This is a genomic window from Nonomuraea sp. NPDC003214 (assembly GCF_053590035.1).
In genome coordinates this window covers 668,368-778,742 of record NZ_JBSFSX010000002.1, presented here as the reverse complement: position 1 = coordinate 778,742, position 110,375 = coordinate 668,368, and the positions used below count along the sequence as shown (strand labels likewise).

Annotated in this window: 106 protein-coding genes (2 of these 106 only partly in view); 41 read left to right on the top strand and 65 right to left on the bottom strand. The window is 73.4% G+C overall.

What is annotated here, in order from left to right:
* The 5 genes from egtC to ACWDXC_RS08640 form a co-directional block, all read right to left on the bottom strand.
* Positions 1-556 carry the 5' portion of an ergothioneine biosynthesis protein EgtC gene (egtC, locus tag ACWDXC_RS08660; protein WP_449979615.1) on the bottom strand. 200 nt of this gene lie to the left of the window's left edge, so only the first 556 of its 756 coding nucleotides appear in the window; the start codon lies at positions 554-556; the stop codon falls past the left edge of the window.
* Complete coding sequence (egtB, locus tag ACWDXC_RS08655; protein ID WP_449979613.1) at positions 557-1,864, bottom strand: ergothioneine biosynthesis protein EgtB; 1,308 nt, start codon at positions 1,862-1,864, stop codon at positions 557-559. It lies immediately after the preceding gene.
* The gene (gene egtA, locus ACWDXC_RS08650) at positions 1,861-3,042 is read right to left on the bottom strand and encodes an ergothioneine biosynthesis glutamate--cysteine ligase EgtA (protein WP_449979611.1); all 1,182 of its coding nucleotides are present in this window, start codon (positions 3,040-3,042) and stop codon (positions 1,861-1,863) included. Before egtA ends, egtB begins: the two co-directional genes overlap by 4 nt.
* A 94-nt stretch (positions 3,043-3,136) precedes the next feature.
* The gene (locus ACWDXC_RS08645; RefSeq protein ID WP_449979608.1) at positions 3,137-3,547 is read right to left on the bottom strand and encodes a hypothetical protein; all 411 of its coding nucleotides are present in this window, start codon (positions 3,545-3,547) and stop codon (positions 3,137-3,139) included.
* A 108-nt stretch (positions 3,548-3,655) separates the two neighbouring features.
* Positions 3,656-4,801 carry an amidase domain-containing protein gene (locus ACWDXC_RS08640; protein ID WP_449979605.1) on the bottom strand — a complete coding sequence of 382 codons (1,146 nt, stop codon included), beginning with the start codon at positions 4,799-4,801 and terminating at the stop codon, positions 3,656-3,658.
* A 281-nt stretch (positions 4,802-5,082) separates the two neighbouring features.
* Between ACWDXC_RS08640 and ACWDXC_RS08635 the strand changes: the two genes are divergently transcribed.
* A complete protein-coding gene (locus tag ACWDXC_RS08635) occupies positions 5,083-5,976 on the top strand; it encodes an LLM class flavin-dependent oxidoreductase (RefSeq protein ID WP_449979603.1) in 894 nt (297 codons plus the stop codon).
* Between the two features lie 81 nt (positions 5,977-6,057).
* The gene (locus ACWDXC_RS08630) at positions 6,058-7,011 is read left to right on the top strand and encodes an endo alpha-1,4 polygalactosaminidase (RefSeq protein WP_449979601.1); all 954 of its coding nucleotides are present in this window, start codon (positions 6,058-6,060) and stop codon (positions 7,009-7,011) included.
* Here the strand turns inward: ACWDXC_RS08630 and ACWDXC_RS08625 are convergent.
* Both ACWDXC_RS08625 and ACWDXC_RS08620 read right to left on the bottom strand, forming a co-directional pair.
* Positions 6,980-7,990: a BtrH N-terminal domain-containing protein gene (locus ACWDXC_RS08625; protein ID WP_449979598.1), complete on the bottom strand. Its 1,011-nt coding sequence runs from the start codon at positions 7,988-7,990 to the stop codon at positions 6,980-6,982. The two genes, ACWDXC_RS08630 and ACWDXC_RS08625, sit on opposite strands and share 32 nt — an antisense overlap.
* Before the next feature lie 64 nt (positions 7,991-8,054).
* Positions 8,055-8,687, bottom strand: coding sequence for a TetR/AcrR family transcriptional regulator (locus tag ACWDXC_RS08620; protein WP_449979595.1), 633 nt, complete (start codon positions 8,685-8,687; stop codon positions 8,055-8,057).
* A 74-nt stretch (positions 8,688-8,761) separates the two neighbouring features.
* Here ACWDXC_RS08620 and ACWDXC_RS08615 point away from each other — a divergent pair, with 74 nt between their 5' ends.
* Positions 8,762-9,685, top strand: coding sequence for an RNA polymerase sigma factor (locus tag ACWDXC_RS08615; protein WP_449979592.1), 924 nt, complete (start codon positions 8,762-8,764; stop codon positions 9,683-9,685).
* A gap of 21 nt (positions 9,686-9,706) precedes the next feature.
* Here the strand turns inward: ACWDXC_RS08615 and ACWDXC_RS08610 are convergent, their stop codons facing one another.
* Positions 9,707-11,056 carry an FAD-binding oxidoreductase gene (locus ACWDXC_RS08610; protein WP_449979589.1) on the bottom strand — a complete coding sequence of 450 codons (1,350 nt, stop codon included), beginning with the start codon at positions 11,054-11,056 and terminating at the stop codon, positions 9,707-9,709.
* Between the two features lie 217 nt (positions 11,057-11,273).
* On the opposite strand from ACWDXC_RS08610, the gene ACWDXC_RS08605 reads away from it, so the two are divergent.
* Positions 11,274-12,179 carry an RNA polymerase sigma-70 factor gene (locus tag ACWDXC_RS08605; protein WP_449979587.1) on the top strand — a complete coding sequence of 302 codons (906 nt, stop codon included), beginning with the start codon at positions 11,274-11,276 and terminating at the stop codon, positions 12,177-12,179.
* 1 nt (position 12,180) lies between these two features.
* Here ACWDXC_RS08605 and ACWDXC_RS08600 read toward each other — a convergent pair whose 3' ends face one another.
* A complete protein-coding gene (locus ACWDXC_RS08600; RefSeq protein ID WP_449979584.1) occupies positions 12,181-13,971 on the bottom strand; it encodes a discoidin domain-containing protein in 1,791 nt (596 codons plus the stop codon).
* 288 nt (positions 13,972-14,259) lie between these two features.
* On the opposite strand from ACWDXC_RS08600, the gene ACWDXC_RS08595 reads away from it, so the two are divergent.
* A complete protein-coding gene (locus ACWDXC_RS08595; protein WP_449979581.1) occupies positions 14,260-14,658 on the top strand; it encodes a hypothetical protein in 399 nt (132 codons plus the stop codon).
* A gap of 68 nt (positions 14,659-14,726) precedes the next feature.
* On the top strand, positions 14,727-16,973 hold the full coding sequence (locus ACWDXC_RS08590; RefSeq protein ID WP_449979579.1) for an Orn/Lys/Arg family decarboxylase: 2,247 nt from the start codon (positions 14,727-14,729) through the stop codon (positions 16,971-16,973).
* Here ACWDXC_RS08590 and aspT read toward each other — a convergent pair.
* Both aspT and ACWDXC_RS08580 read right to left on the bottom strand, forming a co-directional pair.
* Complete coding sequence (aspT, locus tag ACWDXC_RS08585) at positions 16,963-18,657, bottom strand: aspartate-alanine antiporter (RefSeq protein WP_449979577.1); 1,695 nt, start codon at positions 18,655-18,657, stop codon at positions 16,963-16,965. The two genes, ACWDXC_RS08590 and aspT, sit on opposite strands and share 11 nt — an antisense overlap.
* Complete coding sequence (locus ACWDXC_RS08580) at positions 18,654-20,267, bottom strand: bifunctional aspartate transaminase/aspartate 4-decarboxylase (RefSeq protein WP_449979574.1); 1,614 nt, start codon at positions 20,265-20,267, stop codon at positions 18,654-18,656. Before ACWDXC_RS08580 ends, aspT begins: the two co-directional genes overlap by 4 nt.
* A gap of 165 nt (positions 20,268-20,432) precedes the next feature.
* Between ACWDXC_RS08580 and ACWDXC_RS08575 the strand changes: the two genes are divergently transcribed.
* The gene (locus tag ACWDXC_RS08575) at positions 20,433-21,560 is read left to right on the top strand and encodes an alpha/beta hydrolase family protein (RefSeq protein WP_375074547.1); all 1,128 of its coding nucleotides are present in this window, start codon (positions 20,433-20,435) and stop codon (positions 21,558-21,560) included.
* A gap of 142 nt (positions 21,561-21,702) precedes the next feature.
* Complete coding sequence (locus ACWDXC_RS08570; RefSeq protein WP_449979571.1) at positions 21,703-22,473, top strand: SAM-dependent methyltransferase; 771 nt, start codon at positions 21,703-21,705, stop codon at positions 22,471-22,473.
* Between the two features lie 12 nt (positions 22,474-22,485).
* Here the strand turns inward: ACWDXC_RS08570 and ACWDXC_RS08565 are convergent, their stop codons facing one another.
* From ACWDXC_RS08565 to ACWDXC_RS08520, 10 genes are all read right to left on the bottom strand, one after another.
* On the bottom strand, positions 22,486-24,168 hold the full coding sequence (locus tag ACWDXC_RS08565) for an ABC transporter ATP-binding protein (protein ID WP_449979568.1): 1,683 nt from the start codon (positions 24,166-24,168) through the stop codon (positions 22,486-22,488).
* Positions 24,169-24,178: 10 nt separating this feature from the next.
* Positions 24,179-25,837 carry an ABC transporter ATP-binding protein gene (locus ACWDXC_RS08560; protein ID WP_449979565.1) on the bottom strand — a complete coding sequence of 553 codons (1,659 nt, stop codon included), beginning with the start codon at positions 25,835-25,837 and terminating at the stop codon, positions 24,179-24,181.
* 137 nt (positions 25,838-25,974) lie between these two features.
* On the bottom strand, positions 25,975-26,748 hold the full coding sequence (locus tag ACWDXC_RS08555; RefSeq protein WP_219510630.1) for an ABC transporter ATP-binding protein: 774 nt from the start codon (positions 26,746-26,748) through the stop codon (positions 25,975-25,977).
* Entirely contained in the window at positions 26,745-27,794 is a 1,050-nt protein-coding gene (locus tag ACWDXC_RS08550) for a FecCD family ABC transporter permease (RefSeq protein ID WP_449979562.1), read from the bottom strand. Before ACWDXC_RS08550 ends, ACWDXC_RS08555 begins: the two co-directional genes overlap by 4 nt.
* Before the next feature lie 2 nt (positions 27,795-27,796).
* Positions 27,797-28,825, bottom strand: a complete 1,029-nt coding sequence (locus ACWDXC_RS08545; RefSeq protein WP_449979559.1) for a FecCD family ABC transporter permease — start codon at positions 28,823-28,825, stop codon at positions 27,797-27,799.
* 9 nt (positions 28,826-28,834) lie between these two features.
* Complete coding sequence (locus tag ACWDXC_RS08540; protein WP_449979556.1) at positions 28,835-29,866, bottom strand: ABC transporter substrate-binding protein; 1,032 nt, start codon at positions 29,864-29,866, stop codon at positions 28,835-28,837.
* A gap of 274 nt (positions 29,867-30,140) precedes the next feature.
* Positions 30,141-31,112, bottom strand: a complete 972-nt coding sequence (locus ACWDXC_RS08535) for a hypothetical protein (protein WP_449979554.1) — start codon at positions 31,110-31,112, stop codon at positions 30,141-30,143.
* 46 nt (positions 31,113-31,158) lie between these two features.
* The gene (locus ACWDXC_RS08530; protein ID WP_219510621.1) at positions 31,159-31,752 is read right to left on the bottom strand and encodes a response regulator transcription factor; all 594 of its coding nucleotides are present in this window, start codon (positions 31,750-31,752) and stop codon (positions 31,159-31,161) included.
* Positions 31,749-32,831, bottom strand: a complete 1,083-nt coding sequence (locus ACWDXC_RS08525; RefSeq protein WP_449979552.1) for a sensor histidine kinase — start codon at positions 32,829-32,831, stop codon at positions 31,749-31,751. The genes ACWDXC_RS08530 and ACWDXC_RS08525 overlap by 4 nt, the downstream gene beginning before the upstream one ends.
* Positions 32,832-32,988: 157 nt before the next feature.
* Positions 32,989-34,269 (bottom strand): outer membrane protein assembly factor BamB family protein, encoded by a 1,281-nt coding sequence (locus tag ACWDXC_RS08520; protein WP_449979549.1) that lies wholly within the window; start codon positions 34,267-34,269, stop codon positions 32,989-32,991.
* A gap of 88 nt (positions 34,270-34,357) precedes the next feature.
* Here ACWDXC_RS08520 and ACWDXC_RS08515 point away from each other — a divergent pair, with 88 nt between their 5' ends.
* Positions 34,358-35,182 (top strand): acyl-CoA thioester hydrolase/BAAT C-terminal domain-containing protein, encoded by an 825-nt coding sequence (locus ACWDXC_RS08515; RefSeq protein ID WP_449979546.1) that lies wholly within the window; start codon positions 34,358-34,360, stop codon positions 35,180-35,182.
* A 127-nt stretch (positions 35,183-35,309) separates the two neighbouring features.
* Here the strand turns inward: ACWDXC_RS08515 and ACWDXC_RS08510 are convergent, their stop codons facing one another.
* From ACWDXC_RS08510 to ACWDXC_RS08490, 5 genes are all read right to left on the bottom strand, one after another.
* Complete coding sequence (locus tag ACWDXC_RS08510; protein WP_449979543.1) at positions 35,310-36,344, bottom strand: hypothetical protein; 1,035 nt, start codon at positions 36,342-36,344, stop codon at positions 35,310-35,312.
* On the bottom strand, positions 36,341-36,847 hold the full coding sequence (locus ACWDXC_RS08505) for a SigE family RNA polymerase sigma factor (protein WP_449979540.1): 507 nt from the start codon (positions 36,845-36,847) through the stop codon (positions 36,341-36,343). Before ACWDXC_RS08505 ends, ACWDXC_RS08510 begins: the two co-directional genes overlap by 4 nt.
* 36 nt (positions 36,848-36,883) lie before the next feature.
* On the bottom strand, positions 36,884-38,449 hold the full coding sequence (locus ACWDXC_RS08500) for a phosphodiester glycosidase family protein (RefSeq protein WP_449979537.1): 1,566 nt from the start codon (positions 38,447-38,449) through the stop codon (positions 36,884-36,886).
* Between the two features lie 157 nt (positions 38,450-38,606).
* Positions 38,607-38,894, bottom strand: coding sequence for an antibiotic biosynthesis monooxygenase (locus tag ACWDXC_RS08495; protein ID WP_449979535.1), 288 nt, complete (start codon positions 38,892-38,894; stop codon positions 38,607-38,609).
* A 45-nt stretch (positions 38,895-38,939) separates the two neighbouring features.
* Positions 38,940-40,151 carry an MFS transporter gene (locus ACWDXC_RS08490; RefSeq protein WP_449979532.1) on the bottom strand — a complete coding sequence of 404 codons (1,212 nt, stop codon included), beginning with the start codon at positions 40,149-40,151 and terminating at the stop codon, positions 38,940-38,942.
* A gap of 99 nt (positions 40,152-40,250) precedes the next feature.
* Between ACWDXC_RS08490 and ACWDXC_RS08485 the strand changes: the two genes are divergently transcribed.
* Together ACWDXC_RS08485 and ACWDXC_RS08480 are read left to right on the top strand one after the other, a co-directional pair.
* On the top strand, positions 40,251-41,207 hold the full coding sequence (locus ACWDXC_RS08485) for a GlxA family transcriptional regulator (protein ID WP_449979529.1): 957 nt from the start codon (positions 40,251-40,253) through the stop codon (positions 41,205-41,207).
* Between the two features lie 69 nt (positions 41,208-41,276).
* Positions 41,277-41,987 carry a DJ-1/PfpI family protein gene (locus ACWDXC_RS08480; RefSeq protein WP_449979527.1) on the top strand — a complete coding sequence of 237 codons (711 nt, stop codon included), beginning with the start codon at positions 41,277-41,279 and terminating at the stop codon, positions 41,985-41,987.
* A 9-nt stretch (positions 41,988-41,996) separates the two neighbouring features.
* On the opposite strand, the gene ACWDXC_RS08475 is transcribed toward ACWDXC_RS08480, so the two are convergent.
* A complete protein-coding gene (locus ACWDXC_RS08475; protein ID WP_449979525.1) occupies positions 41,997-42,836 on the bottom strand; it encodes an alpha/beta fold hydrolase in 840 nt (279 codons plus the stop codon).
* Positions 42,837-42,953: 117 nt separating this feature from the next.
* On the opposite strand from ACWDXC_RS08475, the gene ACWDXC_RS08470 reads away from it, so the two are divergent.
* A complete protein-coding gene (locus ACWDXC_RS08470; protein WP_449979523.1) occupies positions 42,954-43,475 on the top strand; it encodes an N-acetyltransferase family protein in 522 nt (173 codons plus the stop codon).
* 101 nt (positions 43,476-43,576) lie between these two features.
* On the opposite strand, the gene ACWDXC_RS08465 is transcribed toward ACWDXC_RS08470, so the two are convergent.
* On the bottom strand, positions 43,577-44,155 hold the full coding sequence (locus tag ACWDXC_RS08465; protein WP_219510609.1) for a TetR family transcriptional regulator: 579 nt from the start codon (positions 44,153-44,155) through the stop codon (positions 43,577-43,579).
* Between the two features lie 77 nt (positions 44,156-44,232).
* Here ACWDXC_RS08465 and ACWDXC_RS08460 point away from each other — a divergent pair, with 77 nt between their 5' ends.
* Entirely contained in the window at positions 44,233-45,189 is a 957-nt protein-coding gene (locus ACWDXC_RS08460) for a VOC family protein (protein WP_449979519.1), read from the top strand.
* A 7-nt stretch (positions 45,190-45,196) separates the two neighbouring features.
* On the opposite strand, the gene ACWDXC_RS08455 is transcribed toward ACWDXC_RS08460, so the two are convergent.
* Positions 45,197-45,625, bottom strand: a complete 429-nt coding sequence (locus ACWDXC_RS08455) for a helix-turn-helix domain-containing protein (protein WP_246646204.1) — start codon at positions 45,623-45,625, stop codon at positions 45,197-45,199.
* Between the two features lie 82 nt (positions 45,626-45,707).
* Here ACWDXC_RS08455 and ACWDXC_RS08450 point away from each other — a divergent pair, with 82 nt between their 5' ends.
* From ACWDXC_RS08450 to ACWDXC_RS08435, 4 genes are all read left to right on the top strand, one after another.
* Entirely contained in the window at positions 45,708-46,103 is a 396-nt protein-coding gene (locus ACWDXC_RS08450; RefSeq protein ID WP_449979515.1) for a hypothetical protein, read from the top strand.
* Between the two features lie 44 nt (positions 46,104-46,147).
* Positions 46,148-46,453: a PadR family transcriptional regulator gene (locus tag ACWDXC_RS08445; RefSeq protein WP_449979512.1), complete on the top strand. Its 306-nt coding sequence runs from the start codon at positions 46,148-46,150 to the stop codon at positions 46,451-46,453.
* 1 nt (position 46,454) lies between these two features.
* Positions 46,455-46,931 (top strand): hypothetical protein, encoded by a 477-nt coding sequence (locus ACWDXC_RS08440; RefSeq protein WP_449979509.1) that lies wholly within the window; start codon positions 46,455-46,457, stop codon positions 46,929-46,931.
* Positions 46,932-47,165: 234 nt separating this feature from the next.
* Entirely contained in the window at positions 47,166-47,612 is a 447-nt protein-coding gene (locus ACWDXC_RS08435) for a DUF6463 family protein (RefSeq protein WP_449979506.1), read from the top strand.
* Here ACWDXC_RS08435 and ACWDXC_RS08430 read toward each other — a convergent pair.
* From ACWDXC_RS08430 to ACWDXC_RS08395, 8 genes are all read right to left on the bottom strand, one after another.
* Entirely contained in the window at positions 47,578-48,762 is a 1,185-nt protein-coding gene (locus tag ACWDXC_RS08430; RefSeq protein ID WP_449979503.1) for an MFS transporter, read from the bottom strand. The two genes, ACWDXC_RS08435 and ACWDXC_RS08430, sit on opposite strands and share 35 nt — an antisense overlap.
* 54 nt (positions 48,763-48,816) lie before the next feature.
* Entirely contained in the window at positions 48,817-49,584 is a 768-nt protein-coding gene (locus tag ACWDXC_RS08425; protein WP_449979501.1) for an isocitrate lyase/PEP mutase family protein, read from the bottom strand.
* 17 nt (positions 49,585-49,601) lie between these two features.
* Positions 49,602-50,999, bottom strand: a complete 1,398-nt coding sequence (locus ACWDXC_RS08420) for a DHA2 family efflux MFS transporter permease subunit (protein ID WP_449979499.1) — start codon at positions 50,997-50,999, stop codon at positions 49,602-49,604.
* Positions 51,000-51,051: 52 nt separating this feature from the next.
* Complete coding sequence (locus ACWDXC_RS08415) at positions 51,052-52,077, bottom strand: sigma-70 family RNA polymerase sigma factor (protein WP_449979497.1); 1,026 nt, start codon at positions 52,075-52,077, stop codon at positions 51,052-51,054.
* A gap of 201 nt (positions 52,078-52,278) precedes the next feature.
* A complete protein-coding gene (locus ACWDXC_RS08410) occupies positions 52,279-53,019 on the bottom strand; it encodes an SDR family oxidoreductase (protein WP_449979494.1) in 741 nt (246 codons plus the stop codon).
* An 84-nt stretch (positions 53,020-53,103) separates the two neighbouring features.
* The gene (locus ACWDXC_RS08405; protein ID WP_449979491.1) at positions 53,104-54,834 is read right to left on the bottom strand and encodes an L-aspartate oxidase; all 1,731 of its coding nucleotides are present in this window, start codon (positions 54,832-54,834) and stop codon (positions 53,104-53,106) included.
* A 67-nt stretch (positions 54,835-54,901) separates the two neighbouring features.
* On the bottom strand, positions 54,902-55,711 hold the full coding sequence (locus ACWDXC_RS08400; protein WP_449979488.1) for a glutamate ABC transporter substrate-binding protein: 810 nt from the start codon (positions 55,709-55,711) through the stop codon (positions 54,902-54,904).
* Between the two features lie 53 nt (positions 55,712-55,764).
* Positions 55,765-56,598 carry a helix-turn-helix transcriptional regulator gene (locus ACWDXC_RS08395; RefSeq protein WP_449979486.1) on the bottom strand — a complete coding sequence of 278 codons (834 nt, stop codon included), beginning with the start codon at positions 56,596-56,598 and terminating at the stop codon, positions 55,765-55,767.
* 62 nt (positions 56,599-56,660) lie between these two features.
* Between ACWDXC_RS08395 and ACWDXC_RS08390 the strand changes: the two genes are divergently transcribed.
* Genes ACWDXC_RS08390 through ACWDXC_RS08375 form a run of 4 tightly spaced genes read left to right on the top strand, consistent with a single transcriptional unit; the run spans position 56,661 to position 60,490 of the window.
* A complete protein-coding gene (locus ACWDXC_RS08390) occupies positions 56,661-57,659 on the top strand; it encodes an ABC transporter substrate-binding protein (RefSeq protein WP_449979483.1) in 999 nt (332 codons plus the stop codon).
* Positions 57,656-58,471, top strand: coding sequence for a siderophore-interacting protein (locus tag ACWDXC_RS08385; RefSeq protein WP_449979480.1), 816 nt, complete (start codon positions 57,656-57,658; stop codon positions 58,469-58,471). Before ACWDXC_RS08390 ends, ACWDXC_RS08385 begins: the two co-directional genes overlap by 4 nt.
* Positions 58,461-59,444 (top strand): FecCD family ABC transporter permease, encoded by a 984-nt coding sequence (locus ACWDXC_RS08380; RefSeq protein ID WP_449979477.1) that lies wholly within the window; start codon positions 58,461-58,463, stop codon positions 59,442-59,444. Before ACWDXC_RS08385 ends, ACWDXC_RS08380 begins: the two co-directional genes overlap by 11 nt.
* On the top strand, positions 59,441-60,490 hold the full coding sequence (locus ACWDXC_RS08375) for a FecCD family ABC transporter permease (protein WP_449979474.1): 1,050 nt from the start codon (positions 59,441-59,443) through the stop codon (positions 60,488-60,490). The genes ACWDXC_RS08380 and ACWDXC_RS08375 overlap by 4 nt, the downstream gene beginning before the upstream one ends.
* A gap of 13 nt (positions 60,491-60,503) precedes the next feature.
* Here the strand turns inward: ACWDXC_RS08375 and ACWDXC_RS08370 are convergent, their stop codons facing one another.
* Together ACWDXC_RS08370 and ACWDXC_RS08365 are read right to left on the bottom strand one after the other, a co-directional pair.
* A complete protein-coding gene (locus ACWDXC_RS08370; RefSeq protein WP_449979472.1) occupies positions 60,504-61,232 on the bottom strand; it encodes a glyoxalase in 729 nt (242 codons plus the stop codon).
* 50 nt (positions 61,233-61,282) lie between these two features.
* On the bottom strand, positions 61,283-61,855 hold the full coding sequence (locus tag ACWDXC_RS08365; RefSeq protein WP_219510591.1) for a TetR/AcrR family transcriptional regulator: 573 nt from the start codon (positions 61,853-61,855) through the stop codon (positions 61,283-61,285).
* 72 nt (positions 61,856-61,927) lie between these two features.
* Between ACWDXC_RS08365 and ACWDXC_RS08360 the strand changes: the two genes are divergently transcribed.
* Complete coding sequence (locus tag ACWDXC_RS08360) at positions 61,928-62,500, top strand: dihydrofolate reductase family protein (RefSeq protein ID WP_449979470.1); 573 nt, start codon at positions 61,928-61,930, stop codon at positions 62,498-62,500.
* Between the two features lie 12 nt (positions 62,501-62,512).
* Complete coding sequence (locus ACWDXC_RS08355) at positions 62,513-62,671, top strand: hypothetical protein (RefSeq protein WP_357585762.1); 159 nt, start codon at positions 62,513-62,515, stop codon at positions 62,669-62,671.
* Positions 62,672-62,731: 60 nt separating this feature from the next.
* Here the strand turns inward: ACWDXC_RS08355 and ACWDXC_RS08350 are convergent, their stop codons facing one another.
* A complete protein-coding gene (locus tag ACWDXC_RS08350) occupies positions 62,732-63,076 on the bottom strand; it encodes a hypothetical protein (protein WP_449979467.1) in 345 nt (114 codons plus the stop codon).
* An 870-nt stretch (positions 63,077-63,946) separates the two neighbouring features.
* Here ACWDXC_RS08350 and ACWDXC_RS08345 point away from each other — a divergent pair.
* A complete protein-coding gene (locus tag ACWDXC_RS08345) occupies positions 63,947-64,543 on the top strand; it encodes a hypothetical protein (protein ID WP_449979464.1) in 597 nt (198 codons plus the stop codon).
* Positions 64,540-65,841 (top strand): family 43 glycosylhydrolase, encoded by a 1,302-nt coding sequence (locus ACWDXC_RS08340; RefSeq protein WP_449979462.1) that lies wholly within the window; start codon positions 64,540-64,542, stop codon positions 65,839-65,841. Before ACWDXC_RS08345 ends, ACWDXC_RS08340 begins: the two co-directional genes overlap by 4 nt.
* On the opposite strand, the gene ACWDXC_RS08335 is transcribed toward ACWDXC_RS08340, so the two are convergent.
* The 6 genes from ACWDXC_RS08335 to ACWDXC_RS08310 all read right to left on the bottom strand — a co-directional run bounded on the left by ACWDXC_RS08335 (position 65,838) and on the right by ACWDXC_RS08310 (position 72,942).
* On the bottom strand, positions 65,838-66,416 hold the full coding sequence (locus ACWDXC_RS08335) for a dihydrofolate reductase family protein (RefSeq protein ID WP_449979460.1): 579 nt from the start codon (positions 66,414-66,416) through the stop codon (positions 65,838-65,840). The two genes, ACWDXC_RS08340 and ACWDXC_RS08335, sit on opposite strands and share 4 nt — an antisense overlap.
* An 88-nt stretch (positions 66,417-66,504) precedes the next feature.
* Entirely contained in the window at positions 66,505-67,674 is a 1,170-nt protein-coding gene (locus ACWDXC_RS08330) for an FAD-dependent monooxygenase (RefSeq protein ID WP_449979457.1), read from the bottom strand.
* 98 nt (positions 67,675-67,772) lie between these two features.
* Complete coding sequence (locus ACWDXC_RS08325; RefSeq protein ID WP_449979455.1) at positions 67,773-69,092, bottom strand: hypothetical protein; 1,320 nt, start codon at positions 69,090-69,092, stop codon at positions 67,773-67,775.
* A complete protein-coding gene (locus ACWDXC_RS08320) occupies positions 69,089-69,907 on the bottom strand; it encodes a hypothetical protein (RefSeq protein ID WP_449979452.1) in 819 nt (272 codons plus the stop codon). Before ACWDXC_RS08320 ends, ACWDXC_RS08325 begins: the two co-directional genes overlap by 4 nt.
* Entirely contained in the window at positions 69,904-71,937 is a 2,034-nt protein-coding gene (locus tag ACWDXC_RS08315) for a right-handed parallel beta-helix repeat-containing protein (protein WP_449979450.1), read from the bottom strand. Before ACWDXC_RS08315 ends, ACWDXC_RS08320 begins: the two co-directional genes overlap by 4 nt.
* 27 nt (positions 71,938-71,964) lie before the next feature.
* A complete protein-coding gene (locus ACWDXC_RS08310; protein WP_449979447.1) occupies positions 71,965-72,942 on the bottom strand; it encodes a helix-turn-helix transcriptional regulator in 978 nt (325 codons plus the stop codon).
* Between the two features lie 86 nt (positions 72,943-73,028).
* Between ACWDXC_RS08310 and ACWDXC_RS08305 the strand changes: the two genes are divergently transcribed.
* A complete protein-coding gene (locus ACWDXC_RS08305) occupies positions 73,029-73,457 on the top strand; it encodes a VOC family protein (RefSeq protein ID WP_449979445.1) in 429 nt (142 codons plus the stop codon).
* A 3-nt stretch (positions 73,458-73,460) separates the two neighbouring features.
* On the opposite strand, the gene ACWDXC_RS08300 is transcribed toward ACWDXC_RS08305, so the two are convergent.
* From ACWDXC_RS08300 to ACWDXC_RS08280, 5 genes are read right to left on the bottom strand one after another with little or no spacing between them, the layout of a single operon-like run.
* Positions 73,461-74,276, bottom strand: coding sequence for a carbohydrate ABC transporter permease (locus ACWDXC_RS08300; RefSeq protein ID WP_219515031.1), 816 nt, complete (start codon positions 74,274-74,276; stop codon positions 73,461-73,463).
* Positions 74,269-75,147 carry a carbohydrate ABC transporter permease gene (locus tag ACWDXC_RS08295; RefSeq protein WP_449979442.1) on the bottom strand — a complete coding sequence of 293 codons (879 nt, stop codon included), beginning with the start codon at positions 75,145-75,147 and terminating at the stop codon, positions 74,269-74,271. The genes ACWDXC_RS08300 and ACWDXC_RS08295 overlap by 8 nt, the downstream gene beginning before the upstream one ends.
* 3 nt (positions 75,148-75,150) lie before the next feature.
* Complete coding sequence (locus tag ACWDXC_RS08290) at positions 75,151-76,395, bottom strand: ABC transporter substrate-binding protein (RefSeq protein WP_449979440.1); 1,245 nt, start codon at positions 76,393-76,395, stop codon at positions 75,151-75,153.
* A 22-nt stretch (positions 76,396-76,417) separates the two neighbouring features.
* On the bottom strand, positions 76,418-78,016 hold the full coding sequence (locus ACWDXC_RS08285; RefSeq protein ID WP_449979815.1) for a beta-N-acetylhexosaminidase: 1,599 nt from the start codon (positions 78,014-78,016) through the stop codon (positions 76,418-76,420).
* A gap of 44 nt (positions 78,017-78,060) precedes the next feature.
* Positions 78,061-79,305, bottom strand: a complete 1,245-nt coding sequence (locus ACWDXC_RS08280; RefSeq protein ID WP_449979438.1) for a Gfo/Idh/MocA family protein — start codon at positions 79,303-79,305, stop codon at positions 78,061-78,063.
* Between the two features lie 141 nt (positions 79,306-79,446).
* On the opposite strand from ACWDXC_RS08280, the gene ACWDXC_RS08275 reads away from it, so the two are divergent.
* Genes ACWDXC_RS08275 through ACWDXC_RS08265 form a run of 3 tightly spaced genes read left to right on the top strand, consistent with a single transcriptional unit; the run spans position 79,447 to position 83,651 of the window.
* Positions 79,447-80,613 carry an ROK family transcriptional regulator gene (locus ACWDXC_RS08275; protein ID WP_219515024.1) on the top strand — a complete coding sequence of 389 codons (1,167 nt, stop codon included), beginning with the start codon at positions 79,447-79,449 and terminating at the stop codon, positions 80,611-80,613.
* Between the two features lie 44 nt (positions 80,614-80,657).
* The gene (locus ACWDXC_RS08270) at positions 80,658-82,448 is read left to right on the top strand and encodes a discoidin domain-containing protein (protein ID WP_449979436.1); all 1,791 of its coding nucleotides are present in this window, start codon (positions 80,658-80,660) and stop codon (positions 82,446-82,448) included.
* Positions 82,449-82,508: 60 nt separating this feature from the next.
* Positions 82,509-83,651 (top strand): low temperature requirement protein A, encoded by a 1,143-nt coding sequence (locus tag ACWDXC_RS08265; protein ID WP_449979434.1) that lies wholly within the window; start codon positions 82,509-82,511, stop codon positions 83,649-83,651.
* A 389-nt stretch (positions 83,652-84,040) separates the two neighbouring features.
* On the opposite strand, the gene ACWDXC_RS08260 is transcribed toward ACWDXC_RS08265, so the two are convergent.
* Positions 84,041-84,511, bottom strand: a complete 471-nt coding sequence (locus tag ACWDXC_RS08260) for a MarR family winged helix-turn-helix transcriptional regulator (RefSeq protein ID WP_449979431.1) — start codon at positions 84,509-84,511, stop codon at positions 84,041-84,043.
* Between the two features lie 116 nt (positions 84,512-84,627).
* Here ACWDXC_RS08260 and ACWDXC_RS08255 point away from each other — a divergent pair, with 116 nt between their 5' ends.
* The gene (locus tag ACWDXC_RS08255) at positions 84,628-86,046 is read left to right on the top strand and encodes an MFS transporter (protein WP_449979428.1); all 1,419 of its coding nucleotides are present in this window, start codon (positions 84,628-84,630) and stop codon (positions 86,044-86,046) included.
* Entirely contained in the window at positions 86,043-87,209 is a 1,167-nt protein-coding gene (locus ACWDXC_RS08250) for a cytochrome P450 (protein ID WP_449979426.1), read from the top strand. The genes ACWDXC_RS08255 and ACWDXC_RS08250 overlap by 4 nt, the downstream gene beginning before the upstream one ends.
* 6 nt (positions 87,210-87,215) lie before the next feature.
* Here the strand turns inward: ACWDXC_RS08250 and ACWDXC_RS08245 are convergent, their stop codons facing one another.
* The 4 genes from ACWDXC_RS08245 to sigJ form a co-directional block, all read right to left on the bottom strand.
* Positions 87,216-88,076, bottom strand: coding sequence for an alpha/beta fold hydrolase (locus ACWDXC_RS08245; RefSeq protein ID WP_357585738.1), 861 nt, complete (start codon positions 88,074-88,076; stop codon positions 87,216-87,218).
* Positions 88,077-88,187: 111 nt separating this feature from the next.
* Positions 88,188-88,706, bottom strand: coding sequence for a hypothetical protein (locus ACWDXC_RS08240; RefSeq protein WP_449979423.1), 519 nt, complete (start codon positions 88,704-88,706; stop codon positions 88,188-88,190).
* A gap of 66 nt (positions 88,707-88,772) precedes the next feature.
* Positions 88,773-89,321 (bottom strand): hypothetical protein, encoded by a 549-nt coding sequence (locus ACWDXC_RS08235; RefSeq protein ID WP_449979420.1) that lies wholly within the window; start codon positions 89,319-89,321, stop codon positions 88,773-88,775.
* A gap of 19 nt (positions 89,322-89,340) precedes the next feature.
* Entirely contained in the window at positions 89,341-90,225 is an 885-nt protein-coding gene (sigJ, locus tag ACWDXC_RS08230) for an RNA polymerase sigma factor SigJ (protein ID WP_449979418.1), read from the bottom strand.
* A 187-nt stretch (positions 90,226-90,412) separates the two neighbouring features.
* Here sigJ and ACWDXC_RS08225 point away from each other — a divergent pair, with 187 nt between their 5' ends.
* Entirely contained in the window at positions 90,413-91,345 is a 933-nt protein-coding gene (locus tag ACWDXC_RS08225) for an NAD-dependent epimerase/dehydratase family protein (RefSeq protein ID WP_364174611.1), read from the top strand.
* The gene (locus tag ACWDXC_RS08220) at positions 91,342-91,728 is read left to right on the top strand and encodes a hypothetical protein (protein ID WP_449979414.1); all 387 of its coding nucleotides are present in this window, start codon (positions 91,342-91,344) and stop codon (positions 91,726-91,728) included. The genes ACWDXC_RS08225 and ACWDXC_RS08220 overlap by 4 nt, the downstream gene beginning before the upstream one ends.
* Here the strand turns inward: ACWDXC_RS08220 and ACWDXC_RS08215 are convergent.
* From ACWDXC_RS08215 to ACWDXC_RS08200, 4 genes are all read right to left on the bottom strand, one after another.
* Positions 91,711-92,118: a hypothetical protein gene (locus tag ACWDXC_RS08215; RefSeq protein WP_219518882.1), complete on the bottom strand. Its 408-nt coding sequence runs from the start codon at positions 92,116-92,118 to the stop codon at positions 91,711-91,713. The two genes, ACWDXC_RS08220 and ACWDXC_RS08215, sit on opposite strands and share 18 nt — an antisense overlap.
* A gap of 66 nt (positions 92,119-92,184) precedes the next feature.
* Positions 92,185-93,489: a hypothetical protein gene (locus tag ACWDXC_RS08210; protein ID WP_449979411.1), complete on the bottom strand. Its 1,305-nt coding sequence runs from the start codon at positions 93,487-93,489 to the stop codon at positions 92,185-92,187.
* 24 nt (positions 93,490-93,513) lie between these two features.
* Complete coding sequence (locus ACWDXC_RS08205; protein ID WP_219518888.1) at positions 93,514-94,122, bottom strand: TetR/AcrR family transcriptional regulator; 609 nt, start codon at positions 94,120-94,122, stop codon at positions 93,514-93,516.
* Between the two features lie 7 nt (positions 94,123-94,129).
* Complete coding sequence (locus tag ACWDXC_RS08200; protein WP_375071373.1) at positions 94,130-94,939, bottom strand: oxidoreductase; 810 nt, start codon at positions 94,937-94,939, stop codon at positions 94,130-94,132.
* 83 nt (positions 94,940-95,022) lie between these two features.
* Here ACWDXC_RS08200 and rph point away from each other — a divergent pair, with 83 nt between their 5' ends.
* Positions 95,023-97,659, top strand: coding sequence for a rifamycin-inactivating phosphotransferase (gene rph, locus ACWDXC_RS08195; protein ID WP_449979407.1), 2,637 nt, complete (start codon positions 95,023-95,025; stop codon positions 97,657-97,659).
* Positions 97,660-97,691: 32 nt separating this feature from the next.
* On the opposite strand, the gene ACWDXC_RS08190 is transcribed toward rph, so the two are convergent.
* Positions 97,692-98,615: an NAD-dependent epimerase/dehydratase family protein gene (locus tag ACWDXC_RS08190; RefSeq protein ID WP_449979405.1), complete on the bottom strand. Its 924-nt coding sequence runs from the start codon at positions 98,613-98,615 to the stop codon at positions 97,692-97,694.
* A gap of 149 nt (positions 98,616-98,764) precedes the next feature.
* On the opposite strand from ACWDXC_RS08190, the gene ACWDXC_RS08185 reads away from it, so the two are divergent.
* Positions 98,765-100,906, top strand: a complete 2,142-nt coding sequence (locus ACWDXC_RS08185) for a transglycosylase domain-containing protein (RefSeq protein ID WP_449979403.1) — start codon at positions 98,765-98,767, stop codon at positions 100,904-100,906.
* A gap of 3 nt (positions 100,907-100,909) precedes the next feature.
* On the opposite strand, the gene ACWDXC_RS08180 is transcribed toward ACWDXC_RS08185, so the two are convergent.
* Complete coding sequence (locus tag ACWDXC_RS08180) at positions 100,910-101,368, bottom strand: MarR family winged helix-turn-helix transcriptional regulator (RefSeq protein WP_364174595.1); 459 nt, start codon at positions 101,366-101,368, stop codon at positions 100,910-100,912.
* 49 nt (positions 101,369-101,417) lie between these two features.
* Here ACWDXC_RS08180 and ACWDXC_RS08175 point away from each other — a divergent pair, with 49 nt between their 5' ends.
* Entirely contained in the window at positions 101,418-102,194 is a 777-nt protein-coding gene (locus ACWDXC_RS08175; RefSeq protein ID WP_449979400.1) for an alpha/beta fold hydrolase, read from the top strand.
* Positions 102,195-102,773: 579 nt separating this feature from the next.
* Here ACWDXC_RS08175 and ACWDXC_RS08170 read toward each other — a convergent pair.
* Genes ACWDXC_RS08170 through ACWDXC_RS08160 form a run of 3 tightly spaced genes read right to left on the bottom strand, consistent with a single transcriptional unit; the run spans position 102,774 to position 105,947 of the window.
* Positions 102,774-103,346 carry a TetR/AcrR family transcriptional regulator gene (locus ACWDXC_RS08170; protein ID WP_449979398.1) on the bottom strand — a complete coding sequence of 191 codons (573 nt, stop codon included), beginning with the start codon at positions 103,344-103,346 and terminating at the stop codon, positions 102,774-102,776.
* Positions 103,343-105,430 carry a molybdopterin-dependent oxidoreductase gene (locus ACWDXC_RS08165; protein WP_449979395.1) on the bottom strand — a complete coding sequence of 696 codons (2,088 nt, stop codon included), beginning with the start codon at positions 105,428-105,430 and terminating at the stop codon, positions 103,343-103,345. The genes ACWDXC_RS08170 and ACWDXC_RS08165 overlap by 4 nt, the downstream gene beginning before the upstream one ends.
* A gap of 46 nt (positions 105,431-105,476) precedes the next feature.
* Positions 105,477-105,947 carry an RrF2 family transcriptional regulator gene (locus ACWDXC_RS08160; RefSeq protein ID WP_364174583.1) on the bottom strand — a complete coding sequence of 157 codons (471 nt, stop codon included), beginning with the start codon at positions 105,945-105,947 and terminating at the stop codon, positions 105,477-105,479.
* A gap of 81 nt (positions 105,948-106,028) precedes the next feature.
* On the opposite strand from ACWDXC_RS08160, the gene ACWDXC_RS08155 reads away from it, so the two are divergent.
* The 5 genes from ACWDXC_RS08155 to ACWDXC_RS08135 all read left to right on the top strand — a co-directional run.
* Positions 106,029-106,772: an SDR family oxidoreductase gene (locus tag ACWDXC_RS08155; RefSeq protein WP_449979392.1), complete on the top strand. Its 744-nt coding sequence runs from the start codon at positions 106,029-106,031 to the stop codon at positions 106,770-106,772.
* A gap of 78 nt (positions 106,773-106,850) precedes the next feature.
* Entirely contained in the window at positions 106,851-107,639 is a 789-nt protein-coding gene (locus ACWDXC_RS08150; protein WP_449979389.1) for a tetratricopeptide repeat protein, read from the top strand.
* The gene (locus ACWDXC_RS08145) at positions 107,636-108,562 is read left to right on the top strand and encodes a hypothetical protein (protein ID WP_449979386.1); all 927 of its coding nucleotides are present in this window, start codon (positions 107,636-107,638) and stop codon (positions 108,560-108,562) included. The genes ACWDXC_RS08150 and ACWDXC_RS08145 overlap by 4 nt, the downstream gene beginning before the upstream one ends.
* A gap of 48 nt (positions 108,563-108,610) precedes the next feature.
* Positions 108,611-109,714, top strand: coding sequence for an AAA family ATPase (locus ACWDXC_RS08140; protein WP_449979383.1), 1,104 nt, complete (start codon positions 108,611-108,613; stop codon positions 109,712-109,714).
* 5 nt (positions 109,715-109,719) lie between these two features.
* Positions 109,720-110,375, top strand: partial view of a DUF4276 family protein gene (locus tag ACWDXC_RS08135; protein WP_449979380.1) — the 5' portion only. It continues 34 nt past the right edge of the window; 656 of the gene's 690 nt are visible here — the first part of the coding sequence; it begins with the start codon at positions 109,720-109,722; its stop codon lies beyond the right edge, outside the window.

Below are 110,375 nucleotides of genomic sequence, written 5' to 3'. Positions count from 1 at the left end.
TGGCGAGCAGGTTGTAGCGGCCGGGCGCGAGGCCGCGGGCGTAGGCGGTGACGGCGGCGAGTGCGTCGTCGAGCGGCCGCCCCTGCCGCCACAGCCGGACGGCCAGGCCGAACAGGGGCGCGGAGTCGACCGGCGCGCGGGCGTCGGGCGCCTGGCGTCCGGCCTCGCGCCACAGCCGTTCCTCCACGGCGGCGTAGCCGGTGATGGCGCCGGTGTGGCTGAACAGCCAGCCGTCGCTGGTGAACGGCTGGGCGCAGGACTCGTCGACGGGGAAGCCGGGAGTGGCGTCGCGGACGGCGGCCACGACGCAGGTGGAGGACACGACCTGGGCCACGTCGGTGAAGGAGGCGTCGGCCCACATCGGCATGGCGCGGCGGTAGCGGACCGGGTTGTCGCGGCCGGGGTGGTACCAGCCCACGCCGAACCCGTCGGCGTTCACCCGGCCGTGGCGTTGCCTGCGCGGCGCGTACGACTGGGTGAGCAGGGAGTGCGGCGGCGCGTACAGCAGGTCGTGCAGCCCGATCGGCGGCCCGAGGTAGGCGAGGTGGCGGCACATTCAGCCGGCGTCCCTCGCGCAGCGGAACCCGCAGAAGATCTGCCTGCGGATCGGGTAGTCCCAGTTGCGGAACGTGCCGCGCGCCACCGTGGGGTGGGTGGCCCAGGAGCCGCCGCGCAGCACCTTGTAGTCGGCGCCGAAGAACACCTGGGAGTACTCCTTGTACGGGAACACGCGGAAGCCGGGGTAGCCGGTGAAGTCGGTGGACGTCCACTCCCACACGTCGCCGATCATCTGGCGGCAGCCGTGGGCGGACGCGCCCGCGGGGTAGGAGCCGGCCGGGGCCGGGCCGAGCCGCCGCTGCCCCAGGTTGGCGTGGTGGGCGCCGGGTTCGCCGTCGCCCCAGGGGAAGCGGCGGGAGGCGCCGGTGGCGGGGTCGTGGCGGGCGGCCTTCTCCCATTCGGCCTCGGTGGGCAGCCGTTTGCCCGCCCAGCGAGCGTAGGCGTCGGCCTCGTACCAGCAGACGTGCTGGACCGGCTCGTCGGGCGGCAGCGGCTCGATCCGGCCGAAGCGGCGGCGCACCCACTGGCCGCCGGTCCGCTGCCAGAACGCCGGGGCGCGTTTGCCGGTCCTGGCGAGCCAGCTCCGGCCCTTCTCGTGCCACCAGCGGGGCTGCTCGTAGCCTCCCGCGTCGATGAAGGCCAGATATTCGGCGTTGGTCACGGGGTGGGCGTCGATCCAGTACGGGGGCAGGTCCACCTGGTGGGCGGGCCGTTCGTTGTCGTAGGCCCAGGGGTCGTCGGTGGTGCCCATCTCGAACGGGCCGCCGGGCACGAGCACCTCCGGCGCCTCGGGGGCGAGGAAGGGGGCGGCCTGGCCGGGGACCTCCAGCACGGGGGCGCCCTGGCGGAGCTGGTGGGTGGCGAGCATGGTCTCGTCGTGCTGGTGCTCGTGCTGGATGACCATCCCGTACGCGAATCCGCCGGTCAGCAGCGGGCTGTCGGGGGTCAGACGGACGCGTTCGAGCGAGCCGAGCACGCGCGAGCGCACCTCGTCGAGGTAGGTCCTGGCCTCGGCCGGGGGCAGCAGCGGCAGCGTCACCCGGTCGGCGCGCGGGTGCTCGAACGCGTCGTACAGGTGGTCGAGGTCGGGCCGCAGCGGGTCGTCGGCGGCGGCGGCGCGCACCAGCCACTGCTCCTCGTAGTTGCCGATGTGGGCGAGGTCCCACACCAGCGGCGACATCAGCGGGGAGTGCTGGGCCACCAGCTCCGGCGACTCCAGGACGTCCACGGTCAGCCCCAGGCTGCGCCGCCGGGCCGACGTCAGTTCGACGGCGACGCGTTCCTTGATCCGGTCTTCCTCGGTCACGTGCGCACCTCGCTGATGAGATCGTCGGCCGGGCACCGGCCGGGTTCGACGTACCGTTCGATGTAGCGGTCGACCAGCGACGCCAGCGCGGGCTGGACGTGCCGCAGCGCGTCGCGGGCGGCGGTGAAGGAGCCGAGCGCCGCGGCGGCGAGCGCCCGGTCGGCCAGCCCCTGGCGGGCCGCCTGGGTCCACCGGCCGGGCGGGAGCGGCTCCACGGCCTCGGCGCACCGGTCGGCGGCCACGGGGTCGTCGGCCAGCGTGGCGGCGACGGCGACGGGCACCGGCCACCACGGCTCCGGGAGCGCGTCGATCATCCGCAGCTCCAGCCAGCCGCGCGGCCGGATCGGCGGGAACAGCGTGCTCAGGTGGAAGGTCAGGTCGTCCAGGGTGGGGCTGCCGTCGAGCCCGTCGCGCAGCCAGTCGCGGAAGCGCAGCCCGGGGTTCACCTTCCAGGGGCCGTCGTTCCTGCGGACGGCCATGACGCGGCCGTCGAGCGCGTAGCGGGCCCACGCGGTCCACGGGTCGCCGCCGCCGGAGGCGACCGGGGTGACCCGCGAGGGGTCGAGCGCCTGCCAGATGGCCTGCCGGGTGGAGCGCCAGCCCGTCAGCCGTCCTCGCCACAGCGGGGAGTTGGCGAACGCGGCCAGCAGCACGGGGCCCAGCCGGTGCAGCAGCCGCCAGCGCGCCCGCGCCTGCTCCTCGTCGTGGCCGATGTCCAGGCACACCTGGAGGGAGGCGGTGGAGCACATCATGGCGCGCCCGGCCGGTCCGAAGCTGTCGAAGTACGACTCCATGGCGACGTAGCGCTGGTCGGTGAGCTGCCGCCGGGCGGCGGGACGCGGGTCCAGGGCGCAGCCGTCGCGGGTCAGCCCCGCGTCGGCCAGGTGACGGTCGAGGTGGCGCAGGTCGGCGGCGAGCGCGTGGTGCGCGGCGGCGGGGCCGGGCCTGGCGGGGGTGCTCAGTTCGAGCTGGCCCCCGGGTTCGTAGGTGACGAGGCTGCCTTCGGGCAGCGGGTGGGCCGCCTCGACGGCGGCCGCCAGGCGGCGCAGCGGGACGCGGGTCCCGGCCGCGCCGAGGTCGTGGATCAGCCATTCGGCCTCGACTCCGACCAGTCCGGGCGGGCCGGTCTTGAAGCAGATGCCGCGGACGTGTTCGTGGACGGCGTTCTCGTCGAGCATCGGCACTCCCTTCCATCACTGCAGGTGGCACGGGTCGCTCTGGGATGCTCCCTTCCCGCTGCCGGGGTTCCTTTCACCCAGCAGTCAGGAAATGTCAGGAATATCGCGATGTGTCGGATGTGGGGCGGCTCGACGGGGCCTGTCCCAGCACGACGCACCAGGACTCCTCGCATCGGGTGACCGTCAGCCGCTCCCGGTACGCCCCGCGGGCGCCGCGCCCCGCCAGGCGGGCGTTGACGACGTCGGGGCTGATGTCGTCGGCAAGGTCGGCCGACGTGAGACGGATCTCCTGGCCGCCGTGCGCGGCGAGCCGCCGGGCGATGTCGCCGCGCGCGTCGTTGCCCGGCGGCGCCAGCCGCGCCAGCGCCGCGGAGTCGGCGGCGTTGAGCCCGGCGATGTACGCGTCGACCGCGGCCCTCGGCGAGGACGCGCCGTGCCCGGCGCCCGCCGCGCATCCGGCGGCCAGAATCGCCAGCACGACAATGGCGCCACGACGGGATGCCATTCGGGACCCACCTCCTGATTCCGGCATTGCTCGGCGATATTCTTCCATGTTCAGGAGATTCTTCTCCGGGGCGAGCATAATTCTGGAAATGGGTCCCGGGAGCGGCGATCAGGTGCGGTGCGCGTAGTACCAGGCGTCGGGGTTGGCGGCCAGGAAGCTGCTCAGCGGTTTGTTGTGCGTGTTGTTGGAGTGATAGGTCAGATAGAGCTCGCCGTCGCTCGACCGGTCGGTCACGAACAGCGAGTGGCTGATGTTGTCGTCACGGTCGAAGTCGACCTGGAGGACGTCCGTGGTCAGCATGTCCCAGACGTTGCCCAGGTACGTGGTCCTGGCCGACTCGTGCTGGGCGAACCAGTACCAGTTCTCGGCGGCCGGCCAGGTGTAGCTGGTGGTCCAGGTGTAGTCGCCGTAGAACCAGTTGGCGTTGTCGGAGCGGCTGTCGGGCCAGGAGCCGACCTCGGTCCAGCCTCCGGCGGTGACGATCTGGGAGATGAAGTTGGTGCAGTCGCCGCCGACCCCGCCGTAGGTGCGGTAGTCAGGGTTGTAGTTGTCCCAGTAGGTGTTGGCGTAGTTCAGCATGGCCGTGTAGTCCCAGGCCAGGGCCGCCTCGGTGGACCGGGCGAGCTTGTCCGGGGCCACGGCGGCGCCCTTGCGGGGCCGGTCGACGGACGACGGCTCACGGCCGGCGGGCGCGGCGGTCTTCGGGGAGGTCTTCGGCGCGCGTGCCGCCTGCGGCTGGGTGTCGGGGGCGAGCTCGCCCGCCGCCAGCTCGGGCCGGGCGTCGCGCATCACCCACTGGGCGCCCTGCCGCTCGAACACGAACCGGTGGTTCAGCGCGTACTCCTCGAACGCGGGGGCGCCGGCGAGGGGGCGGGCGAAGTACAGCTTGGTGCGCTCGGCCACCCGCAGCTCGACGGTCTCGCCCTCCCGCGTGGTGGCGACCTCGGCGACCTGGACGTCCGCCTGCTTGTGCCCGCCGTTGGCCTCGCGCAGGAGCCGCCTGCGCTCGTCGATCGCGGCGGCCTCCCGCGTCAGCCGGTCGGCGAGCGCGCCGGTCGAGGGCACCGACGTGAGGGTGCGGGCGGGGGCGTCGCTGACCAGCCGCGTCGCGCGGTCCTGCAGATATTGGCGGGCGATCTCCGCGAACTGCGGCTCCTCGGCGGAGGAGGCGCCGGCGGGCGCCGCCGCCATGGTGAGCGCCGTCGCCGAGGCGGCGACGAAAGCCTTGACGCTGCGTAATAATGTGATGCGCATGTGTGCCTTTCTGTCGACGTGCGGCATTCCCCCGATCGGGAGAGCGCCTGGTTCGATTTCGGGGAACACGAGGAAGATCACATCTCGCACCGACAATGGAACACTCCGCATAATGGCGAGTCAAGCGTTCAGTCAGGTTAATCGCTTCACCGAATTCCGATATGCAGAGTTTCTTCGGGGGCCTAATTCCCGCCCCCGGCGGCCCGGGGCGGGGCCCCGGCGCGCATTGAGCTTTTCAGCGGATGAGCCGCCCCGGGACGCCGGTGTACGGTGCGATGACCATGAGCGAACATGTCTTCGGGGTCTCGCTGACCCCCACCTATGACGTCTCTCTCACCCACCAGGTGACCGACGCCGCCGAGCGGAGCGGGCTCGACCTCGTCGGCGTCCAGGACCATCCGTACGTGGGGCAGTTCCTGGACGCGGTCGCGCTCGCCGGGCACCTGCTGACCCGCACGACGCGCCTGCGCGTGTTCCCCGACGTGGCCAACCTGCCGCTGCGCCCGCCCGCCATGCTGGCCCGGACGTCGGCGACGCTGAACGTGCTGTCCGGCGGCCGGTTCGAGCTGGGCCTCGGCAGCGGCGGCTACTGGGACGCCATCACCACGATGGGCGTGCCCAGGCGCTCGCCCGGCGAGGCGCTGGCGGCGCTCGAGGAAGCGGTCACGATCATGCGCGGGCTGTGGACGCCCGGGCAGCGCGTCGCCTTCGCCGGTGACCACTACCGGGTGGACGGGGTCGAAGGCGGCGCGGCGGGCACGCCGCCGGTCGGCGTGTGGATCGGCGCGCAGGCGCCGCGCAGCCTCGCGCTCACCGGCCGCGTCGGTGACGGCTGGGCGGCGCCGATCCCCTCCTACCTGCCGTACGAGCGGTGGCCCGAGTGCAACCGGATCGTCGACAGGGCCGCCGGGGAGGCCGGCCGCGACCCCGCGTCGATCATGCGCATGGCCCAGCTCGTCGGCACCGTCGAGGCGGGCGGGGGCGGCGGCCCGAAGCTGACGACCGGCGCCGACCCGTTGCGCGCCGGGGCGAAGGGCTGGGCCGCCGAGCTGGTCAGGCTCGCCACGGAGCAGCCGTTCACCGCCTTCGTGTTCTGGCCGGAGCGGCAGAGCGTGGAGCAGGTCCGGCGCTTCGCCGAGGAGGTCGTCCCGCTCGTGAAGGCCGCCCTCGCCTGACCCCGTTGTCCGGCATGACCGCGTTTCCTCTGCCCGTGGACCCGTATGATCTTGGTCGGTCTCACGAAAGAGGTGACGAGCTTGGTCAGCACCCGAGCGCTCCTGACGCGCTTGACCACGTCCGCCGTGCTCGCGACGGCGAGCGTCGCGGCCTTCGCCCCGCCGGCCGCCGCCGCCTCCGCTGACGCGGGGATCTGGCGTCCGCCGCTGGAGAGCCGCTGGCAGTATCAGCTCGAAGGCAACCCCCGCCACAAGGCCACCGGCGGCATCGACGTCGACATCTGCGTCAAGCCGCAGAGCGGCGGCGCCTGCGTGCGGCCGACGGTCTTCGACATCGACCTGTACGTGGACGGCGACGTGGCGGGCGACAACTCCACCGTCAACACCGCCGCCGTCAAGGCCATCCACGCTCGCGGTGCCAAGGCCGTCTGCTACGTCGACGCCGGATCGATCGAGGACTACCGGCCCGACTACAAGCAGTTCGCCGACTGGCACAAGCGCAACGGCGGCTCCCTGCTGGGCAAGCCGTTCAGCGAGGACTTCCCGGACGAGCGCTGGGCCAACATCAACAACGACAGGGGCCAGCGCGACTTCCTGCTCAAGATGATGGAGGCCCGGGTCGCCAAGTGCGCGCAGGCCGGGTTCGACGGCGTGGAGTTCGACGTCGTCAACGCCCACGAGGAGGGCCGCGCGGTCACCGGCTGGAACATCAGCGCCACCACGCAGCTCACCTACAACCGCGCGCTGGCCGCCATCGCGCACAAGCACGGCCTGGCTGCGGCGCTGAAGAACAACCTCAGCCAGGCCGCCGAGCTGGAGCCGTACTTCGACTTCGCGGTCAACGAGTCGTGCTTCTCCTACGACGAGTGCGGCGAGCTGAAGCCGTTCGTCAAGGCGGGCAAGCCGGTCTTCCACGTGGAGTACGGGCTGTCGCCGGCGTCGTTCTGCCGCAAGGCCGTGGCCGCCTCGTTCAACTCGATCAAGAAGGCGGCCGACCTGTCGCTCAAGGACCGGCCGTACCAGCCCTGCCGGTGACCTCGCGCAGCGAGAGCATGGCGTCGCGCTCGATGCGGGAGAGGTCGAGGAGGAGGGCGCCGGCCTGTTCGAGGCGGGCCGCGTCGCGCTGCTCCCCGGCCTCGGCGATGCGCGCGGCGACCTCGGTCCACAGGGTGGCGGCCTCGGCGTAGAGCCGGTGGCCGGTCCGCAGGCGGTCGTCGCCGACGGACGCGGCGGCCTCGGCGAGGAAGTCGCGGTAGAGGGCGCGGAACAGGGCCCCGCCGGTGCCGGCCTTCTCCATGAGCAGGGCGGCATGCGGCAGGTCGCGCCCGGGCTCGGCGGTGCGGCGCAGCCAGCCCGGCACCTGGCGGGCGGCCTTCTCGATGCCCCGGTGGCCGAGGTTGGCGATGGGGGCGGCGAGGAAGGCGTCCGCGCAGGCCCGGATCGCGGGGACGATCCCGTCCCGCCAGGAGGGCGCGCCCGCCGGGGCGGTGATGGTGAAGGACCGGTGCCTGGCGGTCATCGGGCCGCGTGCGGCGCGCGCCGCCGCCAGCGATTCCAGGCCGGTGCGGACGGCGCCGCCCTGCTGGGCGGTGTCGATCAGGTGGGCCTGCCGCTCGTCGTAGCCGTACATGGCGACGACGTGGCCGCCGAAGTGCACCTTCGTCCGGAAATAGTCCAGGTGGTAGCTGTCGAGCTGGAGGCCGACCGGCTGCCCGGCGTCGATCGGCGCGGACACGTTCGCCCAGGCTCGGCGGGGTGAGGCCGTCTCCTTGACCTCCAGGGTCAGGCCGAGCCTGGCGGCCAGGTTCCGGGTGAGCTCGAAGGGCCTGATGCGCCCGCCGAGGAACGGGAACGGCATGTTCCTGGCGTCCCAGTAGACGAAGGACAGGCCCGAGCCGAGCCCGAACAGCATCGGCTCGGACAGGTCGATCCCCTGGTGGCGCAGCAGCACCCCGAGCGCCGTGGTCTCGCAGTGCTGCATGCCGCGGGCCTCGACCCCTGCGACGACGGTCATAGGTGGGTTCTCCTTCACAACCGGCAGCATGGGGTCTCCCCCGGGGGGAGAGTCCAGCCGGGCATCAGCGCACCGCGTAGTGGCCGAACGACGGCTCCATCAGGTCGAACACCTCGCGCGCGGACTCGGTCACGATCTCGGCGATGCGCGCGTTGTCCAGCCCGTCGAGCGTGAGCTCCATGATCTGGCCGAGCAGCACCCGGTACGGGCTCGCGATGGCCGCCGCCACCAGCCGGGGCACCGGGCCGGTGTCGCCCGTCTCCTCGGCGAGCGCGCGGGCCAGGGCCTCCTCCCGCTGCTCCATCAGCTCGCGCAGCCGCGCCACCAGCGTCGGCGACTCCACGATCATCCGCCCGAACCCGCCGTGGGTGAACCCGAGCATCGGGTCGTGCCGGGCAGCGGCGTCGAGGAAGACCCGCCGGAGCGCGGCGAGCGCGGACTCGCCCGGCTCCCGGCCCGCCACGATCTCGGCCAGCGCGGCCACGAACCGTTCGTGGTGGTCGAAGGCCATGTCCTCCTTGCGCGGGAAGTAGTTGGTGACGGTCTTCTTGGCCACCCGCGCCGCGTCGGCGATCTCGGCGATCGTCGTCTCCTCGAAGCCCCGCTCGATGAAGAGGCGGGTGGCCTGGTCGGAGATCTCCTGGCGGGTCTCCTGCTTCTTCTGCTCCCGCAGGCCGAAGATTTTTACGTCGGACATAAATTTCCTCTTGACGATGGAATGCCTTCGACGTAATCTTACCACCGTCGCAAGTTTACTTCCAGGAGGCCCGTATGACAGCAGCCGCCACCACCGATCAGGTCAAGGACTACCTCAAGCACATCGGCAGGGTCCGGCTGCTCGACGCCCAGCAGGAGGTCGCGCTCGGCGAGCGCATCGAGGCCGGGCTGTTCGCCCAGGAGCGCCTCGACCGCGACGGCGACGCGCTGTCCCCGCAGGACCGCGCCGACCTGGAGTGGATCGCCGCCGACGGCCGCCTGGCCAAGGACCGGATGATCGAGGCCAACCTGCGCCTGGTCGTGTCCATCGCCAAGCGCCAGACCGGGCGCGGCCTGCCCTTCCTGGACCTGATCCAGGAGGGCAACCTGGGGCTGATGCGGGCGGTGGAGAAGTTCGACCACCGGCTCGGGCTGAAGTTCTCCACCTACGCCACCTGGTGGATCAAGCAGGCCGTCGGCCGGGCGCTGGCCGACCAGTCGCGGACGATCCGCATCCCCGTCCACATGACCGAGCTGATCAACAAGGTCGCGCGGGCCCGGCGCGAGCTGTTCCAGTCGCTCGGCAGGGAGCCGTCCGACGAGGAGATCGCCGAGCAGGTCGAGCTGACGGCGGAGCGGGTCGAGGAGATCCGCGGCTACGCCCGCGAGCCCGTCTCGCTGAGCACGCCGCTCGGCGAGGAGGGCGACACCGAGCTCGGCGACCTCATCGAGGACGCCGGGGCGCTCGACCCCACCGACGCCGTCGGCCTCGACCTGCTGCGCGACCAGCTCAGGCAGATCCTGGACGGCCTCACCGAGCGGGAGGCCGGCGTGATCGCGCTGCGCTTCGGCCTGGCCGACGGCGAGCCGAAGACCCTGGACGAGATCGGCAAGGTCTACGGCGTCACCCGGGAGCGCATCCGGCAGATCGAGGCCAGGACGATGAGCAAGCTGCGCCACCCGGGCCGCGCCACGGCGCTGCGCGACTACCTCGTCTGATCGGGCCGCACGTTGTGGCCACTACCTCGTCTGATCGGGCCGCACGTTGTGGTTGCGGGAGAACAGGTTGCCGGGGTCGTAGCGCCGCTTGACCGCCGCCAGCCGCCCGTACGTCCGGTCCGGGTAGATCGCGGCCACGTCCTCCTCGGCAGCGGAGGCCAGGAAGGCGGCGTAGGCGCCGCCGATGTGCGGCCCGAGCTCGTCCCAGAGCGCGTCCAGGCCGGGCAGCGCGGCCTCGACGACCGGCTGCGGGCCCGCGACGGTGGTCACCACCATCACCTCCGCCTGCCGGTGGGCGTAGGCGGTGGCGTCCGCCGGCACGCGGGCCACCGCTCCGCCGACGGCGCGCACGGCGATGAACGGCGATCCCGGCCTGGCCGCGGCGCCGGCGAGGACGCGCAGCACCTCGGACAGCAACGCCCCGCCGGCGAACCCGTTGCGGGTGACCAGCCGGATGCCCGGCGGCGGGGTGAGCCCCTCCACCAGCGTGTCGGCGTACGGCCTGAGCGTGACGTCGTCGGCGATGACGGTGCCGAGCGCCCGGATCGGGTCGAGGGCCCGCGCGGCGAGGGCCGGGTCGTCGCCGTCGACGGCGACGCGGACCTCGACCGGCGCGTCCGGGCCGCCCGCGAGCGGGCTGGCGAGCTCCACGATGGAGGTCAGCTCCTCGGGGGCGGTGCGCAGGTGGCCGGCCCACCCCTGGAGGACGGCGGCCGCCTCCGCCGGAGGAAAGGCGATCCTGCCGTAGAAGACCTCCGTCGTCGGGTGGGCGGCGAACTCGAAAGCGGTCACGACGCCGAAGTTGCCGCCGCCGCCCCGGATCGCCCAGAACAGCTCCGGGTGCTCCTCGGCGCCGGCCCGCACCACCTGCCCGTCGGCGGTGACCACCTCGGCGGCGACCAGGTTGTCCAGCGCGAGGCCGCGCTTCCTGACCTTCCAGCCGATGCCGCCCGCCAGCGTCAGCCCGCCGACGCCGACGCTCCTGGTGTCGCCGGAGGAGATCGCCAGCCCGTGCGGGGCGAGCGCGTCCACGACCTGGCCCCAGGTGGCGCCGCCGCCGATGCGGACCAGGTGGCGGTCCTTGTCGACGACCTCGACGGCGTCGAGCCCGCTCAGGTCGAGCACGACGCCGCCGTCGTTGGTGCCGAAGCCCGCGAAGGCGTGGCCGCCGCCCCGCACCGACAGCACGAGCCCGGAGGCGGCGGCGAACGCGACACCGGCCCGCACGTCACCGGTGCTCTCGGGGCGCAACACGTAGGCGGGGCTGCCCGTGACCAGGACCGACCGGCTGGCCGCGGCGTATTCAGGCGCTCCGGGTTCGATGACGGCGCCGCCGAAGTCGCGGCGGAGGGTGTCGAGCGCTGCGTTCATGATGATCCTTTCGTCCGGTGAGGGCCGGCGGGCCAGGGCGGCGTTCCCCGGGGTGCTCACTCGCCGGTCCAGGTGGTGACGAGCAAGAGATCCCGGCGGGCTGAGCGTTGTGACAGCCCGGCGGACGTGACCTGTGTCACAGCGGGGAGGTGTCACAGGGGCGTGGTGGCCGGGATCGTATGGACGCAGCACCGCACACGAACGGGCAGGGACAGTGATGAGCGAACGCAATGAGCAACCGACCGGCCGCACCGGCGCGGATCCCGCCACCGAGGCGTTCGTCGCCCACCGCAACCTGCTGTTCACGGTCGCGTACGAGATGCTGGGCTCGGCCGCCGACGCCGAGGACGTGCTGCAGGAGAGCTGGCTGCGCTGGGCGGGCGTCGATCTTGACACGGTCCGCGACCAGCGCGCCTACCTGGTGCGGATCGCCACCCGGCAGGCGCTGAAGCGGCTGCGCACGCTGGGCCGCCGCCGCGAGTCGTACGTCGGGCCGTGGCTGCCGGAGCCGCTGCTGACGGCGCCCGACGTGGCCGAGGACGTGGAGCTGGCCGACAGCGTGTCGATGGCGATGCTGCTGGTGCTGGAGACGCTCACGCCGACCGAGCGGGCGGTGTTCGTGCTGCGCGAGGTGTTCGACGTGGGCTACGACGAGATCGCCGAGGCCGTCGGCAAGAGCCCGGCCGCCGTGCGGCAGATCGCCCACCGGGCCCGCTCCCACGTGGCCGCCCGCCGGCCGCGCGGCGACGCCTCGCCCGCCGAGGTGCGGGGCGCGCTGGAGGCGTTCCGGCGCGCGGCCCGGACAGGCGACCTGCAGGGGCTGCTCGACATCCTCTCCCCCGACGTCGTCCTCCTGACCGACGGGGGCGGCGTCGTCCGGGCCTCCCTGACGCCCGTCGTGGGAGCCGAGGCGGTGTCCGGCCTGCTGGACCGCATCCCCGCGACGGCCACGCTGGACCTCGCGCAGGTCAACGGCCACCCCGCGCTGATCATCCGGGTCGACGGCCGCCTGGAGACCGTCATGGCGGTGCGCATCGACGACGGCCTGATCACCGGGCTCTACGCGGTGCGCAACCCCGCGAAGCTGGCGCACATGAAGCAGGAGAACCCGGTGAGCCGGTGAGTCAGCGCGCGACCTCGTACGGGATGATCTCGGCGAGAGCGGTGGCGCCGCCCATGCCGTAGTCGGCGCGCAGCCGGATGTAGCGGGCGGAGACGCCGGTCAGGTCGACGTCGTTGGGCGCGGTCATCCTGGGCCACTCGACGCGCTTGACGTCGCGGAACGTCTCGCCGTCGTCGCTCACCTGGACCATGCCCTCCAGCACGGTGCCGTTCATGTTGACGCGCAGCTTCGGCTGGAAGCGGACCGCCGACAGCTCGCGCACCCTGCCCAGGTCCACGGTGATGTGGTGGGGCTGCGGCGGCGGGCCGGGATAGTAGGAGTGGAAGTCCGTGGTCAGGTTGCCGTCGACCGCGCGGACCGGGTCGCCGGCGCCGGGCTTGAACGTGCTCGCCGTCGCGCTGAGCTCGGACGGCGGGATGCGGGTGCCGGCCGGCGGGGCGGGCCAGATCTCGCGGCCCTTGCCCGGCTCCTCGCTGACGATCGGCCGGTCGGGGCCGGTGCCCTTGCCCCGGATCACCACGTCGGTGATCACCGCGCCGTGGTCGGAGTAGAACGGGTACGGCCGGTCGAGCCAGCTGTCGCGGTGGCGCGGGAGCCGCCGCACGTCGGAGCGGGAGCCGAGGATGCGCACGTCCTCGCCCTTGGCGAAGACGTAGTCGATGCGGGCGGGCACGGCGCCGAAGCCGCTCAGCGGGCTCCAGGTGCGGCCCGGGTACAGGCCGGCGTCGGGGTTGGCGTGGCGGAAGGTGTCGACGAAGCCCGCCTCGGTGTACATCTTCGTGTACGGCCACGGGAGCACGACGCCGCCGTGGCCGGGCGCGTCGGCGAACTGGTCGGTCCAGTCCAGGTACGACTGGGCGTTGAGGTCGCCGCCCATGAGCACGGGGGCGTCGTCGTCGCCGACGAACGACGGGATCGCCTTCTCCAGGATGGACTTGCCCATGGCGACGCGGCGCAGCCGGTCGGCGTCGAGGATCTGCTCGGTCGTCTTGGTGCGGGGCAGGCCGTGGGTGTTCTGCACGGCCGCGTCGTGGGTGTCGCCGAAGGCGTAGCCGTCGTGCCAGGTCCACACGCTGAACGCGTGCACGTGCTGCCCGTTGGGCAGGCCGAGGCGGGCGCCGCCCAGGTTGAAGGAGGAGATCTCCTCGTCGGCGTAACGCGGGTAGACCTTCTGAATGTCCAGCTTCGTGTAGATCCACAGGTTGTCGCCGTTGACGCTGTAGTCCTCGGGGTGCGTGAGCTGCGCCGCGGAGAACCGGTCGTCCTCGGCCCGGCCGGCGTTCAGGCCCTCCAGGATCTTCTGGCCCGAGCCGTACCCCTCGACCACGAACAGGATGTCCGGGTTGACCTCGTTGAGGTATTCGATCATCTGCTTGAGGTTGTCGCCGGTCGTCTCCTGGCGGTTGATCGTGCCGCCGACGAAGAGGTTCCAGGCCATCAGGCGCAGTGGCGTGCCGGCCTTCTTCTCCGGCATGGAGGTGACCGAGACGTCGACGGTCACGTTCCCGGACGGCCTCGGGAACGGCCGGGTGCGTGCCTGGCCCTCGCGCGTGTAGATGGTGTCGCGGGCCCACACCTGCTCGCCGGTCCTGACGGTGGCGACGAACTCCTGCACGTGGTTCGGACGGCTCTTGCCGCTCGCCACGACCGTGCACGAGCTGCCGGGAGCCTGACCGTCACAGTCGAGCCGGTACGCGGCGGGCCTGGCGCCGGGGTCGGCCGCCGCGGGCGCCGGCGCCGTCAACGCCGCGAGGGCCAGGGCGGCCACCATCGGGGGGATCAGTCTGCGCATGGGGGGTCCTTCCGCGCGGTCACTAAAAATGGTCTGCACGATATCTCGGCCCGGCTCAGCCGCCGCCACCTGGATCATCCGATATCGAGATCATCACCGCAAGAGGAAGAACGATGACTATTTATGGACTCCGAGATAAATAGCGGACGACCTGGGCTCGAACGAGATTTCCCATCGACACGCTCAGTAGTTGCGCCAATACTGCACGTGTACCCTCGAACGCCGTCCCCGGTCCCCCATCCCGCACCATGCGCGTGCGCCGAGGACGCAGACCCGAACGGAGCCCGTATGAAGCTCAACCGAGTGGCACTCACCGGCCTCGCCGCGCTCGCCACCACCGCCTGCCTGGCCTCCGCCGCCCCGGCGACGGCCACCGTCACCGCAACCACCGCCCAGACCGCCACCGCCCAGACCGCCACCGCCCAGACCGCCACCGCCGCGTCGGCGCTGCCGCCGGGCTACCAGCTCGTCACCCTGCCCAACGCGAACGTGCCCAACTTCCAGCGGCGCACCCTCTACTGCCCCGGCTCCAAGCGCGTTCTCGGCGGCGGCGCCGAGGCGCGCGGCAACCGGGCGATCCTCGTCGGCTCGTTCCCGACCGACGACGGACGCGGCTGGATCGGCCTCGGCCGCCAGGACGGCTACAACGACGTCGGCATCAGCGTCTTCGCGATCTGCGCCGACTGACCCCGTGAGCGCTCCCGGCCGCCGCCCGGCGGCCGGGAGCCGCCGTCCGAAACCCCAGGGAGTGCCGCATGGAGCGAACCGTCCTCGCCGCCGTCACCGAACGCCCCGACGCCGACTCGGCGCTCGCCGAGCAGCTGCGCCGCGTGTGCGCCGCCATGGCCGAGGAGGGCCTCCAGGTGCGCTGGACCCACCGGGCCGCCGACGCCCTGGCGGTCGTCAGCTCGGACGCGTCGCTGACGGCGGTGCTCGCCGCCTGGGACGCGCCCGGCGCGGAGGAGCTGCTCGGCGCGGTGGGCAGGCGCTTCCGCGGCCTGCCGGTGTTCCTGATGACGCACGAGCAGGAGCTCCCCCTGTGGGTGTACGAGGTCATCCAGGGCTACGTGTTCCCGCTGGAGGACACGCCGCAGTTCATCGCCGGGCGCATCGCCCACGCGGCCGAGGAATACTCCGAGAAGATCCTGCCGCCGTTCTTCGCCGCCCTGCGCCGGCTGGAGGACCACCACCGCTACTCCTGGCACACCCCCGCCCACGCCGGCGGCGTCGCCTTCCTCAAGTCGCCCGTGGGACGGGCGTTCTTCGACTTCTACGGCGAACGGCTGCTGCGCACCGACCTGTCGATCTCCGTGGGCGAACTGGGCTCGCCGCTCGACCACACCGGCCCCATCGGCGAGGCGGAGCGCAACGCCGCCCGCGTCTTCGGCGCCGACCGCACGTTCTTCGTGGTCAACGGCAACTCCACCGCCAACCGCGTCGTCGGCCACCACGCGATGGCCCGCGACGACACCGTCCTGATCGACCGCAACTGCCACAAGTCGGTCCAGCACGCGCTCGCCATCAGCGGCGCCCGGCCGGTCTACCTGGTGCCCGAGCGCAACGGCCTCGGGCTGGCCGGCCCGATCCCGCCCGCCGCGCTGGAGCCGCCCGCGATCCGCGCCCGCATCACCGCCCACCCGCTCGCCGACGGCGACCCGGCCTACGCGGTGATCACGAACTCGACGTACGACGGGGTCTGCTACGACGCGGTCCGCGTCGGCGAACTGCTCGGCGCCGGCGTGCCTCGGCTGCACTTCGACGAGGCGTGGTTCGCCTACGCCCGGTTCCACCCGCTCTACGCCGGCCGCTACGGCATGGCGATCGACGAGCGCACGCTGCCCGGACCCGGCCGGCCCACCGTGTTCGCCACCCAGTCGACGCACAAGCTGCTGGCCGCGCTGTCGCAGGCGGCGATGGTGCACGTGCGCCCGTCGGAGCGCGCCCCGGTCGACTACGACGCGTTCAACGAGACGTACCTCATGCACGCCTCCACCTCACCGCTCTACCCGCTGATCGCCTCGCTGGACGTGGCCGCGGCGATGATGGACGGCCCGGCGGGGCCGTTCCTCACCGGGGAGGCCATCGTCGAGGCGGTCCGGTTCCGGCAGGCGATGGTGCGGCTGGCCGACCGCATCCGCGAGGACGGGCAGCGCTCCGACTGGTTCTTCGGCGTCTGGCAGCCCTCCGCCGTCACCGACCCGCGCACCGGCCAGGTGCACTCCTTCGCCGACGCCGATCCGGCGCTGCTGTGCGCCGAGCCGTCCTGCTGGACGATGGAGGCGGGGGCGGCGTGGCACGGGTTCGACGGCATGTCGGCGGGCTACTGCCTGCTCGACCCGGTCAAGGTGACGATCATCTGCCCGGGCGCCGACGCCGTCACCGGCACGCTCGACTGGGGCATCCCGGCCCGGATCGTCGCCGCCTACCTGGCGCGGCGCGGCATCGTGGTGGAGAAGACCGGCGACCACACGCTGCTGGTGCTGTTCTCCATGGGGATCACCAAGGGCAAGTGGGGCACGCTCATCGACGCGCTCACCGACTTCAAGAACGCCTACGACGACGACCTGCCGCTGGCGGAGGTGCTGCCGGGCCTCGGGCCCGCGACGGTGTCGCTGCAGAAGTTCTGCACGCTGGTCCACGAGAAGCTGCGCGACTCCGGGGTGGGCAAGCTGCTGGACGAGGTGTTCACCAGGCTGCCCGAGCAGGTGATGACGCCGGCCGACTGCTACCAGGCGATGATCCGGTCCCGCACCGAGGCGGTGACGCTGGCCGAGCTGCCGGGCCGGATCGCGGCGGCCACGGTGGTGGTGACGCCGCCGGGCATCCCGATGCTGATGCCCGGCGAGGCGACCGGCCCCGCCGACGGCCCGCTGATGACGTACCTGCGCGCCCTGGAGGACTTCGACCGCGCCTTCCCCGCTCTGGCCACGGACATCCACGGCGCCCACCGCGACGCCGACGGCCACTACCGCGTCCAGGTCGTCAGGGCCGCTAGCCGGTGATGGCGTGGGCCAGGGCCACCACGACGGGGCCGAGCAGGGGCAGCACGACGTTCGACAGCGCGTAGACGATCGTGTACGACATCAGCGGCGTGCTGTTGCCGGCCTGCGCCTGCACGGCGGTGATCGCCGGGGTGGAGCACTGCTGACCGGCGACGGCGCCCAGGGCGAGCGGCGGCGCCAGCTTCATCACCTTGAAGGCCACCAGCAGCGACACCGTCGCCGGGACGAGCGTGACGAGCACGCCCGCGATCGGCAGCGAGATGCCGTACTTGCCGACGAGCGCGACGGCCGCGGGCCCCGACGACAGGCCGACCGCGCAGATGAACGTGGCCAGCCCCAGGTTCTTGATCACCGTGGCGGCGGCGGAGTCGAACTGGCCGATGGTGGGCCGTTTGGCGCGGATCCAGCCGAACAGCAGCCCCGACAGCAGGCAGCCGCCGCCGGTGCCGAGCGACAGCGGGATGCCGCCCAGCGGCACCGTGATCTTCCCGATGAGCATGCCGAGGATGACGCCGAGCGCGATGAAGACGAAGTCGGCCTTGACGCTCTGGTCGAGCCGGACGCCGAAGCGCTCGGCGAACGCGCGCACGTCCTTGCCGGCCCCCGTCACGCGGATGACGTCGCCGGGGTTGATCGTGGTGCCCGGCTGCACCGGCAGCCCCTGCTCCATGCGGGTGATGCCGGTGACGTAGACGCCGTGCCGCTGCTCGGCCGGGATCTCGCGCCGCAGGTCGCCGAGCGGGGCGGCGGCGAAGTCCTTGCGCGTCAGCAGCACGTCGGCCTGGTCGAGCTCCAGGTCGAGGGCGCCGGTGCCGGACACCTCCGGGCCGACCACGTCGTCGGCGCGCACCAGGTCCTCGCGCCGCCCGAACAGCACGAGCACGTCCCCGTCGGCGAGCACGGTGCCGGGCCGCAGGTCGATGCTCCGGTCACCGCGCCGCACGCGCTCCACGGTGGCGCTGCCGCCGAGCGCGGTCTCCACCTCGGTGACGGTGCTCCCCGCGGCGGCGGTCACCCGCTGGGCACGGCCGACGACGCCGGGCAGCGCCGTCGTGGCGTCCTCGCCCGGCTGCCCGCCGCTGATGCGCCGCCACAGCTTGTCCGCCTCGTCCTTGAGGCTGAACCGCAGCACGGCGGGGGCGATCTGGCTGGTCAGCAGGACGATCGTGATCAGGCCGCAGATGTAGGAGATGGAGTAGGCGGTGCCGACGTTGGCCTGGAGCGCCCGGATCTCGGCCGCGGGGAGCGGCAGCCGCGAGATCGCGTCGGTGGCGGTGCCGACCACGGCCGACTCGGTGGCGCCGCCCGCCATCAGCCCGGCGGCGGTGCCCACGTCCAGGCGCAGCAGCAGGATCGCCAGCGTCGTCACCGTCAGCACGGCGACGACCTCGATCAGCGTGAACCAGCCGTAACGCAGGCTCCGGCGGTTGAGGCTGGCGAAGAACGACGGGCCGCTCATGTAGCCGAGCGTGAAGATGAACAGGGCGAAGGCGATGTTCTTCACCTGGTCGCTCAGCGTGACGCCGCTGAACATGCCGACGAAGATGGCGACGATCAGCGTGCCGGCGATGCCGCCCAGCGAGAGCCCGCCCACCCTGACCTTGCCGATCGCGTACCCGAGCGCCAGCGACACGAACAGCGCCATCTCCGGCGTGCCGCGCAGCAGCTCCTTCAGCCAGGTCATGACGCGTCGAACTCGGCCTTGTAGCCGTCGACGATCTCCTTGAGCCAGCCGCCGATCTTCAGGTAGGCGTCGTGGTCCAGGTTGGCCAGGCTCACCCGGACGCTCCACTGCGGGCCGTCGAAGCCGCCGCCGTTCAGCAGCACCACCGAGCCCTTCTCGGCCAGGCGGAAGACCGGGTCGACCGGCTCGTACGTGAGCTGCAGCCAGTCGGCGAACTCGTCGCCGTACGTGCGCCGGACGAAGCTGAGGATGTCCAGCTCGACGTAGTAGTGGGCGGCGAGCGGGTCGTCGGGGATCGGCACGCCCATCCCCTCGGTGAGCGCGTCCAGCCGGCGGGCGATGACGGCGCGGCAGGTGTCCCGGTACGAGCCGTCGCTGTCGAGCAGCGACGACAGCGCGAACAGCGTCATCATCGTCTGCTGCGGCGTGGACAGGCCGGCGGTGTGGTTGAGGGCCACCTGGCGGGAGTCGGCCACCAGCCGGTCGATGAACCTGATGTCGCCGGGCCGCAGGCTGATGGTGCCGTAGCGGTCGGCCAGCCGGTCCAGGTCCGGCCTGGGCAGCCGGGCGAGCCGTTCGTCGAAGACGTTGTCCTGGTTGACGGCGATGACGCCGAGCCGCCAGCCGGTGGCGCCGAAGTACTTGCTGAAGGAGTAGACGCCGATCGTGTTGCGCGGCACCGCCGACATCAGCGACCGGAACCCGGGCACGAACGTGCCGTAGACGTCGTCGGTGATGATCGCCAGCTCCGGGTTGGAGGTGCGGACGATCTCCGCGATGCGCTCCAGCGACTCCTCGGCCAGCATCACCGAGGGCGGGTTGGACGGGTTGACGAGGAACAGCGCCTTCACCGACGGATCGGCGAGCTTGTCCAGCTCGGCCCGGTCGTACTGCCAGGTGTGCAGGCCGGCGCGGTTGGTCTTGGCCGCCTGGATCTCGACGGTCTTGAACCGGTAGCGCTCCAGGTGCGGGATCTCCAGGTAGGGCGAGAAGATCGGCGTCATCAGCGCGATCGTGTCCTCGGGGCGCAGCAGGCCGTTGATGACGCAGGTGTCGAAGACGTAGCACATCGCGGCGGTGCCGCCCTCGACGGCGAACAGGTCGTACGGCCGCCGCGGGGTCCGGCCGCCGCACATCTCCTGGACCAGGTAGGCGTGCACGACCTGCTCGGCGTGCCGCAGCATGCGGGCGGGCTCGGGGTAGTGGTCGCCGGTGACGGCGTCGGTCAGCTCCCACACGAACGCGTCGGCGTCGAAGCCGAGCCGCCCGGTCCCGTACTCGACGCTGTCGCGCAGCAGGCTCGCGCCCGGCCGGTCGGCGTGCTCGCCGAGGAAGGCGGTGAGCCGGCCGGCGATGCCCTCGCGGCCCGGCAGCCCGCCCAGGCCGGGGAACTCCGGCCAGGTGCGCCTGGACTCGGTGACGGCGAACTGGCCCAGCAGGAAGAACGCCTCGCGCGGCTCGGTGGCGATCCAGTTGGGGTTGCCCCGGCCGGCGTTCAGCATCGTGACGGCGTTCTGGCGCTGGCTCTCGCCTGCGAGGGCGATGAGCTCGTCCTTCAGCTCGAACGGGCTCAGCGACTCCCAGCGTCGTTCCTCGTCGCGGCCGGCCATGACGCTCCCCCTTGGCGTGCGGTGGGGGATCGTGAGGTGTCTGCCCTGGCGGGAAACGGGTGAAACCGGCAGAGAGCGCGGCACGGCACCCCCTACGAAAGTCGTGGGCAGGCGAGGACTTTCGCCGGGGACGCCCCGGGGCGGTTTCGCGGCACGGTTGATCCCATGAAGAAGACCGTCGCCGCGAGCGTCCTCGCGCTCTCCGCTTCCCTGACGACCCCGCTGATCGCTCCCCCGGCCGCCGCCGCCGCGCCGGTGACCTCGCTGCCCGCGCCGACCGGCGACCACCGGGTGGGCAAGCAGGACCTGCACCTGGTCGACACCTCCCGGCCCGACCCCTGGGTGCCGACCGCGAAGGCGCGGGAGCTGATGGTGTCGCTGTGGTACCCGGCACGCGCGGGCGGCGGAAAGCCGTCCCGCTACCTGACGCCGAAGGAGTCGGAGCTGCTCATCAGGAGCGAGCCCCGGCTCAAGGACGTGCCGCCCGGCACGCTGGCCGAGACCCCCACCCATTCCCGGACCGGGGCGCCCGCGCTGAAGCGGAAGGGCGGCTGGCCGCTGGTGGTGATGTCGCCCGGGATGACGATGCCCCGCGCGACGCTGACCTCGCTGGCCGAGGAGTTCGCCAGCCGCGGCTACCTGGTGGCGGGGATCGAGCACACGTACGAGTCGCTGGCGACCACGTTCCCCGACGGCCGCACCACCACGTTCGAGGCCGGGAAGGCCGGTCAGACGGAGGAGACGGGCCGGAAGGTGGCCCGGGTGCGGGCGGCCGACACCGAGTTCGTGCTGCGGCGGCTCGAAGCCGACAAGCGCTGGAACCGGCTGATCGACGAGAAGCGGATCGCGATGGTGGGCCACTCGGTCGGCGGCCAGAGCGCCGCGCACCTGCTGTCCGGGTCGCGCCGGGTCCGGGCGGCGGTCAACCTGGACGGCACCTACAACCCGAAGACGCCGGCCGAGCCGCTGGACAAGCCGTTCATGATGATCGGCAACCCCCGGCACCAGCCGGACTCCGGCGGCCGGGACGGCTCCTGGGACCAGTTCTGGCCGCACGTGAAGAGTGACTGGAAGCGCTGGCTGACCGTGACCGGCGCCGAGCACATGAGCTTCGTCGACTACGGGGTGCTGCTGCCGCAGCTCGGGCTGCCGGAGTTCCCGATCGACGGCGAGCGCGGGATCGCGATCACCCGGGCGTACGTCACGGCGTTCCTCGACACGCACCTCAAGGGGCGGCACCGGCCCCTGCTGGACCGGCCGTCGGCCGATTATCCCGAGGTGAGGTTCTGGTAGGCCGCCGGCCGCCACACGACTGCCACAGCCACTTGGCGGCTTGATCGGTCGCGCGACGCCGATATATGGCAGCATTTCCTGAAGAATCATGAAATGGCTGGGGGACTCAGTGCGAGAAGACGGACGCTCGGCTGTGCCTGGGGTGGACACCAGCATCCCCAACGGGGCGCGCATCTACGACTACCTGCTGGGCGGCAAGGACAACTTCGCGGCGGACCGCCAGGCCGCCGAGGCCATGCTGGCCCAGAACCCGCAGGCGTCGCAGACCGCCCGCGACAACCGGGCCTTCCTCGGCCGCGCGGTCCGCTACCTGGTCGAGGAGGCCGGCATCCGCCAGTTCGTCGACATCGGCGCCGGCCTGCCCACCCAGCAGAACGTGCACGAGGTGGCCCGCTCTGGCGCCCCCGGCACCCGCGTCGTCTACGTCGACTCCGACCCCACGGTGGCGATCCACGCCAGGGCGCTGCTGGCCACCGACGACGACGTCGCGGTGGTCGAGGCCGACCTGCGCAGCCCTGGCGACGTGCTCGGCCACCCGCTCACCCGCGAGCTGATCGACTTCGGGCAGCCGGTCGCGGTGCTCATGGCCGCGATCCTGCACTTCGTCTCCGACGAGGAGAACGCGGCCGGCATCGTCGCTGAATACCGGCGGGCGCTGGCGCCCGGCAGCCACCTGCTCGTCTCGCACACCGCCGACGAGTCGCCGGAGCACGTCATGGCCACGGCCAAGCAGGGCTTCCGGATGGCGGGCACGGCGCTGACGCCGCGCACCCGCGCCCGGATCGGCGACTTCTTCGGCGATTTCGAGCTGGTCGAGCCCGGTCTCACCGACGTGCGGAGCTGGCGGTCCCCGCTGAACGGCCTGCCCGCCCTGCCGTGGGTGATCGTCGGCGGCCTCGGCCGCAAGCCGTAGCCCGGCCGCGGGTCATCGCGCCACGGCCTGGCGGTAGTGCTCGTCGGCGGCCAGCAGGTCGCGGTGCGCGCCCTCGGCGGTGACCATGCCGCCGTCGAGGACGAGCACCCGGTCGGCCGCGTCCAGGAACGCCGGGCTGCTGGTGATCACCACGGTGGTGCGGCCCCGCCGCAGGTCCGCGATGCCGCGGGCGATGAGCTGCTCGGTGACCGCGTCGACCGCAGTCGTCGGGTCGTGCAGGACGAGCACGTCGGTGTCGGCGGCCAGGGCGCGGGCCAGCGAGAGCCGCTGGCGCTGCCCGCCCGACAGGTTCGCGCCCCGGTCGCGCACGCCGTGGTCGAGGCCCTCGGCGTGCAGGGCGACGACGTCGGTCAGCATCGACGCCGCGACGGCCTCGGACACCAGGCGGCCGCGTCCCGACGGGTCGATGTTGCCGCGCAGGGTCCCGGCGAAGATCTCCCCGTCGTACGGGTTCACGAGCAGGTGCTCGCGGACCGCCTCGACCGACAGGTCCGCCACCGCGCGCCCGCCGATCCGCACCACGCCCTCGTACGCGCCGGGCGGGACGCGGAGGGAGAGCACCGCGGCCAGGTCGGCGGCGGCGCGCGGCTCGTAGGCGGCGATCGCGACGAACTCGCCGGGCGCCACCCGGAACTTCAGCTTGCGCAGCGCCCCGTGGCGGACGCAGTCGACCTCCAGGTCCCCGCCCGGCGCGGGGCGGCCCCGGCCGGGCGTCATCACCGGCGGCGCGGCCAGGACGAGCGCCATCCGGTCGGCCGACGCGCGGGCGACCATCACGTACTTGGGCATCTCGGAGAACAGCTTGAGCGGTTCGATGATGAACTGGGCCAGTCCCACGGCCATGACGAGCTGCCCGATCGTGATCTGCCCCTGGAAGGCGAGCCAGCCGGCGGCGAGGGTCACGACGGCGGCGAGGATCGCGTTGAGCCCCAGCGCGGCGCCCGCGTACGCGCCGTTGGCGCGGGCGACGACGATCGACTGGTGGCGGGCCTCCCCGCTGACCTTCCGGTAGGACTGGAAGGCCGCGGCGTTGCCGCCGAAGCCGTGCAGCGGGCGCAGGCCGGTGATCAGGTCGGCGACCTTCGCGCCCGCCCGCGCGACCCGGGCCTGCTGCTCGCGGGTGCCGGCGCCGATCCGGCGCGACAGGACGCTGAGGGTCGTCAGGATCGCGACGGTCCCGACGATCACCAGCAGGCCGAGCCACACGCTGGCCAGGCCGAGCGCCACGGCGCTGATCAGCACCGCGACGAGGGAGCTGACCAGCAGCGGCACCACCTCGATGATGTCGGCGGTCTGGTCGGCGTCCTCGGTGGCGATGGTCAGCACCTCGCCGGACCTGAGGTCGGCGTCCCTGGCGACCGGCTGCAGCCCGCAGGCGGCGACCTCCACCCGCCAGCGGTGCGCCTCGGTGACGTTCGCCTTCTGCAGGATGCGCATCCCGAAGCGCCACGACAGCGACACGGTCGTGATGATCACGAGCAGTGCGGCGATCGACAGGCCGAGCGAGCCGAGCGTGCGGTCCCGCATGGTGTGCTCGACGATCAGGCCGAGCGCGATGGGGAACGCGGTCTCGCCCGCCTGGTAGAGGCCCATGAGGACGGTGCCCCCGGTCATGGCGCCGAGGTTGCGCCGCAGCGCGGTCCGCAGGATGACGGACCCCGTGAGGGACGACATGCGCTCGCTCCTAACTTCCCGCACGCCAGGCCCGCCACAGCCGCGCGTAGCGTCCGCCCAGGGCCACCAGCTCCTCGTGCGTGCCCTGCTCGACCACGCGCCCGGCGTCCAGGACGGCGATCCGGTCGGCGGTCATGGCCTGGGTCAGCCGGTGCGCCACGAGCAGCGTGGTGCGGCCCCGGCAGGCGGCCCGTACGGCCCGCTCCAGCTCGGCGGCGCCTTCGCTGCCCGCCTCGGCGGTCGACTCGTCCAGCACCACGACCGGCGAGCGGGCCAGCACCAGCCGGGCCAGCGCGATCCGGGCGACCGTGGTGCCGTCCAGGCGCTCGCCGCCCTCGCCGACCTTGGTGGCGAGCCCGTCGGGCAGCGCCTCGGCCCAGCCGTCGGCGCCGGCGACCCGCAGCGCGGCCATCAGCTCCTCGTCGGTCGCGCCGGGCGCGGCCAGCCGCAGGTCGTCGGCGAGCGGGCCGGAGAACACGTGCGTCTCCTGCGTCAGGATGCTCACCAGGGCCCGCGCCCCGGCCTCGTCCAGGTCCGCGAGGTCGGCCGTACCGACGCGCACCGACCCGGCCTGCGGGGTGCCGATGCCCGCGACGAGCGCGGCGAGCGTGGTCTTGCCCGCGCCCGTCGCGCCCACCAGCGCGAGCGACCCGCCCGCCGGGATCGTCAGGCTCACGTCCCGCAGCACCGGCTCGCTCGCGCCGGGATAGCCGAACGTCAGCCCCTCGACCGTCACCGGGTACGGGGTGACGTCAGCCGATGCGGGGGCGGCGCTGCCCACGAGCCGGTCCTCGGCCGCCTCGCCCAGCACGCCGACGAGCCGCGTCAGGCTCGCGCCGGACTTCTGCGCCTCGTCGAAGGTGAACATGATGGAGCCCAGCGGGTTGAACAGCCGGTGGAACAGCAGCGGCGCGGCCGACACCTCGCCGAGCGTGGCGGCGTCGGCCTCCAGCAGGGCGTAGCCGACCACGATGATCAGGGTGAGGCCGATGAACTCGGCGCGGTTCTCCCGGCCGACGAACCTGCCGAAGAAGCGGAACACCTCGATGCCGAGGTCGCGCACCCGCCACGACTCGCGCGTGACCTGCTCGCGGAAGTCCTCCTCCAGGCGGTAGGCGCGTACGGTGTCGATGCCGTTGAGGCCGCTGATCAGCGCCTGCGCGCGGTCGGCCTGGGCTTCGCGCTGCCGTTTGTAGAGCGGGGCGGACCGGGGCAGATACCAGCGCAGCGCCAGCGCGTAGGCGGGCAGCGCGCCCGCGCCGGCGAGGCCGAGCCGCCAGTCCAGCCCGAACATGCCGGCGGTGGCGATGACGACCAGCACCCCGGCGGAGAACACGGTGGGCACGGCCGTGCGGATGCCCTTGGACAGCACGGCCACGTCGTCGCCGACCCTGGACAGCACGTCGCCGCGGCCGACCTGCTCGACCCGCGCGCTCGGCATCCCCAGCACGGCCCGTACGGCGGCCTCCCGCAGCCCGGCCAGCAGGTCCGCGCCGAGCCTGCCGATCAGGTACGTGGACGCGGCCGTGGCGGCGGCGCCCAGCAGCGCGGCGGCCACCATGAGCCCGCCGATCGTGACCAGGATGGACTGCGGCTCTCCCCCGACGACGCCGTCGACCACCTGCCCGAGCAGGAGCACCGGGAGGACGGCGAGCCCGGCCCCGGCCACGGTGCTGAGCGCGGCCCCGGCCGCGAGCCAGGGCGAGCGGCGGCAGTGCGCGGCGACCCAGCGGGCAGCCTCCCGGCCGGTCGCCGTGCGCAGCGCGGCCGCGGGGGCGGTCGCCGGTCCCGCCGTCGTCGTCGTGGTCAGGACGGCACCACCATCGGCGTGCCGGCGACCGGGTCGGGCACCACGACGCAGGACAGGCCGAAGACCTTCTCGACCAGCTCGGCGGTGATCACCGCGGTGGGCTCGCCCTCGGCGACGACGGACCCGTCGGCCATCGCGATCACGTGGTCGCAGAAGCGGCAGGCGAGGTTGAGGTCGTGCAGGACGACCACGATCGTCTTGCCGGACTCGGCGTTCAGCTTGCGCAGCAGCCGCAGCAGCTCCACCTGGTGATTGATGTCCAGGTAGGTGGTGGGCTCGTCGAGGAGCAGCAGGTCGGTGTCCTGGGCGAGCGCCATCGCCACCCACACGCGCTGCCGCTGCCCGCCGGACAGCTGCCGGATCGGCCGGTCGACCAGGGCGGCGGTGCCGGTGGCCTCGAGGGCGCGGGTGACCGCGTCGTCGTCGCCGTCGGTCCAGCGGCGGAACCAGCCCTGGTGCGGGTAGCGTCCGCGCGAGACCAGGTCGGCGACGGTGATGCCGTCGGGGGCGACGGGCGTCTGCGGCAGCAGTCCGAGCGTCTTGGCGACCTCGTGCGTGCCCAGCTCGCTCATCGCCTTGCCGTCGAGGAAGACGGCGCCCGCCCGGGGCTTGAGCAGCCGGGCCAGGCCGCGCAGCAGCGTGGACTTGCCGCACGCGTTGGCCCCCACGATCGCGGTGACCTTGCCGTCGGGGATCCGGACGTCGAGGCCGGTCACGATCGGCTGGTCGTCGTATCCGAGGGTCACGCCCTCGGCGTGCAGTCGGGTCATCCACCCGCTCCTTGCCGGTTGGTGGTGGCCAGCAGCCACAGCAGGTAGGGCGCGCCGACCGCGCCGGTCACCACGCCGGTGGGCAGCGGCGTCGGCAACAGGTGGACGGCGACGAGGTCGGCGACGAGCACCAGCGTCGCGCCGACCAGCGCGGCGGGCACGATCCCGCCGGTGGCCGGGCCGAGCAGCCGGTTGGCGATCGGCCCGGCGACGAGCGCGACGAAGATCATCGGCCCGGCCACGGCGACGGCCAGCGCCGTCAGCACCACCGCGGTGGCGAGCAGCCCGGCGCGGCTGAGCTCGGTGCGGACGCCGAGCGCGCGGGCGGCGTCGTCGCCGAGTTCGAGCCCGCGCAACTGCCGCTGGAGCAGCAGCGCGACAGGCAGCAGCACGGCCACGGCGGCGAGCAGGAGCCGCAGCTCGGCGGCGTCGGCCTGGCCCACGGAGCCGGTCAGCCAGTGCATCGCCTGCTGGGCGTCGTTGAGCCGGGCCCGGGTCAGCATGTAGCCGATCAGCCCGTCGAAGAAGAGCGCGGCGCCGATGCCGATGAGGATGAACCGGTAGCCGGCCACGCCGTCGCGCCAGGCGAGCACGTACATGAGCAGGGCGGCGACGATCGCGCCGGCGAGCGCGAGTGCGCTCACGGCCAGGCCGCCGGCCTGCAGCAGCACGATCCCGGTGATGGCGGCGAGCCCGGCGCCCGAGTTGATGCCGACGAAGTCGGGCGAGGCGAGCGGGTTGCGCAGCAACTGCTGGAAGATCGTCCCGGCGGCGCCGAGGGCGAGGCCGACGGCCAGCGCCGCCGCCGCCGTGGGTAGCCGCAGCCCCCGCACGACGAAGTCGACGCTCGGGTCCTCGCGCAGGTGCAGCACCGAGGCGATGACCTCGCCCGCGGTGAGCTGGAAGCTGCCGACCATCATCGTGAGCACGAACAGCGCGCCGACGGCCACGGTCAGCGCGCACGTCACCACGAGCGCGCGGGCGTTCCTGCGGCGGCGGATGGCGCGGAAGGCGCCGGTGGTCGAGACGGTCGTGGTCGTGGTCATGTTCACGCCTCCGACATCCGGCCGTAGCGGACGATGGCCACGAACGCCGGCGCCCCGAGCACGCCGAGGACCACGCCGACCTGCAGCTCGTCGGGCGCCACCACCACCCGGCCGAGCACGTCGGCCAGCAGCAGCACGATGGGCGAGAGCAGCATGGAGTACGGCAGGATCCACCGGTAGTCAGGACCGCACAGGAACCGGGCGACGTGCGGGACGACCAGCCCGACGAAGACGATCGGCCCGCAGGCCGCCGTGGCGGCCCCGGCCAGCACGGCGACCACGGCGAACGCCGCCACCCGGGTCCGGGTGACGTGCTGGCCGAGGCCGCGGGCCAGGTCCTCGCCGAGCGCGAGCCCGTTGAGCGTGCGCCCGAACGCCAGCGACGCGATCAGGCCGAGGATGAGGAACGGCGCGACCCCGGCGAGGATCGGCGTGTAGCGGCCGGCGAGCGAGCCCACCTGCCAGAAGCGCAGCTCGTTGAGCGCGTCCACGTTGGTCATCACGACCCCGGTGGTGACGGAGGCCAGGCCCGCGGTGACGGCGGCTCCGGCCAGGGCGAGCTTGACCGGGGTGGCGCCCTCCCTGCCGAGCGACGCGATCGCGTACACGAGCACGAGGGCGGCGATCGCCCCGGCGAAGGCGAACCACACGTAGACGCCGGCGCCGCGCACGCCGAGCACCGTGATGGCGAAGACCACGCAGACGGCCGCGCCGGAGTTGATGCCCATGATCCCGGTGTCGGCCAGCGGGTTGCGGGTGACGCCCTGGAGGATGGCGCCGGCCACGCCGAGCGCGGCGCCCGCCAGGATGCCGATCAGCGTGCGGGGCACGCGCAGCTCCAGCGTCACCGTGCTGTTGAACGACGCGTCGGCGTCCATGCTGCCCAGCGCGCTCAGCACCTCGGGCAGGCCGATCGAGCGTGAGCCGAGCGTGATGCTGAGGAAGGCGATCAGGGCCAGGAGCACGCACAGCAGGGCGAGCCCCGGCCCGAGGGCCGAGGCTCGTCGTCCGAGAGAGGTCGAGCTGCTCATCGTCGGCGGTCAGTCGCCGATGTTCTCGTCCGCGGCCTTCACGGCCGCGGTCAGGCTCTCCAGCTCGGTGGCGAAGTCCTCGTACGTGTGCAGCCAGTACGCCGGCCACGACACGACGGCGCCCGCCTTGGCCGCCTTGACCTTGAACCAGGTGGGCTGCTTCTTGCCCCACTCCTCGTTGGAGGTCGGCTTGTAGCTGCGGCCGTCGTACAGCACGAGGTCGGGCTGGTACTTGTCGGCGTTCTCCCAGCTCAGGTTCTCCCAGTAGGGGAAGCCGGGGTCGGGGCTGTCGGGGTTGATCACCTTCAGGCCCCAGTTCTGGAAGTCCAGCAGCTCGGGCGCGTACTCGGGGTTGGCCACGTACAGCTTGTCGTCGGCGGGGAGCATGGCGGCCGCGGTGAGGCCGGGCTTGGCGGCGACGGCCTCCTTGAAGGCGGTCACCGCCTCCTCGAAGCGCTTCTTGTGCGCGACGATCTCCGGGGCGTCGACCTTGGCGCCGAGGCTCTTGGCCAGGTCCTCGTAGCCCTTGGCCAGGGCGACGATCGACTTGCCCTGGGCGACGCCGACGATGGGGGCGAGCTCGGTGAGCTTCTTGCTCTTCTCGTCGGCGCCTTCCTCCAGGCCGCTGTAGGCCTTCTCGGCGGGCCACCAGTCGCCGACGATGAGGTCGGGGCGCAGGGCCGCGGCCTTCTCGACGTCGATCTTGCCCCATTCCTCGCCGAGGATCTCGATACCGGTCAGGTCGAGGTCCTTGAGGTTCGCGTCGGTCTTGACCGATTCGTCGGCGTAGATGCCGACGGGCTTGAGGCCGAACGACATCAGCGCGGCCGCCTCGCCGGCGTGCGCGATGATCCGCGTCGGGGTCTTGTCGGCCTTGACGACCTTGCCGGACCCGTCGGTGAACTGCCAGGGACCGGCGGGCGCGGCGGAGGCCGCCGCCGTGCCGGTGCCCGCGGCGCTGCCGCCGGTCTCCGCGGAACCGCAACCTGCGAGCACGACGCTTAAAGCGGCGAATGCCAGGATCGGACGCCATGCGCGCATGGTGGTGCTTCCATTCTTGTGCCGGGATTCAACAGTTAGGCAAGGCTAACCATAGTTTGCCCACTTGGCTACCCGGTTGTGATCGGGCTCACGCGGCATCGAGGAGGATCTTCACCACGGCCTCGGGCGCGTCGCCCATGAGGTTGTGCCCGCCGTCCAGCGCGTACGCCTCCCAGGCGGGGTCCTCGGCCACCGCCGGTACACGGCGACTCGCCGGGCCAGCCCGCCGCGTGACCATCCCGCCGTAGCTGTGCCCGGCGAGCACGGCACCGGGTCACGCCGCGGCGGCGGGCTCCCGGGAGCGCAGGCGGGCCGCGGCCACGGCGAGGAGCGCGAGCGCGGCCAGCGCGAAGGCGATGTTCCCGGCGAGGTCGACGGCCGGGTCGGCGGGCACGGCCGGCGGCTGCGGGAAGCCGTGCCAGGCGTAGGTGAGCACGCCGCCCGCGGCCAGCGCGAACACCTGGGCGCGGCCCCAGCCCTCCCTCCTGGACCAGCGCGCCACCTGGGCGCAGACCACGGCGTAGACGGCGACGTTGACGGCCACGAGCGGCCACGCGGCGACCGTCCAGGCGGCCATCGCCGCACCCCAGAACACCGCCCCCGCCACCAGCGAGAAGCCGAGCACCGGCCACGGCCCCGGCGCCCGCCCCGGCGACGTGGCGGCCGGGCCCCGGCGGCGCAGGCCGAGCACGACCAGCAGCCCGGCCAGCACCACCACGCCCGCGAGCTGGGCCACGGACGGCTGGTACGGGGCCGGGTCGAACAGCGCGCTGGCCGCCGCCCCCAGCAGGAACAGCGCCCCCGCCGTCACCAGGCCCGGCAGCCGCAGCCACGGCTCCGAGGCCCTGGCGGGCACCAGGGCCTCCATCACCGCGATCGGCACGCAGATGCTGCCCACGGCGTGCACGCCGCCCAGCACGAACGTCACCCACCAGGCGCTCACCTCCAGACCCGGGATCCAGGCGTACGAGGCGAGGTCCATGCCGGCGTAGCCGGGGTTGAACAGGGACCGGGTGACCAGCCCCTCCTCCACGAGCCCGTAGGCGACGGCGAGCAGGACGATGCCCGGCCAGCCCGCCCCCCGGCGCCGGGCCAGCTCGCGGACGAGCAGCGCGCCGCCCCCGTACAGCGGGGCCAGCGTGATCAGCGCCACCAGCATGGTCACCGGCAGGTTGCCCAGCAGGAACTCGCCGATCAGCGGCGACAGGAAGAACAGCCCGAGCGCGGGCGCGATGCGTTTCACCATGCCTCCAGCCTCGCGAGAGGCGTGGTGCGGCCGGTAGTGACGTTCGTCAGAGCCAGCCCTTGGACTCCGCGGCGCGCGCCGCCTCGGCCCGGTTGCGGGCGCCGAGCTTGCCGATGGCCGACGACAGGTAGTTGCGCACGGTGCCGTCGGACAGGTGGAGGCGCCGGGCGATGTCGGCGATGGTGCCGCCCTCGGTGGCGGCGCGCAGCACGTCGCGTTCGCGGCCGGTGAGCGGGTTCGCGCCGGCGGAGAGGCTGGCGGCGGAGAGCTTGCGGTCGAACACCCGCTCCCCCGCGTGCACCCGCCGCACCGCGTCGGCCAGCTCCCCGGCCCTGGCGTCCTTGACCACGTAGCCGTCGACCCCGGCGTCCATCGCCCGGCGCAGGTAGCCGGGGCGGCCGAACGTCGTCAGGATGATCACGCGCACGCCGGTGAGCCCGGCCGCCGCGGTGAGGCCGTCGCAGCCGGGCATCTCGATGTCGAGCAGCACGACGTCCGGATCGAGCCGGGCCACCGCCCCGGCCACCTCGTCGCCCCGGCCCACCTGCCCGGCGACCTCGATGTCGGGCTCCAGGCCGAGCAGCGCCGCCAGCGCCTCGCGTACGAGATGCTGGTCGTCGGCCAGCAGGACGCGGATCACGCCCGCTCCGCCACGGGGACGCGGGCGCTCACCAGGAAGCCGCCGCCCTCGGCGGCGCCGCCGTACAGGGTGCCGCCCGCGACGTGGACGCGCTCGGCGAGGCCGCGCAGGCCGTTGCCGTGCGTGCCCGTGTGATCGGCGGGGCCGCGGCCGTCGTCGCGGACCTCCGCGTACGCCTCGCCGCCGGTCACGCCGAGGCGGATGCGGCAGCGGCGGGCGCCGCTGTGGCGGACGACGTTCGTGGTGGCCTCCCGGACGACCCAGGCGAGCACCGGCTCGGCGTCGGCGGGCAGCGGGTCGGCGGCCACCTCCAGCCGCACGCCCGCGGTGTCGAGCGCCCGGCGCGCGCCGTCCAGCTCGCCGGGCAGCGACAGCTCCCGGTAGCCCGCGATCGCCTCGCGCACCTCCGCCAGCGCCTGCCGGGACAGCTCCTCGACCTGCTCCATCTCGGCCCTGGCCCGGTCCGGGTCGGCGGTGGCGATCCTGGCCGCGAGCTGGCTCTTCACCGTCATCACGGCCAGGCTGTGGCCGAGGAGATCGTGCATGTCGCGGGCGAAGCGCAGCCGCTCGTTGTCCACGGCCAGCCGCTCGACCTCGGCCCCGGCCTTGCTCAGCGCCCGGTTGGCGGCGTTGAGCTGCAGGAAGGCGCGGATGGCGGCGGTGAACACCACGGCCTGCAGCGGCAGCCACCAGTATTCGGCCAGCGACTTGCCCAGCAGCGGCAGGGCGAGCGTGACGGCCGCGACCGTGGCCCCGGCCGCCACCGGCAGCGCCCGCGCGGGCAGCGCCGCGGCGACCGCGGTGATGAGGAAGTACGACGCCGCGAACACCCACATCTCGCCCAGCGCCACGGTCATCGCCGCGGCGACCACGTAGAGGAGGATCAGCGCGTACGGGGTGGCGTTGCGGTGCGGCCGGTCCAGTGCGGTCCACACGACCCGCAGGTAGAGCGCGACGAACCCCGCCAGCCCGGCGGCCACCAGCCCGATCGTGAGCCCCGGCGGGGAGGCCGCCAGGAACCCGGGCAGCGGCCACACCAGGACGACGAGGTAGACGGAGGTCCAGAGCCGGCCCTTCATGCGTTTCACACTATCCACCCCGGCCTCCCGCCCACCCCTGACGAATGTCACATAAGCGGCCGGCCTGGCTCACCCTCGGGGGCGGCTCACCCTCGGGGGGCGGCTCACCCTCGGGGGGCGGCTCGGCCTCGGGGGCGGCTCAGCCTCGGGGGGCGGCTCAGTCGAAGCCCATCAGGCCATCATGGTTGTAGATCACGATGCGCCCCGCCGCCGCCACCACCCGGCCGCCGCCGCGCGGCGTGAACTGGTGGGCGAACGTGACCTTCCCGGTCGCCGGGTCCACGATCTCCACCCCGTGCCCCAGCCCGAACAGCGTGCCGTCCGCCACGCCCATCGTCCGCGCCCGGTCAATCCGCACCTCGGCCTTGCGCGGCTCCAGCGTCCACAGCCGCTCCCCGGTGCGCAGGTCATGGCCGACGAACCGCTGCTCATGGTTGCGCGAGCCGTCCAGGACCGGCACCACGCCGCGCACCGGCGGGCCCACGTACTGCGACTTCCCCAGCGACTGGCTCCACAGCCGCTTGCCCGTCCGGGTGTCGAAGCCCCACATGTGCGGATTCGTACCGCCGCCCTCGCTCACGACCGCGATCGCGCCGCCGGTGATCACCTCGGTGGCCTCGGTGCCCTTCGGCAGGTCCGCCTGGTGCACGGGGGTGAGCTCCGGGCTCAGCACCGCCAGGCTGCGGACGGTGCCGTCCACGCCCTCGACATGCTTGAACGGGTCCGGCCTGACCAGCACCACCAGCCGCTCCCCCGCCCGCACCGGGCCCGCCACGGCCAGGTGCGACCTGCTCGTCCGCCGGTGCACCACCTTGCCCGAGACCAGATCGCGCCCGTACAGGTGCGGCCCGTCGGCGTAGTAGAAGACGCCGTCCAGGATCGCCCCCTGCGCCGGAGCCGGCAGGTAGAGGTGCGACGTCATGAACGCCCGCTGCCGCACCCTGACCCGCCACCGCTCCTCCCCCGTCGCGGTGTCCAGCGCCACGAACTGCGCCGGCCGCTCCACCCGGTTGTCCACCTCGGCACCCAGCGGGACCACCACCGTGCCGTCCTCGGCCACCGGCGCGCTCGCACCGCTCCAGCCCAGCTCCCGCCGCCACAACCGCTTGCCCGACGCGCCGTCGTAGCCGGTCAGCTCCCCCTCGGCGCCGCCCTTGATCTCCTTGCGCAACGCCACCACGCGCGTCCCGTCGGACACCAGGCCGTGATGCTGGGACGTCTCGTCGATCTGCTCGACCTTCCACACCGGGTTCAGCCCCACCCAGTGGTGCGAGGCGCCCCCTCCCCCGTCATCGGCGCCGGCCGTAGCCTCGACCGGCACCCGGCGCGGCCCCTCGGCCGGGCCGGGCTCCTTCGGCGAACCGGGCAGCACCCCGCAGCCCGACGAGAGCGCAAGACAGAGCACCGCGACGGCGCCCGTGATCCGGATGGAAATCATGAGTCCGAGATTCTCGTGTCGATCCCCGGCTGAGGCAACCGCTTCCCCAAGATCCACACCAGAACGGCAGGCGTGAGAACGTGGTGCCGTGGAGATCGTCGAGCGCGAACTCACCGCACCCTGGACCGGCTTCCTGGCCGAACCCGCGCCGGGCGCGACCGCCGGGGTCCTGGTGCTGGCCGGGTCCAGCGGGCGCGTGGAGACCGAGCGGTGCCGACTGCTGGCCGCGCACGGCCTCAGGGCGCTGTCCGTCCGATGGTTCGGCGGGCCGGGGCAGCCGCCCGGCATCTGCGAGATACCGCTGGAGACCTTCACGGCCGCCGTCGACCTGCTCGCGGAGGAGGGGACGCGACGGATCGGCGTCCTGGGCGTCTCCAAGGGGGCGGAGGCGGCGCTGCTGCTGTCCGTCGTCGAACCCCGGCTCGACGCCGTGATCGCCGTCTCCCCGACCTCGGTCGCGTGGGCGAACGTCGGGCCGGGGCCGGACGGCGTCACGGAGCCGTACCGGTCCTCGTGGACCTGGAAGGGCGAGCCGGTGCCGTACGTGACCTACGACGCCGGCCTCTGGCCCGAGCCCGCGGAGCCGGTGGCGTTCGCCGGCCTCTACGGCGGCAGCCGCGAGGGCTACGCGGAGGCCGCCATCAGGGTGGAGGCGGCCAGGGCGCGGCTGCTGCTGGTGGCGGGCGGCGACGACCGGATGTGGCCGTCCCTCCGCTTCGCTCGCGAGCTGGCCGCCCGGCGACCGGCCCTGGTGATCACCCACCCGGAGGCGGGGCACCGGCCCAGGTTCCCCGGCGAGCCCCCCGCCCCCGCCTCACCCGCCTACGCCTACGGCGGAACCCCAGAAGCGGACGCCGCCCTGGGCGCCCGCGCCTGGCCGCACCTCCTCACCCTGCTCGGGGGCGACACCTGACGCAGTCGGCCGAGCGGCACGGCGACCGTGCATCCCGCCGTAACCGTCGAGCGTGCCCCCGCTGGCCGCTCCGGGACTCCAGAGCGTGACGTGGCAGGCTGTTCGCCGTGCTGGGGCCCGCAGGAAGCTAGCCGGGTGGGACGGCGGCCAGGTTGAGTGCGCGGACGCCGCCGTCCACGGGCCAGGAGACGACGCCGCCGCCCTGCGACCACCGGCCGGCGCCGAACGACACGGTGGTGCCGGTGCGGGCGTCGTGGATCCGGCCGGCGCCGGTGATGAACCGGTCCCGGTACGGGTAGCCGGTCAGCCAGTCACGGTGGGTACGGCTCCAGGCTCCGTCGGTGCGCTGCACGAGCGCGTCCCCTCCCCGGTGGATGCCGGTGCACCAGGTGGGGCCGCAGCGCAGCCCTTCGGCTCCCGGTACGGGCCGGACCTCGATGACGCGCCGGGTCTCCAGGTTGACGACCTTCGTGGGGTTCGTACGGGCGTCGAGGGGTTCGTCGGTTGCCCACGGCCACTCAACGAGCTGCAGCCCCCTGCCCCCGGGCACCCGCTCGGGAGCGCCGCCGTCGAGGCCCGCCCGCCACACGCCGTCCAGCGGTGACGACCAGACGACGTGACGCGCGGTGAGCGCGAGCCGGTCGACGTGCTCTCCCCGGACCGCACCGACCCTCCTGGCCTTTCCGCCGGTGCGTACGGGGGCGACCCAGGCGTGTCCGTCGCCGGTCAGCCAGGCCACCCGTTCGGCGTCGGCGGCCCAGAGCCGGGGAGGCCGCGCGAGGGAGGCGACCGGCATCGACCGGCGGGCGGCTGCGTCGTGGATCTCCAGGGTCCCAGGCTCGGTCCAGACCAGCACCTTGGTGGCGGTGATCGCCTCCAGCGGGCGCGACCCCACCGGCAGGGTGAACACGGCCTGGGGCCACACCCGTTCGACCGCGTCGCGCGGTTGCGGGGGTGCGTCCGCGGGACGCGGAACCGGCCCGCCCCCACCCCAGCCCAGGACCGCCGCGCAGCCCACCACGCAGGCCGCGGCCAGCGTGCCCGCCGCGCGCCTGCGCCGCCGCGCGCGTCGCTTGGCGCGCACGCCGGTCAGGACGTCCCGGTCCTCGGCCCGGTCGGCGATCGTGCGCAGGGCCCCGGCCAGCTCGTCCTCGGTGATCATCGCCGCCTCCCGGTGAATGCTCGTGCCCGGACGCGCAGCGTGGCGAGCGCCCGCGAGGCCTGGCTGCGGACGGTCGCCGGCGAGATCCCGAGCCGCGCCGCGATCTCCTGGTCGGACAGGTCCTCGTGGTAGCGCAGCACCAGCACCGCACGCTGCCCGGCCGGCAGGGCCCGCAGCCGCTGCCAGATCTCGCCGAGCTCGGGCTCGTCCTCGTGGACGGGCGACGGCACCTCGGCCGTGAGGTGTTCCCGCCGCCGCCGGCGCCACCAGCTCACGTGCTGCCGCGCCATGATCGTCCGTACGTAGCCCTCGGGGTCGTCCTTGTTGCGCACCCGCCGCCAGGAGGAGCCCAGCTTGAGCAGGGCCTCCTGGACCAGGTCGGCCGCGTCGTCGGCGCTGCCGGTCAGCACCAGGCCGTAGCGCAGCAGCGCGTGGCTCCTGGCGCGGACGAACTCCTCGAACTCCACCACCCAGGGACGCGGCGGCGGGCGTCGTTGTTGCAAGAACTTCTGGACACCGCTCAACGCGTCCCTGGTCGGTTACGGGCGGACCAGTAGGACGTTGCCGAGGGAGCGCTGGCCGGCTGCGTCGGAGGGCCGGTTGACGATGCCGCCGGGGGTGACCATGACGCTGGAGCCGCCGCCGTCGAGGTTCATCGCCTCGCGGGCGCCGAGCAGCTTCATCAGCTCGGCCGTCTGCGCGATGCCGAGTCCTTCGCTGTAGCCCTCCTGGCGTCCGTCGACGACCACGAGCATGAGCCGGCCCCGGTCGTCCATGCCGATCATGGATCGGGGGTTGGCGCGTACCGTCCAGTTGTAGGTGAAGGTCTGGTCGGCGCCCTCGCGGACGAGGCCGTCGGCGGCGGCGTTCACGGAGACGCGGCCGTCGCGGACGAGCGTGGGGCCGACCTGGAGGATCGTGGTGTCGCGGGTGAGCGGCACCCGCCGGCCCCGGCTGTCCTCGACCCGCTCGCTCACCCGCAGCCGCTCGCCCGGCTTGACGTGGGCGAGCAGCCAGGCGGCGCTGTCGCCGATGGCCTGGACGGTGGACCCGCCGGCGGGGACGGCGGCGCCTCGGGAGGCGTTGACGGCGGTGACGGTGCCGCGCGCGTCGAGGACGGCCTCGGCGCCGGCGCCGGCGGGCGGGGTGCCCCATTCGGGGGTGAACAGGACCAGTTCGCTGTCGTCAGTGCACTTCAGGTCGTGCTGCGGCTTCTCGGTCGGCTGGTCGCCGCCCACGCCGCCACAGTTCCAGATCTCGCCCGGCACCCGGTTGACGCCGTCGATCTCGGCGCTCGTACGTCCGGCGCGCAGGGTGACGCGGGCCGTGTAGGCGTCCACGTCGACCGAGCGGCCGCCCCGGGTGATCTTGATGCCGCCCCGGCCCTGGGTGGCGGAGCCGATGAGCTTGCCGTCCTTGACGTACATGCCGCCGGGCGCGCTGTTGTAGAACCACTGCGCGTTGATCCCGGCCACCGCGCCCGCGGCGGCGGCGAGGTCGGTCAGCTTCTCGGTGCCGTTCAGCGACGGGCCGAAGTCGGTGCCGACCGTGCCGCCGAAGGCGCGGAAGTCGACGCGGAGCACGTGCACCTTCTGCGGCGCGCCGGGGTCGGCGCCGTCCTGCGCGGTGTAGCGGGTACCGCCGGCGAACCCGGCCGCGCGGAGCCGGGCGAGCTCCGCCGCCGCCTCCGCGCTCGTGGCGTGGCGGCCGACGCGGACGGTCCAGCCGAGCGTGCCCGCGGGGCGGTCGGCGTACGCGGGCGTGACGACCTCCTCGACGCGCGGCTCGTACCCCTTGCCGCGCACGGCGGCGGCGACCCGGTCGGCGATCTCGCGCGGGCCCAGGGCGGTGGCCGCCTTGTCGAGCGGCCCGTCGGCGGTGTGCGGCAGGTAGACGTGCACGGTCCAGAAGTCGTTCTCGTCCTTGGCCCCGAGCGACATCGACGTGAGCGTCACGCCGGGCGCCACGGTGGTGGTCACCGGCTGCGCGCTCAGCGGGAGCCGCCCGCCGAAGAAGGAGTCGGGCCGGGTGTCCGCCAGGGCGGGCGCGCTCGCGGTCAGCATGATCGCGGCGGCGGCCACGGCGGAGAGAGTGTTGCGGTGCATGTACGTCCTCGGTCCGGAACAAGATGGTGCCCGGGCAGTCAACGGCCCGCCCGTGACCCGGGACCGAACTCCGTGCGCTCGCGGCGCAGCGCCCAGGTGAACAACGCGGCCACGCCACGATCAGATAGTGCGGCTACGCCACGATCAGATAGTGCGGCTACGCCACAACCCCCTCCTCGGCACTGACCAGCTCGGCGATGGTGGCGAAGAACGCCGCGATGCCCGGCAGGTTGGCGCCCTTGGCGCGGGAGGCGGCATAGTCCCCGGGGGAGCGCCAGTCGACGACGTCCAGCCATTCGCCGCCGGGCAGGCGGATCAGGCGGGCGCCGAGGAAGCCGTCCCGGTCGGCGCGGAAGTCGGCCAGCATCGCGGGCCGCGCGGCCAGCATCTCCTCCTCCCGGTCGGGCGACACCTTGAAACGGGTGAGTTCGACGGTGATGCTCATGGGGGTGTCCTCCTGGATTCGACCGGTACGAAGAGGACCATATAGTCACTGTTTCTGATAGTCAAGATTAGTGACTATACAGGCGACCATGCCCGCGCCGACGAGCACCGCGGCCCCCGCCAGCGTGACCGGGTAGCCCACGGCGGCGGCCACCGTCAAGGTCACCGCCCCCACGCCGAACGCCACCACGGACCCCGCGCTCGACATGGCGCTGTAGTCCGCGCCCGCCGTCGCCGGGCGGGACAGCCGCATCGTCTCGGCCGAGACCACCGTGGCCGCCGCCGCGTAGGCGACCTTGAACAGCAGGATCGCGCCCCCGGTCAGCACCGGCCAGCCCGCCCCGCGAGCCGCGGGCAGCAGCGCCACCACGCTCACCAGCAGGGCCGCGCCCGACCCGGCCAGGCAGGCACGCGTGCCGAACCGCGCCACCAGGCCCCCGGCCAGCAGCGCGCCCGCGATCGCCACCGTGTCGCCGAGCAGGCTCGTGACCAGGCCGATCGACGACAGCGACCAGCCCGCGTCCACCAGCATGGGGCTGACCAGGGCGTACGCGGCGAAGATCCCGGCCAGGAAGCACGGCTGCACGAGCAGCGTCCACCGCGCCCTGCGGCGGTCGGCGAAGACGCCGAGCAGTGCCGCGTACCGTTCCCGCAGGCCGGGGCCCGCGGCGGGCGGCGGACCCTCGGCCAGCCGCAGGATCTGCACGGCCGGCAGCACGGTCAGCGCCGCCAGCGTGAGCAGCGCGCAGGCCCAGCCGAACTCGGCGTAGACGAGCAGGGAGACGCCGCCGCCGACGAGGCTGCCGACGTAGCCGCCGGCGACCTGGATGCCGTTCGCGATCCCGCGCTGCCCGGGGCGCAGCAGCCGGACCACCAGCGCGTCGACGGCGATGTCCTGGGTGGCCGAGAGCACCCCGGCGGCAGCGGCGGCGAACAGGACGAGGCCGAGGTCGTCGACCGGGTCGAGGGCGACCAGCGTCAGCAGGGTCAAGGCCAGCGCCGGCTGGAGCACCAGCAGCCAGGACCGGTAGTGCCCCCGGCGGGCCGAGCCGAACCGGTCCACCAGCGGCGCCCACAGCATCCGCAGCGCGGTCAGCATCCACACGGCCTGCAGCAGCCCCAGCGCCTCCAGGCCGGCGCCGCGCTCGCGCAGGATCGAGGCGAGGGCGGTGCCGAAGAAGGCGGTGCCGAGGAACTGCGTGGTGTAGAGCGCCGCCAGCAGCGGGTATCCGGCCCGTGGTGTCTCTGCCCCTGACATGCGGCACATTCTGGGCGCGCCACCGCCCGGCGATGGCGGCATATGTCCTCAATCCTGGGCGTTAGGTCCGGTAAAGGGGACGCCGGGCAGAGGAGAAGCGTGAACCGCCGTGTCGTCATCGTCGGCTATCCCGACGTCGAACTGCTCGACGTGGCCTCGCCCGGCGACGCGTTCGCCTCGGCCAACCGGGCGGGCGCGCGGCCCCCGTACACGGTCGAGCTCGCCACCGTCGCGGCGGCCACCATCCGCAGCTCGTGCGGGATCACACTGGTCGCGCAGCGGGAGCTGGAGCGGGTCACCGGCCCGGTCGACACGCTGATCGTCGCGGGCGGGCACGGGCACGTGGCCGCCCGCGAGGACCCGCGCCTGGTGGACGAGGTCCGCAGGATCGCGCGCGGCAGCAGGCGCGTCGTGTCGATCTGCACCGGCGTCTCGGTGCTCGCCGCCGCCGGGCTCCTCGACGGCAGGCGGGTGGCCACCCACTGGCGGCACGCCGCCGAGATCGCCGCGCGCTTCCCGGCCGTCACCTTCGACCCGGTGCCGCTGTACATCTCCGACGGCCGGCTGCACACCTCGGCCGGGGTGACCAGCGGGCTCGACCTCAGCCTCAGCCTCATCGCCGACGACCACGGCCCGACGCTGGCCAGGAAGGTCGCCCAGACGCTGGTCACGTACCTGCACCGGCCGGGCGACCAGGCGCAGATCAGCATGTTCCTGTCCACCTCGCCGCCCGGCAACCGGGTGGTGCGGGACCTGGTCGCGTACATCACCGGGAACCTGGACGCCGACCTGTCGGCGGCGGCGCTCGCCGCCCGCGCCGGGATCAGCGTGCGGCACCTGCGCAGGCTGTTCACCGGGCAGCTCGGCACCACGCCCGGCCGGTACGTGCGCGCGGCGCGCACCGAGGCGGTCGCGCACCTGCTGGTCTCCAGCGACCTGCCGCTGGACACGATCGCCCGGCGCTGCGGGTTCGGCTCGACCGAGACGCTGCGCGAGGCCTTCCGCGACCGGTACGGGACCAGCCCCGCGCGCGGGCGGCAGGCCGCCGGGCGCTGACGGGACGCGTATCGCGGAAATCCGGCCAGGGACGGCGACGGGCGGCGCGCCGGGGGTCAGGATGCGGGTATGGCTACCGAGAAGACGATCGCGTTCGTGCTCTACCCCGGCTGCACCATCCTCGACCTGGTGGGCCCGCTCCAGGTGCTCTCCACGCTCGCGGCGATCCGCCCGGAGTTCCGGGTGGTCGTGGTCGCCGAACGGCTGGACACCGTCGAGACCGACACCCCGCTCCAGGTACGCGCCGGGCACACGTTCGAGCAGGTGCCCGCGCCGGACGTGCTCGTGCTGCCCGGCGGCGAGGAGGCGACGATGCGCGCCACCGCCGACGAGACCCTGCTCGCCTACGTGCGCGCCGCCGCCGCGACCGCCCGGCCGGTGGTCTCGGTGTGCACCGGCTCGTTCATCCTCGGCGCGGCGGGGCTGCTCGACGGGCGGCGGGCCACCTCGCACTGGTCGATGGTGGACGCGCTGGCGGAGTTCGGCGCCGTGCCGACCCGCGAGCGGTGGGTGGCCGACGAACCCGTGCTCACGGCCGCCGGCGTCTCGGCCGGCATCGACATGGCGCTGCACCTGGTCGGCGAGCTGGCCGGCCCGGAGACGGCGCGGGCCGTGCAGTTCGCCATCGAGTACGACCCGGAGCCGCCGCAGGGCACGCTGGACTGGGACCAGGCGCCCCGAGCGGCCTACTCCTTCGTCACCCGCAAGTGGGTGCGCGACGCGCTCGGCGAGACCCCGTTCGCCGACCGGCTGATCGCGCGCCTGGGCGACGGCGGCTGAGCTCCCGGCTCAGCCGATCCCGCCGACGATCTCGGCGACCCGGCCCGGCTGCGACAGGAACGGCGAGTGCGAGGCGTCGAGCCACACCGTGGCGGTCGGGTTGTCCGGGAACGCGGCATCCGCCTCCGCCACGAACTTGTGCTGCAACGGCGGCCTGATCGTCATGTCGCGCGCGCAGCCGACGTACGTGCGCGGCACCGAGCCCCAGCCCTGCCGGGTCAGCGTCGTGGCGCCGAGCGCGATCCCGGCCGGGGCGTCGGGCGTCATCAGCGCGATCGCCGCGTCGGCGGCCTCCGGGTCGAGGTCGCCGTAGAACGTCTCACGGAGCTGCTGCCGGTAGGCGTCGTCGGAGGAGGCCACGTCCAGCCGCAGCGCCCCGACCGCCGCCGGGTCGGCCCGCACCGACGGTCCGATGAGCTCGCCCTCGTTCTCCGGCATCAGGGCGTAGTCGAACGCGGGCACCCCGGAGGCGGGCATGAACGCGGCCAGGTACACCGCGTGCGCCACCAGCTCGGGGGCCTGCTCGGCGGCCCTGGTGAGCACCGTGCCGCCCATGCTGTGCGCCACGACCGTCACCGGGCCGCCGCGCCCGAGCCGCTTGAGCTGCGCGACCAGGTGCTCGCCCGCCTCGTCCAGAGTCACCCCCGCCACCGGCGACGGCTCCGTCGCCAGGGATGCGGGGTCGAACGGGCGGCCGGTGACCGACCGGGGCCGCCGGGCGCGCAGCCCGTGCCCCGGCAGGTCGACCGCCAGGGCCGGGCGGCCCGTCTCGGCCACGCGGGCCAGGACCTCGCTCCAGCACCAGGTGCCGTGCCAGAAACCGTGAACGAACAGCAGCGGAGTGCGCATCGATGCTCCTCGGCGTCAGGAATGTGTGCCGCTAGGGGAGACGGCCGCCCGCCTGCGTCTGTGACTGAGGCCAGGCGTGTCCTGGCTCACACCGGGCGGTGATGCTATGACGATCACATGACTGTCCGTCAGGCCACCCCCGCCGACGCCGAGGCGATCGCCGGCATCCACGTACGCTCCTGGCAGGCGGCCTACCGGGGCCTGATGCCGCAGGACCATCTCGACGGCCTGGACCCCGCCGCCCGCCTCCCGATGTGGCGGCGCCTGCTGGGCGAGACCGCCTGGCCGAGGAGCGGGATCCTGGTGGCCGAGGACGACGGCGGCGTCACCGGCTTCACCGGCTTCGGGCCGGCCCGCGACCCGGATCAGGACCCGGCGTCCGTGGCCGAGATCACCACCCTCTACCTGGCGCCCGAGGCGTGGGGGCGCGGGATCGGCGGCGCGCTCCTGGGCGCGGCCGTGGACGCGCTGGCTGGGGCCGGCTACGGGCTGGCCACCCTCTGGGTGCTCGACACCAACGCGCGTGCCAGGCGCTTCTACGAGTCGCTCGGCTGGCGCGGCGACGGGACGGTCAAGCCCGACGACCTGCGGGGCTTCCCGCTCACCGAGGTCCGCTACGCGCTCGCGCTGCGCACGTGAGCACGACGCCGCCGAACGGGGCACCCTCCCCACGCCGGTGAGCCGCAGGGTCGTACGTCTACGCGGTCAGGGGCGTGCGGGTACGCGGTCAGGGCGTGCGTCTATGCGGTGAGGCCGGACTCCAGGCGGGCCAGGGCGCGGTCGACCTCGGCGGGGGCGTCCATGCCGGCGTCGTGGGCCCACTCCAGCCAGATCAGCGCCACGACGCCGAACACTGCGCCGACGGCGTCGCGGACGCGCGGGTCGCCGGCGTCGCAGCCGGCCTTGGCGGCCACCAGGTCGCGGACCTCGCCGACCAGGCCGGGGCTCCTGCGCAGGTTGGCCACCAGCAGCTCGGGCACGGTGGCGGCGAACACCTCGCGCGCGTGCCCGGCGGCGAGCTCCTCGGCGGTCAGCTCGGCGAACGCCTCGCGGAACGCGCCGCGCAGCACGGTGAGCGGCGGGCCGGGCGGCTGCGCGGCCAGGGCCTCGACGAGCGGCGGGAACCGGTCGAGCGTGACCAGGTGCTCCTTCGTCGGGAAGTAGCGGAAGAAGGTCGCGGGCGAGATCTCGGCGGCGTCGGCGATCTGCTCGACGGTGGTGGCGCCGTAGCCGCGCTCGCGGAACAGCCGGAACGCCTCGCGCAGGATCGCCTCCCTGGTCTTGGCCTTCTTGCGCTCGCGGAGCCCGCCGTCAGTCATGCGTCCGACTTTACCGCGCCCCCAAATGATAGTCTCCTCTCAAACAAGAGTGGACTATCGAAATCTGGAGGCCCGGCATGGGCGACGTCAACGGCCTGCACCACGTGGGGCACATCGTGCGCGACATGGACGAGGCGATGGAGCGCTACCGGCGGCTGGGCTTCACGGTCGCCGAGCCCGCCTACCCCGAACTGCCGGGCATGGCCGAGCCGGTCGGCGTGGTCAACACCCACGTGTACTTCCCGGGCGGCTTCGTCGAGCTGGTGTCCGCCGGTCGCGTGCCCGCCGGGGCGCGACCGATCCCGCTGCGGGTGCCCGACGACAAGCTGCCGGGCCTGACGGCCGCCGTCCGCGCGACGGCCGCGAACATCGCCGCCTTCCTCCGGCGCTTCCAGGGCCTGCACATCGTGATCGCCGACACGCCGGACATCGACGCCGTCGCCGCGCGGCTGACGGCGGCCGGGGTCGGCCACGGCGGCGTGCACGCCGTCCAGCGGCCCGTCGAGACCGCCGCCGGGACCCGGATGGAGCCCGCCCGCTACCTGGAGCTCTCCCACCCCGGCCTGCCCGCGGGGCGCGTGCCGGAAGGCCGGGTCGGCTTCGCCCAGAACGCGCCGGTCGGCGACGAGCGGCACCCCGAGCACGCCAACGGCGCGACCGCCCTGACCGGGTGCCTCCTGCACGTCGCCGCCCCGGACCTGGCCGAGGTCCGCCGCCGCTACGCCACCTACTTCGGCCCCGCCGCACAGGCCACCGCACAGGACACCGCGCAGCCCATTGGACCGGACACCACGCGGGGCACCGCTCAGGGCACCGCGCCGGACCGCGCGGGCGTCACCGTCATGTCGGCGCCGGAGTCCGGCGGGGCGCCGCCCGCCCTGCCGGGGTTCGCCGGCTTCACGGTGTCCGTACGCGACCTCGACGCCACCGTGCGGCACCTGGGCGGCAACGGCGTCGCGTTCACCCGGACCGGCCGGCAGGCGGCCGTGCCCGTCCTGGGCACGACGATCGTCTTCCGTCAGGAGGCCGGCTGACGCGCCCTCAGACCACGCAGCCGTCGTGGTGCGGGTCCGGAAGCACGACCGCGCTCTCCGCTATCCGGCGATAAGTCGGGCACTGGGTGAAGTCGTCGGCCGTGCACCGCATCAGGTGCTCGATCAGCGCCTTGGACGCCGAGATCTCCTGGAGCCGCCGTTCGAGCTCGGCGTGGTGCCGCTGGAGGAGGGCGTGGCGTTCCGCCTGGCCGGTGACGCCGAGGATCTCCCGGATCTGCTCCAGGCTCATGCCCGCCGCCTTCGCCCGGATGATCGTCATCACGTGGATCAGGTGGTCCTGGGTGTAGCGCCGCCGCCCGTTGACCCGGGCGGCGGGCGCGATCAGCCCCATCGCCTCCCAGTGCCGCAGGACGTGGGGAGCGAGGTCGAACCGCTCGGCCAGCTCCCCGATCTGCATCCACTCGCTCGACTTCATGTTCACATTAACTTGCAGAACCGTGCCCGGAGTCAAGTGGCCAACTATGCAACCGATCGGTCGTTAATATAGTTTTGGCCGCATGACGAACGACGACAGGCGGGCGCCGCACTTCAGGTCCCGCTGGATCACCGGCCCGGCGAGCGGCAGCCCAGGCCCGCTGGTGGCGGCCCTGACCGACTACCGGGCGCGGCGGCTGCTCGACCTGCCCGGCATCGCCCGCCGCGCCCGGTCGCTGAGCCGCCTGTGGCCGGGCCTGACGGGCGCGGTCGGCATGTGGCTCTGGGCCGACGTGCCCAGCCGCCGGGTCGGCTCCCTGTCGGTGTGGCGCAGCGAGGAGGATCTGCGGGCGTTCGTCCGGGTCCCGGAGCACGTGCGGATCATGCGCGACTACCGCCACCGGGGCACGCTGGACTCCCGCACCTGGCAGGTCGACACCCTCGACCGGGCCGCCCTGTGGCGGGTGATGACCGAGTGAGCCGCGCCCCGAACGGATCGCCCGATTCTTCGTAGAGTGGGATCATGCAGCCCCTGCCGATGATGACCCCGGCCACGGTGGACGTGCTCGAGGCCCTGATGGCCGACCTGACGGAGCGCTGGGGGCTGGAGATCATCAAGGAGGCGGGGCAGCGGCCGGGCACCGGCTACGTCATCCTCGACCGGCTGGAGCGCAGCGGCTGGGTGACCTCCGCATGGGAGTCCGAGCCGCGCGGAGGCGGGCCGCGCCGCCGCCTCTACCGGCTGGAGGGACACGCACTGCCGGCCGCGCGCCGCCTCGTCGCCGCCCGGCACCCGGCCGGCGACACCCTGCCCCAGCCGGGGTTCTGACATGCACGCGCTGGCCCGGGGGCTCGTCGTCGCAGCAGCCGCGATCCTGCCGGGCAGGGCACGCCGCGAGCGCTACCGCGAGCAGTGGCTCGCCGACGCCGAAGGGGCGGCGGAGGCGGGATTCAGCCCGGTGTCGGTGGCCGTGGGCGCCGTCAGGGCCGCGCTGCTGATGAACCTCACCGGGCGCGCGGTCGTGCTGCTCGGGCTCGTGGCCGTGCTGGTCGTCGGCGGCATCCGGCTGGCGACGAGTTCGCCCGCGGTGCTTCCCGGCGTCGCGATCGCCCTGACGGGGCTGGTGCTGCCGGTGGTGCTGCTCGTCGCCCGCAGGCTCCGCGAGCGCGGCCGGGACGACGCCCCCGCCGCGCGGCCGTGGACGTTCTCGGCTCCCGCGATCGACGGCGACCGGCTCGTCGTGCTGGTCGTCGCGGCCGTCGTGGCGGCCCTGGTCGTCATCCTGCTCGGCCAGTCGCTCAGGTGAGGCCGCCCCGGCCGCTCCCCCGCTCCCGTACGACGGCCGCCGAGGCGGGGATCCGCGCCCAGACCAGCGTCCCGCAGTAGCAGCGTGACACCCGGTCCGCCATCGAGGACCCGGACGGGCACTGGTGGGTGCGGAGCGGATGGCGGCGCTGGAGGCCACCCTCACCTCCACGGGGGAGCCGCCTCCTCTCACGGGGGGAGGCGGGCCGGGGGCGGCGCGGACACGATGGCTGCCATGAGCGTCACATCCGCGTCCCGCCCGTCCGCGCCCGCCCGGCTCACCGTCTGGGCCGGCCGGGCGATGATCCTGATCGCCGCCGCGCACACCCTGGTGTTCGCCCGGCTCGCCCCCTGGTCGAGCTGGTTCGCCGGGGAGCTGCGCGACCGTTCCGCCGGGAGCGAGTCCCTGGTCACGTTCTGGGCGCTGCCCGGCGGCTTCGTCGTGGTGCTCGTGCTGCTGGGGCTCCTGGTGGCGCGGGCCGGGCGGCAGGGGCACACCGTGCCCGCGTACGTCGGCTGGGCCGTCCTGGCCTGGGGGGCGTTCGCCGTCGCGCTGCTCGGGCCGAGCGGCTTCCTCACGTCGGTCGTTCCCGCCGGGCTGCTGATCGCGGCCGATGTGATCGCCAGGCGGGCCGCCCGCCCCGGGCTCAGGAGGGCGGGAGCGGGCGGCGCATCGGCGTGAGCAGGCCCGACAGCGACACCAGCACGCATCCCGCGCCGGCGACCACGGTCACGGTGGCGACGCCGTACTCCGCCGCGCCGAGCGTGAGGAGCGCGGCGCCGGCCGGGCCCAGCACGTAGTGGACCGTCCAGAAGGCGGCGGTGACCCGGCCCAGCAGGTGGCCGGGCGTCACCTCCTGGCGGAACGACTGCGAGCAGATCCCGGCCACGGCCGTGCCGAGCACGAACAGCGCCATCAGCACCGCCACCGCGGGCACGCCCGTGGCCGGCCCGACGCCGCCCATCGCCAGCCCGGACAGCGTGGTGGCGCTCACCCAGGTGTTGCCGAACCCGATCGCCTTGCGGATGCGGCCGATGAGCGGCGCGCCCACGATGGCGCCGACGGCCGCGCAGGCCAGGACCAGGCCGACGGCGTCGTCGTTCTGCCCGAGGTCGTGCTTGAGGTGGTAGATGAGCACGTCGTCCACGCCCGCCGTCAGGAAGATGAAGAACGTCAGCAGGATCGTCAGCGAGCGCATCACCGGGTGCCGCCACAGGAACCTGGCGCCTTCGAGCAGGCCGCCCCGGTCCGCCGGCGCCGCCGCCGGGCGCAGCCGGATCAGCATGAGGCCGAGCGCGGACACCACGAACGTCACGGCGTCCACGCCGATCGCGACCACCGGCCCGTACGCCTGGGAGATCACCCCGACCAGCGCCGGGCCGCCGATGCCGCCGACCGCGTAGATGGCGTACAGGCGGCCGTTGGCCTGGGTGATCTGGTCGGGTTCGACCAGGCTGGGCACCACGGCCACGTAGGCGACCTGGAAGACCATGCCCAGCGCCGCCCCGAGCGGGACGATCACGTACAGGAGCCAGATCTGCGGGCCGGCCATCCACACGAGCGGGATGGCGGCGTAGAGGGCGGCGCGGGCCAGGTCGCAGCCGATCAGCAGGCGGCGGCGGTCCAGCCGGTCGACCAGGTGGCCGGCGAACACCCCCGTCACCAGCGAGGCCGCGCCGGACAGCCCGGTCAGCAGGCCCATCTGCACGACGGAGCCGGTCGCGTGCAGGACCAGCAGCGGGACGGCCACCGTCGAGAACGAGTCGCCGGCCACCGACAGCGCCTGGACCGCCAGGAAGATGTTGAAGTTGCGGTTGCGGAAGAGGTTCATCGGCTGCCGATCCTGCCGGATCACCGCCCCGCGCCCGCCGCCGGGGCCGCCGGGTCAGCGGGCGAACGGGTTCCCGCCCGACGCGACCGCCTCGAACAGCGCGCTCCCGTACGTGTCGTACAGGTGCCGTTGCAGGGCCGGGCCGAACGTCACCCTGGCGACGCCCAGCCCGGCCAGCTCCGCCGGTGAAAGCGCGCCGCCCCCGTAGGCGACGTTCACCGGCCCGGGAATGCCCTTCGTCAGCGCCCGGATCACCTCGGGGTCGCCGGCGCCGATCGGGTAGACGCAGTCGGCCCCGGCCTCCAGATAGCGGGCGGCCCGGTCGAGCGCGGCGGCGAGCTGCGCCTCCGGCGGCCCGGACCGGCGCAGGAACACGTCGATGCGCGCGTTGACGACCAGGTCCGCGCCGATCGACGCCGCCGCCTCGCGGACCGCGGCCAGGAAGCCGGCCTGCTCGGCGGCGTCGACGAGCTCACCGGTGGCGGGGTCGGAGTCCTCCAGGTTCAGCCCGGCCGCGCCGGTGGCGGCGAACCGCTCGGCCAGCTCGGCGGGGGCGAGCCCGTAGCCGCGCTCGAAGTCGACGGTCACCGGCACGTCCACCGCCCGGACGATCCGCGCGGCGGCGGCCAGCACCTCGCCGACGGGGGCCGCCTCGCCGTCGTCGTAGCCGAGCACCGCGGCGGTGGCGGCGCTGCTGGTGGCCACGGCCGGGAACCCGGCCGCCACCGCCAGCCGGGCCGAGGCCGCGTCCCAGGCGTTGGGCAGCACCAGCGGCGCGCCGGGCACGTGCAGCGTGCGGAGTGTGGAAGCGTCACGGTTCACGGGTTCCTCCGGGGTCGTCATCGAACGGTCTCCGGCCTGGGCACGGAGGTCGGGGCGGTCCGCCCGCGCGGCATGCCGAGGGCGGTGAGCAGCCCGGCGAGGGCGAGCGCGGTGACCGCGCCCATCGCCGCCGCGAACCCGGCGCCGAACTCCCCGGGCGAGGCGTATCCGCCGGTCGCGGCGAAGACCGCGACCGAGACGGCGACGCCGAACACCCCGCCGAAGATCCGCAGCGTCATGAACGCGCCGGACGCCTGGCCGATCTCGTGCGGCAGCACCGCGCCGACCGCCGCCTTCTGCGCGGCGGGCATGGCCATGGTCAGCCCGGCCCCGCTGGTGATCAGCGCGGGCAGCAGTTCGAGGTAGCCGGCGCCGGGCCCGGCGGCGAGGGCGATCCAGCCCATGCTCACGCTCTGCAGCAGCAGCCCGCCTGCCACGAACGTCCGCTCGCCCACCCTGTCGGCCAGCCGCCCGGCGATCGGCGCGCACACCATGAGCGTCGCCGTCCACGGCATGAGCCGCAGCCCCGCTCCGAGCGGCCCGTCGCCGTGCACGATCTGGAAGTACTGGGCGAGGAAGAACATCGTGCCGTAGAGCGAGGCGAAGACCAGGAAGTTGGCCGAGGCGGCGGTGGCGAACGCGCGCAGCCGGAAGAACCGCATGGGCAGCATCGGCGCCTCCGCACGCCGTTCCCAGGCCACGAAGGCGATCAGCAGCGCGACGCCGAGCAGCAGCGTGCCCAGCACCTCGGCGCTCCCCCAGCCCGCCGCGTTCCCGCGCACCAGCCCCCACACGACGCCGAGCGCGCCGAGCGTCACCAGGGCGACGCCGCCCAGGTCGAGCCGGTTGCGCGGGCCCGTGCTCTCCTCGACGCGGCGGACGGTGAGCGCGATCGCGGCCAGCCCGATCGGCAGGTTCAGCCAGAAGATCCACTGCCAGGCGAGCCCTTCGGCGACGACCCCGCCGACGAACGGCCCGCTGAACGTGGCCAGGCCGGTGAGGCCGAGGTACAGCCCCATCGCCCGGCCCCGCCGCTCCGGCGGGAACGCCACGGTGATCAGCGTGAGCGACAGCGGCAGCACCATCGCGCCGCCCGCTCCCTGGAGCGCCCGCGCCGCGATCAGCGTGCCGATGTCCGGCGACAGCGCGCACGCCGCCGACGCCGCCGTGAACACGGCCAGCCCGGTGACGAACACCCGCCGCCGCCCGAACCGGTCCCCCAGCGCCGCCCCCGTCAGCAGCAGGACGGCGAACGTCAGGCTGTAGGCGTTGACCGTCCATTCGAGCGACTCGATCGAGGCCGCCAAATCCTGCCGGATCGTGCCCAGCGCGGTGGTCACGACCAGGCTGTCCAGGGCCATCATGAACGACGCCAGCGAGGCCAGGCCCAGCACCCATGCCTGTCCGGGCGTCATCCGCCCTCCGTCGACACGCACGTATCCCCCTATGTCGGTAAAAATGTGGCCGTCAGTCGCGCAGCGACCGGGGCAGCCCGAAGGACGCCAGCAGCGCGTTGTCCAGGAAGCGCGTCACCACGGCGATCCGGTCGCCGGTCAGCGTCAGCACGAGCACGCCGTGCGCGTGCAGGATCGGCGTGCGCGGGTCGCGCTGGTAGCAGCCGAACGCCGGCTGCCCGTTGGCCCGCGTCGGGATCAGCACGTACTCGCGGCCCCCGCACATCGCGACGGTGGCCAGGAAGTGGCGGATGACCTCCGGGCCCTGATACTCCAGCGGCAGCGGCGGCATGGTCAGCCACGCGTCGTCGGTCAGCAGCGCCACGACGGCGTCCACGTCGCCGGCCTGGAACGCCCGCGCGAACGCGTCGACCAGCCGCCGCTCGCGCGCCGAGCCGGGCAGCGGGGCGCTCTCCCGCCCGGGCAGCTCGCCCGCGAGGGTCGCTCTGGCCCGCTTCAGCGCCATCGCGACGGCGTTCTCGGTGGCGCCGATCATGCCCGCCACCTCGCCGGCCCGGAAGCCCAGCACGTCGCGCAGCACGAGCACGGCCCGCTGCCTGGGCGGCAGCCGTTGCAGCGCCGCCAGGAGCGCCAGCGACACCGACTCGCGCAGCTCGTAGCGGGCCTCCGGGCCGGGCACCCGGTCGGCGATCTCGTCGAGCAGCGCGTCAGGGTAGGGCTCCAGCCAGCTCGGCTCGTCCCGGCGGTGCGACGGCTCGGGCAACGTGACCTCCACACGGTAGGCCTGCCGGTCCTGCGGGCGCCGCGATCCGGCCCGCAGGGCGTTGAGGCAGCGGTTGGTCGCGATGCGGTAGAGCCAGGTGCGCACCGAGGCGCGCTGCTCGTAGCCGTCCATCCCGCGCCAGGCCGCCAGCAGCGTCTCCTGGACCAGGTCCTCGGCGTCCTGCACCGAGCCCAGGATGCGGTAGCAGTGCACCTGGAGCTCGCGCCGGTACGGCTCGACGAGCTCGCGGAACGCCTCGCCGTCGCCGCCGCGCGCCAGCGCCAGCAGCTCGGCGGCCGACGGACTCCCTCGCATGGTGGCTCCTTCTCTCCGGTGGCGCCCGCCGAACTGCCCGGTGACGCCTGACGAAGGGATGGACACCGCCGGAGCCGGAAAGTGGTCGGCCGCCGGGCGGACGTCAGCGCGGGGTGAGCATGGGCACGAGGAAACGCCCGGCCACGGCCGCGAGCCGGTCGCCGTCGAGGGGCCGGCCGGCCGCCGCCCGCGCGGGCGCGTTCACCTGCCGGGCCAGTCGCCGTAGCGGACGGCGCCGAGGGTGGCGCCGTCCTCCGGCACCAGCGACCGCTCCCCCAGCTCGGCGCCGAAGTAGTGCGCGTGCGGGTCGGTGACGACCTCGCGCGGGTCGTCCCAGGAGGCCAGCGCGTCGCGGAAGAACGCGTCCATCCGGTACCGCTCGGGCCCGGCGATCTCGACCCGGCCGTTCAGCGGCGCGCCGGCCGCGACGCGGGCGAGGATCCGCGCGACGTCGTCGCCGGCGATCGGCTGGAAGAGCACGGGCGCCATCCGCACCTTGCCGCCGTCGGCGGCGTCGTCGGCGATCCTGCGGACGAACTCGTAGAACTGGGTGGCGTGCACGAGCGAGTACGGGACCGTCCCCTCCTCGATGAGCCGCTCCTGGACGATCTTCGCCCGGAAGTACGGGTTGCCGGGCGGCCGGCCGGTGCCCACGACCGACAGCGCGACATGGTGACCGACTCCGGCCTCGGCCTCGGCGGCGAGCAGGGTGCGGGTGGACGTCTCGAAGAACTCCCGTACGGCGTCCTCCTCGAACGACGGGGAGTTGGACACGTCGACGACCACCGAGGCGCCCGCCAGCGCCTCGGCGACCCCTTCGCCGGTGAGGGTGTTCACGCCGGTGCCCGGCGACGCCGCCACCGCCTCGTGGCCCTGCTCGGCCAGCATCGTGACCAGCTTCGACCCGATGAGGCCGGTTCCGCCCACTACGACGATCTTCATGGTGTTCCCTTCCCTGCCGCCCTGCCGACTCTTCGGCCCCGGCCTGCATCTACCCATCGAACGGCGGGAGCGGAACCCGGGCGGCTACTCGACGAGCTTGCCGTCGGTGGAGACCTCGCGCATGAGCGCCACGATCCCGGCGGGGATCGGCGGGATCGGCTCCCGCTCGATCGAGCCGGGCCCGGACCACACGAGGTTGACCTGGAGGGCGGGGTCCAGCTCGGGGTGGTCGGAGCGGTTGTGGCAGCCCCGGGTCTCGCGCCGCTCCAGCGCGGCCTCCATCGTGGCGCGGGCGGCGAGCGCCGCGGACTTCAGGTCGAAGGCGTGCGCCAGGTCCTGGAACCCGGCGATGTCCGGGTGCACGCCGACGTCCTCGATGCGCGCCTCGACGGCGGCGAGCGCGTCGAGCCCCTTGAGCAGCCCGGCCTCGTCACGCACGACGCCGGCGTGCTCGGTCATGATGTCGCGCAGCTCGCGTTGCAGCGCACGGACGTTCTCCGGTCCGTCGGCGGCGAGCAGCCCGTCGGCCTCGGCCCGCGCCTCGCCGACCGCGTCGGCCGAGCGGCGCTGGACGTCGAGGGCGGCAGAATACTCGGCCGCCGCCTGCCCGACGATGCGGCCGAAGACGAGCAGCTCGATGAGGGAGTTGCCGCCGAGGCGGTTGGCCCCGTGCAGGCCGCTGGCCGCCTCGCCGATCGCGTACAGGCCGTCCACGCCGGTGCCGTGGTCCTCGGGCCGCACCCAGACGCCGCCCATGGAGTAGTGCGCGGTCGGCGCGACCTCGATCGGCTGCTTGGTGATGTCGAGCATCTGCAGCTCCATCAGCGTCTGGTAGACGCGCGGCAGCTTCGTCATGATCGTCTGCCGGGGCAGGTGCGACACGTCGAGCCAGACGCCGCCGTCCGGGGTGCCGCGCCCCTGCTTGATCTCGGTATAGGCGGCGAGGGCGACGCGGTCGCGGGTCGACAGCTCCATCCGCTCGGCGTCGTAGCGGGCCATGAACCGCTCGCCGAGCCCGTTGCGCAGCATCCCGCCCTCGCCGCGCGCCGCCTCCGACACCAGCGTGCCGGCCGCGTTCTCCGGGTGGAGGAGCCCGGAGGGGTGGAACTGCACCAGCTCGGGATCGCGGATGCGGCCCCCGGCGAGCACGGCGAGGCGGAAGGAGTCGCCGGTGTTCTCGTCGCGCCTGGAGGAGGTGCGCCGCCAGATCCGGGTGTGGCCGCCGGCCGCCAGGATCACCGCGTCGGCGTGGATGACGTAGCGGCTGCCGTCGGTCAGGTCGAACCCGTACGCGCCGAAGACCGCGTTGTCGCGGACCAGGATGCGGGTCACGTACACGGTGTCGAGGACGGGCACGTCGAGGCGGGCCGCGCGGTCGATCAGCGTGCGCTGGATCTCCAGGCCGGTGTAGTCGCCGGCGTAGGCGGTGCGGCGGTAGGTGTGGGCGCCGAAGAAGCGCTGGGAGATGCGGCCGTCGGCCTCGCGGGCGAACGGCATGCCGTAACGCTGCAGGTCCTCGATGCCGCGGGCGGCGCCTTCTGTGACGATGCGCACGGTCTCGGGGTTGGCGAGCAGGTAGCTCTCCTTGAGGGTGTCGGCGGCGTGCTGCTCCCAGGTGTCGTCGGGGTCCATCGTGGCCAGTGCCGCGTTGATGCCGCCGGCCGCGAGCGAGGTGTGCGCGTCCGCCTTGGGCCGCTTGCCGACGGCCAGGACGCCGACCCCGCGTTCGGCGAGCTCGATGGCGGCCCGCAGGCCGGCCCCGCCCGTGCCGATGACCAGGACCGAGGTGGCGATCCGCTTCTCTGGCGCGTACATGGCTGTTCCCTTCCGCCCGACACCGTTCCAGACATACGACTGAATAGCGGGGCGTTTTGTGACAGGGTCAGTCCACGCAGCCCTCGAACTCCGGCACGTACGGCGTCAGCCGCAGCCCGCTGCCGCCGAACCACTTCTCCAGCAGCCGGGCCGCCGTGCCGTCCTGGTACATGTCCGTGATCGCGCGGTTGACCTGCTCGCACGCCGCCACGTCCCCGAGCGGCAGCGCGATGCCGTACCTCTCGTCGGTGAAGGGCGCGTTCACGATGGCGAACGCGCCGCGCTCGCGGGCGGCGAACCCGGCGAGGATCAGGTCGCCGGTGGAGACCGCCTCCACGGCGCCCGCCCTGAGCAGGTCGACGCACTCGCCGTAGGTCCTGGCCGGGACCAGCTCGGCGGCGATCCGGCGGCCGTCCACGATGCGCGAGGTGGAGATCGAGCCCTGCGCCTCGCACAGCCTGCGCCCTTCGAGGTCGCGCACGCCGCGGATCCGCCGGTATCCGGCCCGGACCAGGATGTCCTGGTGGGAGACGTAGTACGGCCCGGCGAACGTCACCTGGGCCTTGCGTTCGGGGCTGATGGAGTAGGTGGCCACCACCATGTCGGCCACGCCGTCGCGCAGCTTGGCCTCGCGGCCCTCCGAGGTGGTCTCGACGAAGGAGACCTGCTTGCCCAGGCGGGCGGCCACGTAGGCGGCCACGTCGACGTCGAAGCCCTCGAACGCGCCGCCCGGGGTGCGCACGGCCAGGCCGGGCTGGTCCGACTTCACGGCGACGACCAGCTCGTCCTTGTCCAGGATCGACGGGGCGCCGTCGAGGCCGGTGGCGCAACCGCACAGCAGCGCTGCCGCGGCCAGGGCCGGGGCCATCTTCCGCATGAGGGCTCAGCGTAGGCAGCGCCCGTGACGTGCCGGTGAACGCCGGATGGCCGTCACGTCGCGGCGTAGCGGCCCGGGGTGCAGCCGTACTCCTTGGTGAAGGCGCTGATGAACGCCGACGGGCTGGAGTAGCCGACCCGCCGCGCCACCTCGGCCACCGGCTGCGTCTCCAGCAGCACCCGCGACGTGCTGAGCCGCAGCTTGGTGCGCACCCGCGAGTACGGCATGCCGAACTCGCGCTCGAAGTCGCGCTGCAGCGTCTTGACGCTGACGTGCAGCCGTTCGGCCCACTCCTCCAGGCGGGCGGCGTCGCCCGGGTCGTGCGAGAGCGCCCGCGCGACCGTCATCGCGAAGCCGGTGCCGGTGGCGTGGTGGCCGACGAACTCGGCGGTGCTCGTGCCCAGCCCGGCCATGATGACGTCGCGGGCGGCCAGCCCCTCGGCCTCGTCGAGGCCGGGCCTGGCGATGGCCTCGATGAGCCGGGCGGCCTCCCGCCCGACGGAGACGGCCCCGGCGCGCAGCCCGGCGAGCGCCGGGGGCACCTCGCGCAGGCAGATCCGGTAGACGGTCTGCCGGTCGGCCGCGCGCACCTCGTGGGTGACGGCCCGGTGCGCCCAGAACGCCTCCCGGTGGCCGACGAACTGGGTGCGCGCGCCGTGCCTGGTGGCCAGCATGCCGTCGGGCGACCAGTAGAGCTGGTGCAGGAAGTCCTGGCGGCTCTCGGCGAACTCCAGCACGGCCGCCGAGCGGTACTTGAGCACGAGGACGCCGTCGAGGCGGCCGAGCCCGTAGCCGAACTCTTCGCAGCGCAGCGGGTCGGTCCCGACGGGGTCGGTGACCGTCACGGAGTGGCGTCCCAGCGACATCGGATGGCCTCCCAGCGACATCAGAAGCAACTTTGGTAAGGGTAACCTAACTACGTCTCATCCCTGGTGAAGGACCCCTTCTGATGCACTCTGCCCAGCTCCGGCGTGCCGCCGGAGTCCCGCTTCTCGCGCTCGCCCTGGTCGCCGGGTGCGGCTCGGCCCCGTCCGGAGAGCAGCCGGCCGCCGCCGCCGCGACCCGCGTGTTCGCCGCCGACAACGGCCAGGTCACCATCCCCGCCGACCCCCAGCGGGTCGTCGCCACCGGGTACGCCGTGCCCGCGCTCATCGAGGCCGACGCCGCGCTCGTCGGCATCTCCCTGTGGAATCGCGGCCTGCCGCTGATGTCGCAGGAGGACCGGGCCACCTACGACCGGCTGGAGAAGATCGCCGGCGAGACCGCGGCCGAGACCAACTACGAGGCCATCGCCAAGGTCAAGCCGGACCTCATCGTCATCGGCGTCCCCGCCCCGGTGCTGGCCGACGTGGACATGGACCGGCTCGAGTCCATCGCCCCCGTCGTCGCCATCGGCCCGACCGTCCCGTCCGCGTGGCGCGAGCTGTCGCAGCGGCAGTCCGACGCCGCCGGCCGCGCCGCGAACTTCGGCCAGGCCAAGGCCGCCTACGAGAAGAAGGCCGCCGAACTGGCCGCCAAGTACCGGGAGGCGCTGGCGGGCGTGAAGTTCGGCCACGTCGGCTCGTACGGGGAGGCCGCGAAGGGGACGTTCCAGCGCGAGTTCGCCGGCTCCTGGGGCACCAACATCGCCCAGGACGTCGGCGTCACCTACTACGGACAGGTCAAGAAGAAGGGCGGAGGGAGCAGCGACGTGTCGGAGTACCCGTCGATCGAGGAGCTGCCGGCCAGTCTCGGCGAGGCCGACGCGATCACGTACTCGGTGCGGCCCGACGGCACGCCGAACGAGTCGGTGAAGTACGTGCTCGACTCCCCGCTGTGGAAGAACCTCCCGGCGGTCAAGGCCGGGAAGGCGTTCCCGATCCGCTACACCGAGGCGGCCACGTACGACTCGGCGCTGATGACGCTGGACGCCGTCGACCAGGCGCTCGCGCCGCTGGCGGCGTCATGAGCGCCGACCGCCGCGACCCCGGGCCCAAGGTCGCCGCCCACCACGCCGCCGGAACCGGCCTCATCCGCGTCCCGTACCCGATCGGCGTGCGCACCGTCCAGGTGGCCGCCCGCGAGCTGGTGACGCCGCGCATGCTCCGGCTCACCCTCAAGGGGCCGGAGCTGGACGGCTTCCACACCTACCAGGCCGACGACCACGTCAGGATCGTCTTCCCTGACCCCGACGGCGCCCACCGCGTCCCGGTGCCCAACGACAGGCTGATGCTCGACTGGCCCCGGCCGATGCCGCCGACGCGCAAGTACACCGTGCGGCGCCACGACGCGGCGGCCCGCGAGCTGGACCTGGACATCGTGCTGCACGACGGCGGCCTGGCGAGCGGATGGGCGGCCTCCGTCGCGGTCGGCGACCCGGTGACGGTCGCCGGGCCGCCGGGGGCCAAGACGTTCCCGCACACCTACGGCCACTACGTGTTCGCCGTCGACGCGACCGCGCTGCCGGCGGCGGCCCGCTGGCTGGAGGAGTCGCCGCCGGACGTCTCCGCCCACCTGGTGATCGAGACCGACGACGCCGCCGAGCACGGCTACCCGCTCGCCGAGCGGGCCGGCGTGGAGGTCGTCCGGCTCGTCCGCGAGCACGGGCGCTCGGCGCTGGCCGAGACCGTCCAGGGGCTGAAGCTGCCGGACGTCCCCGCGTTCCTGTTCGCCGCCGGGGAGACGGGCGACCTCAAGCCGCTGCGCCCGTGGAGCGAGGGCCGGCTGGACGCGCTGTTCACCGGCTACTGGAAGCGCGGAGTCGCCGGGCTTGAAGACTGAGTACCGCCCGGTCGTCCTCGCCGCGTCGGTGCTGCTGCTGCTCGCCGTGGCGGTCGCCAGCCTCTGCGTCGGCGCGCAGGCGCTCACCCCGGCCGACGTGTGGCGGGCGCTCACCGGCTCCGGCGGCGGCGACGCGTACCTGATCGTGAACGAGGTGCGGGTGCCGCGCACCGTCCTGGGCGTCTGCGTCGGCGCGGCCCTCGGCACCGCCGGCACGCTGGTCCAGACGCTGACGCGCAACCCGCTCGCCGAGCCGGGCATCCTGGGCGTGACGGCGGGAGCCGGGTTCGCGATCAACGTCGGCGGCGTGCTGGGCCTGGCGTCCGGGCAGGCGGCGCAGCTCGCGCTCGCCTCGCTCGGCGCCGCGCTCGCCGCCCTGCTCGTGTACGCGCTCGGCTCGGCCGCGCCGCTGCGCCTGGTGCTCACCGGGGTGGCGCTCAGCGCCGTGCTCTCCGGCGTCTCGCTCGGGCTGCGGCTCATGTTCCCCGACGTGTTCGACCGGTTCAGGTTCTGGTCCGTGGGGTCGCTGGCCGGGCAGGAGCAGCTCCCGCTCGCCCTGCCCGCCGGGGCCATCGCCGTCGCGCTGGTGTGCGCCGTCCTGGTCACCAGGCCGCTGAACGCGCTCATGATGGGCGAGGAGGTCGCCCGGGCGCTCGGCGGGCACGTGCTGCGCACCCGCGTGACGGTGCTGGTGCTCGTGACCTTGCTGGCCGGGGCCGCCACCGCCGCCGCCGGGCCGATCGCGTTCCTCGGGCTGATGGTGCCGCACCTGGCCAGGCGGCCGGCGGGCGCGTCGATCCCGTGGCTGATGGCGTACACGATGGTGCTCGGGCCGGTGCTGCTGCTCGCCTCGGACATCGGGGCGCGCGTGCTGCTGCCGACCGGCGAGGTGCCCGTGGCCGTGGTGACGGCGTTCGCGGGCGCGCCGGTGCTCATCTGGGCGGTACGGCGGCGCGGGGCGGTGCCGGCATGACCGGCTCCCCGGCGGCCCCGGCGCGGCGTGCGGGCGCCCACCTGGTGCTGCGCGCGGGCCCGTACTCGGTCAGGGCCGGGCGCAGGACGCTCGCGGTGTCGCTGGCGCTGGTGCTCGCGGCGTTCGGGCTCGGGCTGCTGGGGCTGTCCGCCGGCGGGTCGTGGACGCCGCCGGCGGAGGTGCTGGCGGCGCTGGCCGGGCACGGCGACGAGGTCGTGGTGGTGCGCGAGTGGCGGCTGCCCCGGGTGGCCGCCGCGCTGGTGTTCGGCGCGGCGCTCGGCCTGGCGGGCGCGGTCTTCCAGAACCTCACCCGCAACGCGCTGGGCAGCCCCGACGTCGTCGGCCTCGACGCGGGCTCCTACACCGGGGCGCTGTTCGCCATCACCGTGCTGGGCGGCACGTCCGCGCAGCTCGCGGCCGGTTCGATCGCCGGTGGCCTGGCCGCCGCCGCTGCCGTGTACGCGCTGTCGCTCAGGTCCGGCCTGAGCGGCATGCGCCTGGTCGTCGTCGGCATCGCCGTGAACGCGATGCTGACCGCGCTCAACGCGTGGATCGTGCTGCGCGCCGAGCTGGAGATCGCCATGGCCGCGACCGGCTGGAGCGCGGGATCGCTCAACGGTGTCGACTGGGACGAGCTGGCCCTGCCGTTCGCCGTCGTCGCCGCGCTGGCCGGGCTGCTGGCCGTGCTCTCCCCCGGCCTGCGGCAGGCGGCGCTCGGCGACGACCTCGCGGTCGCCTCCGGCGTGCGGCTGAACCGGCTGCGGCTGCTGCTCGTCCTGGCGGGTGTCGGCTGCACGGCCACGGTGACGGCGGTGGCGGGGCCGATCGTGTTCATCGCGCTGGCCGCGCCGCAGATCGGGCGGCTGCTGACGGGCGTCGCCGGGGTGGCGCTCGCCCCGGCGGCGCTGGCCGGGGCGGTGCTCCTGCTGGCCGCCGACCTGGCCGCGCAACTCCTGCTGGCGCCGGTCGCGCTGCCCGTGGGCGTGGTGACGACGGTGATCGGCGGCTGCTACCTGATCGGCCTGCTCGTCCGGCGGGCCCGCTGACGAGCCGCGCGGCTCACGGCAGCCAGGCGGGGAGCGCGGCCAGATGCCCGAGCTCCGCCTCGACGCGCCGCCGGTCGTCCTCGGTGAGCGTCAGGCCGCGCAGCTCGGCGATCCACGGCTCGGCGGGCTCCCCGAGCGCCGTGGCCAGGTCGGCGAGGTTCCCGAGGGCGACGGCCCGCTCGGCCGCGGCGGCGCCCGCGCCGTGCCTGCGCATCCCGGACTTGAGCGCCCGGTACGCCTGAAGGTCGTCGTTCTTGAACTCGCGCAGGATCCGCGCGTTGTCGATCACCTTGGCCAGGCCGGTCAGCTTCTTCGAGCCGCCGTACTCCAGCTCGTCCGGCTCGTCACGCCGGACGAAGGTGATCACGTTGCCGGACGGGTCGACCAGCGTGAACCGGGACGCGCCCGGCCGGTAGCGGGTGATCCTCGGCAGTCCGCTGTCCAGCACCTTCCCGTACGCCCGGCGCATCGCCGCCGCGAACGCCGCGTGGTAGGGCGCCACCTCGTCGACCAGGACCAGGCAGTGGGCGGACTCCTCCCGGGCCGGGTCCAGCCCCCGGGGCGCCGGTCCGAAGCGCAGCTGGAACCCGCTCCACTCCAGCGCCAGGTACACGTACGGCTTGCTCTGCTTGTAGACCGCCCTGAACCCCAGCGTCTCGTAGAACGCCAGGGTGTCCTCCATCGACGCGCACGGCATCAGCGGCACGGTCGTCTCGTTCGGCCTGACCTCGGGCTCGCTCATCCTCCGATGCTCACACCGTTCGGCGCGGCTCGCACATGGACCGTTCCGGCTCAGGGGTGCAGCGATCTCCGCACGGCGGCGTCGATCAGGTCGTGGACCTGCTCGTCGGTGAAGATGTCCGGCAGGGTCAGCTTCTCCACGATGAGCCAGTTGAGCGCCAGGTAGAGCAGCAGCACCGAGGTCGGGTCGCCGGGCAGTCCGGAGGCGGCGTGGTAGGCGACGTTGGCGTCGATGTCCTGGCGGATGCGCTCGGTCAGCACGGCGCGCAGCTCGGGACGCCGGGTCGACTCCAGCCGCAGCTCCAGCAGGGCCAGGTAGCCGGTGTTGAAGGCGGAGATCCGGTCCACCAGCTCGTGCATGAGCGCGGCGTAGCGGGCCTGGTCCTGCACGCCCTCCTGGGCCCGGGCGACGGTCGCCGCGTCGGGCAGCAGGCGCTCGTAGATCCGGCCGCCGACCTGGGTGAACAGGTCGTCGCGGGTGGGGAAGTAGTTGGAGGCGGTGCCGACGGGCACCCCGGCCTCGGCGTCGACGGCCCGGAACGTCAGCCCTCTTGCGCCCTCCCTGGCCAGCACCTCGATGGCCGCGTCGATCAGAGCCAGCCGGCGTTCGGGATTCGTGCGCACTTGACACCACTCCAGTTGTAGTACTACGTTGAAACCACTTCAAGCATAGTACTACATCCGGAGTTGAGCGGTATGCGAAAGCTTGTCTACTACATCGGCGTCTCCCTTGACGGCTACATCGCCGGCCCCGGCGCCGAGTTCGACTTCTATCCCGTCTCCGACCAGATGATCGCCTGGATCAACGAGCGCTACCCGGAGACGCTGCCCACCCACGTCCGCAAGCTCGTCGGGCTGGAGAACGCGCCCAACCAGGTGTTCGACACGCTCGTGATGGGCCGCGGCACGTACGAGCCCGCGCTGGAGGTCCCCACCACCAGCCCCTACTCCCACCTGCGCCAGTACGTGGCCTCCAGCACACTGAAGATCGACGACCCGACGGTCACGGTGGAGACCGGCGACCCCGTCGAGCTCGTCAAGCGACTCAAGGCCGAGGACACCGGCATGGACATCTACCTGTGCGGCGGCGGCAAGCTCGCCGCCGCCCTGCTCCCGGAGATCGACGAGATCATCCTCAAGAGCTATCCCGTGGTGGCGGGCGCGGGCATCCCGATGTTCTCCGGCGCGTTCCGGCCCACCCTGTTCACGCCCGCACAGCGCAAGTCCTTCGACAACGGCGCCCAGGTCACCTGGCTCACCCGAGCCTAGAGAGGAGCACGCATGCACATCCGCCTCCCCGACTCCATCACCGGCGACCGGACCGGCGACCGGGCCCGCACGCCGCACCGGCACGGGCACCCGGCCCGCGACCTCAAGCCCGCCCCTCGCCCCCCGCTCCCCCGCCGCCAGTCCGCCGCCCCACGCCGCACCGGCTACTGACCGCGCCCACGCCCGCCGGGCCGGCCTCCGGAGACTCCCGGAGGCCGGCCCGGCGAGGATCTAGCAGAGGCTGTTCCAGTCGATCGCCTTGCCCGCAGCGGCCTTGATCATCCGGCACGCGATGGCGGCCAGCCCGCCCGTGTAGCCTCCGACGATCGTGCACACCGCCATGCCGAACAGCTGATAGACGGCATAGACGGCGCCGGCCCGCCAGCACCTGAAGCCGTCCACCGCCGAGGCGTCCGGCGGCATCGCCGGCGACTGCGGGATCGCCTGGATCTGCTCGGCGTTCAGCCCCGCCGCCAGCTCGTCCAGCACGGCGTCCGCGCCGTCCCCGAACTGCGCCAGCACCTCGGCCACCGCCGGATGCTCCCGCAGCGCCGTCTTCCTGTCCTCATCGCTCATGAGCGTCATGCGACGTCCCTCCTTCGTGCCGATGCGCGCACCGCCTGCCGGTTCGCGCCCCGCCACCCAGACAAGCCGGGCCGCCCGCGTGTCCAACAGGGCGTCGGACGAAGCCGTCCGGACCCGGACGGCCGGCGACCATTCGTCGGACACTCTCGGTCACGGTTCATACACTGGACGTCACACGGACCGTCAAGAGGAGGAGGGGATGCGATGAGCGAAGACCTCACGCAGGCTCCCGGGCCCGCGCTGGAGCGGGTGAACTGCCACGAGAGCCTGGTGAAGGCGCTGGCCGAGCAGTTCGCCCGGGCCGACGTGTCGCTGCGGGAGCTGCAGGCGCGGGCCGACCGGGCGGGCGGGGCGCGGCTGCCGCGCGCCACCTGCGCCGACATGCTCGCGGGCCGGCGCTTCCCCAAGAAGGCGGTGATGGTGGCGTTCCTGCGAGCCTGCCGGGTGCCCGAACCGCACATCCCCGCCTGGGAACGCGCCTGGGAACGCGTCCGCCTCAACCGCCTCCCCCTCACCCACCCCCCGACCCCCCAGCCCACCGGCCCCCCAGCCCCTGGCGCCGACCCACCCGCCACCCCGTCCGGAACTGCCCCCTCCGGGACCTGGCCCTCAGGGGCACGGACGCCTGAGGCCGGAAATTCCGGACCCGAGCCCCCTAGGACCGCCGCATCGGGCGCGGGCCCATCCACTGCCTGGCCCACCGGCACCGCGCCCTCCGGCACCGGAGCCTGGCCCTCCGGCACCGCGCCGTCCGGGGCCGGGCCGTCCGGGGCCGCACCCACCGGCGCCGCGCACCCCGGGGCCGCATCCTCCCGACCGGTCTCTCTGGAAGTAGGGCGGAGGGCAGGGAGGCGGCGGGGGGTGGTGTTGGTGGCCGCCGGGTTGACGGTGGTGGCGGGGGTGGGGGTGAGCGTCGCGTTGACGGCGGGGCCGTGGGGTGGCACGCCGGACACGCTGTCCCGGCGCACCCTGGTGCCCGGTCACATCGTGAGCGACGACGGCCGCGCGTTCCCCCGGGGCGGCCGGAGCCGGTTCACGGTGACGGTGGAGCCGCGCAACACCGGCGTCCGCCTGATCCGCCGCCTGGACGTGGGCGTGGCCCTGCAGCACGCCTCCATCACGGTGAACGGCCTGCCCGCCGGCGAGTGGCGCCCGCTCATGGGCGACGACGTCTACAAGTGGCGCAACCAGATCGTCGAGCTGCCACCGGAGCTGACGGCCGGGCGGCGCAAGCTGACGGTGGTCAACACGTCGCTCTCCTCCTCCGGCTTCAACGAGTTCCTGTACGTCGTGGAGCAGCGGCTGGACGGCGCGTGGGAGACGGCCGACACGGTGGACGTCGGCGAGTCGCACGCCTCCAGCGAGGCCGCGCACGACTACGGCACGGTCGGCGAGGACTGGGCCGACACGCAGACGTTCGCCTACCCGCCCCGACCCGAGGACTGGACTGTCGAATGAGCCTCCTGCGTGCCCTGCTGGCAGCGGCGCTGCCCCTGACGGTCGCCGCCCCGGCGGCCACCGTGCCTCCGGTGGCCGTGATCTCCACGGACTTCCCGGACCCGGACGTGATCGAGGCGGGCGGGACGTTCCACGCCTACTCCACGAGCAGCGGCGCGGGGAACATCCCCTTCGCCACGGCGCCGGCGGCGGACGGCCCGTGGACGGTGCGCGGCGACGCGCTGCCCGTCCGCCCGTCCTGGGCGGTGGCCTGCGGGGGCGGCGCCGACTGCGGCCTGTGGGCGCCCGACGTGTCGCGCCGCCCGGACGGCCGCTATCTCATGTACTTCACCGCGCCCGGCGCCGCCGCGGGCCGTCGCTGCATCGGCGCGGCGCTCGGGGACGGCCCGCTCGGCCCGTTCCGTCCGCTGGGTGACGGCCCGCTGGTGTGCGACCCGAGCGAGGGCGGCGCGATCGATCCGGCGAGTTTCACCGACGCCGACGGCAGGCGCTACCTGCTCTACAAGAACGACGGCAACGCGGTCCGCAAGCCGGCGATCGTATGGCTCCAGCGGGTGCTCGACGACGGCGTCACGTTCACCGGCCCGCGCCGCGAGCTCATCCGCAACGACGCGCCGGAGGAGCACGGCGTGATCGAGGCGCCGGTCCTGGTCAGGCGTCCCGAACGGTACGTGCTGTTCTACTCGGGCGGCCCGTACGGCGACGACCGCTACTTCACGGGTTACGCCGTGGCGCCGACGCTGGCGGGGCCGTTCACCAAGGCGTACCGGCCGTTGATGACGACCCGCACGCTCGGCGGGGCGGTGCGCGGGCCGGGCGGCGCGGACGTGCTCGGCGACCGCCTCTTCTTCCACGGCTGGGCGGGCACGGCCCGCTGGATGTACGCGGCGAGCCTGGGCTGGGCCGACGGATACCCGGTGGTGCGGGGCAGCAGGGTCCGGTACGAGGCCGAGCGGGGCACGATCCACCACGCGAGGGTCCGCTCGGGCGCGGCCGGGGCTTCGCAGGGCGCCGTCGTGGCCGGGCTGGACCATGACGACAGCTGGGTGGACCTGCGCGTGTTCGCGCCGGCGGCCGGGACCTACACCGCGTATGTCACGTACGCGGCGGGGTACGGTCATGCGCAGCACACCGTGACCGTGAATGGTTCGTCCGCGTTCGTACTGGACTATCCCGACCACGGCTGGGACCGGTGGAAGGAGGTCCCGGCCACGGTCACGCTGGTCCAGGGCTGGAACACGCTGCGCTTCCGGCACCACAGCCGGTGGGCCGAGCTCGACCACGTCGAGCTGGCCTAGCGGCGGACCTTGTAGAGCAGGTGCAGCACCCGATCCCCCCGGACGACCACGTGCGGGTCCTCCAGCAGGTGCTGGGCGTCGACGGAGCCGAAGTAGCGCTTGCCGGAGCCGAAGACGACGGGCACGACGTCCATCGCCACCTCGTCCACCAGGCCGAGCGCGAACGCCTGCCCGCCGACGTCGCCCGCCGCGACGGCGACGGTGCGCTCCCCGGCGAGCTCCTTGGCCTTGGCGACCGCTTCGGCCACGTCGCCGACGAAGTGGTAGGACGCCTCGGGGTGCCAGCCTTCGGGCTTGGGCCGGTGCGACACCACGACGACGTGCTCGGCCGCCGGCGGCGAGCCGTCCCAGCCGTTGGTCATGTCGAACAGGTGCCGCCCGATCACCATCGCCCCCATGCCCGCCCAGATCGGGCGGACGTAGTCGGCCGACGCCTGCGACACCCTGATCGGGCTGCCTTCGGCGAGCTCGGCGTCGCCGTTGCCGTACCACTCGAACAGCGGGCCGACCTGGTCGTCCAGGTCGGCGATGAAGCCGTCGACCGACACCACGTTGTGCATCACCACGGTGCTCATAAGGTCTCCTTCGTGCGTCGCGTTCTGTCCTCTCGCCTGTGCGTCGACCGGGCGGCGCCGGGATCGACACGGCTTCCGGAGATTTCTCCTACGTGGCGGACCGGCGGCCGGGCAGCAGCCGGGCGGCCTTGGAGCCGAGGCTGACGCCCTGGTAGTAGAGCCGGGGCGGCACGTGCGGGAGCAGCCGCGAGTGCCGCCGGCTGCGCAGCGCGTGCAGTTGCTCCGGCGGCAGGCCGATGTAGCGGGTCAGGTTCTCGTACCACTGGGCGCTGTAGCGGGCGTCGCGCTGGGTGAGCCGGAGCGCGCCCCGGCGGTCGCGCCCGTAGCGAGCCAGGGCGGGCTCCAGGCTCTTCTCCTCGACCAGCGCCTCGACCAGGTAGGTGGCGTCCTCCAGGGCGAGCGCGGTGCCGGCGCCGACGGAGTAGTGCGTGGTGTGGGCGGCGTCGCCGAGCAGGACGAGGTTGCCGCGGTGCCAGGTCCGGTTGGTCACGGTGCGGAAGCGCTGCCAGCGCGCGCCCGCGCCGCCGATCAGCGGGTTCCCGTCGAGGATGTCGGCGAACAGCTTCTCCAGCAGCACCAGCATCTCGGGCTCGTTCGCCCGGTCCAGGCCGAGCGCCTGCCAGGTCTGCGGGTAGCACTCGATGACGCAGGTGCTGCGGTTCTCGCCGTAACCGTAGCCGTAGCACCAAATCCAGCCGTGCTCGGTCTCGGTGAAGGCGATGGTGAAGCCGTCGAACAGCTTCGTCGTGCCCAGCCACACGTACGGGTTGCGGCCGGTCGTCACCTTGGTACCGAAGTGTTCGGCATGGCGTTCGCGCAGCGCGCTGCCCGCGCCGTCGCCGGCGACGATCAGGTCCGCCCCGGCCACGTCGTCCTCCCCGGTGATCTCGCGCTCGTACTCGACGCGGACGCCGAGCGAGCGGGCCCGGTCGGCGAGGATGCCGAGCAGTTCGCGGCGGCCGATGCCGAAGCCCTCGTCCCAGTTCTCGCCGCCCACGCTGGCGCGGTCGTGGACGTTCATGATCCAGCTGTCCCAGCGGTACGAGCTCTTCCTGATCGCCTCCGCCGACTCGGGGTCGGCGCTGAGCAGGTCGTCGAGGAGCTCGCCCCAGAAGGTCACTCCCCAGCCGTACGTGGATCCGGCGGGATTCCGTTCATAGACGGTGATGTCGTACGCCGGGGCGACCTGCTTCATCAGGATCGAGAAGTACAGGCCGGCCGGTCCCCCGCCGACGCACGCGATTTGCACATCTGCCATAAGCGTGGCCTTCCCTCGGCCGCCCCCGGACCGCGCACGCCAGTACGGAGCTTCACCGGCTCATGACCATCTCCATCCGGTCACCGGCGGAAAGGTCACTACGCGGCCAGGAGGAGGGTGAGCCCGCCGAGCGTGTAGCAGACCATGAGAATGAACAGCGGGATCTGCCCGGCGACGGCCTTGGCGGGGGCGAACAGCCGTACCGAGCGGTCGTGGGCGGCGATCACGCCGAGCACGTGCCCGGCGACGATGGACACGACCTGCACGGTGGCGATCGTGCCCGGCGCGACCACCGCCTCGTCCACGGTGCGCGAGGCGGTGCCGAGCAGGTCGAGGCCGGTGTCCAGCGGGTCCGACGCGAGGATGAACGCCCGCTGCCCCTCGATGACCAGCAGCGAGAAGTAGTGGGCGACGAGGTAGCCGACGGCGATGGGCACCAGCGAGTGGGCGAAGGCCCGCAGGTGGCCGCCGCCGGGCCGCCGGGAGCCGCCGATCAGGCCGGCGACGCCGATGCACGCGCCGTACAGCAGGGCGACCCCGGCGACGGCGGCGAGCAGGCCGAGCGTGCCGGTGGCGGTCGGGCCGGCGGCGGCGCTCTGCAGGGTGTCCACCCACACGGGGGCGTCGGAGAAGCCGTCGTAGGCGGTGGAGGCGAGCATGACGCACACCAGCGCCACCAGCCCGGGGACGGGCGTCACCGCGTCCAGGCCGTGGAACGGGTTGCGCAGCACGATCCTGCCGTCGGCGCGGCGGCCGAGCGGGGCCAGCCGTCCGATCAGCGCCGAGTACGCCTCGAACGCGTCGGCCCGGTCGAACCAGCGCGGCCCGTACACGAGGGACCCGGTCAGGTGCACGGCGGCGTAGCAGCCGAAGAACGCCAGCATGGAGGCGTTGGCGGCGGGCTCGGGGGCGACGAGTTCCAACCAGGTGAAGGCGAGCAGCCCGGCCGCCGCCGGCCAGTGGCCGAGCCACGCGGGCGGCTCCCGGTCGCGGCGCCGCCCCGGCAGCCGGGCGAGTGCGGCGTGGACGGCGCGCAGCGGGTTGACCAGCCGCCACACCGGCCCGAACAGCAGCGACGCAGGCACCAGGCCGACCCAGAAGACGACGTAGACGAGGGTGGCCGCCGCGTTGCGCTCCGGGTCGTCGGGCCCGAACGCGGCCAGGAACACCGTGAACGCGGCTCCGGCCAGGCCGAGCGCGCGCAGCGCCGTCCGGGTGGCGGGGGCGTCGGCGAGCCGTTGCAGCGCGTGCGGCAGCGCCAGGCCGGCCTCCCGGCCGCGGAACTTCGACTCGGCCCAGAGCACGGCCAGCCCGAGGAACGACACGACGAGCGCGGCCAGCGCCCCCGCGAACGCGTAGAACGCGGGGATCGGCAGGTCGTGGCGTGACCCGATGCCGTGCGCGAGGATGCCGCTCATCGGACGACGAGCTGGGTCAGGACGAGGTGGGAGTCGTGGGTCTCCACCTCGAACAGGCCGCTGCGGTCGGCGGTGAACTCCAGGACGAGCGGGGCGCCCGGGGTGAGGGGGCGTTCGAGGTCGAAGCCGTGCACGTGGACGGTGTCGGCCCGGTCGCCGGTGACCTCCAGCCGCACCCGGCCGCCCTTCGCGACCTCGACGCGGCCGGGTGGCGGCGTCACCTTGCCGCCGCTGACGCGGACGGCGACGGTGACCGGCGCGGGACCGGTGGCTGTCGCGGGACCGGTGGCTGTCGCGGGGCCGGTCGTGTTCGCCTCCGGGGCGGGTCCCTCGACGGTGGCGGTGCCCTCCACCGGCTTGCCGGCCACCGACCAGAGCGTGTGGTCGTCGGCGCTCAGGCGGGCGGCGAGCGTGTGGCTGCCCGGCGGCACGGCCTCGCGCGGCAGGTGGTGCCAGGGGCCGTACAGCCGGGCGATCTTCTTGCCGTCGAGGTAGAGGTGGGCGTGCCCGGTGCCGGGCAGCGCGGCCCCGCCGACGCTGTCGGGGGTGAACGTGAACCGCTCGGTGACCAGGCGCAGGTTCCAGCCCGAGTCGCTGTCGGGCCGCACCTCCAGCCGCACCGAGGGGGCCTCGGCGGCGGGGACGTCGCGGGTGCGGTGGTCGCCGTGGGCGTGCGGCGGCCCGGGGGTGCCGGCCGAGGCGGTGGCGGGCGCGTGGTCGGTGCCGGGCCGGTGGTGGGTGGTCACCGGCTCGCCGCACCCGCCGAGCAGCAGCGCCGCCGCCACGGCCAGGACTCCAAGGGGGACCCGCGTCATGCGGCCGCCTCGGCGGCGACGGGCTCGGGCGCCCTGCTGCCCGGCGGGCGCGGCGCGAGGCGCACCACCGCCCACAGCACCCACACGATCGCGAACAGCACCCGCAGCCAGGCCGGGCTGAGCGGCAGCCACGGGATCAGCATCAGCGACTTGTCCACCGCGTCGAGCAGCGTCAGCACGCCGAACACGACGGTGCCGCCGCCGAAGAAGCGGTACGGGCGCCGCAGGGCGAGCCCCATGCCGGTCAGCCCCGCGCCCAGGAGCAGCAGGGCCGCGGCGGGCAGCAGCGTGTGGTCGTGGGCGGCGCCGGGGACGTCGAGCGCCAGCCCGGCCAGCGCGAGCGCCGCCGACACCGTCCCCAGCCTGCCGGCGCCGCGCAGCCGCCGCCACCACAGCAGCGCCACCAGCAGCCCGAGCAGCACGGACGTGCCGAGCGTCACCTGCACCTCGACCCTGGCCAGGCCGGACGCGCCGAACCAGTCGCACCCGGCGGGCAGCCGCCGCTCGGTCACGCTGTACTCGGCGCACACCAGCGAGTGGGCGAGCTTGGCGGGCTCGCCGACCACCCGGTGCGAGCCGGGCCCGGCGAGCTCGCCGGCCTTGCCGCCGCAGCCCGGCACCACGTACGGGCTGGTCGCGGCCCGGGTGTCCCAGCAGTTGCGGCTGCCCTGACCGTCCCAGAAGACGTCGGTGGCGTTGGGCCGGACCGAGCCGTCGGGGGCGACGCCGAGCCGGTTGCCGCCGTAGAAGTTGTCGTGCGAGGTGTCGGCCTGCTTGCCCAGCGCCTCCTCGCCGCGCAGGAACGCCGGCGCCCACAGCAGCATGAACGCGGTCCTGTCGTGCCCGTAGACCCAGTTGCCGCGGTAGACGTTGTGGTTGCCGCCCGCCGTCAGGATGCCGGTGCCGGGCGCGACGCCGATCTGCGGGCAGACCACGCCGCTCTCGTAGCCGCGCTGCCCGGCGGGCTTGGCGCAGGTGCCGTCGCGGACGTGCCGGTAGTAGTTCTCGTTGTTGTCGTAGATCCTGTTGTTCTCGAACAGCGCGTGGTTCTGCGGGAGCCCGGGGTGGTCGGGGAACAGGCTGTCCATCGAGGCGCCGGCCATGTTGTCGTAGAAGTCGTTGTCGTGCGCCCAGACGGAGTTCCCAGCGGTGCCGGAGTAGCCGACCATGTTGTGGTGGCTCTTGCAGCGGCGGATCTCGATCGCGTAGCGGGGCACGTCGTGGCCCCGGCCGGCGTTGATGTCGGAGGCGCTGCCGGGGTAGATGCCGCTGTCGCCGTTGCCGTAGGACTCGCAGTCGGTGTAGAGGCCGTGGTCGGAGGCGAAGGTGAGGAAGCCGTACTCGTCGTTCCACCGGGTGAGCATGCGGTCGATGACGAAGCCGTCGGTGGCCAGGATGTAGAGCGAGTTGAACGTGGTCCGCTGGGCGGTGAAGTTGCGGAAGTAGACGCCGTCGGTCATGTCGGCGCGGATCGCGTTCAGCTTCCTGTACTGGGCGTCCACGACCACGTCGAGCGGGGACGCGCCGGTGCCCTCGATCTGGAGGTCCTTGATGCCGAGGATGGCGACCAGGTTCTGGTTGTGCGGGCACTGCTTCTGCTGCTCGAAGGAGAGGATCTGGTAGCCGAAGGAGGACCAGCGGGCCTGGAGGTTCGCGCAGGCGCCGGTGGGCTCGGGCAGGCTGGGCTCCTCCTGGTAGAGGCCGGGGAGGATCTTGATGGTGTAGCCGGGGCCCTTGACCTGGTCGACGGCCTCCTGGAGGTGGCGGAAGCCGTCCTTCTGGCAGCGTTCGAACAGGGTGAGGTTCTGCTCCTTGAGCGCGGCGGGGAAGGAGGCGACGCGCCGCTCGAAGTCGGCCCGGTCGCTCTTGCAGACGAGCAGTTCGGGGCCGGTGGTCCGGTAGACCGGCACGGTGCCCGAGCCGTCGGGGAACGTGACCGGGCGCTCCTCATGGGCGAGCGCCGGGGCCGCCTGGGCCAGGCATAACAGGGCGAGGAGGGCGGCCACCGCCAGCTTCCGCAGCATCGACATACGGCAAAAGTAGAGCCAAGCTCATGTTCAGTCCACGCCCGGCGATGAATCGATACGGATGTCCGGTTCGTACTGGCGGACCAGCTCCCGCCCGATCCTCGCCAGCTCGGCGCGCACCTCCTCCGGCTCGACCACCTCGATCATGGCGCCCCACCCGGCGAGCTGCTCGGCGATCGCGCGCGGCATGTGCGCCGCGACCCGCACCCGGACCCGCCCGCCGTCCTCCTCGGCGACAAGCTCGCAGTGCCGGCCGAAGTGCGTCCGCAGCACCGGGAAGAACCGGGCGCCGACCAGCACCTCGGCGTGGACGAGCGAGCGCCGCCGCTCCATCTCCGCCGCGACGCGCTCCCACTCCTGCTGAAGGTCGAAACCGTCGGGCCGCTCGGCGGGCAGCTCGGTGACCTCCGCCCCGGCGACGCGGTCGACGCGGTACGTCCGCCGCCCGGCCGGGGTGCCCGCGACGAGGTACCAGATCCCGTCCTTGTCGACCAGGCCGAGCGGGTCCACGAGCCGTTCGGCCGCCTGCCCGTCCTTCCCCGGGTACGCGAGCCGTACCTTGAGCCTGCGCACCACGGCGGTCTGCAGCGACTCGACCAGGGCGGGCGGCTCCTTGCCTCGCTCTCCCCAGCCTGCCGGGTCCGACACGACGGCCCGCGCGGCGGCCTCGGCGTCGGCGCGGAAGGTGGCGGGCAGGGCGCGCACGAGCTTGCGCAGGGCGGAGGTCAGCTCGGGGGTCGCCGAGCCGGCCGGGCCGAGGACCAGGAAGAGCGCGCGCGACTCGGCGGCGTTGAGCCCGCTCAGGTCGGTCCTGGCGCCGCCGACGAGCTGCCAGCCGCCGCCGCGTCCGGGCTGCGGGTAGACGGGGATGCCCGCCGCGGACAGCGCCTCCAGGTCGCGGCGGGCGGTCGCGACGGAGGTCTCCAGCTCCTCGGCCAGCTCGGCGGCGGTCACCCGGCCACGGGACTGGAGCAGCAGCAGGGCGGCAACGAGACGGTCAGCGCGCATGTCCGCCATTCTCTCCAGGAAAGTGCTCAGTTGATGAGCACTTTGAAGGGAAGAATGGAGACATCACCACGAGAAAGGCACCGGACATGCTGCGAGGACTCACCACCGCCACCTTCTACTCCCCCGACTTCGAGGCCACCAGGAGCTGGTACACCGAGGTGTTCGGCATCCCGCCCTACATGGACACGCCCGGCTACCTGGAGTGGCGCATCGGCGACTACCAGCACGAGTTCGGCGTCGTCAACAGCGCCTACGCCGGGAGCGAGCTGGCCAGGACCCCCTCCCCGCAGACCGTCGGACAGCCGGCCGGGGCCGTCGTCTACTGGCACGTGGACGACGTGCCCGCGGCCCTGGAGAGGCTGGTGGCGCTGGGCGCCAAGGAGCACGACTCCCCGCACGACCGCGGCACCGGCTTCATCACCGCGAGCATCATCGACCCGTGGGGCAACATCCTGGGCCTGATGTACAACCCGCACTACCTGGAGATCCTGGCCTCGCTGAAGGGCGGCGCGTGAGCGTCACCCCTTCGAGCCCGTGAACGCGATCCCCGCGATGAGCTGCCGCTGCATGACCACGAACAGCGCGATCACGGGCAGCGAGGCCACCACCGAACCGGCGAACAGGATGGGGAAGTTCGTCTGGAACTGCCCGCGCAGCGAGGCCAGCCCGGCCGACAGCGTCATCATCTCCGGATCGGTGTTGACCACCAGCGGCCAGAGCAGGCTGCTCCACGACCACATGACGGTCAGCAGCCCCAGCGCCAGCAGCCCCGGCCGCACCAGCGGCAGCATGATGTGCCAGTAGATCTGCAACGGGTTGGCGCCGTCGAGCCGCGCGGCCTCGTCCAGCTCCTTGGGCAGCGTGAGGAAGAACTGCCGCAGCAGGAACGTGCCGAACGCCCCGAAGACGCCCGGCGCGATCAGCGCCTGCAACGTGTTCAGCCAGCCGAGCCCCTGCATGATCTCGTAGCGCGGGATGATGAACAGCTCGCCCGGCACCATGAGCATGGCCAGGAACACCATGAAGATGGCGCCCCGGCCGGGGAAGCGCAGCCGGGCGAAGGCGAAGGCCGCCATCGAGCACAGCAGGAGCTGCCCCGCCGTGACGCCGACGGTGACCACCACCGTGTTGACGAACTGCCTGGCCAGCGGCACCGAGCGGAAGACCTCGGGGAAGTTGGACCACTCCCACGAGGGCGTGAACTTCGGCGGCACCCGCAGCGAGTCGGGCAGCGTCTGGAGCGAGACCACGACCTGCCAGACGAACGGCGCGATCATCACCAGCGCGCCCGCCGTCAGGATCACGTGAGCCGGCCACGTCCTGGCCCTACTCATAGTGCACCCACTTCTTCTGCAGCCTGAACTGGATGGCGGTCAGCACGAGGATCAGCCCGAGCAGCACCACGGCGATGGCCGCGGCCAGCCCCCGCTGGTTCTGCACGAAGCCCTTCTCGAAGAAGAGGTAGACGATCGTGCGACTGCCGTTCAACGCCGGGCTGTTCAGGTCGATCATGAGATAGACCAGGTCGAAGACCTGCAACGCGTTGATCATGGTGATCACGAGGACGAAGAACGTGGTCGGCGTGAGCAGCGGCAGCGTGATGCGGAAGAACTGCCGCAGCCGCCCCGCGCCGTCCATCGAGGCCGCCTCGTAGTACTGGCGCGGGATGCCCTGGAGCCCGGCCAGGAACAGCACGGCGTTGTAGCCGACCGAGCTCCAGACCCCGACGATCGCGATCGCGTAGATGGCGAAGTCCGGATCGCCCACCCAGTACGGCCCGTCGATGCCCAGCCCGCCCAGGAAGTGGTTGATCGCGCCGAAGTCGCCGTTGAACAGGTAGCGCCAGGTCAAACCGACGGCGGCGGGCATGGTGACGACGGGCAGGAAGTACAGCGTCCGGTAGACGCTCATGCCGCGCAGCCCCGGCACGTTCAGCAGCGCCGCCACGACGATCGCCACCGGCACGCCCGCCAGCACCAGCACCGCGTAGAGCAGGGTGTTGCCGAGCGCGCCCCGCATCTGGTCGTCGCCGAGCAGTTCGGTGAAGTTGTCCGTCCCCACCCAGGTGTGCCCGCCGAAGACGCCCGACTCGGTGAAGCTGAGATAGAGCGTCTGGGCGATGGGCCACAGGTAGAAGACGCCCAGGCCCAGCGCCATCGGGGCGATGAGGAGGTATCCCCACACCCACTCGCGCTTGGAGAGCATCCGTTACTCCTTGGCCAGGATCTCGTTCATCTGCGCCGCGATCTCCTTGGCGACGTCGGCGACCGGCCGCTTGCCCGACCAGGCGTCGGCCAGCAGCCTCTGCTGCACGTCCTGCCACTGCGCGGTGTTCAGCGTCGCCGGGTACGGCACGCCGTGCGGCATCGAGGCGTCGTAGGTCTCCTTCAGGTGGAAGGACGGGAACGCCTTGAACCAGCCGTCCTGCGTGCCCGGCCGGAGCGAGAGGGCGCCGCCGCCGCTGTCACTGAGGATCTTCTGCGCCTGCTCGGAGGAGACGAACTCGGCGAACGCCGCCGCCTCCGCCGGGTGCTCGCTCTTGGCCGACACGGCGTTGGCCAGGCCGAGCAGGATGACGGCCTCCTTCGCCGGGCCCGCGGGCAGCGGCGCCACGTCGATGCGCTCGCGGATCTCCGGGTTGGACCAGAACGTGGAGGCGAACCAGACGCCGCCGTAGTACATGCCGTACTTGCCGGACTGGAAGAGCTGGATGGGGTCGGTGTCGGTGTAGACCTCGGCGACGGGCGCGACCTTGTCCTTGATCAGGCCGGTCCAGAACTCCAGGCCCTTGATGGAGGCCGGGTCGTCGAAGCCGCTCTTCTTGCCGTCGGGCGAGAGCACGTGGCCGCCCGCCTGGAGCATCGTCGGATAGAAGCCGCCCTGGTCCCACATCGGGGCCAGGATGCCGAACTGCTTCTTGGCCGGGTCGGTCAGCTTCTTGGCCGCGGACTTGACGTCGTCCCAGGTCCAGTCGGCCGTGGGGTAGTCCAGCCCGGCCGCGTCGAAGATCTTCTTGTCGTACCAGAGCGCCGGGATGCTCACGTTGTGCGGCAGCGCGTACAGCTTGCCGTCGTAGCGGTAGCCGTCGACGACCGCGTCCGGCAGTCCCTCGGCCTTGGCCGCGTCGATCGGGGAGATGACGCCGCCCTTGGCGTACATGCGGACGTTGAGGCTGTTCATCCAGAAGACGTCCGGCGCCGCGCCGCCGGACGCGGCCGTCTGGAGCTTGGTCCAGTACTGGTCCCACGGGGTGATCTCCAGCTTGACCGTGACCTTCGGGTTGGCCTGCTGGAAGGCGGCGATGATCTTCTCGGCGCTGGCCTGGTCGTTCTTGTCCCAGATCGCGTACGTGATCGCGGCCTTGCCGTCGGCGGCCGGCTCCGAGGAGGAGCCGCAGCCCGCGGCGAGGACGGCGAGGGCGAGCAGCCCGGCCAGGGGGAGGCGGTAGCGCATGGTTTCTCCAGGTGGGGGGGTGTCAGAACCGCAGGTTCGCGGTCCAGGCGGCGAGCTTGCCGTCGATCTCGGCCCTGGTCCGGGGGTGACCGGGGGCGTCGGGACGGCGCTGCCAGGGGTGCGGTCCGCCGGCCGGGCGATACTCCACGCCCAGCGCGTCGAGCCGCTTCTCGTGCACGGCGAGCCGGGCGAGGAACCCGCCGAAGTCGCGCTCCTCGCTCCACACCGCCTCGGCGAAGGCGGCCAGGCGCGGGAAGGCCATGTAGTCGAGCAGCCGCGGCGAGTCGATGTGCTCGGTCCACAGCGCCGCCTGCGCGCCGAGGATCCGGCCGCGCTCCTCCCCGGTCAGACCGGCGGGCACCGGGTCGAAGGCGTGCACCGCGTCCAGCGAGGTCACGCTGCCGATCGGCACCGGCTCCTGGTCGCCCTCGGCCTGGCGGAAGTCCAGGTACGTCTCCGCGAACGGCGAGACGACCACGTCGTGGCCGGCCCGCGCGGCCAGCGTCGCGCACGTGTCCCCGCGCCAGGCGGCGACCGTGACCCCCGGCGGCAGGCCGCCCTCCAGGAGCTCGTCCCAGCCGAGCGGCTTGCGGCCCCGGGCCAGCAGGTAGTCGGTGAAGTGCCGCATCAGCCAGGTCTGCAGTTCCTCGGCGTCACGCAGGTTCAGCTCGCGGATGCGCTCCTTGGCCGGGACGCTCTCGTTCCACTGGGTCTTGGGCACCTCGTCGCCGCCGACGCAGACGTAGTCGCCGGGGAAGAGCTCCAGCACCTCGTCCAGGACGTCGGTGAAGAAGGCGATCGTCTCGTCGGCGACGTTGAGCACGTTCTCGCCGACGCCCCACTCGGTGCGCACGTCCAGCGGGGTGTCCAGGTTGCCGAGCTCGGGGTAGGCGGCGATGGCGGCCTGGGTGTGGCCCGGCAGGTCGATCTCCGGGACGACCGTGACGAACCGGTCGGCCGCGTAGGAGACGATCTCCCTGATGTCCTCCTGGCTGTAGAAGCCGCCGTGCGGGCGGCCGTCGAACAGCCCGTGCCGCCTGGCGCCGCGCGGCGACTCGCGCCGCCAGGCGCCGACCTCGGTCAGCCTCGGGTACTTCCTGATCTCCAGCCGCCAGCCCTGGTCGTCGGTCAGGTGCAGGTGCAGGACGTTCAGTTTGTGGGTGGCCAGCAGGTCGATGTAGCGCAGCAGGTCGTTCTTCGGCAGGTAGTGGCGGGCCACGTCGATGAGGCAGCCGCGCCAGGCGTAGCGGGGGCCGTCGGCGATCGTGACGGCGGGGACCGTCCACGTGCGGTCGCCGGTGCGGCCCGCCCGGAACGCGGCGGGGTCGAGGAGCTGGCGCAGCGTCTGGGCCCCGTAGAAGGCGCCGGCCGGGGCCGTGGCCTCGATCAGCACCGACGCGGGGGTGACGGTGAGCCGGTACTCCTCGGGGCCGAGCCCGTCGGTGAGGCGGATCTCGACGCCGCCGGGTCCTTCGGGCAGCGGCAGGCCGGTGGCCGGGCCGAGCGTCTCGCGCAGCCACGCCGCCGCCCTGGCGAGCGCCGGGTCGGCGGCCAGCGGCGTGGCGGCGTCGAACGTGAACCGTCCCGCACCGGCGACGGCCCGCGCGGGCACGGGAACCACCCCACCGGTGGCGGGGGCGGCCGTTGCGGAGGCGGCGGGCGCCGTCACAGGGGCTGCACCGTCCTGGTCTCGCGGGCGCGCTCGGCGGCCCAGACGACGAGGTGCCCGGCCAGCGCGTCGGCCGCGTCTGCGCCGAGCGGCGCCTGGTCTCCGGTGGCGACGGCGTCGAGGAACGCCGCGACGAGCCCCGCGTCGCCGCCGCCGTGGCCGTCGGCCAGCGAGGCGCCCGCGCGGGTCCCGGTGTCGACGATCTCCTCGTCACCGGTCACGAAGTCGACGACCCGGATCGTCCGCCCGTCGCCCTCGGCGTAGCCGCGCGTGCCGAACACGCGGGTCTTGCGGTGCTCCAGCGGTGTGAAGGCCGTCATGGTGAACGACACGGTCGCCCCTCGGGCGAACTCCATCGTCACCACCTGCTGGTCGACCACGTCGTTGTCGCAGTCGTACACGCAGCGCCCGTACGGGCCGGTCTCCAGCGCGCTCATGACGCCGGCCGTCGTGGCGTCGGTCGTGACCGGGCCGAGCGGCCAGAACTCCCGGTCCGGGTCGCCGAGGCAGCCCAGGTAGAGGCGCTTGGCCGAGTAGGCGCAGGCGGGCTCGACCGGGCAGCTCACGCACCGCGCGCCCGCGCCCTCCGGCCGGTTCTCGGGCCGGAAGTGGGTCAGCGAGCCGAACGACGACACGCCGACGGGCCGGTCCCCGACGAGGTGGAGCAGCCAGTCGATGTCGTGGCAGGACTTGGTCAGCAGCATCGGCCCGGACTCGGCGGCGTTGCGCCAGGAGCCACGGACGAAGGAGTGGGCCATGTGCCACCAGCCGACCGGCTCCAGGTGCTGGACGCTGGAGATCGTGCCGAGCCTGCCGCCGTCGACGAGCTCCTTGAAGACCTGGGTGTAGGCGGTGTAGCGCAGCACGTGGCAGACGGCGAAGACGACGCCGGCGCGCTCGACGGCCTCGACGATGCGGCGCGCCTCCGGCTCGGTGGGCGCCATCGGCTTCTCCAGCAGGATGGCGTAGCCCAGCCCGGCGAAGGCGATCGCGGGGTCGACGTGCAGGCGGTCCTGGGTGGCGATGACCACGGCGTCGGCCAGCTTCGGCGCGGCGGCCAGCTCGGCCCAGCCGGTGAAGCGGGCCTCCTCGGGCACGCCGTGCTCGTCGGCGAGCCTGTCGCGCCGGGCCGGGTCCGGGTCGGCCACGGCCACGATCCGCGCCCGTCCGCCGGCCGTCGCAGCGCGGGCGTAGATCTGGCCTCGGGCTCCTGCCCCGACGACGGCTAAGGTCACTGTCATATCTGCCCGAACTCCCCGATTTATTGTGGAGTCCATAGATATTCATGGATCCGGTCTTGCAGTCAAGACCCGCTTGGCCGATGATCCCCCTAGCAGCGGACCGACATCGTCTGGAGACCATCAATAGTGAGGAGAGAGCCCGTGCAGGTCAACGGCGGCGACCTACAGCGGCTGCGCCAGCTGAACCTGCTGAGCAGCATCCGCGCGCTGCGTGAGGCCACCGGCCCGCTGACGCTGACCGAACTGGCCGCGAGAACCGGGCTGTCCCGGGGCTCGATGGTCGACGTCGTCACCGACCTCCAGGACCGCGGCTGGATCGCCGAGGTCGAGCCCGCCCCCGGCGGCATGGGCCGCCCCGCCAAGCGCTACCGCTTCCGCGCCGACGCGGGACACGTGCTCGGCATCGACATAGGGGTGCACAAGGTCCTGGCCATCATCACCGACCTCGCCGGGCGGGCCGTCGCCAGCGGCCGGGTGGCCGTGACCCCCGCCACCACGCGCGACGAGCGGCTGGAGGCCGTCGACAGGGCGATCGACGCCGCGCTCGTCGCCGGCGGCCTCACCACGCTCGACCTGTGGGGCGTCGCCGCCGGGAGCATCGGCGTCGTCAACCGGGAAGGCATGGTCACCCGCGTCACCGCGCTGCCCGACTGGGCCGGTGTCGACCTCATCGGCCATCTCGGCCGCCGCCTGTCGTGCCCGATCACCATCGAGAACGACAGCAAGCTCGCCGCCCTGGCCGAGCAGCGGCTGGGCGTCGCGGCCGGCGTCCGCGACCTGGTCTACCTGCACGCCGGCCGGCGGCCCGGGGCCGCGCTCATCCTCAACGGCCTGCTGCACCACGGCTTCAGCGGCGCCACCGGCGAGGTCGGCCTCATGGACATCACCGGCTGGCGCACGATGGCCGGCCACCTGGAGAACTCCCCCGCCGCCGCGGGCGCCGCCCCCGAGGACGCCGCCGGGCTCGTCTTCGCCTCCGCCCGCACCGGCGACCCCGCCGCCCTGGCCGCCGTCGACGCCTACGCCGATCAGCTCGCGCTCGGCACCGCCGCCATGGTGCTGACCCTGGACCCCGAGCTGGTCGTCCTCGGCGGCGGCTTCTCCCGCTCGGCGGACGTCCTGCTGCCCGCGCTCCGCCGCGCCCTCGAACCCCACTGCCTGCGCGTCCCCGAGATCCGGCCCTCGACGCTCGGCGAGGAGTGCGTCTCGCTGGGCGCGGCCTGCCTGGCCCTGGACCACGTGGACGACCGGTTCTTCTCGCCGCAGGGCTCGATCTCCCGGCCCGCGGCGCCGCAACGCCTCACCTGATCCCCCCTGCCGGCCCCGCCCGGCGCACCGCAGAAGGAAGTGCCTTGCGCAAGTTGATCCCCCCGATGGTGGCCGCTCTCGCCCTCGCCGCCCTGACCGTGCCCAGCCCGGCCTCGGCCGACCCCGGCCCCAGGCCCGCCGCGTACCGCCTCGACTGCGACGGCCAGGCCCCCGGCAGCACCTGCACGGTCGTGGCGAGCGGCAAGAGCCGTCCGAACCACGTGCAGGAGTTCGTCGCCACCGTCAGGACCGGCGAGCAGGTGTGGGCCCGCGACACCATCTACACGCGCGAGGGCCAGGCCCGCACCCGCCCCTTCCCCCTGCCCGCCGGGAACGTGACCGTCGACGTCTCGGTCACCTCCATGCCGGAGAAGAAGGCCGGCACGCCACTGCGGCTCATGGCCTGGAACCTGTACGTGGGCGGCACCATCAACGGCCAGGAGAAGACGGGCCAGAACCTCGCCCAGCTCATCGAGTACCTCAACGAGGTCAACCCGGACATCCTCTTCGTGGTCGAGGCGTACGGGTCCGGCGAGAAGATCCTCGACGGGCTCAACGCCGGACGCGCCGAGGACGACCGCTACACCGCCGCCCGGCTCACCCAGCCCGAGGACTACAGCGTCAACGGCGACAACCTGTGGATCTACACGAAGCTGGACATTCAGAAGGTCTACCCGCGTTACGCCGACGAGGACATCTCCTCCTTCAACCTCGGCGGCGCCCGCCTCGGCCTGCCCAACGGCAAGCACGTGCACGCGTTCAGCATGTGGACCTGGCACGAGCTGTCGTCCAACTGGGACGGTCACGAGGCCGCCGTGCAGAACCTCTACGGCATGCCCAGGACCAAGACCGACCAGCAGCTCGCCGAGAACGACAACTTCCGCCGCGTCGCCATGGGCAGGGCCATCCTGGAGAAGGCGCTGCCGTCCTTCATCGGCGACGACGACGCCCCCGTGCTCATGGGCGGCGACCTCAACGCCTGGCCGCACCTCGACTGGACCGAGCAGTTCAAGAACGCGCGCGGCCACGCGGGCATGGTGCTGCCGTGGCCGCTCACCAAGATGTTCACCGACGCGGGCTTCACCGACACCTTCCGCCACGCCAACCCCGACGCCGGCCGCCACCCCGGCCGCACCTGGAGCTCGCTGAGCGGGTGGCGGTCCGCGCCCGCCCGCATCGACTACGTCTTCACGCGCGGCGAGGACGTACGCGTGCTCGGGTCGCGCATCGACGACCGGCGGCTCCCCCGCCACCAGGACAGCCCGCTCGACGACCCCTACCCGTTCTACTCCGACCACAGCTCGGTCATCACCGACGTGGTGATCCGGGGCAAGGGCACCGGCCCCGACCAGCCGGTCGTCCACGACGAGCCCGAGCACGCGCCCGGCGTCTGGCCCGAGGTCCCGGCCGGCACCCGGGTGCCCCCGGCCGAGCTCAGCGCCACGGCGAGCACGTTCAAGCCCGGCGCCGGCGACCCCGCCCGGGCCGTCGACGGCAACCTGACCACGGACTTCCACTCCTACTACCCCGGCCCGCCCCCGCAGCCCCACCACATCACCGTGGACATGGGCAAGGTGCGCGAACTTTCCGCCGTACGCTTCCAGCCGAAGCTCCGCTACGACATGAACGGAACCGTCCGCCGGGGCGTCGTCCAGGTGAGCGACGACGGTGAGACGTTCCGCGACGTCAAGCGGGTCGAATGGCCGATGATGACCGCGCCCAACGACGTCGACCTGACCGGCGTCTCCGCCCGCTACATCCGGCTGCGCGCCGACTACGGCATGGGCGGCGCCACCGCCATCGCCGAGATCATCCCGTATGAGGTAACTCGCTGACAATTACACCATTACAATGCCGACCATGATCGTTGACCTCGGCCGAGGACGGTTACGGCATTGATCCTCAGATCGCGCGTGCGCGCCGCGAAGGTCGTCCCCATCGAGCTCTTCTTCGACCTCGTGTACGTGTTCGCCATCACCCAGCTCTCCCACCTGCTCCTGGAGCACCTCGACGCGGCCGGCGCGGCGCAGACCCTGCTGCTGACGCTGGCCGTGTGGTGGGCCTGGATGTACGCCACCTGGACCACGAACTACCTCGACCCCGACCACCCGGCCATGCGGCTCACCATGGCCGGGATGATGCTCGCCGGACTCGCCATGGCCGCGGCGCTGCCCCAGGCGTTCGGCGCGCGCGCCCTGTGGTTCGCGCTCGCGTACGTGACCATCCAGGTCGGGAGAGCCGCCGTGGCGGCCGTCGCCGCGCGGCGCGAGCCCATCGGCCACACGTTCCGGCTCATCCTCGCCTGGCACGTGGTCAGCGCCGCCCTGTGGATCGGCGGCGCTCTCGCCGGAGGCGGCGCCCAGGTCGCGCTCTGGATCGCGGCGCTGCTGGTCGAGTACGCGGCGCCCTGGCACGGCTACCGGATGCCGCTGCTCGGCCGGGCGACCACCACCGAATGGTCCATCGACGGCGGCCACATGGCCGAACGCTGCCAGCTCTTCGTCATCCTCGCGCTCGGCGAATCGGTGCTGATCACCGGCCTCACCCTGGCCGAGAACGACCACCTCTCCGCCGCCACCGTCGCCGCCTTCGCGATCGCCTTCCTGACCAGCGTGGCGATGTGGTGGGTGTACTTCGACCGGACCGCCGACGCCGCCGCCGAGAAGGTCGCCGAATCCGACGACACCGGACGGCTCGGGCGATCCGCCTACACCTACAGCCATATCCCCATCGTCGCCGGCGTCATCGTCGCCGCCGTGGGTGACGAACTCGCGATCGCGCACCCGCTCGGCCACACCACGGCCGGGGCCGCGCTCACCGTACTCGGCGGCCCCGCGCTGTTCCTCGCCGGGCACGCCGTGTTCCAGCGCGTCGTCTTCGGCACCCTCCCGACCGGCCGCCTCATCGCCGCCGCCCTGCTCGTCGCCACCGCCGTGGCCGTCCCCCTCACCTCCGTCCCCGTCCCGCCCCTCGCCCTCGCCGCCCTCGCCGCCCTCACCCTCTCCGCCGTCGCCCTCACCACCCCCCGCCACCCCTGACCGCCCTTGGGGAAACGGGCGGTGGGCAGAGGCCCAACCGGACCGACCCAACGCTTCACACGGGCCCAACGCCTTGCATGGGCCCGGCGCCCCGCCCGGGCCCGGCGGCGCGTGGTGTCGCCCAACCCCGCCGCCCCGATCACCCCGCACCGGCCGCCCAACCGGCCCGTACGCGCACCCCGCCGTGGCGGGCAGCTCGGGTCACTTCGTGGCGGCCCGCGCGGTCGCGGCGCGGCGGCCCGTCCGGTTCCAACCCCCCAGCGCCCGGGCGCCCGGCGGCCCGTGGCCCCGTGGTCCCGGCCGCTTGGGGGCACCGCCGCGCGGGATCCCCCGGCCCCTAAAGCCCTGGAAGGTCCGGGGCGGCTCGGAGGCCCCCGAAGGCCCAGGGGTTAGTCGGTGGGGGTTGGGAGGTGGTGGAGTTCGGCGGTGGTGTCGCGGTGGGCGGATCGGACGAACTCGAGGATGGCCTCCAGGGCGCGGTCGTCGAAGGGCGCCAGGGACTGCTCGGTGCGGGTGATGAGCCCGGCGTAGGCGGCACTGACGCGGGCGATGCCGTCCGGGGTGGGTTCGATGAGCACGCGCCGACGGTCGCCGGGGTCGGCGACGCGGCGTACGCAGCCGGCGGCGACGAGGCGGTCGATCATGCGGGAGGCCGAGCCGGTGGTGAGGCCGACCTGTTTGGCGAGGGCGCCGGGGGTGGCGGGGCCGAGCCGGTCGAGCACGTGCAGGCATTGGACGTCGCTCTCAGCCACGCCGAGCCGGTCGGCGACGGCCTTGTTGAGCCGTACGACGGCGATGGCCCAGCCCGGGATCGCGTTCTTGACCAGCTCGGCGACCAGGGCCTGCCGTTCCTCGTCCATCACCCGACCGCCCTCCGGTTTGCTGCACGGCGCAGAGGTTCTGCTATAAATTAGCTGCGTCGCGCAGCTACTGCGTTATGCAGCCATTCTAGCGGATCGAGGAGCACCCACGCGCTATGACCACTCCCCCACCCACCACCCTCCTGACGGGACGGCCCGCGGTTCTCGTCCTGGCCGCGGTCCTCACCGCGTCGTTCATGGAGCTCCTTGACGCCACCATCGTCAGCGTCGCCCTCCCGGCGATCGCCGCAGACCTGGGCGCGGGGGACGCCGCGCTCCAGTGGACGGTCGCCGGCTACACGCTCGCCGTGGGCGCCGGCCTGATCACCGGGGGCCGCGCCGGTGACGCGTACGGGCGCCGCCGGGTGTTCCTCGCCGGGCTGTCGGCGTTCACGCTGGCCTCAGCGGGCTGCGGGCTGGCGCCGGACGCCGCCGTCCTGGTCGGCGCCCGCGTCGCGCAGGGCCTGGCGAGCGGCCTGATGATCCCGCAGGTGTTCGGCGTCATCCGGGCCTCGTTCGAGCCCGCCGCCCGGGCCAGGGCGCTCGGCGCGTACGGCGCGGTGCTGGGCCTGGCCTCGGTCGCCGGGCCGCTGCTCGGCGGGGTGCTGGTCGAGGCGGACCTGTTCGGGCTCGGCTGGCGGGCGATCTTCTGGGTGAACGTGCCGATCGCCGCCGTCGGGCTCGCCCTCGGGGCCCGGCACCTGCCCGACTCGCGCGAGCCCGGCCGCGTCCGGCTCGACCTGCCCGGCGCGGCGCTCGCCGCCTGCGCCGCCGTGCTCCTGCTCCTGCCTCTCGTGCAGGGGCGCGAGTGGGGCCGGCCCTGGTGGAGCTACGCGATCCTGGCGCTGGCGGTCCCGGTGACGGCGGTGTTCCTCGCCAGGCAGCGGCGGCTGGCCGAGCGCGGCGGGCAGCCCGTACTCGATCCGGCGCTGCTGCGCGTGCGGGCGTTCGCGGGCGGGCTGGCGGTTTCGCTGCTGTTCTTCGGCGCGCTGGGGTCGTTCTTCCTCGTGCTCTCGCTCTACCTGCAGCCGGGTGCCGGCTACTCGGCGCTGGAGACCGGGCTGGTGATCCTGCCGTACGCGGTCGGCTCGATCATCACCTCGGGCGTCGGGGTACGGGCCGGCCGCGGCACCCTGGTGGCGGGGTCGCTCACGCTGGCCGCCTCCCAGGTCGTCCTCCACCTGGTCGTCAGCGGCGGCGCGGAGCCGGCCGCCTGGCTGCTGGCCGCGCCGATGCTGGTGGGCGGCCTGGGGCTGGGCCTCACCGCGCCCGGCCTGATCAACGTGGTGCTCGCCGGGGTGCCCGCCCGTCATGCCGGGGCCGCGGGCGGCGTGCTCACGACCGTGACGCAGATCGGCAACGCGGTGGGCGTCGCCGTCCTCGGCCTGATCTTCTTCGACGCCCTGGAGGGCGCGGGCGGGACGCCCGGTCTCGCGGCGTACTCCGGGGCCATGAGCGCGGTCCTGCCCTGGCAGGCCCTCTGTTACGTGGGCGCTGCCGCGCTGATGTTCCTCCTGCCCAAGCAGACCCGATGACCCCCGAGGAGATCCCGATGACCGAAGCCCCGTACGCCGGCGTGGACCCGTTCGCCGTCACCGTCCGCGCGATCGGCGAGCCGCATCCGGCCCGTGCCGCCCTGCGCGCCGCCGGCCCGATCGTCCGGGCCGACGCCCCCGCGGGCGGCCCGGCGTGGATCGTCACCGAGGAGGCGCTGGCCCGCCAGGTCCTCGTCCACCCCGACATCGTCAAGGACCCGGCCTGGGCCCCGGAGAGCTGGGACCCGCGCACCGCGGGCCTGGAGCCCACCGCCGCCGCGCAGCCGTCGCTCACCACGCTCGACGGGCCCGCGCACGAACGGCTGCGCCGGGCGCACGCGCCGCTCTTCACCGCGCGCCGCATGGCCGCCTACGCGGACCGGATCGCCGGACACGCCCGCGACCTGCTGGCCCGGCTGGCCGCGACGGGCGAGACCGTGGACGTGATGGCGGACTTCGCCACCCGTTACCCGCTCACCGTGGTCTGCGACGTGCTCGGCGTGCCGCTGGAGCGCGTCGACCAGGCGATGGCGGCCTGCCGGAGCATGTACAGCCCTGACCCGGAGGAGGTGGGCGCGGCGATGGCCGCCTTCGCGGAGCTGGCCGGCGCGGCGCTGGCCGAGGGCCGGGACGGGCTGGCCGCCGAGCTGCGCGAGCGGGTGCCCGAGTTCAGCGAGCCGGAGGTGCACTACCTGATCTTCACGCTCGTGTTCGCCGGTCAGCTCACCACCGATCCGTCGCTCGGCTTCCTGCTGGCCCGCGCGCTCGACGTCGCCCCGGAGCCGTCGCAGGCCGAGGACTTCGTCAACGAGACGCTGCGCAGGCACGCGCCCGCGCCGTTCACGCTGTGGCGGTTCGCCTCGGCTCCGGTCGAGCTGGCCGGGGTGCGGCTGCCCGCCCGCTCCCCCGTGCTCGTCGACATCCAGGGCATCAACCTCGATCCGCGCCGGGCGATCGGGCCGGACCTGACCTTCGGCGCCGGCCCGCACTACTGCACCGGCGCCCAGCTCGCCCGCCTCGAACTGCGCGCGCTCGTCGAGGTCCTGCGCACCGACTTCCCCCGGGCGCGGCTCGCGGTGCCGTACGCGGAGCTGCGGCAGACGGACTTCGGCGGCATCCAGGGCAGCAGGCTCACCGCGCTGCCGATGCGGCCGCACGGCTGACCCGCGCTACTCCGACAGGACCTTGCGCAGCGCGGCGGCGAAGCCGTCGGGGTCGCCCTTCATGCCGAACTCGCCGTCCATGAAGCCGCCGTGGTTGCTCGGGAAGATCACCGCTTCGGTGCCGAGCCGGGCGGCGACGCCCTCGCCCGAGCGCCGGGCCATCTGGCCCTCCGACTCGGCGCCCACGGCGATGACCACGCGGGTGGAGGCCGCGCGCAACGCCTCGTAGTCGTGCTCGTAATGCGTACAGGAGATGAGGTTCTGGGCGAACAGCACGTCGTCGCGCGAGCCGTCGTCCTCCGTCGGCATGCCGAACGCGGCGGGGTCGGGCATGGGCCGGTCGGCGAAGTCGGCGGGGATCTCGCCGGTCAGGCTGGTGATGCCGATGAACTTGGCCATCGCGGGCCCGAAGCCGTCGCGCTCGTAGGTCTGCCGGATGTCGGCGATGGCCGCGAGCGCCTGCTCGCGGTCGGGCAGGGCCTGGGCGGCGGGCGGCTCGTGCGCCACCAGCGTGCGGACCTGCTCGGGGTGCTTGGCCACCAGCGCCAGCGCGTTGACGGCGCCGCCGCTGCTGGCCAGGATGTCGACCGGCCCGCCGCCGATCGCGTCGATGAGCCGGTGCAGGTCGTCGGCGTGCAGGTCGGGCGTCGACTCGCCGCCCTCGGTGCGCACGCTCCGCCCGGCGCCGCGCGGGTCGTACGTGACGACCGTGCGGTCGGGGAAGCGCGCGGCCAGCGACGCGAAGCCGGCTGCGTCCATCGGCGACCCGATCAGCAGCAGGATCGGGTCGGCGCTGTCGGCCGGGCGAATGTCGTAGTGAAGGACGGCTCCGGGAACTTCCAGGGTGTGTGTCGTGAGCTCGGTCATGCGGTCTCCTCCTGGTCGATGCTGATGATGCAGACCGCCGCGAGCGGCGAAACTCATCGGCGCAGGCGAAAACGTACCCCGAACCGGGAGCCGTGCGCAGGAGCCGTCCGGTCAGCCCGCCGTGCGGAACCGCCGCACCAGCAGGAGGCCCCAGGCCAGCGCGAGCAGCGCGCAGACCGCCGAGGCGATCTTGAAGCCGGTCGCCGCGCCGCTCGCCCGCTCGGCGTCACCGGCGGCGGAGTAGACCGGCCGGCCGTCGACCGAGGCCCCCAGCGCTTTGATCAGGTAGTCGGAGTCGGGGAAGCGGGCGGCGCGGGCGAGCGTCTCGGCGGTGTCGGCGGGGACCTCCAGGCGCACGGCGGCGCCGTCGGGCACCCCGCCCGGCGGCGGCTGCAGCAGGCGGAAGGTCACGTTGGCCGGATAACCGGAGAGGGTCAGCGCGAACACCACGACCGTCGAGGTCCGGTTGCCGCGCCCGGCGCTGTCGGTGTAGGAGCGGTAGCCCGCCGCCGTGCCCTCCAGCACGCTGACCTCCCGCACCACCGGCTCCCGCCGCGCGCCCTGGTCGAACAGGAACAGCGCCGTCCCGGCCAGCACCAGCAGCGGGACGAGCCGCGAACGCCACTTCACCGGGGGACCTCCTCAGGCGGCGGGGGCGCCGATCCTACCGATGCCGCCGGGGACGGCACCACAGGATCAGGCGCTCGCGGCGGCCGTCCTGGCGATGGCCCGCAGCATGATCCGGCGGATCAGCCCGCTGAAGGGGCGGATCAGCCGCCAGTAGGCCAGCATCCTGCGCCGGGTCCGCGGCGAGTCGGCGGTGACCCGGGTCTCGGTGCGCAGCAGCGTGCCGTGCTCGGTCGGGATCACCTCGAAGATCGACGCCGACTTGGCGAAGCCGGGCGCGTGGTAGTCGCGGAAGCTGCCGGGCGGGCAGGTGTGGCGCTGCTCCCCGGGCCGCAGCCGCCAGAACTGGCTGATCGAGCCGAGCACGATGTAGCGCTGCGGCTCTCCGGCCAGCTCGAACCAGCCGCGGCCGCGCATCGTGCCGAGCATCGTCGGCGCCTGGTTCAGCCCGTTCGCCGGGAGCGAGCGCAGGCCCATGAGCAGCCGCACCCCCGGCAGCTCGGCGGGCGTCAGCGTGTTCAGCGCGGTCCACACGGTCTCCGGCCGCTGCCGGATGTGCAGCTCGTGGCACTCGGTGCCCAGGGGCCACGGGATGAAGTCCTCCAGGACCTTCGGCATGCGCGCATCCTCTCGTTCGTCAGTTGTGCTGCGACAGGTGGGCGAGCTTGTCCGGGTTCGCCATGCCGTAGATGGCGCGTACCCGGCCGTCCACGGGGTCGGTCTCGACGGTGACGACCGCGACGGGGCGGTCGCCGTCGACGATCAGGGCGGTCGGGGTGCCGCCGGGCGTCGCCCAGCGCACCTCGTACCCGGCGTAGTAGGGGCCGACGGCGGCGAGCAGGCGGGCCACCTTGGCCGCGCCGTGCACCGGCCGCAGCGCGGCGCGGGCCCGGCCGCCGCCGTCGTTCCAGAGCGTGACCTCGGGGGCCAGCACGTCGAGCAGGCCGGTCATGCTGCCCCCGACCGCCGCGGCCACGAACCGCTCGGCCGCGACCTGGGCCTCCCGCTGGTCGGCGGAGAAGCGGGGCCGCCGCGCGTGCACGTGCCCGCGCGCCCGGTGCACGAGCTGCCGCACCGCCGCGGGCGACCGGCCGAGGATGCCGGCGATCTCGTCGTACTCGTAGGCGAACGCCTCCCTGAGGACGAACGCGGCCCGTTCCAGCGGGGACAGCGTCTCCAGCACGACCAGCAGGCCGAGCGCCACGCCGCCGCTGCGCTCCACCGGCTCGGCGGCGCTCTCGTCGGTCCACAGCGGCTCGGGCAGCCACGGGCCGATGTAGTCCTCGCGCATCCTGCGCGCCTTGCGGAGCTGGTCGACCGCCCGGTGCACGACGATGCGCATCAGGTACGCGCGCGGATGCTCGATGGCCTCGTGATCGGCTCCCTGCCAGCGCAGCCACGCGTCCTGCACGACGTCCTCGGCGTCGGTGACGCTGCCGAGGATGTCGTACGCGGCCGCGAACAGCAGGTTGCGGTTCGCGGCGAAGACGGCTTCCCTCTCGTCCGTGATGTCGTCCGTCACTGTTCCCCCTGGTCGCTTGCCTTCCCTCGTTGGGACGAACCCGCCGCCCGGCTTGTGACATCCCGGGCGGAAATCCGTGTCACAGGCGCCGGCGCGCCGGCGTCAGATCGTAGAGCGGCCGGGCAGGAACATCGTGGCCGCGGGAAGGAACGTGTTCGATGACACACCAGCAAGAAGGAGACGGGGAATGAAGGTCGTGCTCGCGGGTGCGACGGGCGCCCTCGGCGGCGAACTCGTGCCGAGGCTGCTCGCCGCCGGTCACTCGGTGCTCGGCCTGACCCGCTCGTCCCGCCGGGCGCGCCTGCTGGAGGAGGCGGGCGTGGAGACGCGGGTGGTCGACGTGATGGACGAGCGCAAGCTGCTGGACGCGCTGCGCGGGCACCGCGCCGACGCGGTGATCCACCAGGCGACCGCGATCACCGGCACGCCGCTGCGCCACCGGGACCTGCACGCCACCGACGACCTGCGCGAGCAGGGCACGGCGAACCTGCTGCGGGCGGCCGAGCTGGTCGGCGCGCACCGGTTCGTCACGCAGTCGTTCTTCCTCGGCTACGGCTACCTGGACCACGGTGAGGCGAAGCTGACCGAGGAGCACCCGTTCGCGCCGACCGGCCGGGGCGCCTTCGAGCGGCACATGCGCTCGATGCGGACGAACGAGCGGCTGACGTTCGGCACGGCGGGCATCGAGGGGGTCGCGCTGCGCTACGGCCTCTTCTACGGCCCGGAGGCGGGCACGCGCAAGCTGATGGAGCTGGCGTCGCGGCGGATGCTGCCGGTGCCGAGGCCGTCGGGGGTGACCTCGCCGATCCACATCGCGGACGCGGCGGCGGCCACGGTCGCCGCTCTCGAACGGGGGCGGGCCGGGCAGGCGTACAACGTGGTGGACGACACGCCGCTGCCGTTCGCCGAGTTCGTCGCCGCCCTGGCGGAGGCGGCGGGCGCGCCCGCGCCGATCGCCGTGCCGAGCCTGCTGCTGCGGCCGGCGCCCTACATGTACGCGCTGATGGCGGGCACCCGGATCCGGCTGTCGAACGACAAGGCCAAGCGGGAGCTGGACTGGCGGCCGGAGTACCCGAGCTGCCGGGCCGGGCTGCGCGCGATGCGCGAGGTCCGCGCGTGAGGCGGGCGATCCGCGCCGCGGCCGTCGCCGTCGCCCTGCTGGCGACGGCGACGGCGTGCGGCCAGGGCGGGGGGCAGGCCGGGGGGCAGGCTGAGGGGCAGGGCGCCGAGGGCGCCGCCGCGCGGCGGCACCTGTTCGTCGTGGCCGGCGGCGAGCTGGTGACCGGGCCGGACCGGGTGGAGGCCCGCACCGGCGACACGGTCGAGCTGGTCGTGACCTCCGACGCCGCCGACGAGCTGCACGTGCACGGCTACGACCGCGAGGCGGAGCTCGTCCCCGGCCGGGCCTCGACGCTGAGCCTCGTCGCGGACATCCCGGGCGTCTTCGAGGTCGAGCTCCACCGCGGCGGGCTGGTGCTGACCCGGCTACGCGTCAGCCCGTGACCGGCGGCTGAGCTGCCTGCGGTGCACCACGAGGCCGGCCAGGGCCAGCAGCGAGACGAGCCCGAGCTGCCACCAGTTGTCCGGGCTGCCGCCGAGGTCCAGGTCGGCCGCGTGGTTCACCGCGTGCAGCGAGTTGGTGACGAAGAACCCGACCAGCACGATCGAGAGCACGTCGTGCCACACCAGCGCGCAGAGCATCATCAGCCCGATGCCGATCTGGAAGACCCCGGCGTCGTGCAGGAAGTGCACGTGATTGGGGAACTGGGCGAAGACCGCGAAGCCCGCGGGGTCGATGCGCATCCACACGCCGAACACCAGCATCGTCAGCGCGCCGACCACGACGGCCACCTGGACGAAGATCCTGGCCGGCCTGCTGTAGCCGTTCATCATGATTTGTCCCTTTCCTGTGCTTGATCTGGTGATAGGACGAGCGCCCCCGGCGGCGTGTGACACGGCTCAGCCCGCGGACATCAGCGTGATGCCGAGGCCGGTGTAGACGACCATGAGCGTGAGCATCGGGTACTGGCCGGTCCGCAGCTCCCCGGCGCGCACCACCTCCAGCGCCCGGTCGTGCGCGGACACCACGCCGCCGATGTGGCCGAGCACGATCGCGCCCACCTGGACGGCGGCGATCAGCGACGGCGCCAGCACCGTGTAGTCGACGGCCGCGTCCCCGGCGCCGAACAGGTCCCAGCCGAGGCCGAACGGGTCACCGGCCAGCAGCCAGCCCCGCTGCCCCTCGAAGACGGCGAAGGAGAAGTAGTGCGCGACGCTGTAGCCGACCATGACCGGCACCAGCGAGTGCGTGAACGCGTCGGCCACGCCCGCCGACGGCCGGGCGTACGGCCTGGTCATCCGGAGCGCGTCGCGGTAGGCCCGGTGGTTGAGCGCGATCACGACGCCGAGCGCGGCCGTGGTCAGCAGCGTCGCGGCCGGGCCGCCGAGCACGCCGGTGATCCCGGTCCACACCGGCAGCCTGCTGAAGCCGTCGTACATGGTGCCGCCCAGCACCACGAGCGCCAGCGCGGTCTGCCCGGCGTCGGCGCGACCGGCGCGCAGCCCGGCCGGGGGCGTCCGCAGCACCAGCCGCCCGGCCTCGTCCCTGCCGATCGGCGACAGGGCGGCGAGCAGCCCGGCGTACACCTCGAAGGAGTCGGCCCGGTCGAACCAGCGCGGCCCGAACACGGCTCCGGCCACCGTGTGCGCCAGCGCGTACCCGGTCACGAAGAGCGCCACCGCGCGCGGCGAGCCGGGGTCGGGGGAGGCCAGTTCGAGCCAGAGGAAGGCGACCATGCCGGCGACCGCCGGAAGGGAGCCGGCGCGGCCGGTCGGCGGCTCGCGGCGCGCCGCCTCCGGCAGGAGCCGGCGGACGGCGGCGGCGAGCGCGCGCACCGGGTTCACCAGCCGCCAGAGCGGCCCGAACAGCAGCGACACCGGGATCAGGCCGACCCAGAACCACACGTAGAACCAGGCGGGCGCCGGGTTGCGCGCCGGGTCGGCGGCGCCGAACCAGGCGGTGGCCAGCAGCAGCGCGAGCGCCGCCAGGCCCGCCGCCCTGAGCAGCGCGCGGACGGCGGGCGCGGCGGCGATCCGCTGCGCGGCCCGGGGCAGCGGCACCCCGCCCGATCGCTGCCGCTGCCGTGGCCGCAGCACCGACACCGCGAAGAACGCGATCAGCACCGCCCCCGCCCCGGCGTACAGCGCCAGCCAGAGCGGGATCGGCAGATCCGACCGCCCGCCGATCCCGTGCGCGAGAATCACCGCAGCCCCTCCCCCAGTCGTCCGTCAGTGAGCAGACGGCGGCGGGCGGCCCGATGTGACATCAGTGCGGTATCCGGCCTGCCGCAGGATGGCCACGAAGTACGCCTTGACCGCCTCGGCGCTCTCGGTGTCGGGGTAGGCGCCGAGGTGGTGCAGCACCGCGCCGTTGAGAAGCTGCTGGACGGTGTCGGGGTCACTCTCGCGCGGGAGCTGGCCGCGCTCGCGCGAGCGGCGCAGCGCCGCGTGCTCGGCCGCCGCCCGCCGCCCGCCGTGGGAGTTCCGGTACGCGCGCGGCAGCTCGGGGTAGTCGTCCACGGCCCCGTACAGCCGTCGCAGCATGCGCCGGTTGCGGGGGGTGCTCAGGTAGGCCGCCCAGTTGTCGAGCATGCGGTCGATGTCCGGCCAGTCGAGCGCCCCGGGGCCGTGGTCGTGGTGCACCGACTCGATGGCCTGGATGAGCAGGGCCGTCTTGCCGGGGAAGCGCCGGTAGACGGTGGCGCGGGTGACTCCGGCGCGCTGGGCGATCTGCTCGATGCTGGTCTGGCTGGCGCCGCGCTCGATGAGCAGGTCGAGCGCGGCGGCCAGGACCGCCGCGTCCACCTCCCTGCTGCGCGGCCGGCCGGGTCGTCTCATGGCCGTGCTAGCCCGCCTTCGTGACCAGGGCGTCGAACGCCCGGTCGGGCAGGATCCGGTGCATCGCCAGGAGCGTCCTGGCCAGGTAGCCGACCGGGTAGCGGGACTTGGGCCGGGGCGATTCGGCCGCGGTCCTGATGGCCCGGGCGACCACGGCGGGCGGGGAACCCTTGGTGTTGCCCTCGGCGCGCCTGGCCATCGACTCGGCGAGCGCGCCGTAGGCCCCGCCGCCGGAGGTCTCGCGCAGCTCGCGCGGCGTGTCCTCCTCGAACTCGGTGCGGATGATGCCCGGCTGCACGACCACCACGCGGACGCCGAACGGCAGGCATTCCTGGCGCAGCGAGTCGGACCAGGTCTCCAGGGCGTGCTTGGAGGCGTGGTACCAGGCGACGAGGGGCAGCGAGATCTCGCCGGCGATCGAGGAGACGTTGACGATCGTGCCGGAGCGGCGCTCGCGCATGTGCGGCAGGACGAGCTGGGTGAGCCGGGCCGGGCCGAAGAGGTTGACCTCGAACAGGCGGCGGGCGCGCTCGACGGGCACGTCCTCGACGGCGCCGTGCAGGCCGGTCCCGGCGTTGTTGACGAGCACGTCGATCCGGCCGTGCTCGTCCAGGACGGCGGCCACGACGCGGGCCAGGTCGTCGTCGCTGGTGACGTCCATGGCCAGCGGGTGGGCCCCGGCCTGTCGCAGCCCGGCCATGCGGTCTACGCGGCGCGCGGCCCCGTACACGATGTGGCCGGCCCGGCGCAGCTCCAGCGCGGTGGCGTGGCCGATGCCCGAGGAGGCTCCGGTCACCAGGCAGATCTTGGCAGTCATGGGGACGTCCTTCCCTGTTGGCGGGTCCCGATTTCAATACAGTACAGTGCTGTATTGAAATCGGATGAGAGACGGGATCAGCCATGAGTGCCTACGTACTCGGGTTCCAAGACATCGACAAGACGCACCTCCCCCTGGTCGGCGGGAAGGGGGCCAACCTGGGCGAGCTGTCCGCGATCCGCGGGGTCCGCGTGCCGCCGGGCTTCTGCGTCACCACCGGCGCGTACGAGCAGGTCGTCGAGCGTGACCCGGCGGTCGCCGCGCTGATCGACGGGCTGTCCGGGCTGCGGGCCGACGACCGGGCCGGCATCGCGGCCGCCGCCGCCCGGCTGCGCGCCGCCATCGAGGGCCTGACCGTGCCCGAGGAGATCCGGCACGACATCGTCCGCCACCTCGGCGGGATGGGCGGCGACGAGGCGCCCTGCGCGGTGCGCTCCAGCGCCACCGCCGAGGACCTGCCCTCCAGCTCCTTCGCCGGCCAGCAGGACACCTACCTGAACGTGCGCGGCGCCGAGGCGATCGTCGACGCGGTGCGGCGCTGCTGGGCGTCGCTGTTCACCGACCGGGCCGTGGCCTACCGCATCCAGAACGGCTTCGACCACCGCCTGGTCCGGCTGTCGGTGGTCGTGCAGCGGATGGTCTTCCCCGAGGCGGCGGGCATCATGTTCACCGCCGACCCGGTCTCGGCCAACCGCCGGGTGGTGTCGATCGACGCCGGGTACGGGCTCGGCGAGGCGTTCGTGTCGGGGCTGGTCAACGCCGACAACTACCGCGTCAGGGCGGGGCGGATCATCGACAGGAAGATCGCCACGCAGACGATGGAGCTGCGCGGGCTGCCGTCCGGCGGCACCGAGGAGCTGCCGGTCGAGCCCGCCCGGCAGTCCGCGCAGAAGCTCGGCGACGAGCAGATCCTGCTGCTGGAGCGCCTCGGCCGGGAGATCGAGGCGCACTTCGGCCGCCCCCAGGACATCGAGTGGGCGCTGTACGACGGCGCGTTCCACGTCCTGCAGAGCCGCCCCGTCACCACGCTCTACCCCGTGCCGCCCGCCGTCGACGACAAGAACCACGTGTACGTCTCCTACGGGCACCGGCAGATGATGACCGACGCCTTCGCCCCCCTCGGCCTGTCGTTCTTCGCGCTGCTGCACGACAAGCTGGGCCGCACGGCGGGCGTCGTGGCCGGCAACCGCTTCTACAAGGACGTCTCGGCGGAGCTCACCTCGGCCTGGGCCAGGCCCGCCACGCTCAAGAGCCTCGACCAGGTCGACGTGCTGATGGCCAACGCCCTGCGGGCCGTGCTCACGCGCAAGGACTTCGTCGCCGGGCTGGCCCGCGGCAAGACCTCGATGCTGGACTTCGGCGAGGGCGGCGTGCTGCCGATCGCCAAGCAGTATCTCAAGCTCGCCCGCGAGGACGACCCGCGCGTCGTGCCCGACCTGATCGCGCACACCGAGGCGACCGTGGCGCGGCTGCGGCGCGAGATCGCCGGGAAGTCGGGCGACGAGCTGTTCGCCTGCATCGTCGACGACCACGACGTGCTCGCCGAGCTCACCTTCGACCCGCGCAGCGTGGCGGCGGCCTTCCTCGGCATCCAGTCGGTGAACTGGGTCAACAAGCACATGGAGTCGTGGCTGGGCGTCAAGAACGCCGCCGACGCCGTCGCCCAGTCCGCCGACCACAACGTGGTGGCCGCGATGGGGCTCGACCTGCTCGACGTCGCCGACGCCGTCCGCGACCGCCCCGAGGTGCTGCGCTACCTGGAGACGGCCCGGCGCGACACCTTCTACGACGGCCTGACCGGGCTGGAGGGCGGGGCCGAGGCCGCCGGCGCCATCCGCCGCTACCTCGACACGTACGGGATGCACTGCGCCGGCGACATCGACCTGACCAGGACCCGGTGGAGCGAGGACCCGACGCTGCTCGTGCCGCTCATCCTCAGCAACATCCGCAACTTCCCGCCCGGGGAGCGCCTCCGCAAGGCGGAGCAGGGCCGCGCCGACGCCGAGCGCACGATGGCCGACCTGCTCGCCCGCCTGCGGGCGCTGCCCGGCGGCGCCGGCAAGGCGAAGAAGGCGGCCAAGAAGATGAGCCTGATCCGGCACTTCATCGGCTACCGCGAGTACTCCAAGCACGCGCTGCTCCTGCGCTACGAGGTCTACAAGCGGGCGCTCATGGAGGAGGCGGCCAAGCTGGCCGCGCGCGGGGTCGTCCAGGCGCCCGAGGACGTGTACTTCCTGTCCATCGAGGAGTTCAGGAAGGCGGTCAACACCGGCGAGCTGGACTACTCGCTCATCACGCGGCGGCGGGAGGAGCACGAGACGTTCCAGAAGCTGACCCCGCCGCGCGTGATCACCTCGGAGGGCGAGGTGATCTCCGGCGTGTACGAGCCGGGCTCGCTGCCGAAGGGGGCGCTGGCGGGCATCCCCGTGTCGTCGGGCGTCGTGGAGGGCCGGGCGCGGGTCATCCGCAGCATGGCCGAGGCCGACCTGGAGGACGGCGACATCCTCGTCACCGTGTTCACCGATCCGAGCTGGTCGCCGCTGTTCGTCTCGGTCAAGGGCGTCGTCATGGAGGTCGGCGGGGTCATGACGCACGGCGCCGTGGTGGCCCGCGAGTACGGGCTGCCCGCGGTCGTCGGCGTGGAGGGCGCCACCCGGCGGATCGAGGACGGGCAGCGCATCCGGGTCAACGGCGGCGAAGGGTACGTGGAGATCCTCTGAGACCGCCGGGGCGGCGCCGCCCCGGCGGGTCGTCAGCGGGCCTTCAGCCCCTCGGGCACGCTCCGGTGCACCGGAGCCCAGCCCAGCTCGCGGGTGGCCTTGGCGTGCGAGACCCGCGTCGTGGTGTCGATCAGCAGGCAGCCCAGGTACGGCACCGCCAGCCGGATCAGCCACCTCGGCGTCACGACCGGGCGCGGGGAGCCGTGCGTGCGCGCCACCGTCATCAGGAAGTCGCGCCAGCTCATCGGCTCGTCGTCGACGATGTTGTACGCCTCCCCCGGCCTGCCGCGTTCCATCGCCGCGACCGCGGCCGCCGCGGCGTCGGCCACGTGGACGAAGGACGTGGTGCCCGTCCTGCCGCGCGGCAGCACCGGCGCCCGCTTGCGCATCATGTCGGCGAACATATCGCTGAAGGCGTTCTTGCCGTAGAACATGCCGTAGCGCAAGGCGATGCCCTCGATGCCCTCGGCGGCGAACACCTGCCGCTCGGTCGCCACGCTGGAGTCCGTCACGAGGTCGGCGACGGTGCCGACGTGCACGCCGAACTCGTCCTCCTCGGTCAGCAGCCGCTCGCCGTTGTCGCGGTAGCCGTAGCCGGTGATCAGCGACTGGGTGACGAACCGGTGCGCGCCGACCACCCGCGCGGCGTCGAGCAGGTTGGCGGTCCCCCGGCCGCGCAGGGCGATCGTCGGGTCGTCGGGAGTCAGCCTGCGCGAGGCGTTGCGCAGCGCCGTGGCCTGGTGCATCACCACGTCGGCCGACACCCCGTCGACGGCGCGCAGCAGCGCGTCGCGGTCGAGCACGTCGGCGATCACGGCGACCGCGCCACCGTCGGTGACGAGCCGCCGCTTGGCGGGATCGCGGATGACGGCGACCACCTCGTGCCCGGCCCCGGCCAGCGCCGACAGCAGCGGCACCCCGATCGCGCCGGTCGCCCCGGCCAGCAACACCCTCATGAAGACCTCCTCGTCTGTTGGACAGCACGGGGAGGACGGGACAGCGGCCCGCGATGTGACAGCACCGGCCTTGATATCTGTTTAGATATCAAAGGGCGATTGATATCGGTCTTGGACAGTCTGTGGATGCCTGTGCTGTCATGGCCGCCATGTCCAGGTCGCATTCCCGTACCCGCATGTCCGGCGTCGCCCGGCTGGCCGCCGCCGCCACCGCCGCCGGGCTGGTCGCCGCCGCGCTCGCCCTGCCCGCCGTGGGCGGCTCGGGCGCGGTGCTCGTCGCGGGCACCGAAGCGCTCAACCTGCGCCCGGAGGAGCTGGTGGAGCCGCCGCTGGCGGAGAAGACCACGGTGTACGACGCCGAAGGCCGCAGGATCGCCCAGTTCTACGCCCAGGACCGCAAGGTCGTCCCGCTGGAGCGCATCGCCGAGGTGATGCGCACCGCCATCGTCGCCATCGAGGACGACCGCTTCTACGAGCACGGCGCCATCGACGTCGAGGGCACCGCCCGCGCGCTGGTCAAGAACCTCACCTCCGGCGGCATCAGCCAGGGCGGCTCGTCCATCACCCAGCAGTACGTCAAGCAGGTGCTGTTCAACGCGGCCGGCACCGAGGCGGAGAAGAACGCGGCCCTGGAGGCCAGCTACGCGCGCAAGCTGCAGGAACTGCGCCACGCCATGGCCGTCGAGCAGAAGTACACCAAGGACCAGATCCTGGAGAAATATCTGAACATCGCCTACTTCGGCGCGGGCGCCAATGGCGTCGAAGCCGCGGCCCGGCGCTTCTTCGGCGTCTCCGCCGCCCGGCTCGACCTCGCCCAGGCCGCCACCCTGGCCGGCGCCGTCCAGGACCCCAACGCGACCTCGCCCGACCGCGGCGCCAAGGCCCGCGAGCTGCTGCGGCAGCGGCGTGACGTGGTGCTCGACCGGATGGCCGAGCTGGGCCGGATCACCCCCGCGCAGGCCGCTGCCGCCAAGGCCCGCAAGCTCGGCTACAAGGGTGTCAAACAGCCCAACGGCTGCCAGGAGAGCCGCTACCCGTACTTCTGCGAATACGTCCGGCACGAGCTGCTGTCCGACCCCGCCTTCGGCAAGACCCGGCGGCAGCGCGAGGCCGCCTTCAGCCAGGGCGGGCTCAAGGTCCACACCACGCTCGACCCCGCCGCCCAGAAGGCCGCCGAGGCCGCCATCAAGAAGCACGTCCACGCCTCCGACCGGGCGCTGGCCGCCGAAGCGCTGGTCCAGCCGGGCACCGGCGCGATCCGGGCGATGGCCGCCAGCCGGCCCTTCGGCGGCTCGGCGCGCAGGAACGAGATCTCCTACAACGCGGTGGCCGACATGGACCACGGCGGGCTGATCGGCTTCCAGGCGGGCTCGACGTTCAAGACGTTCACGCTGATCGAGGCGCTCAAGCAGGGCATGAAGATCGACGACGGCATCACCGCCGGCGCCGGCTACACCGCGCCCTCCGCCGCCTCGTTCACCGACTGCGCGGGCCGCAAGGTCGGCGACCCGTCGTGGACCGTCACCAACGACGAGGGGTCGCCCGGCTTCAAGACGCTCGCCACCGGCACCTGGGGCTCGGTCAACACGTTCTTCATGGAGCTGCAGGAGCGGGTCGGCCTGTGCCCGACGGTCCAGACCGCCAGGTCGCTCGGCATCAAGCGGGCGGACGGCGAGGAACTGCGGGAGTTCGAGACGTTCACGCTCGGCATCAACGAGAGCGACCCCGTCACCGTGGCCACCGCCTACGCCGCCATCGCCGCGCGCGGCACGTACTGCCCGCCGATGGCCATCACCAAGGTCGTCGGCCGGGACGGCAAGGCCACCACGTTCCGGCCACGCTGCGAGCGGGTGCTCGACGCCGGGGTCGCCGACGCCACCGCGCACATCCTGTCCGGGGTGTTCACGCACGGCACGATGAGCGGCGTCGGCGGCATCGGCCGGCCGGCCGCCGGCAAGACCGGCACCACCGACGGGTACGCCAGCGCCTGGTTCGCCGGGTTCACCCCGGACCTGGCCGGGGCGGTCAGCATCGGCGACCCGCGCGGCTCCCAGCGCCACAAGCTGACCGGCGTCACCATCGGCGGACGCTACTACGGGTCGGTCCAGGGCGCCTCGCTGCCCGGCCCCATCTGGAAGGACACGATGATCGCCGCGCTGCGCGGCGTGCCGGCGACGCCGTTCACGCCGGTCGACGCGGACCGGTTCGGCGGCTGCGACCTCGGCTGCGCGCCGGCCGCCGACCACCCGGACGACGCCACCGCCGAGCCGGCCGACGACGACGCGTTCTAGTTTCTAGTCGACGTCCACGTCGTCGAGGTGGCGCAGGAGGCGTGACAGCACGCGCAGGCAGGCGGCGATCTCGGCCTCGGTCAGGTCGCCGCCGATCTGCCGCAGCATGGCGCGCTCGCGGTCGAACACGGCGGTGATCGCGGCCCGGCCCGCCTCCGTCAGCCGGATCAGCGACGACCTCCGGTGCGCCGGGTTCGGCACGAACTCGACCAGCCCGCGCGCCGCCGCGTCGTTGGTCATGCGCTGCACGAACTGGCGGCTCAACGCCTGGTCGCGGCCCATCTGGGGGACGGTCATGGGGCCGTGCTCGCGCAGCATGTTGAGCACCGCCCGCACGCCCACCGACAGCCCCTCGATCGGGGCGTCCAGCTCCACCTTGCGCTGGGCGCGCCGGTAGAGCGGGCCCACCAGGTCGAACACCTCGGTGAGCCGGTCGGTCACCGCGTCGCCACTCTCGCTCATGATGACACCTTAGTTGCCATGTTGAGCGGAAGATGACACCTTGGTTGTCATGAGTGAGTTGTTCTGGACCGAATCCGGCACCGGCCGCCCCCTCGTCCTCCTGCACGGCGGGTTCCTCCACCACCGCATGTGGGACGACCAGATCCCCGCCTTCGCCGAGCACTTCCGCGTCATCGCCCCCGACGCCCGCGGCCACGGCCGCTCCCCCAACGCCACCGAGCCCTACCGGCTCACCGACGACCTCGCCGCCCTGCTGCGCCACCTCGGCACCGGGCCCGCGATCCTCGTCGGCGTCTCCATGGGCGCCGCCACCGCCGTCGACACCGCGCTCGAACACCCCGACCTCGTCAGCGCCGTCGTCGTCACCGGAGCCGGGACCAGCGAGCCGTACTTCACCGACCCCTGGACCACCCGTGCCTGGGCCGCCTGGCAGGCCGCCATGGCCGCCGGCGACCTGGACGCCTCCGTCGAAGGACACCTGCTCTTCGCCGCCGGACCGCACCGCGCGCTCGACACCCTCGACCCCGACGTGGTCACCCGCCTGCGCCGCATGGCCCGCGAGACCATGTCCAAACACGCCCCCGGCGAGCCGAACCACCTCGTCCCGGTCCACGACACCTGGGAGCGGCTCCCCTCCGTCCGCGTCCCCGTTCTGGCGATCAACGGCTCCCTCGACTCGCCCGACCACCTGGGCATGGCCGACCGCCTCACCACCACCGTCCCCCACGGCCGCACCCACACCATCTCCGGCACCGCCCACTACCCCAACATGGAACAACCGGACGCCTACAACAAAACCCTCGAGTCCTTCCTCCACACCCTCTGACCCCCGAGAGCGGTACGCCCCCGCCCCAGAACCGGAGCCGTCCAGGGTGGGCCCCCGGCGCCCCACCCAGCGCGCCCCGGGAGCGGACGCACCCCCCGGAGGACGCCGGTCCCAGCCGGGGACGCCGGTCCCGACGCGGGCGGGCGCCCGTACAGGCGGGAGCGGCCTCCCCGGAGGGCGGCCACCCCAGGGGGACCCCGGTCCCGACGCGGGCGCGCGCCCGTACAAGCGGGAGCGGCCTCCCCGGAAGGCGGCCACCCCAGGGGGACCCCGGTCCCGACGCGGGCGCGCGCCCATACAAGCGGGAGCGGCCTCCCCGGAGGGCGGCCACACCAGGGGGACCCCGGTCCCGACGCGGGCGGGCGCCCGTACAAGCGGGAGCGGTCCCAGCCCGGCAGGGGACACCCCGGGGGACGCAGGCCCGGCGCGGGCGCGCACCCGTACAAGCGGGAGCGGCCTCCCCGGGCGGAGCCACCCCGGAAGGGGCCACCCCGGAAGGGGCCACCCCCGAAGCAAGCCCGTAGGGACGCCGGGGCGGGTGCGGGCTGCACTTGGGAGGAGCGAGCACCCCGGCTTCGGTTATGGGGTGGGGTCGGGGATGGAGTGGGCGATGGTGCGGGCTGCGTACTCGAGCCAGGCGGGTTGGGCGGCCACCGGAAGGGGCCGGGCGAGGGCGTCGAAGAGGACGCCGTCGAGCTGGGCGACGAGCATGCGGGCCGCGTCGTCGGCGCCGGGCACCCCGGCGGCGCGCAGGCCGGTGGCGGCGAGGTGGAGGAAGCGGGCGCTGGCGGCGTCGAGCTGGGCGCGGAGGGTGGCGTGGCGGGCGGCGTCGAGGTAGAGCTCCATGCGGGCCCGGGTCCGGGTCCGCGCCGGTCCGAGCCAGTGGGCGAGCAGCCCGGCCAGCGTCGCGGCGACCCGTTCGCGGCTGCTCCACGCGTCGGGCGGCAGGCGTACGATCGACGCCTCGTCCAGCTCCAGCATGCGGGCCAGCAGCGCGTCGAGCAGGGCGAGGCGGGTGCGGAAGCAGCTGCTGGTGCTGCCGGGCGGCAGCCCGGCGCGGGCGTCGACGGCGCGGTGGGTGAGGCCGCGCATGCCTTCGTCGGCGAGGACCTCGATGGCGGCGTCGGCGGCCCGCCGGCTGCGGGGGGTCATGGGCAGGGCTCCACGGTGACGGGGACGCCGTTGAGCACGGCGGTGCCGCTGAGCTGGTCGAGCGCGGCCGGGTCGGTGAGGGCGTTGACGCGGGCGCCGGGCAGGTGGCGGGCGCGGGTCAGCCGTACGCCGGGCAGGTCGTGGCCGTAGCCGTGGGGGAGGCTGACGGTGCCGGGCATGAGGTCGTCGCTGGCGGCGACCTCGACGGTCACCTCGCCGGTCGCCGAGCGGACGCGTACCGGAGCGCCGTCGGCGAGGCCGCGGGCGGCGAGGTCGGCGGGGTGCATCAGCAGGTGGTGGCGCGGGCGTCCCTTGGTGAGCCGGGCCGAGTTGTGCATCCACGAGTTGTTGTCGCGCAGGTGGCGGCGGCCGATGAGGAGCAGCGTCCCGGGCTCGGCGGGAGTGAGCAGGTCGGCGGCGGCCTGCCGGGCGGCTGCGAGGAGCGGCGGCGGGGCGGCGCGCACCCGCTTGCGCGGGGTGCGCAGGCGCCGGGGCAGGCCGGGACGCAGCGGGCCGAGGTCGATCCCGTGCGGGTGGTGGCGCAGCCGGGCCAGCGAGAGCCGGTACGGGCCGGTCCGCAGGGCGAGGTCGACGATCCGGTCGGGGCGCAGCCGCAGCATGAGGGCGTCGCGCCACCGGCCGGTGCGGACGAGGCGGCGGTAGCGGCGGGCGAGGTCGCGGAAGATCTCCCAGTCGTGCCGGGCGCCGGGCGGTTTGGGGAAGGCGGCGGCCGAGTAGCGGGCGGTGTCGCGGACGGCGAGCATGCGGAAGACCAGGTCGTAGTGGTCGCGTTCGAGGGGTTCCGTGGGCGGCAGGATGACGTGGGCGTGGCGGGTGGTCTCGTTGACGTAGAAGTCGACGGCGGCCATGAACTCCAGCCCGGCCAGCGCCTGGTCGAGCGCGGGCCCGCCGGGGGCGGACTGCACGGGGTTGCCGGCGACGGTGAGCAGGGCGCGGATCTGGCCGGGGCCGGGGGTGCGGATCTCCTCGGCGAGGGCGGCGAGCGGCAGTTCGCCGCCGAACTCGGGCAGCCCGCGCACCCGGCTGTGCCAGCGGCCCCGGCGGCCGGGGTCGAGCTGTCCGATCGCGTCCACGGCGGGCCTGGTGAGGAGGGTGCCGCCGGGCCGGTCAAGGTTGCCGGTGACGATGTTGAGGAGCTGGATGCCCCACTGGCACAGCGTGCCGTACCGCTGCGTGGACACGCCCATCCGGCCGTAGCAGGCGGCGGCCGGCGCGGCGGCGAACTCCAGGGCGACGCGCCGGACGGTGCCGGGTTCGACGCCGGTCGCGGCCTCGACCCGTTCGGGGGTGAAGGGTTCGACGGCGTGGCGGACCTCGTCCAGCCCGTCCACGTACGCGGCGGGCGTGGCGGCGCCTTCGGTGAGGATGACGCGGAGCAGGCCGAGGATGAGGGCGGCGTCGGTGCCGGGGCGGATGAAGTGGTGGTCGACGCCGAGTCTGGCGGTCTCGGTCCGGCGCGGGTCGAACAGCACGGCCGTGCCGCCCCGCTCGCGCAGCGCGCGGATGCGCCGGGTCATGCCGGGGGCGGTCATCAGGCTGCCGTTCGAGACGGCGGGGTTGGCGCCGAAGATCAGGAAGTACGCGGTGCGGTCGATGTCGGGGACCGGGAGCAGCCACTGGTGGCCATACAGGAGCCGGGCGACGACCTGGTGGGGGAGCTGGTCGACCGATCCGGCGGTGAAGCGGTTGCGGCTGCCGAGCAGGTTGACGAACGGCGGCGCGTGCGTCATGCCGCCGAGGCTGTGGGTGACGGGGTTGCCCAGGTAGGTGGCGACGGCGTCGGCGCCGTGCCGCCGGCGGATGCGGGCCAGCGCGCCGGCGACGAGGTCGTACGCCTCGTCCCAGGTGATCTCCTGCCAGCCGTCGGCGGTGCGGCGGACGGGGGTGCGCAGGCGGTCGGGGTCGTCGCGCAGGTCGGCGAGGGCGAGCGCCTTGGGGCAGAGGTGCCCGGCCGACAGGGGGTCGTGGGCGTCGCCGCGGATGCCGGTCACGCGGTCGCCGGAGGTGGTGATCAGCAGGCCGCACATCGCCTCGCACAGCGTGCACGTGATGGCCTTCGTCATGACTACAGTTGTAGCAGCCGATTGCTACACCTGTAGCGGCGACCCCTCACTTCACCATGAGGCGCGAGCGGGTGCGGGCCGGGGCGGTCGGGGGCAGCTCGCCGAGGATGTCGGCCAGCGTGACCCCGCGCAGGCTGTCGCGCCACGCCCGGTGCGCGTCGGCCATCTTCGCGGCCAGCACGCAGGCGTCCCGGCAGTCCTCCGGCGGCAGCGCGCCTCTCCCCTGCTGGCGGATCTCCCGGCATTCGTACGGCGAGGCCGCGCCGTCGACGGCCTCGACGATCCGCAGCAGCGTGATGTCGGCGGCCGGGCGGGCCAGCCGGAACCCGCCGCGCGGGCCGGTCGTCGCCGCCAGCACCCCGGCCCGGACCAGCGCCTGCAACTGCTTGGCCAGGTAGGGGGCGGGCAGATCGTAGTAGTCGGCGAGCTGAGCCGCCGACGCGGTGGCGCCTGGCTCCAGCTGGGCCAGCGTGGTGGCGCAGTGCAACAGCCATTCGGTGCTCACGGGCAGCTTCACGCCCCCAGCATATCGCGGATATTGCAGATCCATTTAGTCCGAGATATGGTCGTGACCTCACGGGAAGAAGGAGAGATCATCATGCGGATCGCCGTCGCCGGCGCCACCGGCAACATCGGATCCCTGACCGTCGCCGCCCTCGAACGCGACGGGCACGACGTCGTGCGCATCAGCCGCGCGCTCGGCGTCGACCTCATGACCGGCGACGGGCTCGACGCGGCGCTCACCGGCGTCGAGGCCGTCGTCGACGCCACCAACGGCCCGGCCGGCCGCCGCGAGGAGGCGGTGGAGTTCTTCACCACCACCACGGGCAACCTGCTCGCCGCCGAGGCCCGGGCCGGCGTCCGGCACCACGTGCTGCTCTCGATCGCCGGCATCCACCGCGTCGAGGGCAACGCCCACTACGCCGGCAAGCGGGAGCAGGAGCGCCTGGTGGCCGCCGGGCCGGTGCCGTGGACGATCGTCCCGGCCACCCAGTTCCACGACTTCGCCGAGATGGTCGCGGGCTGGACCGAGCAGGACGGCGTGGCCACGATCGCGCCGCTGCTCGTGCAGCCGGTCGCGCCCGCCGACGTGGCCGCCGTCCTGGCCGAGGTCGCCACCGGCGCGCCGCTGGGCCGCCACGCCGACCTCGCCGGGCCCGAGACGCAGGACCTCGTCGACATGGCCCGGCGCACCCACCAGGCCCGCGGCCGCGAGGTCAAGCTGGTGCCGACGTGGTCGGGCATCTTCGGCACGTCGATGGCCGGTGACGTGCTGCTGCCCGGCGAGGGCGCCCGCATCGCGCCGACCACGTTCGAGGAGTGGCTGGCCACCGTCCGGTGACCTCCGGGGCGCGGATTTGGCCAGGTTTTTCCCACGCCGGATGGGAGCGGGGCACGCTGCGACGGTATGACCGGAGCCGTGGGGAGAACCTGGTCAGCGGCCCTGACGGCGCTCGCGCTCGCCGCCGGCGTGGCGCTGGCGGGCGGCTGCGGCGGCTCCCAGGACTCCGCGCCGTCACCGCGCGTGTCGGCGAAACCGGCCATCAAGCCGAACGGCGAGCTCGTGCCGTCCACCGGCGGCGGCGACGTGCCCGACACGACCGTGGCCGTGTGCCGCGAGTGCCAGAAGCTGCTGGCGTCCGGCCAGTACGAGCTCGCGGCGCAACGCATGGACCGGCACGCGAACCAGCGGCCCGCGAACCTGGGCGACGACTCCAGCACGGTGGCCGTCGCCCTGGTGTGCGCGGGGGCGGCCAAGGCCAGCCTGGGCCGGTACGAGGAGGCGATCAAGAGCCTCGACGCGGCGGACCGGCTGGACGCCGAGCTGCCCGCCGACACGCGGCCCCAGTTCCTGGAGCTCATGTACCACGCCCAGCTCGTCAGCTACACGGCCGTCGGCGAGCCGGCCAAGGCCCAGGAGAGCCTGGCCCGGCTCGCCGGACTCGGCCGGGACACGGGACCGTACCTGAAGGAGGCCTGCGCGGAGAAGCCCGGCGCGCTGCCCGCGTGCACCGGCGCCCCCATCGGCTCCCCCACCCGCTCCCCCGCCGGCTCCCCCACCGGCGAGGAGGAGCGCCCCTCTGAGCCCACCCACGACCCCGTGCCGACGGACACCGGCGGGACCACCCCGCCCACGGCCCCCGAGACGGAACCGGAGCCGGAACCGGAACCCGAGCCGGAACCCGAACCCCTCCCCGAAGAAACGTGAAGAAACCCGGCGAGAACCCCGAAGAGGACGACGCCGGCCCCGGCGTGAGTCAGGACCTGGCGCGGCTCGGCAGCGTCCTGGCCCACATCGTCACGCCGACCACGATCGTCGCCGCGCTCATGGTCTACTTCGGCTCGGTGCGCACGAACACCTTCTTCAGCAGCCTCGGCGTCGACCAGAGCGTGCTCGGCCTGTCGATCCAGGACTACGCGCTGCGCAGCGTCGCCTCCACGATCGAACCGCTGGCCGTGCTCCTGCTGGCCGTCCTGGTCGCGCTGCCGGCGCACGCGGTGCTCGTCCGCCGCCTGGCCGCCCGGCCGGCCGCCATGCGCAGGTTCGTGATCGCGCTGGACGTGCTCGGCTTCGTCGCCGTCGTCGCCGGCGTGCTCGGGCTGGCCGGCTGGGTCGAGTACAAGGTCAGAGCCCCGGTCGCCCCCGCCTGCCTGGGGCTCGGCGTGCTCGCGCTCGGCTACGCCGCCTCCCTGCGCGCCCGAGGCCTCCCCCGCCCGCCCGGCTACACCGTCGAACCCCACGGGGTCCGCGTCGTCCGGCGGGCCATCTTCGTCGCCCTGCTCGCCGTCCTGCTGCTGTGGTCCGTCGCCGTGTACGCCCAGCTACGCGGCCTCCGGGCGGTGGAGCAGCTCCGCCACAGCCCGGCGCTGCTGCCCGGCGTGGTCATCTACACGCCCCACCGCCTCTACCTGGAGGGCCCCGGCGTCACCGAGACCCGCCTGCCGGACGAGACGGCCAAGTTCCGCTACCGCTACGCCGGGCTGCGGCTGCTGATCCGGGCCGACCAGCGCTACTTCCTGCTGCCGTCATGCTGGGCGACGACCCCCCAGGCCCGCGCCATCGCCCTGCACGACGACCCGTCGATCCGCCTGGAGTTCTTCCACGTCACCACGCCCCCATCCTGCCCCTGACCGCCCGATCGCAGATCACGCGGGGCCGAGCCGTCCTAAGCTGGTCACATGACGCGCCGCGGGCTCCGATCGATCACGGTCGAGGGATACACCTCGATCCGCTCGGCCCGCGTCGAGCTGCGCGATCTCAATGTGCTGATCGGCGCCAACGGCGCCGGCAAGAGCAACTTCATCTCCGCGCTGGCCCTGCTGGGGCGCATCGTCGACGCCGAGCTCAACCTGTTCGTGGGCCGCGCCGGCGGGGCCTCCGCGCTGCTCCACGGCGGCTCCAAGGGCGATGCGCGGATCTCTCTCCGCCTGGACTTCTCGCCCAGCGCGTACGAGGCGACGCTCATCCCCGCCGCCCGCGACGAACTGATCTTCAGTGACGAACGCATCCGATTTCATGGCGAGGGCCGGACGGAACCGGTCGACTCCTCTCTCGGGCGAGGGCATCGCGAAACCCTGCTGCTGGAGGAGATCGGCCGGTACGGCTGGGACTCCGTCGCCGGGCACGTGGTCGACACGCTGCTCGGCTGCCGGGTGTTCCACTTTCACGACACCGGCCCTAACGCCCCGGTGAAGCAGACCGGCTACGCATCCGACAACATCGCGCTCCACCCTGACGCCGGCAACCTGGCCGCCGTCCTTCTCCGTCTGCAGCAGACCGACGGCGCGACCTACCGGCGCATCGTGCTCAGTGTCAGGCAGGTCGCCCCCTTCTTCCGTGACTTCGTCCTCGCCGAGGAGAACGGGCGGCTGCGACTGCGCTGGCGGCAGGAGGGGTCCGACGTGGTGTTCCCCGCCGACGCCCTGTCCGACGGAACGCTCCGCTTCATCTGCCTGACGACCTTGCTCAGCCTGCCTGACCTGCCCAACCTCGTCGTCCTCGACGAGCCGGAGCTCGGCCTGCACCCCTACGCCATCGTGCAGCTGGCCGACATGCTGCGCGCGGCCAGCCACGACAGCCAGGTCCTCATCGCCACCCAGTCGGTCACGCTGATGAACCAGTTCGGCCTCGACGATCTCATCGTCGTCGAACGTGCCGGCGGAGCCTCCGTCTTCGACCGCCCCGACCCCGAACGGTTGCGGGCCTGGCTCACGGACTACTCGCTGGGCGAACTCTGGGAGAAGAACCTGCTCGGAGCCAGGCCCCAGGCCGAGCCCCGGTGACCGGGATGCGCCGCCTGCACGTCCTGTGTGAGGGACAGACCGAAGAGACCGTCGTACGTGAGGTCATCGACCCCTATCTGCGCAGCGCCGACGTCTACGTGACCCGGTCCATCTTCACCACCAAACGCCCTGCCGGCGGCATGAGCCACAAAGGGGGCCTGTCCACCTGGGGCAAGCTCGCCACCGAGATCCGCCTGCTCCTGCGCGACTCCTCCATCACCGTGCTCACGACCCTGCTCGACTACTACGGGCTGCCCGGCGACGTGCCTGGCATGGCGACCCGCCCGCCAGGTTCGCCACACGACCGGGTCACCCATGTCGAACGCGCCATGACCGAAGCCGTCGGCGATGCGAGATTCCTGCCGCACCTGGTCCTGCACGAGATCGAAGCCTGGGTGCTCGTCGGCCATGACGCCCTGGGCGAGCTCACCGGAGACGCCGCGCTCGCCCGCGCCGCGGAGGCGATCGTGCTGGGCGCCCACGGCGCCGAACTCGTCAACGACGGGGCCGACACGGCGCCGTCCAAACGCCTGCTGAACCTCTACCCGCGCTATCGCAAAACCTCCGACGGCCCGCTCGTCATCGCCGAGATCGGGATCGACGCCGTCAGGAAGGGGTGCCCGCATGCTGACGCCTGGTTCGCCGCCGTGAAAGCCTCGCT

Excerpts from the sequence above, each read along its gene's own strand:
- ACWDXC_RS08435 (WP_449979506.1), top strand. The coding sequence starts at position 47,166 with ATGAGCGTCACATCCGCGTCCCGCCCGTCCGCGCCCGCCCGGCTCACC.
- ACWDXC_RS08575 (WP_375074547.1), top strand. The coding sequence starts at position 20,433 with ATGAAGAAGACCGTCGCCGCGAGCGTCCTCGCGCTCTCCGCTTCCCTG.
- ACWDXC_RS08180 (WP_364174595.1), bottom strand. The coding sequence starts at position 101,368 with ATGAGCGAGAGTGGCGACGCGGTGACCGACCGGCTCACCGAGGTGTTC.
- ACWDXC_RS08410 (WP_449979494.1), bottom strand. The coding sequence starts at position 53,019 with ATGAAGATCGTCGTAGTGGGCGGAACCGGCCTCATCGGGTCGAAGCTG.
- ACWDXC_RS08640 (WP_449979605.1), bottom strand. The coding sequence starts at position 4,801 with ATGCGCATCACATTATTACGCAGCGTCAAGGCTTTCGTCGCCGCCTCG.
- ACWDXC_RS08545 (WP_449979559.1), bottom strand. The coding sequence starts at position 28,825 with ATGAGCAGCTCGACCTCTCTCGGACGACGAGCCTCGGCCCTCGGGCCG.
- ACWDXC_RS08540 (WP_449979556.1), bottom strand. The coding sequence starts at position 29,866 with ATGCGCGCATGGCGTCCGATCCTGGCATTCGCCGCTTTAAGCGTCGTG.
- ACWDXC_RS08325 (WP_449979455.1), bottom strand. The coding sequence starts at position 69,092 with ATGAGCGGCATCCTCGCGCACGGCATCGGGTCACGCCACGACCTGCCG.
- ACWDXC_RS08465 (WP_219510609.1), bottom strand. The coding sequence starts at position 44,155 with ATGACTGACGGCGGGCTCCGCGAGCGCAAGAAGGCCAAGACCAGGGAG.
- ACWDXC_RS08385 (WP_449979480.1), top strand. The coding sequence starts at position 57,656 with ATGAGCGCCGACCGCCGCGACCCCGGGCCCAAGGTCGCCGCCCACCAC.
- ACWDXC_RS08225 (WP_364174611.1), top strand. The coding sequence starts at position 90,413 with ATGAAGGTCGTGCTCGCGGGTGCGACGGGCGCCCTCGGCGGCGAACTC.
- ACWDXC_RS08520 (WP_449979549.1), bottom strand. The coding sequence starts at position 34,269 with ATGATTTCCATCCGGATCACGGGCGCCGTCGCGGTGCTCTGTCTTGCG.
- ACWDXC_RS08470 (WP_449979523.1), top strand. The coding sequence starts at position 42,954 with ATGACTGTCCGTCAGGCCACCCCCGCCGACGCCGAGGCGATCGCCGGC.
- ACWDXC_RS08620 (WP_449979595.1), bottom strand. The coding sequence starts at position 8,687 with ATGTCCGACGTAAAAATCTTCGGCCTGCGGGAGCAGAAGAAGCAGGAG.
- ACWDXC_RS08280 (WP_449979438.1), bottom strand. The coding sequence starts at position 79,305 with ATGACAGTGACCTTAGCCGTCGTCGGGGCAGGAGCCCGAGGCCAGATC.
- egtA (WP_449979611.1), bottom strand. The coding sequence starts at position 3,042 with ATGCTCGACGAGAACGCCGTCCACGAACACGTCCGCGGCATCTGCTTC.
- ACWDXC_RS08635 (WP_449979603.1), top strand. The coding sequence starts at position 5,083 with ATGAGCGAACATGTCTTCGGGGTCTCGCTGACCCCCACCTATGACGTC.
- ACWDXC_RS08625 (WP_449979598.1), bottom strand. The coding sequence starts at position 7,990 with ATGACCGTCGTCGCAGGGGTCGAGGCCCGCGGCATGCAGCACTGCGAG.
- ACWDXC_RS08390 (WP_449979483.1), top strand. The coding sequence starts at position 56,661 with ATGCACTCTGCCCAGCTCCGGCGTGCCGCCGGAGTCCCGCTTCTCGCG.
- ACWDXC_RS08200 (WP_375071373.1), bottom strand. The coding sequence starts at position 94,939 with ATGACTGCCAAGATCTGCCTGGTGACCGGAGCCTCCTCGGGCATCGGC.
- ACWDXC_RS08330 (WP_449979457.1), bottom strand. The coding sequence starts at position 67,674 with ATGGCAGATGTGCAAATCGCGTGCGTCGGCGGGGGACCGGCCGGCCTG.
- ACWDXC_RS08615 (WP_449979592.1), top strand. The coding sequence starts at position 8,762 with ATGACAGCAGCCGCCACCACCGATCAGGTCAAGGACTACCTCAAGCAC.
- ACWDXC_RS08555 (WP_219510630.1), bottom strand. The coding sequence starts at position 26,748 with ATGACCCGACTGCACGCCGAGGGCGTGACCCTCGGATACGACGACCAG.
- ACWDXC_RS08165 (WP_449979395.1), bottom strand. The coding sequence starts at position 105,430 with ATGACGAAGGCCATCACGTGCACGCTGTGCGAGGCGATGTGCGGCCTG.
- ACWDXC_RS08315 (WP_449979450.1), bottom strand. The coding sequence starts at position 71,937 with ATGTCGATGCTGCGGAAGCTGGCGGTGGCCGCCCTCCTCGCCCTGTTA.
- ACWDXC_RS08420 (WP_449979499.1), bottom strand. The coding sequence starts at position 50,999 with ATGACGCCCGGACAGGCATGGGTGCTGGGCCTGGCCTCGCTGGCGTCG.
- ACWDXC_RS08495 (WP_449979535.1), bottom strand. The coding sequence starts at position 38,894 with ATGAGCATCACCGTCGAACTCACCCGTTTCAAGGTGTCGCCCGACCGG.
- ACWDXC_RS08155 (WP_449979392.1), top strand. The coding sequence starts at position 106,029 with ATGCGGATCGCCGTCGCCGGCGCCACCGGCAACATCGGATCCCTGACC.
- ACWDXC_RS08255 (WP_449979428.1), top strand. The coding sequence starts at position 84,628 with ATGACCACTCCCCCACCCACCACCCTCCTGACGGGACGGCCCGCGGTT.
- ACWDXC_RS08440 (WP_449979509.1), top strand. The coding sequence starts at position 46,455 with ATGCACGCGCTGGCCCGGGGGCTCGTCGTCGCAGCAGCCGCGATCCTG.
- ACWDXC_RS08250 (WP_449979426.1), top strand. The coding sequence starts at position 86,043 with ATGACCCCCGAGGAGATCCCGATGACCGAAGCCCCGTACGCCGGCGTG.
- ACWDXC_RS08235 (WP_449979420.1), bottom strand. The coding sequence starts at position 89,321 with ATGCCGAAGGTCCTGGAGGACTTCATCCCGTGGCCCCTGGGCACCGAG.
- ACWDXC_RS08175 (WP_449979400.1), top strand. The coding sequence starts at position 101,418 with ATGAGTGAGTTGTTCTGGACCGAATCCGGCACCGGCCGCCCCCTCGTC.
- ACWDXC_RS08605 (WP_449979587.1), top strand. The coding sequence starts at position 11,274 with ATGAGCGAACGCAATGAGCAACCGACCGGCCGCACCGGCGCGGATCCC.
- ACWDXC_RS08500 (WP_449979537.1), bottom strand. The coding sequence starts at position 38,449 with ATGCACCGCAACACTCTCTCCGCCGTGGCCGCCGCCGCGATCATGCTG.
- ACWDXC_RS08510 (WP_449979543.1), bottom strand. The coding sequence starts at position 36,344 with ATGATCACCGAGGACGAGCTGGCCGGGGCCCTGCGCACGATCGCCGAC.
- ACWDXC_RS08645 (WP_449979608.1), bottom strand. The coding sequence starts at position 3,547 with ATGGCATCCCGTCGTGGCGCCATTGTCGTGCTGGCGATTCTGGCCGCC.
- ACWDXC_RS08170 (WP_449979398.1), bottom strand. The coding sequence starts at position 103,346 with ATGACCCCCCGCAGCCGGCGGGCCGCCGACGCCGCCATCGAGGTCCTC.
- ACWDXC_RS08600 (WP_449979584.1), bottom strand. The coding sequence starts at position 13,971 with ATGCGCAGACTGATCCCCCCGATGGTGGCCGCCCTGGCCCTCGCGGCG.
- ACWDXC_RS08140 (WP_449979383.1), top strand. The coding sequence starts at position 108,611 with ATGACGCGCCGCGGGCTCCGATCGATCACGGTCGAGGGATACACCTCG.
- ACWDXC_RS08580 (WP_449979574.1), bottom strand. The coding sequence starts at position 20,267 with ATGGCCGGCCGCGACGAGGAACGACGCTGGGAGTCGCTGAGCCCGTTC.
- ACWDXC_RS08340 (WP_449979462.1), top strand. The coding sequence starts at position 64,540 with ATGAGCCTCCTGCGTGCCCTGCTGGCAGCGGCGCTGCCCCTGACGGTC.
- rph (WP_449979407.1), top strand. The coding sequence starts at position 95,023 with ATGAGTGCCTACGTACTCGGGTTCCAAGACATCGACAAGACGCACCTC.
- ACWDXC_RS08610 (WP_449979589.1), bottom strand. The coding sequence starts at position 11,056 with ATGAACGCAGCGCTCGACACCCTCCGCCGCGACTTCGGCGGCGCCGTC.
- ACWDXC_RS08375 (WP_449979474.1), top strand. The coding sequence starts at position 59,441 with ATGACCGGCTCCCCGGCGGCCCCGGCGCGGCGTGCGGGCGCCCACCTG.
- ACWDXC_RS08355 (WP_357585762.1), top strand. The coding sequence starts at position 62,513 with ATGCACATCCGCCTCCCCGACTCCATCACCGGCGACCGGACCGGCGAC.
- ACWDXC_RS08445 (WP_449979512.1), top strand. The coding sequence starts at position 46,148 with ATGCAGCCCCTGCCGATGATGACCCCGGCCACGGTGGACGTGCTCGAG.
- ACWDXC_RS08395 (WP_449979486.1), bottom strand. The coding sequence starts at position 56,598 with ATGTCGCTGGGAGGCCATCCGATGTCGCTGGGACGCCACTCCGTGACG.
- ACWDXC_RS08590 (WP_449979579.1), top strand. The coding sequence starts at position 14,727 with ATGGAGCGAACCGTCCTCGCCGCCGTCACCGAACGCCCCGACGCCGAC.
- ACWDXC_RS08350 (WP_449979467.1), bottom strand. The coding sequence starts at position 63,076 with ATGAGCGATGAGGACAGGAAGACGGCGCTGCGGGAGCATCCGGCGGTG.
- ACWDXC_RS08295 (WP_449979442.1), bottom strand. The coding sequence starts at position 75,147 with ATGCTCTCCAAGCGCGAGTGGGTGTGGGGATACCTCCTCATCGCCCCG.
- ACWDXC_RS08455 (WP_246646204.1), bottom strand. The coding sequence starts at position 45,625 with ATGAAGTCGAGCGAGTGGATGCAGATCGGGGAGCTGGCCGAGCGGTTC.
- ACWDXC_RS08490 (WP_449979532.1), bottom strand. The coding sequence starts at position 40,151 with ATGTCAGGGGCAGAGACACCACGGGCCGGATACCCGCTGCTGGCGGCG.
- ACWDXC_RS08480 (WP_449979527.1), top strand. The coding sequence starts at position 41,277 with ATGGCTACCGAGAAGACGATCGCGTTCGTGCTCTACCCCGGCTGCACC.
- ACWDXC_RS08415 (WP_449979497.1), bottom strand. The coding sequence starts at position 52,077 with ATGCGAGGGAGTCCGTCGGCCGCCGAGCTGCTGGCGCTGGCGCGCGGC.
- ACWDXC_RS08450 (WP_449979515.1), top strand. The coding sequence starts at position 45,708 with ATGACGAACGACGACAGGCGGGCGCCGCACTTCAGGTCCCGCTGGATC.
- ACWDXC_RS08400 (WP_449979488.1), bottom strand. The coding sequence starts at position 55,711 with ATGCGGAAGATGGCCCCGGCCCTGGCCGCGGCAGCGCTGCTGTGCGGT.
- ACWDXC_RS08430 (WP_449979503.1), bottom strand. The coding sequence starts at position 48,762 with ATGAACCTCTTCCGCAACCGCAACTTCAACATCTTCCTGGCGGTCCAG.
- ACWDXC_RS08215 (WP_219518882.1), bottom strand. The coding sequence starts at position 92,118 with ATGATGAACGGCTACAGCAGGCCGGCCAGGATCTTCGTCCAGGTGGCC.
- ACWDXC_RS08525 (WP_449979552.1), bottom strand. The coding sequence starts at position 32,831 with ATGAAGGGCCGGCTCTGGACCTCCGTCTACCTCGTCGTCCTGGTGTGG.
- ACWDXC_RS08335 (WP_449979460.1), bottom strand. The coding sequence starts at position 66,416 with ATGAGCACCGTGGTGATGCACAACGTGGTGTCGGTCGACGGCTTCATC.
- ACWDXC_RS08535 (WP_449979554.1), bottom strand. The coding sequence starts at position 31,112 with ATGGTGAAACGCATCGCGCCCGCGCTCGGGCTGTTCTTCCTGTCGCCG.
- ACWDXC_RS08475 (WP_449979525.1), bottom strand. The coding sequence starts at position 42,836 with ATGCGCACTCCGCTGCTGTTCGTTCACGGTTTCTGGCACGGCACCTGG.
- ACWDXC_RS08460 (WP_449979519.1), top strand. The coding sequence starts at position 44,233 with ATGGGCGACGTCAACGGCCTGCACCACGTGGGGCACATCGTGCGCGAC.
- ACWDXC_RS08360 (WP_449979470.1), top strand. The coding sequence starts at position 61,928 with ATGCGAAAGCTTGTCTACTACATCGGCGTCTCCCTTGACGGCTACATC.
- ACWDXC_RS08185 (WP_449979403.1), top strand. The coding sequence starts at position 98,765 with ATGTCCAGGTCGCATTCCCGTACCCGCATGTCCGGCGTCGCCCGGCTG.
- ACWDXC_RS08305 (WP_449979445.1), top strand. The coding sequence starts at position 73,029 with ATGCTGCGAGGACTCACCACCGCCACCTTCTACTCCCCCGACTTCGAG.
- ACWDXC_RS08370 (WP_449979472.1), bottom strand. The coding sequence starts at position 61,232 with ATGAGCGAGCCCGAGGTCAGGCCGAACGAGACGACCGTGCCGCTGATG.
- ACWDXC_RS08205 (WP_219518888.1), bottom strand. The coding sequence starts at position 94,122 with ATGAGACGACCCGGCCGGCCGCGCAGCAGGGAGGTGGACGCGGCGGTC.
- aspT (WP_449979577.1), bottom strand. The coding sequence starts at position 18,657 with ATGACCTGGCTGAAGGAGCTGCTGCGCGGCACGCCGGAGATGGCGCTG.
- ACWDXC_RS08320 (WP_449979452.1), bottom strand. The coding sequence starts at position 69,907 with ATGACGCGGGTCCCCCTTGGAGTCCTGGCCGTGGCGGCGGCGCTGCTG.
- ACWDXC_RS08190 (WP_449979405.1), bottom strand. The coding sequence starts at position 98,615 with ATGAGGGTGTTGCTGGCCGGGGCGACCGGCGCGATCGGGGTGCCGCTG.
- ACWDXC_RS08245 (WP_357585738.1), bottom strand. The coding sequence starts at position 88,076 with ATGACCGAGCTCACGACACACACCCTGGAAGTTCCCGGAGCCGTCCTT.
- ACWDXC_RS08565 (WP_449979568.1), bottom strand. The coding sequence starts at position 24,168 with ATGTCGTCCCTCACGGGGTCCGTCATCCTGCGGACCGCGCTGCGGCGC.
- ACWDXC_RS08290 (WP_449979440.1), bottom strand. The coding sequence starts at position 76,395 with ATGCGCTACCGCCTCCCCCTGGCCGGGCTGCTCGCCCTCGCCGTCCTC.
- ACWDXC_RS08550 (WP_449979562.1), bottom strand. The coding sequence starts at position 27,794 with ATGACCACGACCACGACCGTCTCGACCACCGGCGCCTTCCGCGCCATC.
- ACWDXC_RS08310 (WP_449979447.1), bottom strand. The coding sequence starts at position 72,942 with ATGCGCGCTGACCGTCTCGTTGCCGCCCTGCTGCTGCTCCAGTCCCGT.
- ACWDXC_RS08300 (WP_219515031.1), bottom strand. The coding sequence starts at position 74,276 with ATGAGTAGGGCCAGGACGTGGCCGGCTCACGTGATCCTGACGGCGGGC.
- ACWDXC_RS08260 (WP_449979431.1), bottom strand. The coding sequence starts at position 84,511 with ATGGACGAGGAACGGCAGGCCCTGGTCGCCGAGCTGGTCAAGAACGCG.
- ACWDXC_RS08595 (WP_449979581.1), top strand. The coding sequence starts at position 14,260 with ATGAAGCTCAACCGAGTGGCACTCACCGGCCTCGCCGCGCTCGCCACC.
- ACWDXC_RS08405 (WP_449979491.1), bottom strand. The coding sequence starts at position 54,834 with ATGTACGCGCCAGAGAAGCGGATCGCCACCTCGGTCCTGGTCATCGGC.